88 protein-coding genes and 4 pseudogenes (1 of these 92 running past the window's edge) are annotated in these 115,343 nt (G+C 43.4%); 28 read left to right on the top strand and 64 right to left on the bottom strand.

The features are described from left to right. From rpsA to gyrA, 5 genes are all read right to left on the bottom strand, one after another. Positions 1-223 carry the start of a 30S ribosomal protein S1 gene (gene rpsA, locus CKO50_RS18235; protein ID WP_017217321.1) on the bottom strand. It extends 1,445 nt beyond the left edge of the window, so only the first 223 of its 1,668 coding nucleotides appear in the window; it begins with the start codon at positions 221-223; its stop codon lies beyond the left edge, outside the window. 97 nt (positions 224-320) lie between these two features. Further along, positions 321-1,037, bottom strand: a complete 717-nt coding sequence (gene cmk, locus CKO50_RS18230; RefSeq protein ID WP_017217320.1) for a (d)CMP kinase — start codon at positions 1,035-1,037, stop codon at positions 321-323. 254 nt (positions 1,038-1,291) lie between these two features. Next, positions 1,292-2,572, bottom strand: coding sequence for a 3-phosphoshikimate 1-carboxyvinyltransferase (gene aroA / locus CKO50_RS18225; RefSeq protein ID WP_095729314.1), 1,281 nt, complete (start codon positions 2,570-2,572; stop codon positions 1,292-1,294). After that, a complete protein-coding gene (serC, locus tag CKO50_RS18220) occupies positions 2,572-3,654 on the bottom strand; it encodes a 3-phosphoserine/phosphohydroxythreonine transaminase (protein ID WP_095729313.1) in 1,083 nt (360 codons plus the stop codon). The genes aroA and serC overlap by 1 nt, the downstream gene beginning before the upstream one ends. Before the next feature lie 211 nt (positions 3,655-3,865). After that, on the bottom strand, positions 3,866-6,538 hold the full coding sequence (gyrA, locus tag CKO50_RS18215) for a DNA gyrase subunit A (protein WP_095729312.1): 2,673 nt from the start codon (positions 6,536-6,538) through the stop codon (positions 3,866-3,868). A 264-nt stretch (positions 6,539-6,802) separates the two neighbouring features. Between gyrA and ubiG the strand changes: the two genes are divergently transcribed. From ubiG to yfaE, 5 genes are all read left to right on the top strand, one after another. Next, a complete protein-coding gene (ubiG, locus tag CKO50_RS18210; protein ID WP_010377022.1) occupies positions 6,803-7,513 on the top strand; it encodes a bifunctional 2-polyprenyl-6-hydroxyphenol methylase/3-demethylubiquinol 3-O-methyltransferase UbiG in 711 nt (236 codons plus the stop codon). After that, positions 7,510-8,157: an HAD family hydrolase gene (locus tag CKO50_RS18205; protein ID WP_095729311.1), complete on the top strand. Its 648-nt coding sequence runs from the start codon at positions 7,510-7,512 to the stop codon at positions 8,155-8,157. The genes ubiG and CKO50_RS18205 overlap by 4 nt, the downstream gene beginning before the upstream one ends. 355 nt (positions 8,158-8,512) lie before the next feature. Next, entirely contained in the window at positions 8,513-10,798 is a 2,286-nt protein-coding gene (nrdA, locus tag CKO50_RS18200; protein WP_095729310.1) for a class 1a ribonucleoside-diphosphate reductase subunit alpha, read from the top strand. Between the two features lie 53 nt (positions 10,799-10,851). Then, positions 10,852-11,982 carry a class Ia ribonucleoside-diphosphate reductase subunit beta gene (gene nrdB, locus CKO50_RS18195; protein WP_088530602.1) on the top strand — a complete coding sequence of 377 codons (1,131 nt, stop codon included), beginning with the start codon at positions 10,852-10,854 and terminating at the stop codon, positions 11,980-11,982. After that, positions 11,982-12,254 (top strand): class I ribonucleotide reductase maintenance protein YfaE, encoded by a 273-nt coding sequence (yfaE, locus tag CKO50_RS18190; protein WP_095729309.1) that lies wholly within the window; start codon positions 11,982-11,984, stop codon positions 12,252-12,254. The genes nrdB and yfaE overlap by 1 nt, the downstream gene beginning before the upstream one ends. 58 nt (positions 12,255-12,312) lie before the next feature. Here the strand turns inward: yfaE and CKO50_RS18185 are convergent, their stop codons facing one another. Further along, entirely contained in the window at positions 12,313-12,837 is a 525-nt protein-coding gene (locus CKO50_RS18185; RefSeq protein ID WP_095729308.1) for a YaeQ family protein, read from the bottom strand. A 174-nt stretch (positions 12,838-13,011) separates the two neighbouring features. Between CKO50_RS18185 and CKO50_RS18180 the strand changes: the two genes are divergently transcribed. Further along, on the top strand, positions 13,012-15,477 hold the full coding sequence (locus CKO50_RS18180) for a TonB-dependent receptor (RefSeq protein WP_095729307.1): 2,466 nt from the start codon (positions 13,012-13,014) through the stop codon (positions 15,475-15,477). Between the two features lie 107 nt (positions 15,478-15,584). On the opposite strand, the gene upp is transcribed toward CKO50_RS18180, so the two are convergent. From upp to CKO50_RS18160, 4 genes are all read right to left on the bottom strand, one after another. Further along, complete coding sequence (gene upp, locus CKO50_RS18175; protein ID WP_095729306.1) at positions 15,585-16,217, bottom strand: uracil phosphoribosyltransferase; 633 nt, start codon at positions 16,215-16,217, stop codon at positions 15,585-15,587. A gap of 12 nt (positions 16,218-16,229) precedes the next feature. Then, on the bottom strand, positions 16,230-16,778 hold the full coding sequence (locus CKO50_RS18170; protein WP_095729305.1) for an NAD(P)H nitroreductase: 549 nt from the start codon (positions 16,776-16,778) through the stop codon (positions 16,230-16,232). A 185-nt stretch (positions 16,779-16,963) separates the two neighbouring features. Beyond that, positions 16,964-17,671 (bottom strand): DoxX family protein, encoded by a 708-nt coding sequence (locus tag CKO50_RS18165; protein ID WP_095729304.1) that lies wholly within the window; start codon positions 17,669-17,671, stop codon positions 16,964-16,966. 63 nt (positions 17,672-17,734) lie between these two features. Continuing rightward, positions 17,735-19,696, bottom strand: coding sequence for an FAD-dependent oxidoreductase (locus CKO50_RS18160; protein ID WP_095729303.1), 1,962 nt, complete (start codon positions 19,694-19,696; stop codon positions 17,735-17,737). 213 nt (positions 19,697-19,909) lie between these two features. Here CKO50_RS18160 and sppA point away from each other — a divergent pair, with 213 nt between their 5' ends. Continuing rightward, entirely contained in the window at positions 19,910-21,790 is a 1,881-nt protein-coding gene (sppA, locus tag CKO50_RS18155) for a signal peptide peptidase SppA (protein WP_095729302.1), read from the top strand. Between the two features lie 71 nt (positions 21,791-21,861). Then, positions 21,862-22,872, top strand: a complete 1,011-nt coding sequence (gene ansA, locus CKO50_RS18150) for an asparaginase (RefSeq protein WP_095729301.1) — start codon at positions 21,862-21,864, stop codon at positions 22,870-22,872. Positions 22,873-22,961: 89 nt separating this feature from the next. Here the strand turns inward: ansA and gndA are convergent, their stop codons facing one another. Continuing rightward, entirely contained in the window at positions 22,962-24,335 is a 1,374-nt protein-coding gene (gene gndA, locus CKO50_RS18145) for an NADP-dependent phosphogluconate dehydrogenase (RefSeq protein WP_069019114.1), read from the bottom strand. Positions 24,336-24,777: 442 nt separating this feature from the next. Here gndA and pyk point away from each other — a divergent pair, with 442 nt between their 5' ends. Continuing rightward, positions 24,778-26,211, top strand: coding sequence for a pyruvate kinase (pyk, locus tag CKO50_RS18140; protein ID WP_095729300.1), 1,434 nt, complete (start codon positions 24,778-24,780; stop codon positions 26,209-26,211). 131 nt (positions 26,212-26,342) lie between these two features. Here the strand turns inward: pyk and CKO50_RS18135 are convergent, their stop codons facing one another. The 6 genes from CKO50_RS18135 to CKO50_RS18110 form a co-directional block, all read right to left on the bottom strand. Further along, the gene (locus CKO50_RS18135; protein WP_010376983.1) at positions 26,343-27,167 is read right to left on the bottom strand and encodes a LytTR family DNA-binding domain-containing protein; all 825 of its coding nucleotides are present in this window, start codon (positions 27,165-27,167) and stop codon (positions 26,343-26,345) included. Next, a complete protein-coding gene (locus CKO50_RS18130) occupies positions 27,167-28,237 on the bottom strand; it encodes a sensor histidine kinase (protein WP_095729299.1) in 1,071 nt (356 codons plus the stop codon). Before CKO50_RS18130 ends, CKO50_RS18135 begins: the two co-directional genes overlap by 1 nt. A gap of 173 nt (positions 28,238-28,410) precedes the next feature. Continuing rightward, positions 28,411-29,967 carry a SulP family inorganic anion transporter gene (locus tag CKO50_RS18125; RefSeq protein ID WP_095729298.1) on the bottom strand — a complete coding sequence of 519 codons (1,557 nt, stop codon included), beginning with the start codon at positions 29,965-29,967 and terminating at the stop codon, positions 28,411-28,413. Between the two features lie 204 nt (positions 29,968-30,171). After that, positions 30,172-30,630, bottom strand: a complete 459-nt coding sequence (locus CKO50_RS18120) for an Lrp/AsnC family transcriptional regulator (protein WP_010376979.1) — start codon at positions 30,628-30,630, stop codon at positions 30,172-30,174. A 111-nt stretch (positions 30,631-30,741) separates the two neighbouring features. After that, positions 30,742-31,383: an MBL fold metallo-hydrolase gene (locus tag CKO50_RS18115; protein WP_095729297.1), complete on the bottom strand. Its 642-nt coding sequence runs from the start codon at positions 31,381-31,383 to the stop codon at positions 30,742-30,744. A gap of 2 nt (positions 31,384-31,385) precedes the next feature. Further along, on the bottom strand, positions 31,386-33,173 hold the full coding sequence (locus tag CKO50_RS18110; RefSeq protein WP_176474705.1) for a M14 family metallopeptidase: 1,788 nt from the start codon (positions 33,171-33,173) through the stop codon (positions 31,386-31,388). Positions 33,174-33,299: 126 nt separating this feature from the next. On the opposite strand from CKO50_RS18110, the gene CKO50_RS18105 reads away from it, so the two are divergent. Next, positions 33,300-34,133 (top strand): SDR family oxidoreductase, encoded by an 834-nt coding sequence (locus CKO50_RS18105; RefSeq protein ID WP_095729295.1) that lies wholly within the window; start codon positions 33,300-33,302, stop codon positions 34,131-34,133. 95 nt (positions 34,134-34,228) lie between these two features. On the opposite strand, the gene rplT is transcribed toward CKO50_RS18105, so the two are convergent. The 4 genes from rplT to thrS form a co-directional block, all read right to left on the bottom strand. Then, entirely contained in the window at positions 34,229-34,588 is a 360-nt protein-coding gene (gene rplT, locus CKO50_RS18100; protein ID WP_010376973.1) for a 50S ribosomal protein L20, read from the bottom strand. Between the two features lie 15 nt (positions 34,589-34,603). After that, positions 34,604-34,804, bottom strand: a complete 201-nt coding sequence (gene rpmI, locus CKO50_RS18095; RefSeq protein ID WP_010604868.1) for a 50S ribosomal protein L35 — start codon at positions 34,802-34,804, stop codon at positions 34,604-34,606. A gap of 181 nt (positions 34,805-34,985) precedes the next feature. Next, entirely contained in the window at positions 34,986-35,549 is a 564-nt protein-coding gene (gene infC, locus CKO50_RS18090; protein ID WP_095729294.1) for a translation initiation factor IF-3, read from the bottom strand. A 56-nt stretch (positions 35,550-35,605) separates the two neighbouring features. Further along, a complete protein-coding gene (thrS, locus tag CKO50_RS18085) occupies positions 35,606-37,516 on the bottom strand; it encodes a threonine--tRNA ligase (RefSeq protein WP_095729293.1) in 1,911 nt (636 codons plus the stop codon). A gap of 229 nt (positions 37,517-37,745) precedes the next feature. On the opposite strand from thrS, the gene CKO50_RS18080 reads away from it, so the two are divergent. From CKO50_RS18080 to CKO50_RS18065, 4 genes are all read left to right on the top strand, one after another. After that, on the top strand, positions 37,746-38,738 hold the full coding sequence (locus tag CKO50_RS18080; RefSeq protein WP_095729292.1) for an endonuclease/exonuclease/phosphatase family protein: 993 nt from the start codon (positions 37,746-37,748) through the stop codon (positions 38,736-38,738). A gap of 34 nt (positions 38,739-38,772) precedes the next feature. After that, positions 38,773-39,219 (top strand): DUF3010 family protein, encoded by a 447-nt coding sequence (locus tag CKO50_RS18075; RefSeq protein WP_095729291.1) that lies wholly within the window; start codon positions 38,773-38,775, stop codon positions 39,217-39,219. 179 nt (positions 39,220-39,398) lie between these two features. After that, positions 39,399-40,586, top strand: coding sequence for a hypothetical protein (locus tag CKO50_RS18070; RefSeq protein ID WP_095729290.1), 1,188 nt, complete (start codon positions 39,399-39,401; stop codon positions 40,584-40,586). An 89-nt stretch (positions 40,587-40,675) separates the two neighbouring features. Then, complete coding sequence (locus CKO50_RS18065) at positions 40,676-42,520, top strand: ABC transporter ATP-binding protein (RefSeq protein ID WP_095729289.1); 1,845 nt, start codon at positions 40,676-40,678, stop codon at positions 42,518-42,520. Here the strand turns inward: CKO50_RS18065 and CKO50_RS18060 are convergent. After that, the gene (locus CKO50_RS18060) at positions 42,504-43,106 is read right to left on the bottom strand and encodes a TetR/AcrR family transcriptional regulator (protein ID WP_095729288.1); all 603 of its coding nucleotides are present in this window, start codon (positions 43,104-43,106) and stop codon (positions 42,504-42,506) included. The genes CKO50_RS18065 and CKO50_RS18060 overlap by 17 nt on opposite strands. 418 nt (positions 43,107-43,524) lie before the next feature. Between CKO50_RS18060 and CKO50_RS18055 the strand changes: the two genes are divergently transcribed. The 6 genes and pseudogenes from CKO50_RS18055 (at position 43,525) to CKO50_RS18035 (ending at position 52,643) form a co-directional block, all read left to right on the top strand. Further along, positions 43,525-44,697: an efflux RND transporter periplasmic adaptor subunit gene (locus tag CKO50_RS18055; protein WP_095729287.1), complete on the top strand. Its 1,173-nt coding sequence runs from the start codon at positions 43,525-43,527 to the stop codon at positions 44,695-44,697. Positions 44,698-44,701: 4 nt separating this feature from the next. Beyond that, positions 44,702-47,875, top strand: a complete 3,174-nt coding sequence (locus tag CKO50_RS18050; protein WP_010604876.1) for an efflux RND transporter permease subunit — start codon at positions 44,702-44,704, stop codon at positions 47,873-47,875. A gap of 227 nt (positions 47,876-48,102) precedes the next feature. Beyond that, positions 48,103-49,812 carry an AMP-binding protein gene (locus CKO50_RS18045; protein ID WP_095729346.1) on the top strand — a complete coding sequence of 570 codons (1,710 nt, stop codon included), beginning with the start codon at positions 48,103-48,105 and terminating at the stop codon, positions 49,810-49,812. Positions 49,813-50,830: 1,018 nt separating this feature from the next. After that, positions 50,831-51,958, top strand: a complete 1,128-nt coding sequence (locus CKO50_RS24860) for a S41 family peptidase (RefSeq protein ID WP_255230401.1) — start codon at positions 50,831-50,833, stop codon at positions 51,956-51,958. 296 nt (positions 51,959-52,254) lie between these two features. After that, positions 52,255-52,314 (top strand): annotated as a pseudogene (locus tag CKO50_RS25165) (hypothetical protein); the annotation flags it as partial. A 53-nt stretch (positions 52,315-52,367) separates the two neighbouring features. Further along, positions 52,368-52,643: a catalase-related domain-containing protein gene (locus CKO50_RS18035; protein ID WP_255230400.1), complete on the top strand. Its 276-nt coding sequence runs from the start codon at positions 52,368-52,370 to the stop codon at positions 52,641-52,643. A gap of 310 nt (positions 52,644-52,953) precedes the next feature. Here CKO50_RS18035 and CKO50_RS18030 read toward each other — a convergent pair. Both CKO50_RS18030 and CKO50_RS18025 read right to left on the bottom strand, forming a co-directional pair. Beyond that, a pseudogene (locus tag CKO50_RS18030) lies at positions 52,954-53,392 on the bottom strand (hypothetical protein). 356 nt (positions 53,393-53,748) lie between these two features. Next, entirely contained in the window at positions 53,749-55,641 is a 1,893-nt protein-coding gene (locus tag CKO50_RS18025) for a propionyl-CoA synthetase (protein ID WP_176474704.1), read from the bottom strand. A gap of 373 nt (positions 55,642-56,014) precedes the next feature. Here CKO50_RS18025 and CKO50_RS18020 point away from each other — a divergent pair, with 373 nt between their 5' ends. Next, positions 56,015-56,566: a hypothetical protein gene (locus CKO50_RS18020; protein WP_095729285.1), complete on the top strand. Its 552-nt coding sequence runs from the start codon at positions 56,015-56,017 to the stop codon at positions 56,564-56,566. Positions 56,567-56,647: 81 nt separating this feature from the next. On the opposite strand, the gene CKO50_RS18015 is transcribed toward CKO50_RS18020, so the two are convergent. The 4 genes and pseudogenes from CKO50_RS18015 to CKO50_RS18000 all read right to left on the bottom strand — a co-directional run bounded on the left by CKO50_RS18015 (position 56,648) and on the right by CKO50_RS18000 (position 60,888). Next, positions 56,648-57,313 carry a GntR family transcriptional regulator gene (locus CKO50_RS18015; protein WP_039495756.1) on the bottom strand — a complete coding sequence of 222 codons (666 nt, stop codon included), beginning with the start codon at positions 57,311-57,313 and terminating at the stop codon, positions 56,648-56,650. 139 nt (positions 57,314-57,452) lie between these two features. Then, positions 57,453-58,935 (bottom strand): annotated as a pseudogene (locus CKO50_RS18010) (aldehyde dehydrogenase (NADP(+))). Positions 58,936-58,967: 32 nt separating this feature from the next. After that, positions 58,968-59,969, bottom strand: a complete 1,002-nt coding sequence (locus tag CKO50_RS18005) for a 4-hydroxyproline epimerase (RefSeq protein ID WP_095729284.1) — start codon at positions 59,967-59,969, stop codon at positions 58,968-58,970. Positions 59,970-59,973: 4 nt separating this feature from the next. Beyond that, positions 59,974-60,888 (bottom strand): dihydrodipicolinate synthase family protein, encoded by a 915-nt coding sequence (locus CKO50_RS18000; protein ID WP_095729283.1) that lies wholly within the window; start codon positions 60,886-60,888, stop codon positions 59,974-59,976. Between the two features lie 228 nt (positions 60,889-61,116). On the opposite strand from CKO50_RS18000, the gene CKO50_RS17995 reads away from it, so the two are divergent. The 3 genes from CKO50_RS17995 (at position 61,117) to CKO50_RS17985 (ending at position 64,011) form a co-directional block, all read left to right on the top strand. Beyond that, the gene (locus tag CKO50_RS17995) at positions 61,117-62,352 is read left to right on the top strand and encodes an FAD-binding oxidoreductase (RefSeq protein WP_095729282.1); all 1,236 of its coding nucleotides are present in this window, start codon (positions 61,117-61,119) and stop codon (positions 62,350-62,352) included. A gap of 16 nt (positions 62,353-62,368) precedes the next feature. Continuing rightward, complete coding sequence (locus tag CKO50_RS17990; protein WP_095729281.1) at positions 62,369-63,580, top strand: Xaa-Pro peptidase family protein; 1,212 nt, start codon at positions 62,369-62,371, stop codon at positions 63,578-63,580. 119 nt (positions 63,581-63,699) lie between these two features. Beyond that, the gene (locus CKO50_RS17985; RefSeq protein WP_010604654.1) at positions 63,700-64,011 is read left to right on the top strand and encodes an antibiotic biosynthesis monooxygenase; all 312 of its coding nucleotides are present in this window, start codon (positions 63,700-63,702) and stop codon (positions 64,009-64,011) included. A 1-nt stretch (position 64,012) separates the two neighbouring features. Here the strand turns inward: CKO50_RS17985 and CKO50_RS17980 are convergent, their stop codons facing one another. The 9 genes from CKO50_RS17980 to sdhC form a co-directional block, all read right to left on the bottom strand. Next, positions 64,013-64,630, bottom strand: a complete 618-nt coding sequence (locus CKO50_RS17980) for a Crp/Fnr family transcriptional regulator (protein ID WP_255230394.1) — start codon at positions 64,628-64,630, stop codon at positions 64,013-64,015. A 41-nt stretch (positions 64,631-64,671) separates the two neighbouring features. Further along, complete coding sequence (gene sucD / locus CKO50_RS17975) at positions 64,672-65,544, bottom strand: succinate--CoA ligase subunit alpha (protein WP_010371451.1); 873 nt, start codon at positions 65,542-65,544, stop codon at positions 64,672-64,674. After that, a complete protein-coding gene (sucC, locus tag CKO50_RS17970) occupies positions 65,544-66,710 on the bottom strand; it encodes an ADP-forming succinate--CoA ligase subunit beta (RefSeq protein WP_010371452.1) in 1,167 nt (388 codons plus the stop codon). Before sucC ends, sucD begins: the two co-directional genes overlap by 1 nt. A gap of 173 nt (positions 66,711-66,883) precedes the next feature. Further along, complete coding sequence (odhB, locus tag CKO50_RS17965) at positions 66,884-68,377, bottom strand: 2-oxoglutarate dehydrogenase complex dihydrolipoyllysine-residue succinyltransferase (RefSeq protein ID WP_095729280.1); 1,494 nt, start codon at positions 68,375-68,377, stop codon at positions 66,884-66,886. A gap of 10 nt (positions 68,378-68,387) precedes the next feature. Further along, positions 68,388-71,201, bottom strand: coding sequence for a 2-oxoglutarate dehydrogenase E1 component (gene sucA / locus CKO50_RS17960; protein WP_095729279.1), 2,814 nt, complete (start codon positions 71,199-71,201; stop codon positions 68,388-68,390). A gap of 84 nt (positions 71,202-71,285) precedes the next feature. Then, positions 71,286-72,005, bottom strand: a complete 720-nt coding sequence (locus CKO50_RS17955; protein WP_010371461.1) for a succinate dehydrogenase iron-sulfur subunit — start codon at positions 72,003-72,005, stop codon at positions 71,286-71,288. Positions 72,006-72,015: 10 nt separating this feature from the next. Continuing rightward, on the bottom strand, positions 72,016-73,788 hold the full coding sequence (sdhA, locus tag CKO50_RS17950) for a succinate dehydrogenase flavoprotein subunit (protein ID WP_010371464.1): 1,773 nt from the start codon (positions 73,786-73,788) through the stop codon (positions 72,016-72,018). Further along, a complete protein-coding gene (gene sdhD / locus CKO50_RS17945) occupies positions 73,789-74,136 on the bottom strand; it encodes a succinate dehydrogenase, hydrophobic membrane anchor protein (protein WP_010371467.1) in 348 nt (115 codons plus the stop codon). Next, complete coding sequence (gene sdhC / locus CKO50_RS17940) at positions 74,127-74,504, bottom strand: succinate dehydrogenase, cytochrome b556 subunit (protein ID WP_125252744.1); 378 nt, start codon at positions 74,502-74,504, stop codon at positions 74,127-74,129. The genes sdhD and sdhC overlap by 10 nt, the downstream gene beginning before the upstream one ends. 416 nt (positions 74,505-74,920) lie before the next feature. Between sdhC and CKO50_RS17935 the strand changes: the two genes are divergently transcribed. From CKO50_RS17935 to CKO50_RS17925, 3 genes are all read left to right on the top strand, one after another. Beyond that, positions 74,921-76,207, top strand: a complete 1,287-nt coding sequence (locus CKO50_RS17935; RefSeq protein WP_010371472.1) for a citrate synthase — start codon at positions 74,921-74,923, stop codon at positions 76,205-76,207. Positions 76,208-76,309: 102 nt separating this feature from the next. Beyond that, positions 76,310-77,521, top strand: a complete 1,212-nt coding sequence (locus tag CKO50_RS17930) for an aminotransferase class V-fold PLP-dependent enzyme (protein WP_095729278.1) — start codon at positions 76,310-76,312, stop codon at positions 77,519-77,521. Between the two features lie 4 nt (positions 77,522-77,525). Further along, on the top strand, positions 77,526-77,933 hold the full coding sequence (locus tag CKO50_RS17925; RefSeq protein ID WP_095729277.1) for a SufE family protein: 408 nt from the start codon (positions 77,526-77,528) through the stop codon (positions 77,931-77,933). Between the two features lie 29 nt (positions 77,934-77,962). Here the strand turns inward: CKO50_RS17925 and tcdA are convergent, their stop codons facing one another. From tcdA to CKO50_RS17890, 7 genes and pseudogenes are all read right to left on the bottom strand, one after another. Next, positions 77,963-78,760, bottom strand: a complete 798-nt coding sequence (gene tcdA / locus CKO50_RS17920; RefSeq protein ID WP_095729276.1) for a tRNA cyclic N6-threonylcarbamoyladenosine(37) synthase TcdA — start codon at positions 78,758-78,760, stop codon at positions 77,963-77,965. Between the two features lies 1 nt (position 78,761). Beyond that, positions 78,762-79,427, bottom strand: coding sequence for a TIGR01621 family pseudouridine synthase (locus CKO50_RS17915; RefSeq protein WP_095729275.1), 666 nt, complete (start codon positions 79,425-79,427; stop codon positions 78,762-78,764). Next, positions 79,414-80,173, bottom strand: a pseudogene (gene kdsB / locus CKO50_RS17910) (3-deoxy-manno-octulosonate cytidylyltransferase). Before kdsB ends, CKO50_RS17915 begins: the two are co-directional and overlap by 14 nt. Then, complete coding sequence (locus tag CKO50_RS17905; protein WP_010371492.1) at positions 80,161-80,358, bottom strand: Trm112 family protein; 198 nt, start codon at positions 80,356-80,358, stop codon at positions 80,161-80,163. Before CKO50_RS17905 ends, kdsB begins: the two are co-directional and overlap by 13 nt. Next, on the bottom strand, positions 80,348-81,331 hold the full coding sequence (gene lpxK / locus CKO50_RS17900; protein WP_095729274.1) for a tetraacyldisaccharide 4'-kinase: 984 nt from the start codon (positions 81,329-81,331) through the stop codon (positions 80,348-80,350). Before lpxK ends, CKO50_RS17905 begins: the two co-directional genes overlap by 11 nt. Beyond that, positions 81,332-83,071: a lipid A export permease/ATP-binding protein MsbA gene (gene msbA / locus CKO50_RS17895; RefSeq protein ID WP_095729273.1), complete on the bottom strand. Its 1,740-nt coding sequence runs from the start codon at positions 83,069-83,071 to the stop codon at positions 81,332-81,334. 62 nt (positions 83,072-83,133) lie between these two features. Beyond that, the gene (locus CKO50_RS17890) at positions 83,134-85,359 is read right to left on the bottom strand and encodes a DNA internalization-related competence protein ComEC/Rec2 (protein WP_368665266.1); all 2,226 of its coding nucleotides are present in this window, start codon (positions 85,357-85,359) and stop codon (positions 83,134-83,136) included. Between CKO50_RS17890 and CKO50_RS17885 the strand changes: the two genes are divergently transcribed. Further along, entirely contained in the window at positions 85,360-85,869 is a 510-nt protein-coding gene (locus CKO50_RS17885; protein ID WP_010371507.1) for a DUF2062 domain-containing protein, read from the top strand. 114 nt (positions 85,870-85,983) lie between these two features. On the opposite strand, the gene CKO50_RS17880 is transcribed toward CKO50_RS17885, so the two are convergent. The 20 genes from CKO50_RS17880 to CKO50_RS17785 form a co-directional block, all read right to left on the bottom strand. Next, complete coding sequence (locus CKO50_RS17880; protein WP_095729272.1) at positions 85,984-87,708, bottom strand: DUF3466 family protein; 1,725 nt, start codon at positions 87,706-87,708, stop codon at positions 85,984-85,986. A gap of 8 nt (positions 87,709-87,716) precedes the next feature. Further along, positions 87,717-89,633, bottom strand: coding sequence for an ABC transporter ATP-binding protein (locus CKO50_RS17875; protein WP_095729271.1), 1,917 nt, complete (start codon positions 89,631-89,633; stop codon positions 87,717-87,719). Between the two features lies 1 nt (position 89,634). Beyond that, positions 89,635-89,865 (bottom strand): glutaredoxin family protein, encoded by a 231-nt coding sequence (locus CKO50_RS17870; RefSeq protein WP_010371514.1) that lies wholly within the window; start codon positions 89,863-89,865, stop codon positions 89,635-89,637. Further along, positions 89,858-91,969 (bottom strand): bifunctional 23S rRNA (guanine(2069)-N(7))-methyltransferase RlmK/23S rRNA (guanine(2445)-N(2))-methyltransferase RlmL, encoded by a 2,112-nt coding sequence (rlmKL, locus tag CKO50_RS17865; RefSeq protein WP_095729270.1) that lies wholly within the window; start codon positions 91,967-91,969, stop codon positions 89,858-89,860. The genes CKO50_RS17870 and rlmKL overlap by 8 nt, the downstream gene beginning before the upstream one ends. Positions 91,970-92,061: 92 nt before the next feature. Further along, positions 92,062-92,445, bottom strand: coding sequence for a zf-TFIIB domain-containing protein (locus CKO50_RS17860; RefSeq protein WP_095729269.1), 384 nt, complete (start codon positions 92,443-92,445; stop codon positions 92,062-92,064). A gap of 90 nt (positions 92,446-92,535) precedes the next feature. Then, the gene (locus CKO50_RS17855; RefSeq protein WP_095729268.1) at positions 92,536-93,063 is read right to left on the bottom strand and encodes a cell division protein ZapC domain-containing protein; all 528 of its coding nucleotides are present in this window, start codon (positions 93,061-93,063) and stop codon (positions 92,536-92,538) included. 121 nt (positions 93,064-93,184) lie between these two features. Beyond that, complete coding sequence (gene pyrD, locus CKO50_RS17850) at positions 93,185-94,195, bottom strand: quinone-dependent dihydroorotate dehydrogenase (RefSeq protein ID WP_095729267.1); 1,011 nt, start codon at positions 94,193-94,195, stop codon at positions 93,185-93,187. 137 nt (positions 94,196-94,332) lie between these two features. Then, positions 94,333-99,171 (bottom strand): NAD-glutamate dehydrogenase, encoded by a 4,839-nt coding sequence (locus CKO50_RS17845; protein WP_095729266.1) that lies wholly within the window; start codon positions 99,169-99,171, stop codon positions 94,333-94,335. Positions 99,172-99,382: 211 nt separating this feature from the next. After that, on the bottom strand, positions 99,383-101,704 hold the full coding sequence (locus CKO50_RS17840; protein ID WP_095729265.1) for an RND family transporter: 2,322 nt from the start codon (positions 101,702-101,704) through the stop codon (positions 99,383-99,385). Then, positions 101,704-102,705, bottom strand: a complete 1,002-nt coding sequence (locus tag CKO50_RS17835) for a YCF48-related protein (RefSeq protein WP_255230420.1) — start codon at positions 102,703-102,705, stop codon at positions 101,704-101,706. The genes CKO50_RS17840 and CKO50_RS17835 overlap by 1 nt, the downstream gene beginning before the upstream one ends. 78 nt (positions 102,706-102,783) lie before the next feature. Beyond that, complete coding sequence (locus tag CKO50_RS17830; RefSeq protein WP_095729263.1) at positions 102,784-104,151, bottom strand: DUF1329 domain-containing protein; 1,368 nt, start codon at positions 104,149-104,151, stop codon at positions 102,784-102,786. An 11-nt stretch (positions 104,152-104,162) separates the two neighbouring features. Further along, complete coding sequence (locus tag CKO50_RS17825; RefSeq protein WP_095729262.1) at positions 104,163-106,262, bottom strand: DUF1302 domain-containing protein; 2,100 nt, start codon at positions 106,260-106,262, stop codon at positions 104,163-104,165. A 249-nt stretch (positions 106,263-106,511) separates the two neighbouring features. Next, positions 106,512-106,733, bottom strand: coding sequence for a DUF2835 domain-containing protein (locus CKO50_RS17820; protein ID WP_010604628.1), 222 nt, complete (start codon positions 106,731-106,733; stop codon positions 106,512-106,514). After that, positions 106,734-109,319: an aminopeptidase N gene (gene pepN / locus CKO50_RS17815; protein WP_095729261.1), complete on the bottom strand. Its 2,586-nt coding sequence runs from the start codon at positions 109,317-109,319 to the stop codon at positions 106,734-106,736. A 154-nt stretch (positions 109,320-109,473) separates the two neighbouring features. After that, complete coding sequence (gene nhaC / locus CKO50_RS17810; protein ID WP_095729260.1) at positions 109,474-110,937, bottom strand: Na+/H+ antiporter NhaC; 1,464 nt, start codon at positions 110,935-110,937, stop codon at positions 109,474-109,476. Between the two features lie 225 nt (positions 110,938-111,162). Continuing rightward, a complete protein-coding gene (gene prc, locus CKO50_RS17805) occupies positions 111,163-113,199 on the bottom strand; it encodes a carboxy terminal-processing peptidase (protein WP_095729259.1) in 2,037 nt (678 codons plus the stop codon). A gap of 10 nt (positions 113,200-113,209) precedes the next feature. Next, positions 113,210-113,860, bottom strand: coding sequence for an RNA chaperone ProQ (gene proQ, locus CKO50_RS17800; protein ID WP_010604625.1), 651 nt, complete (start codon positions 113,858-113,860; stop codon positions 113,210-113,212). Positions 113,861-113,875: 15 nt separating this feature from the next. Further along, positions 113,876-114,154 (bottom strand): hypothetical protein, encoded by a 279-nt coding sequence (locus CKO50_RS17795; protein WP_010371557.1) that lies wholly within the window; start codon positions 114,152-114,154, stop codon positions 113,876-113,878. Then, a complete protein-coding gene (locus CKO50_RS17790; protein ID WP_095729343.1) occupies positions 114,154-114,612 on the bottom strand; it encodes a GAF domain-containing protein in 459 nt (152 codons plus the stop codon). Before CKO50_RS17790 ends, CKO50_RS17795 begins: the two co-directional genes overlap by 1 nt. A gap of 121 nt (positions 114,613-114,733) precedes the next feature. Beyond that, entirely contained in the window at positions 114,734-115,111 is a 378-nt protein-coding gene (locus CKO50_RS17785) for a hypothetical protein (protein ID WP_095729258.1), read from the bottom strand. Positions 115,112-115,343: the final 232 nt, after the last annotated feature.

The raw sequence follows: 115,343 nt of genomic DNA, 5'->3' as shown, positions 1-115,343 counted from the left end.
TAGCGTCAAGTGCTACATCTACTTCGTCGCCAACAGCAACTTCTAGTTCACCAGCAGCATTTTTGAATTGCTCTGCAGGGATTGCACTTTCAGACTTAAGGCCAGCATCAACAAGAACAACGTTGTTCTCGATAGCGATTACTGTACCTTTAACGATTGAGCCTTGCTCAACTTCAAAACCCTGTAGGCTTTCTTCAAATAACTGCGCAAAATTTTCTGACATACTAAATACGTCTCTATAAAGTTAAATTACCAATTAGCAACCATGCTGCATGGGGTTGTTAAATAAACACTAGCTTCCTGCCTGTGTCATTAAAAAATTACTTAGGTAAACAACTTTTTGGAAGTTTACCGGCCACAATGGCGTCTTGAATAAAAGACATAACCTGTTTGAACACTTGCTCAGCATTATGCTCAGTTGTATCAACAACTATCGCATCGCTAGCAGGAACTAATGGGGCAACCTTGCGATTCATATCGCGATCATCGCGAGCTTTAATGTCTTCTAACAGACCACTTAGTGTAACATCATGGCCTTTCTCATTCAACTCAACAAATCGCCTGCGAGCACGTTCTTCTGCACTTGCAGTCAAATAAATTTTAAGTTCAGCATCAGGAAACACCACCGTTCCCATATCACGTCCATCTGCAATTAAGCCAACTTCAGTTCTAAAAGCGCGCTGACGTCGTAATAATGCTTCTCTCACTCGTGGCAGTGCCGCAATTTTTGACGCAGCTGCGCCGACTTCTTCATTGCGAATGGTGTTAGTAACATCTTCACCTTCAAGTACAATTTTGCTTTTTTTAGTTTCTTTATCGATAGAAAACTGTACATCCAAATTGGCTGCGAGTGGGACTAAACCCTCTTCGTTATCAGTTGCAATTTGGTGGTGTAATGCCGCTAACGAAAGCACACGATAAATCGCGCCGCTATCCAACACTTCCCAATTTAATGTTTCAGCTAACAAGCGACAAACAGTTCCTTTGCCTGAACCACTTGGGCCGTCTACGGTGATAACTGGCATAGCTGCCTGCATTTAGACCTCCTAAAAATGCTCACCTGAATTTGACGGCGCATAGTATACGGCAATTTGCTGAATATATCCTTATTTACCTGTCATTTTTTTGTTATATCTCAAATTATTAGTACAGCGAATGGTGCCAAATGTCAGGTGCTAACTGGCTTTATCTGAATAAAATTCATCCAAAAATGCGCGTATTTGACTTTGTTATGATTGACTATTTTAGAGAAGATTTAAGGTGTTGAAGATCTTCAACACCTTTGGTGAAATTAATACTGACTGATGCTTTCTAACACCGAAAAATAGGTTGGGAAGGTTTTTGCAGTACATTTTGGGTCGTTAATCATGATCGCTTGACCACCCACTGCCACCATAGAAAAACACATCGCAATACGATGGTCATTGTATGTGTCTACATCCGTAAAATTAAAATTAGCCGGTGGTGTGACTTCGATAAAGTCGTGCCCTTCTACCACTTCTGCGCCTACTTTTTTAAGTTCAGTCGCCATCGCAGCTAACCTGTCGGTTTCTTTTACACGCCAATTGTAGATATTACGAATTGCGGTTTTACCTTTTGCGAATAGCGCTACGGTTGCAAGCGTCATCGCCGCATCGGGGATAGCATTGGCGTCAATGTCTACACCATTTAACTCACCTTTTCGGACAACGATACGCTCATCATGCCAATCAATGTATGCACCGACTTGTTCCATCACTTTGGCAAAGCCGATATCACCTTGCACACTTTGTTTACCCACTCCCTTGATCTCAATTTCACCACCTGCAATTGCAGCTGCAGCAATGAAATAAGAGGCAGATGATGCATCCCCTTCAACCATAAGTGTTCCAGGAGATTGATACTGCTGCCCAGCCTTTACCACAAAACGCTGGTAATCGTGGTTTTCGACATGAACCCCAAAGTGCGCCATCACGCCAATGGTAATATCAATATAAGGCTTTGAAACCAGCTCACCTTTGATCGCAATATTCGTATCGCCACTAAAAAGCGGTGCAGCCATCAATAATGCAGTCAAGAATTGGCTTGAGATACTGCCGTCAATCTCAACTTCACCACCAGCGAGTTGCTTACCTGCAATTTTTAACGGCGGGTAGTCTTTGTTTTTGAGATATTGAATATCTGCACCAAGCGTTTGCATGGCATCAACAAGATGACCAATTGGGCGCTCTTCCATTCGCGGCTCACCAATCAGTTCATAATCACCAGGTATAGCAGCAAGCACTGCAGTTAAAGGGCGATATGCGGTACCGGCATTGCCTAAAAATAGCGGCTCAACGGGGCTGTTAAAGTTGCCACCATTTCCTTTGACCAGTGCCACCGTATTATCGTCTTCTAACGTTACTTCAACGCCTAACTGAGACAACGCACCTAACATATGGCGGATGTCATCGCTATCTAATAAGTTCGTCACTTTTGTCGTGCCTTCGCACAACGCGGCAAGCAACAAAATACGATTTGATAAGCTTTTAGAGCCAGGTAGCGTCACACTGCCACTGACTTTAGTAATAGGTTTGAGGGTCAATTGTTCCATCAACTGTTCTCCCGTGCGAATTTATCCATAAATGCAACTAACGCTTTGATCCCTTCAATTGGCATGGCGTTGTATATACTAGCTCGCATACCGCCAACAAAACGGTGGCCTTCAAGTGCAATTAAACCGTTTTGTTCTGCCTCTGCCAAGAATTTAGCGTTTAGGCTGTCATCATTTAACCAAAATGGTACGTTCATCAGCGAGCGACAATGTTTTGCAACTTTGTTTGAATACAAGTCAGAGCCATCAATATAATCATATAAAATGGCTGCTTTTTCTTGATTGCGCGCTTCCATGGCTTTAACACCACCAATGCTTTCAAGATACTTGAATACCTCAAACGCAAGATACCATGCAAATGTTGGTGGTGTGTTGTACATGCTTTGCTGAACAGCCTCAATGGCGTAATCAAGGATAGCAGGTCTTGGCAGCCCTTCACGCTTCAATAACGTCTTACGTACAATGGCGATACTGAGCCCTGAAGGGCCGATATTTTTTTGCGCACCCGCATAAATCAAATCAAAGTCATCGACGTTAATTTCACGAGATAAAATATTGGAAGACATATCCGCTACAATTGGTGCAGTTGCATGCTTTGGAACGTCAAATATCTCGATACCGTCGATGGTTTCATTTGGACAATAGTGAATATATGAAGCGTTTTCTGGTAACCTCCATTCGGAGACAGGTAAAACGTCGAATTGACCATTTTCGTCAGTACGAATATTAATCGCATGCGTTTGCGTGAATTTTTCACCTTCTTTCGTCGCACCGGTAGACCAGATCCCGTTCTCGATATATACGCCAGGTACACCATCTACATGTAGATTTAACGGTACAGCAGCAAAGTGACCTCGGCCACCACCATGCATAAACAGGACTTCAAATTCATCAGAGATGTTCATCAAACGACGTAAGCTTGCTTCGCATTGCTTTGCCATTTCGAGATACGGTGCTGAACGGTGGCTCACTTCCATCACCGAAACTCCTAGATTTTGCCAATCTAGAAATTCTTTTTGCGCTTTTTTCATAACTTCAACAGGTAACATAGCAGGACCCGCGCAAAAATTATAAACCGTCATATTTTTCCTCATTCCAAATAATCTAGATCATCCAAAGAATAGCGTTATTCTCATGACTTTTTGGATGAACAGTGGGCTGCCCGACTAAAATGTCGGATTGTTGGTAGCCTTAATTTATCAGGCTTCTGGCTCTTGTCATAGAGGAACAGATTGAAAAAATTGACAGAAAGAAAAAAAGCGACCGAAGTCGCTTTTTTTGGATAGGATTTTTTTATTCCTCTGCGTCAGGTTCCGCAGCAGGTGTTGCTTCACCTTCAAACTCTGCAACATCACCCTCAGGCAACTCGTCCACTTCAATTTCTTCGATGCGTTGAAGACCAACTACCTTTTCTTCTTCCATCGTACGGATCAGAATAACACCTTGGGTGTTACGGCCTACCGTAGAAACTTCGTTTACACGCGTTCTAACTAGCGTACCACGGTTTGAGATCAACATGATTTCATCGTTGTCGTCAACTTGAACCGCGCCAACCACAGAACCATTTCTTTCAGTTACTTTGATTGACACAACACCTTGTGTTGCACGGCTCTTTGCTGGGTACTCTTCAAGCGGTGTACGTTTACCATAACCATTTTCAGTTACAGTCAAGATTGCACCATCGCCTTGTGGTACGATTAGTGATACCACTTTCACGTCATCTGGCATCTTGATACCACGAACACCTGTTGCTGTACGACCCATCGGACGTAAAGCCAACATTTCTTCGCCAGTTTCAGGATCGCGCTTTACTTCACCTGTTTCTGAATCTCGCTGCTTCTCGTTAAAGCGCACAACTTTACCATGCTCAGTAAATAGCATGATGTCATTTTCGCCTGTGGTGATGTTAGCACCGATCAGGCTATCGCCTTCGTTCAAATTGATAGCAATAATACCGCTTGCACGCTGACGGCTGTATGCAGTCAGCGGTGTTTTCTTAACGATACCACTTGCCGTCGCCATGACAATAAACTTATCTTCTTCGTATTCACGAACCGGTAAAATTGTCGTAATACGCTCATCAGCTTCTAATGGTAGCAAATTAACGATTGGCTTACCGCGCGCAGCNCGTGAAGCAAGCGGCAGCTGGTACACTTTCAACCAATACAAACGGCCAGAAGTGGAGAAACAAAGAATTGTATCGTGAGTATTTGCAACGAGTAGACGTTCGATAAAGTCTTCATCTTTCATCTTAGTTGCAGATCGCCCTTTACCACCACGACGCTGAGCTTCGTAATCGCTAAGAGGTTGATACTTCACATAGCCTTCGTGAGAAAGTGTAACGACAACGTCTTCTTCGTTGATCAAATCTTCTAGGCTAATATCGTGCGCAGCAGCTGTGATCTCTGTGCGACGCTCATCACCATACGTTTCTTTGATTTCAACTAACTCATCGCGGATCACTTCCATCAAACGCTCTGGAGTAGAAAGGATGTACAGTAGCTCTGCGATAAGATCGAGTAATTCTTTGTATTCTGCTAGAATTTTCTCGTGCTCAAGACCCGTTAATTTGTGTAGTCTTAAGTCTAGGATTGCTTGGGCTTGTTGCTCAGATAAATAGTACTGACCATCACGGATCCCTAATTCTTCTGCTAACCAATCTGGACGTGCAACATTTTCTTCGCCAGTGCGCTCAAGCATTGATTTAACGTTACCAAGATCCCAAGCTCGCGCGGTTAGCGCCGCTTTCGCTTCCGCTGGTGTTGGTGACTTACGAATAAGCTCAATGATTGGGTCAATGTTGGCTAGCGCAATTGCGAGACCTTCAAGCGTATGCGCTCTGTCTCTTGCCTTACGAAGGTCAAATACAGTACGACGCGTTACAACCTCACGACGGTGAATAATAAACGCATCAAGCATTTCTTTCAGGTTGAAACACTTAGGCTGGTTGTTGTCTAGTGCAACCATATTGATGCCAAACACAGTTTGTAGTTGTGTTTGAGCGTATAGGTTGTTCAGTACAACCTCACCTACTTCACCACGTTTAATTTCAATAACAATACGCATACCGTCTTTATCCGACTCGTCGCGTAGTGCACTGATCCCTTCAACCTTTTTGTCTTTAACAAGTTCAGCAATCTTTTCAATTAGTCTTGCTTTGTTAACCTGATAAGGAATTTCATGAACGATGATGGTTTCTTTGCCAGTCTTCTCATCGACTTCGATTTCAGCTTTCGCGCGGATATATATCTTACCACGGCCTGTTTTATAAGCTTGTTCAATGCCGTTTTTACCACTAATAATGGCGGCAGTCGGGAAATCAGGACCTGGAATATAGTCGATTAACTCTTCAATGGTGATGTCTGGATTCTGGATCACAGCCAAACAGCCATTGATCACCTCAGTTAAATTGTGAGGTGGAATATTGGTCGCCATACCAACCGCTATACCAGACGAACCATTCACCAATAAGTTAGGCACTTTAGTTGGTAACACATCTGGAATTTGCTCTGTACCATCGTAGTTTGGTACATAATCAACGGTTTCTTTTTCAAGATCAGCAAGTAACTCGTGAGCGACTTTCGCCATACGTACTTCGGTATAACGCATCGCAGCGGCAGAGTCACCATCGACAGAACCAAAGTTACCTTGTCCATCTACGAGCATATAGCGTAGAGAGAAAGGCTGAGCCATACGTACAATAGTATCGTAAACCGCGCTATCACCATGCGGGTGATATTTACCGATTACGTCACCAACTACACGAGCTGACTTTTTATAAGGTTTGTTCCAGTCATTTTTAAGTTCATTCATCGCGAACAATACACGACGGTGAACAGGCTTTAGGCCGTCACGTACGTCAGGTAATGCACGACCTACAATTACACTCATTGCATAATCTAGGTATGAATTTTTTAATTCATCTTCGATATTGACTGGCAGGATTTCATTGGCGAGATCAGACATTTGACTCCACTTTCCTTCAGTGTCCACCCCTTTTGTGTCACACTACAACTTGTGTTGAGATGCTATCTGAATAGCAAATTGCTTTTTCTGCTGAAGCGCCAATTAAACGCGTTTCAAAAAATAGCCGAATTGCCTCAGAGTATCAGCGGGGGCTTTGTTTATTATAAATTCGTCAAGCATGCTAACACACTTTTTACCGTTTTACAGGTGCTATTTTTATCTAATCCCCTTTATAATGCGCTCAATTCGACGAGGAAGTTTTTTATGACCGAACATCAAAATGTAGACCCTAATGAAATCGCTAAATTTGAAGAAATAGCAGAGCGCTGGTGGGACCGAGAGGGAGAATTTAAACCATTACACGACATTAACCCGTTGAGGTTGGACTTTATTAATGATAAATGTGAAGGCCTATTTGCAAAAACAGTATTGGATGTCGGTTGTGGCGGTGGAATTTTAACCGAAAGCATGGCTAAGCTTGGTGCAAATGCAACCGGTATCGATATGGGGCAAGAGCCGCTTAACGTCGCAAAGCTTCACGCATTAGAAGTCGGCGTTAACGTAGACTATCAAAAAGTGCCAGCGGAAGAATTCGCAGCCATGCACCAAAGTGAATTCGATGTAGTAACTTGCATGGAAATGCTAGAACACGTACCAGACCCAGAATCCATTATTCGTTCAGTCGCACAGCTAGTTAAGCCCGGCGGTCATGTATTTTTTTCTACCTTAAACAAAACCACAAAAGCGTATTTACTGGCTATTGTCGCTGCTGAAAAACTGCTTAAAATGGTTCCCGAAGGCACGCATGAGCATGATAAGTTTATTCGCCCTTCTACCTTAATAGATTGGGCTGAAAAGTACGACCTCAAAGTTAGAGCGGCGACAGGGATTAACTACAACCCTATCGGCAAAACATTTACCTTAACTAAAGACGTTTCAGTTAACTACATTCTACACTTTGAGAAGCTGGCATGATCCGAGCGGTACTATTTGACCTAGACGGCACCTTACTGGATACCAGTGATGACTTGGGGGCTGCACTAAACCACGTTTTAACTGCTAATAAGATGCCAACTGTCGGCAAACAGCTATATAGCAGTGCGATTTCAAACGGCGTAGCAGCGATGTTGCAAGTAGGGTTTGGTGAGTCATTAAAGCATTACGATACTCAGGTATTACGTCAGGGTGTACTCGACTACTACCTTGCGAATCTATCAGTACATTCCCAATGTTTTGCGCAAATTGGTGAGTTATTAGCAGCACTTCTAGAAAAAGAGATTCAGGTTGGGATCATGACAAACAAACCTGAGTTTTTAACACTTCCGCTACTAAAACAGATCCCTGAACTTGCAAAGATCGAGACAGTGGTATGTGGAGATACACTGGCAGTGGCCAAACCTCATCCAGAGCCTTTACTGTTAGTGGCATCAAAATTGGGGGTTTCACCTGAGCAATGTATTTATGTTGGCGACGCTGAGCGAGACATTATTGCAGCAAAATCCGCAAAAATGATTAGCGCAGCAGCGATGTGGGGATTCATTCCATCTGAAGCTGAAGCCAAGTCTTGGCATGCGGATCTCTATCTTACCAACCCATTAGACACGTTATCGCATATTTAGTGTCTATAGAAAAATAAAACACCATATATTGTGTTTTTGCTATAATAGATACGAATTTGTGTAGAAAAAAATCAGTTAGAATTTTTTTTTATTTTTGCTGAAAAGCGTCATCTTTTTGTTGATTTTTCTTTGTGGGCAGATAAGTGGATTGTCATAGGTTAGTGGATACTTACATAAATAAATTATCCCAAACTTATCCACAATTCTGCCCGAGTTGTTCTCTTGCAAATTCACGTCAACCCCACTATCTTGTGATCCCTAGCCACTAGGGCACCATATATAGTGGTGGTTTGCTAAACAATTTTATATTCGTGCGATATCTAAAGCGCGTTCCTAAGGAATACAGGCACATAACATGAACCAACAGCTATCTGTATGCAAAAGAAACGGTCGCAAAGAACCGTTAGATCTAGATAAGATCCATCGTGTCATTACATGGGCGGCAGAAGGCCTAGATAACGTCTCAGTTTCTCAGGTTGAATTAAAGTCACACATCCAGTTTTATGACGGTATTCGTACTGGTGATATCCACGAAACGATTATTAAAGCTGCAGCCGATCTGATCTCAAAAGAGTCTCCAGATTATCAGTATCTAGCCGCTCGTTTGGCTATTTTCCACTTGCGTAAGAAAGCCTATGGCTGTTTTGAGCCGCCGCACTTACACGACCATGTAGTAAAACTGGTTGAAGACAAGCGCTATGATCAGCACCTTCTTACTGACTACACAAAAGAAGAGTTTGATGAGCTAAACAACTACATCGACCATAGCCGAGATATGAACTTCAGCTATGCAGCCGTTAAGCAGTTGGAAGGTAAGTACCTTGTACAAAACCGCGTGACGGGTGAGATCTATGAAAGTGCGCAGTTCTTATATGTTCTTGTTGCTGCAAGCCTGTTTGCAAATTACCCGAAAGAAACGCGTCTAGATTACATTAAGCGATTCTACGATGCGGTTTCAACATTCAAAATTTCATTGCCAACGCCAATTATGGCGGGTGTTCGTACGCCGACACGTCAATTTAGCTCATGCGTACTGATTGAATGTGCTGATAGCCTAGATTCGATCAACGCAACTTCATCTGCAATTGTAAAATACGTCAGTCAGCGCGCTGGTATTGGTATTAACGCTGGTCGTATTCGTGCACTAGGTAGCCCAATCAGAAATGGCGAAGCATACCACACGGGATGTATTCCGTTTTATAAACACTTCCAAACGGCTGTTAAAAGCTGTTCTCAAGGCGGTGTACGTGGTGGCGCAGCGACCCTATTCTACCCACTTTGGCATCTTGAGGTTGAAAACCTATTAGTACTAAAAAATAACCGTGGTGTTGAAGAGAACCGCGTGCGTCATTTAGATTATGGCGTGCAGTTCAACAAAACCATGTATAGCCGCCTAATTAAAGACGACTATATTACGCTATTTAGTCCGTCAGATGTGCCAGGCCTTTACGACGCATTCTTTGAAGATCAAGATAAATTCGAAGAACTGTATGTTAAATACGAGCAAGATGAGTCTATTCGTAAGAAACGCATTAAGGCGATTGAATTATTCTCAATGTTTGCGCAAGAACGTGCGAGCACCGGTCGTATTTATCTACAAAACGTTGACCACTGTAATACACACAGCCCGTTTGACTCTAAGGTTGCACCAATTCGTCAGTCAAACCTATGTCTTGAAATTGCACTACCAACGAAGCCGTTAAGCCATGTAAATGACCCTGAAGGTGAAATTGCACTTTGCACGCTTTCAGCATTTAACTTAGGAGCCATCAAGTCTCTAGATGAGCTAGAAGAGTTAGCAGAGCTTGCGGTTCGCGCACTTGATAACTTATTAGACTATCAAGACTATCCTGTTCCTGCTGCGTACAATGCAACGATGGGACGCCGTACACTGGGTATCGGTGTGATTAACTTTGCTTATTATCTTGCAAAGAATGGTGTTAAGTACTCAGACGGTAGTGCTAACGGCCTAACACACAGAACATTTGAAGCGATCCAATACTATCTGATGAAAGCATCGAATGAACTGGCAAAAGAGCGCGGCGCTTGTCCTAAGTTTAACGAGACGACCTACTCACAAGGTATCATGCCAATAGATACCTATAAGCGTGACCTTGATAAAGTCTGTGAAGAGCCATTACGCCTTGACTGGGATGCATTAAGAGCAAGTATCCAAGAACACGGTATGCGTAACTCAACGTTGTCAGCCTTGATGCCATCGGAAACATCATCGCAAATTTCAAACGCGACAAACGGTATTGAACCACCTCGTGGTCATATCAGTGTTAAAGCAAGTAAAGATGGTATCTTGAAGCAAGTTGTACCTGAGTACGACCGCCTCAAGAACAACTATGAACTACTTTGGGATATTCCATCTAACGATGGTTACCTTGCGCTGGTTGGTATTATGCAGAAGTTCATCGATCAAACTATCTCTGCAAATACCAATTATGATCCAAGTAAGTTTGAAGCAGGTAAAGTTCCTATGAAGTTGTTGCTAAAAGACTTACTCACCGCATACAAACTTGGTGTGAAAACACTTTACTACCATAACACCCGCGACGGTGCTTCGGATGCTCAAGATGAGTTAAAGCCAGAAGCAGAAGACGATGGGTGTGAAGGCGGCGCTTGTAAGATATAACTTTTTATGCGGGTGGTCTTCATCCGCTTTTTTAGGTATTGAGTAACACATTTATGGCATATTCTACGTTTAGCAGAAATCATAACGACCAATTAAAAGAACCGATGTTTTTCGGACAAACTGTTAATGTATCTCGCTACGACCAACAGAAGTTTCCTATTTTCGAAAAGCTAATTGAAAAACAACTATCATTTTTCTGGCGTCCAGAAGAAGTAGATGTAAGTAAAGACCGATTGGACTTTCAGGCACTTCCTGAGCACGAAAGGCATATCTTTTTGAGCAACCTAAAATATCAAACATTGCTAGACAGTGTTCAAGGTCGCTCTCCAAACGTTGCGCTTTTGCCGATTGTCTCCATTCCTGAACTTGAAACGTGGATCGAAACTTGGGCATTTAGTGAAACTATTCACAGTCGCTCTTACACGCACATCATTCGTAATGTGACGCAGAACCCTGAGTTAATCTTTGATGACATCGTGGGCAACGACAAAATCGTTGAACGTGCGGATGCAGTTACCAAGTATTACGACGAACTGATTGAAAAGGTAAGCCTTTATAATCAGTACGGTGAAGGCAAGCATGAAATTAACGGCACAACGGTCGTCATTAACTTGTTTGAACTGAAAAAGCTTCTATACCTTTGCATCATGTCGGTAAACATCTTAGAAGCGATCCGCTTCTACGTGAGTTTTGCCTGCTCGTTTGCTTTTGCGGAGCGCGAGCTTATGGAAGGTAATGCAAAGATCATCAAGCTAATTGCTCGTGATGAAGCGCTTCATTTGTCTGGCACACAGCACATGTTAAATATAATGCAAGAAGGCAAAGACGATCCTGAAATGTCTATCGTAGCGGCACAATGCCGTGAAGAAGCAATTAAGATGTTTGTTGAAGCAGCAGAGCAAGAAAAAGAATGGGCTGAGTACCTGTTTAAAGACGGTTCAATGATTGGCCTGAACAAAGATATTTTGTGTCAATACGTTGAATACATTACAAATATTCGTATGGCAGCGGTTGGATTACCAACGCAATTTGAGACCAAATCGAACCCTATTCCGTGGATCAACGCTTGGCTTGTTTCTGACAATGTTCAGGTTGCACCACAGGAAGCTGAGATCAGCTCATATCTTGTTGGACAAATCGACTCTGAAGTCGATGCCTCTGACTTTGGCGATTTCGACTTGTAATGGTTGAAAAGCCATCCTTCCTAATTCAGGTTGAGAATATTGAGGAGCCACTGGAATATGTGGCTTCTTCGTCTTCGATACTCGAAACTCTTGAAGCAGCAAATATTGAAGTCCCCTATCAATGCCGCGAGGGTTTTTGCGGCGCCTGCCGCGCCAAGCTCATCGAGGGACAAACACAGTACATGAACGAACCACTTGCTTTTGTGAGAGATGGGGAAGTTTTATTGTGCTGTAGCAAACCCACAAGCCATATTAAAATAGAGTTGCCGTAAATAACCAAAACCCGAGATAGCAGTTTGTGCTCTAGCAGCGTTATCCCTAACTAATGCTTTAAATCAGCTTGGTAATTTGAGTACGAATGTAGTGTTCACTATCAGTAACACTCATCGCCCCATTTTCAAAAATCACATCCCAATGTAAACTTCGCGTCAGCATTTCACACAATTCAACCACAAAGTCCGTGGGAATACTAAACACAGAGAAAGATCCAATAAACTGTAATTGCGCTCGACGCTCTTCAAACCATTGCTCACCGCCAGCACACAACACCACAACCTTAGCATAAAGCTTTTCATACTTGAGTATCTCATCGACTTCTAAGGTACCAATAAACAAAGCAACTTCAACCTGTTCGTTGTCATCCTCTAGCCATACATCCGGCCAATGTTTTTTCTCCGCCTTTCTCCACTTTGCCGGCTTATCAAAAGACAGTGCGCAGATCCCAAGCAGTTTAATTGCAAAATGCTCGCTACTTTCTTTTGACAACATGGCAGTGGTAAATGCTTCTTCATGGTGGCTATGGTGAAATAAGTCAGCAACCTTAATCCTTGCCTTGAAGACAAATGGCTTGTTCATTACGTTGTGCTCACTTTGACTTGTTCCTTAACTATAGTTGTAATTCTAATTTCAACAATAACTAAGTTATAGTATAACGTTATTGATCCTCCAAATTTGTAGTGTTATATTATCACTCTATTAGCCGAATTGGCTCACTCGTTCAATACATAATCTAACTCGTGGTAATAAAATATGTTTAAGCAGTCTCTTATCGCCAGCGCATTAATTTCAATAATCGGGGCAGCGCCAGCTTATGCTGCACAACTAACAGGTAAAGTTGTTGACGCAAACAATCAACCACTTAGTAATGTAACCATCCATCTTCATGGCAAAAGCAAGTCAGTTAAATCAGATAAGAATGGCCAATTTACCATTGAAATAGATGCTGATTCTCAATTACACGTTACTAAGCCTAATTATCTTGATAAACGTGTAGATGTAGATGAAGCCCAAGGATTTGTTCGAGTCGAACTAAAACCAACATCTGTTGAGAGCATTGTTGTTTACTCTTCTGCCCTACATAAAAATAGTATGGAAATGACCTCTCCGGTCAGTGTATTAAGTGGGGATGAGCTAAAAAACCGTGCCAAACCAACACTGGGTGAAACACTAAAAGGCCAACCAGGGATCAATGCTAGTTACTTTGGTCCGGTGAGTTCAAGCCCTATCATCCGTGGTTTAGATGGTCCTCGGGTTAAAATCACGCAAAACGGGTTAGACAGTAGCGATGCCTCGCGCGTTGGCCCAGATCACGCCAACACTAATGACTCGCTGGCTGCGCAGCAAATTGAAGTGCTAAGAGGTCCTGCAACCCTACTTTACGGCTCAGGTGCAATCGGTGGTGTGGTTAATGTTGTTGATAATCGTATTCCGACAGACGTGATCGATAGCCTTCAGGGCGCTGCCGACTATAGCCATGATACCAACTCAAATACCAATACCTTTGCGGTATTATTAGAATCCGGCTTTGACGGATTTAACTTCCATTTCGATGGCGTTAAGCGTAAAGGTGGTGATTATGAAACCCCTAATTTCGCGCTTCCACACGACGAACATGAAGAACACGAGCATGAACATGAAGGCGAAGATCATGCCCACGAAGCAGAAGAGCATGAAACAGAGTACGCCAATCGCGTCGACAATACCTTTATCGATTCTGAGCAATTTAACTTAGGTACAAGTTACGTTGGCGATCATCTGACCGTTGGTTTCTCTTATGGCCGTGTTGATACGGACTATGGCATTCCTGCTCACTCTCATATTGGTCATGACCATGATCACGAGCATGAAGAGGAAGGGCATGACCACGAAGAAGAATCCGTATTTGCTCGAGTAAAACAAGACCGTTGGCAAGGGCTTGTAAATTATGCAGTACACAGTGACTGGCTTGAATCTGTTGGCCTACGTGTCGGCTACACCGATTATGAACACGCTGAAATTGAAGATGGAAACATTGGCACTGTATTTGAGAATGATACAACTGAGTTACGCTTAACGGCAGAGCACCGCTTAGGAGAGTGGCACGGCACTGTTGGTTATCATTTCTCCGACAGCGATTACGCCGCAAACGGTGCAGAAGCTTTCACGCCATCGACCAATACCAAAACGCACGCACTTTATATCCTTGAAGAACGTCGTTTTGGAGACTTCACACTTGAGTTAGGTGCTCGTATTGAAGACTACCAGTTATCAAGCAAAGGCAATCAACTGGAAGCGTACGAAGAAGATCATGACCATGAAGGTGAACACGACCATGATCACGACCACGGCCACGGCCACGACCATGGTGGTAACTTAGATAATGGGTTTATTTCTTATGACCTGGAAATGACTAATCTAAGCTTGTCTATTGGTGGCGTGTACGACTTTGCTGAAGGCCAAAACGTCGCTGTTTCGCTGTCTCGCTCGGAGCGCGCACCATTAACCGCCGAATTGCTTTCAAATGGCATTCATATCGCAACCAGCACCTATGAACTAGGGCTTGGTTATGAGCTAGAAGGCGATCATTTACACTTTGAGCCGCAAGATATCGAACAAGAAACATCAAACAACCTAGACATTAGCTTTAGAAAGTTCTCAGGCGACTTTGGCTATACCGTTAATTTCTTCTACAACGACATCGAAAACTTCTACTATCAGGCATTAACAGACTATATCTATAGTCCAGAGCACGGTTTAGAAGTGGCGGATCATGCACATGAAGGTGCCATTCCTGTATTTAAATTTGAAAGCAGTGATGCCAAACTATACGGTCTTGAGTTTGATGCCCATTACAAACTGAGCAACTTTGCACGCGTCAAAGTGTTTGGTGATTCGCTGACAGCGAAGTTAGATAACGACGAATATTTGCCACGTATCCCAAGCAACAAGCTAGGTCTTGATTACGAACACAGTTACGAGAGCTTAACAGCGAACTTCACAGTGACGCATTATTTCAAGCAAGACAACATCGCGAGCTATGAAAGTGAAACTAAGCGCTATACGTTAGTGGATATGTCGTTTAACTATGACTTTGAGTTTATGGGCAGTGACATGGTTGGTTATGTTAACCTTGATAACCTAACAGATGAGCTAGGCTTTGTGCATAGCTCATTTATCAAAGAGCAAGCCCCACTCCCAGGTCGTAATATTAAGCTTGGTATCAGAGGCTACTTTTAATACCGATTCCTTTCTTTTATAGAAACCAAAAAGCTACCTCTTATCGGTAGCTTTTTTATTTAACTTGAAGCAGTGATACCTCAATTTAATGATATTAAATCAGTAAATTATGCGCGAGTACCAAAGATTTTGTCACCGGCATCACCAAGCCCAGGGACTATATATCCTTTCTCATTTAAGTGGCTATCTAATGCTGCCGTGTATATTTCAACGTCAGGATGCGCTTCTTCCACCAGCTTTACTCCCTCAGGCGCAGCTACCAGCACAATCGCTCTGATCTCCTTTGAACCTGCTTTTTTTAGCATGTCGATAGTAGCAATCAGTGAGCCACCTGTCGCCAGCATTGGATCAATAACTAATGCAAGTCTGGCATCGATATTTCCCACCAATTTCTCGAAATAAGGTACAGGCTCAAGTGTTTCTTCGTTACGCTGTAAACCCACAACACTCACTTTAGCTGCTGGGATCAACTGCAGTATGCCATCTAGCATCCCCAAACCGGCTCTTAAAATTGGCACTAAGGTGATCTTTTTGCCTGTCAGCCTTTTAACTGTTAACTCGTTACCATCCCAAGCAGAGATAACTTGATCGCTCAACGTCAGATCTTTTGTTGCTTCGTAAGTAAGTAAGTTGCCAACTTCCGAAACAATTTCGCGAAAGTTCTTAGTTGATATGCCCTGCTCTCGTAACAGCCCAAGTTTATGCTGAACTAATGGGTGATCAATTACATGTAATGCCATGGCTGCGTATCCTTATAAACTGCTAAAGAAATCTTCTGGTTTATGCCTTACTGGCTTTGTACACTGCACCGTAGGCGTACCTAAATAAAGATAGCCAACGATCTCATCTTTTTCATCGAGACCAAGTTGCTTTTTCACTTCTGGACTCTGGGCAAAGTAACCCGTTCGCCACACACCAGACAACCCCTGTGCAAAAGCGGCTTGCTGCATAGCAAGTACACTACAACCGGCACTTTGAATTTGCTCAATACGAGGCACTTTTGGATGTTCTTGATAAGGAGATACTGCGATGATCAACATAGGCGCGCGCTCTGGTAGCTCTCTCGCTCTATCTATCACCCGCTGCTCTTGCAGCTCTTTCACTGCCGCTTGATAATAGATTTCACCTAGCTTTTCGCGGCCTTTTTCTTCAACTGTAATAAATCTAAATGATGTTAAGCCACCATGATCTGGCACTTTTAGTGCTGCTTTTTTAATGATTTCTAACTGAGCTGGATTAGGTCCAGGAAAAGACAGATTGCTATCTGACTGGCGTGTTAAGAGTAATTCTATGGCGTCCATTAACTCATCCCGTGTTGTGCCTTCAAAATGGCCGTGAATTATACCAATTTGACTTAATACATGTCTCGAAATAGACCAAATACTTAAGCAAATTGGTATTACGTGGCTTGTAGTCTATCATTTTCCCTTAAATTCGACCACGTGACATCACGGATTTCTGGATAGCATCCTTGCTGTAATTCGTTTTACTCTGGAAGTGAATTGCGTTGTTTCCTATCAATAAGTAACCTCAACCAATAGTCAACACTGACATAACGTCCACCACCGGTAAAAAATAGTGAAAGTAGTAATACAAAGTAAGTTGCCGCAAATTCAATTCCATTGTTTAAAATAACAATATTACCTCTTTCATAGAGATAATTTGGTCTGCCATTTTCTTCGACTATCCCTTTAATTGAATCCAAGCGTTGCTTTGCTGCTAGGCTATTTTCTAAGCTCACTTTAGCTTCTTCAAAGCCAAGCCAGTCTAATACTTTAGCGGCGCTGGTGTCTGGGTTTGTTGGCGTTACCGAAAACCAGCCATGCTCCAAATGCACCGTCGTTGCAGCAACTACCATAGTCACCATAAGCGGAATAGACACTAAACGCGTAAGCAGGCCAAACAAAATTAACCAACCACCTAAAAACTCCGTCCAAGCAGCGAGAAAGGCAAGCAAGTCAGGAAAAGGCAGACCTAAGCCCCATTCACTATTACCAAACCAAGCAACAATATTCGGATCGGCGAGAAGACTTTGCAAAAATGTCGCGTCTGGATTGGTCAAATTCAACTTATTGTAACCTGCAATGATCATAACAGGCGCGAGAATAAGTCGCATAAGCAATGGTGCAAGACCAGAAAAATATTGAGATAAATGTTGTAGTTGCCGATACGGCTTTAGTAGGTTGGTAAACATATGCGGTCCATAGTTGATGTTTGAATTATCAGTATAGACCGCAGATTGGGTTGGGTTATTTCGTTAGATCTTTCTTGCTACCTGAAGGGCCTCTGCAATCGCTCGCTTAGCATCAATCGCTGCCGCCAGTTTAGCCCCACCAATAACGTGCTGATTTTCAGGTAGCGCCTCTTTATCGAACAAGCTATCGTTAGAAACTTGTCCAATACAAGCAATGACCGTATCGACATCTAACAGTTGCTCTTCACCCGCAACTCTTATGGTCAAACCTTGATTATCAAAGCTGATATATTCGCATTCTGCAATTTGCTGAACATTGTGGTGTTTTGCAACGGCTCTGTGGATCCAACCTGTGGTCTTACCTAAGTCTTTACCAAAACGTCCTTCAGAGCGTTTCAACATATAAATCGGCCTTTGCTCTTGTGATGGTTGCGCTTTGCATTCTATTCCCCACTGTGATTTAAAATCAGGGATCGTTTGTTCTCGCTGTTCCGTTAAAAACGCAACCATGTCAAAGCCAATACCACCGGCACCTAAAATAGCAATTTTATTACCTAATTCTACTTCACCCTTAATAACTTCGTCATAGGCAAACACACGTTTCCCATCTGCGCATTCTACTTTCGACATCCGTGGGCTTACACCCGTTGCAAATACCACATCATCAAACGCATTTGCCATTGTTTCTTCGTATGGTGTATTTAGGCAAAGCTCAACACCTAAGCGATTTATTTCGCTGACATAGTATTTAAGCGTATGTTGGAAATCTTCTTTACCTGGTATTCGCATCGCTAAATTAAACTGACCACCAAGCTCGCTACCTCTATCAATTAACTTAACTTGGTGGCCTTTTTTAGCGAGATAGTAACTTACAGACAACCCAGCAGGTCCTGCCCCAACCACGAGTACTTGTTTTTTCCTTTGGGCACTCTGAAGTGGATAATCCAATTCAAATCCGGCTTGTGGATTCACCAAACATGTTGCTCGTTTACCTTTAAATACGTGGTCTAAACAACCCTGATTACAGCCGATGCAAATATTGATTTGTTCCGAGCGCTGCTCCTGATATTTGTTAAAGAATTCAGGATCAGCCAGTAATGGACGCGCCATAGAAATAAGGTCGGCATCACCTTTGGCTAAAATGTCATTAGCAAGATCTGGCGTATTAATCCTATTTACTGCTACAACGGGTATATCGACAGCCTGTTTTAGCCTATGTGACGCTTCACGATAGGCACCTGGAGGCACCATCGAGGCAATTGTTGGAACGCGCGCCTCATGCCAACCAATACCGGTGTTAAGAATATCCACACCGGCCGCGACCAAAGCTTTGGCTTGAAGCACAACTTCTTCTGGTGTTGAGCCATTTGGGATTAAGTCCATGACCGACAGGCGAAAAACGATTATGAATTTATCGCTCACTTTTGCTCTAACCGCTTTTACAATATCTGTTGCCAATCGCATTCTGTTTTCTAAGCTACCACCATACTCATCGGTGCGTTTATTGGTATGACCCGCCATAAACTCATTGATTAAATAACCCTCTGAGCCCATGATTTCCACACCATCGTAGCCTGCTTTTTCGGCCAACTTAGCTGAGTGAGCAAAGTCTTTAATCGTACCTTTGATGGCACTTAAGCTCATTGCTTTTGGTTTATATGGATTAATCGGTGCTTTGATAGCACTAGGTGCAGTGTTGAATGGATGATAAGCATAGCGCCCAGCATGTAGTAACTGTAGACAAATTTTGCCGCCGTGTTTATGTACTACCTCGGTGTATGCTTTGTGTTTGATTACATCGTATAACGAGTTAAAAGAAGAAGAAATTGGTGTCAACTTACCGCGTAGGTTTGGACTGTAACCACCAGTTACGATCAGGCCCACTCCACCTCTTGCTCGTTCTTCATAAAATGCAGCGAGCCGCTTTCGGTTGTGCCACCCTTCTTCAAGCCCGGTATGCATTGATCCCATTACCAAGCGATTTCGCAAACTGGTATGTTTAAGTTGTAGTTCTTGTTCTAACATTTGCCGCCCCACAAAACTGGTCTTACCTGTGAACATTAACGTTTTTTTATTATTTGGCAAGTCTTAAGAAGAAAGAAATTAACTAATTTGGTGGCATTGGCGATATTTCAATCATGAAAATACTTCGTTACGTTTTTCTATTATTCATGAAACTCGCGCTGATATATGATAAATGTATAGAGTTGTATTGAAGTTAAGCATTAAGGGATCATTTTGAAACTGATAGCGAATATTTTTAAAGGCATTTGGGCCACACTGAACTTTTCCAGGCGATTAATTCTAAATCTGCTGTTTTTATTCATTCTTATCGCCATCGTGATAAGCATTGTATCGGGTGAGGATCAGGTTAAGATCGAAAATAAAAGCGTATTACGTTTAAACCTGAACGGTATCATAGTTGAGCAATTGACCTATGTTGACCCTGTTGAGGCGGCAATGAGTGATGCTTTTGGTGACTCAGAAGAGCCAAGCGAAATTTTACTAGATGATGTCATTGATGTTATCAATAAAGCAGCTCAAGACGACCGCATTACAGTGATGTACCTTGATTTACAACGTCTTCATAGCGCCCATCTCGATAAATTACGAAATATCAAAGACGCGCTCGCGCAATTCAAAGCGACAGGCAAAAAAATCTATGCTCACGGCGCTTATTACACTCAAGCCCAATATTATCTCGCCTCGGTAGCCGATGAAATTTCTCTACATCCATATGGAGGGGTTAATATCACCGGGTTTGGCATGTATCCGCTTTATTTCAAAGAGGCGCTTGATAAACTTAAAGTTACGCAGCATATTTTCCGCGTTGGTACATACAAGTCGGCCGTCGAGCCTTATATTCGCAGTGATATGTCACCAGAAGCAAAAGAGTCAAATCTTGGATGGATCACCCCGCTTTGGACACAATATAAAACAGAAGTGGCTGAAAACCGCGGTTTTAATGTGGCTAATTTTGATGAAACTTTCGCAGCATTAACAGACAAAATGGAAGCGGCACAAGGCGATTCCGCCAAATACGCTATCGATAACCAATGGGTCGACGCGTTAACGACCAATCAGGCATTTGCAAAAAAACTCATCGATGAAGTTGGTCTCGATGCAAAAGGAAAATCTTTTAAACAGGTCTCGTTCAGTCAATATCTATCGACGTTGCCGCCTAAAGAATTTGCAGAAAACCCATTTACCGAAAAAGTCGCTGTGGTTGTTGCTAAAGGTCAAATCTCTGATGGCAAGCGTAAAGCGGGTGCTATTGGTGGCGATTCAACAGCTGCGCTACTTAAAAAAGCTCGCCTTAACGACAAAGTGAAAGCCGTTGTATTAAGAATTGACTCTGGCGGTGGCAGCATGTTTGCTTCTGAAACCATTCGTAATGAAGTTATTGCACTAAAGGCCGCAGGAAAACCCGTGATAGCATCAATGGGATCTGTTGCAGCTTCTGGTGGTTATTGGATTGCGGCATCAGCTAATGAAATATGGGCATCGCCAAGTACGATCACCGGCTCTATTGGTGTATTTGGCATGATCATGACCTTCGAAAATGCAGCAAACTCATTAGGAATATACTCTGATGGTATTGCGACAACCGAATTAAAAGGCCAATCTCCATTCAGAGGGATAGATGGTGGCTATAAAAATCTAATCCAAATGGGCGTTGAAGATGCCTATGATAAATTTATTTCCATGGTTGCGACCGAACGAAACCTTGATAAGTCAGCAGTTAACGATGTTGCGCAAGGACGTGTATGGCTAGCAACTCAGGCGCTTGATTTTGGCCTAGTTGATAAGTTAGGTAACAAGAACGATGCCATTGAAGCGGCAGCAAGTCTTGCTAATTTAGAGACGTATGATGTTATCACTATTGAACAAACACTCACCGAGCAAGAAAAGCTGATGCAGCAATTATTTGGTGCGTCTATGGTGCAAAGTGCCATTAGTGCCCTTGTACCTGAGCAATCAATATTCGCAAAAACTGCATTAAATGCCCTAGACAACGTTAGCAATACAATAGCACTACAAACTCAAATGTTAGGCCAGCTTAACGATCCCAACCATGTCTATACGCTTTGCTTAGTGTGTAACGTTTCACCTGAGTAAAATCGATTAAGCACTGCAATTATGGTGCTGTAATTGTTATACTGAGCCCAGATTTTATTCTGGGCTTTTTTATGAAAAGAAAAAAAATATATATCGCCTATACCGGTGGTACCATTGGTATGAAACAATCCAGTCGCGGTTACGTTCCAGTTGCAGGATACCTAACAGATACGGTGAAAAATAACGCTGAGTTTACTCGCGATGAAATGCCGCTTTTTGATATTCATGAATATTGCCCGTTAATTGATTCGTCAGATATGTCACCGCACCACTGGCAGCTTATCGCAGATGATATTCAATCAAAATATCACGACTACGACGGCTTTGTGGTGCTCCATGGCACAGATACAATGGCCTATACTGCTTCTGCGCTATCCTTCATGTTTGAGAACTTAACTAAACCTGTGATAGTAACCGGCTCTCAAATTCCGTTGTCACAGCTACGCTCTGATGGTCAAGTAAATCTGTTAAACGCAATGTATTTGGCTGCTAACTATCCTATCGCCGAAGTGAGTTTGTTTTTCAACAATAAACTTTACCGCGGTAATAGAGCAATCAAAGCTCATGCTGATGGCTTCGATGCATTCGCTTCTCCAAACCTTTCGCCGCTGGCACAGGCTGGGATCAATATTCAGCTGATCGAAGGGAAACTCAGCCCTTACGTTGAGCAAAGCTTACAAGTCACCAAGATTTCACCTCAACCTATCGCGGTAATGCATTTGTATCCTGGGATCTCAACTGAAATCCTTAAGAACCTAATGCGTGGCGAGATGAAAGCGTTAATCTTATTGAGCTTTGGTGTTGGTAACGCGCCACAAGACGAGCATTTTTTAACTGAGCTTAAAGCAATCAGCGATCGCGGAGTGGTGATTATCAACCTCACCCAATGTATTCAAGGAAAAGTGAATATGGGCGGCTACGCGACAGGAAATGCGTTATTAAACTGTGGTGTGATCAGTGGCTACGATATGACACTAGAAGCGTGCTTAACAAAGCTACACTATCTATTTAGCCAGCAACTAGAGATTGAAACGATCCGCCATTTGATGCAAGACAATCTGCGCGGTGAGCTAACTCGATAGCAGTAAAGCAAAAAAGTAACACAACAAAAAAGCCGTAGTATCTTTACCACGGCTTTTAAATCAGCTCGAACTACTTCGAACGTCGATTATTATCTAACTTTTGCTTCGATATCGACAAGATCAGTAAGGTGACAAGTTTCACCACTATGTGTCTTTATGCCGTGCTCACCAAAGTAATCACGCTGTGCTTGCACCAAGTGTCCATTGCTTGGCGTGCTCAGTGTTGCAATGTAAGTTTGCGTCGCAGCAAGCACAGGGAAAGACAAACCGGTCGCCACCGCTTTACCTGTAATGCTACGTAGTGCAAGCGCAGGCTTCTCAAGTGAATCGATAAATTCAACACCTTCAGCAATATCGTCTAAGTAATCAGCTCGGATAATACAGCCCGCACGCCAGGTTTGTAGCGTTTTATTGAGATCTACTTTCCATTGGTGTGCACGAGACGCGCCCTTAATCAGTGCAAGACCTTGGCGGTAGCATAGCAAACTGGCAAAATAAAACGCATCTTTTAACTCGTCTAAATCAACGTCAATTGTTTGCGTTGATTTATTCGCATACGTCATTTCTTTTGCAGCTGGAGTATCAATAGTATTGGTGAGATGGCGAGCTTGTACCGCAGCCACAAGCGAAGGTACGGCAATACCAAGCTCCAGTGCGTTTTGCGCCGTCCAAAGGCCAGTGCCCTTAGCTCCTACCTTATTGTCGATAAGGTCGACTAGAGACTCGCCCTGCTCTGTTTCTAGACTTAAAATGTGGCTAGAAATTGCAAGTAGATAACTATTTAATTTACCTTCCGACCAAGATTCAAAAATCTCAGCAACTTCTTTAGGAGAGCGACCAGTACCCAGACGTAGCAATTGATAAAGCTCCGCAATGAGCTGCATCAACGCATACTCAATACCGTTGTGCACCATTTTAACAAAGTGACCGCTGGCCGATTGCCCAACACGCGCGAAACATGATTCATTGTTGTAGCTCGCAGCAACCTTTTCGAACCAAGGCTCGATACGCTCCCAGCCACCTTCTGAACCACTTGCCATCATTGCAGGACCATGACGTGCACCTTCAGCACCGCCAGAGATCCCCATCGTGGCAAACTCAAATTTATTCTGATATTTCAATTTACGTGCAATACCATCTTTGTAATTACTGTTACCACAGTCAACGATGATATCGTCTTTCTCAACTCCAGCTTCAACCAAATCGCTACAAACTTTATCTACTAGTTCACCTGCTGGAACGAGTAATAAAATCGAGCGAGGAGTCTCTAATCTTCTGATCATATCACCGAGATCAGACACTATGTGTAAGCGCTCCGCCATACCTAACGACTGTGCGCAACTCAATAATTCCGCACCTACTTCAGGGTTCTTGTCATAAGCGACTAAGGTCATCCCCTTCTCAATTAGATTTAGCGCGAGGTTTTTACCCATCACACCCAAACCAACTAATGCAACCTGCATTTAGTTTCCTCCTCGGTAACATCAAAACTTTATGCGTTCGTGTATGTGCATTATACCTGAGCGACCATGATTGACCAGCGAGACACACAATTCACTGATATCATATCGGTCCCCAAAATATGACAGCTAACACAATTCACTGTATAGCAATATAGTGACAGCAGCACGAATTCACCAATTTTGTGATAAATCTCAATTAGTCCCCTAAGCTGTAAGGTAAAATATTCGAGATTGACGGCCACTGACACCGGTGTCATAATGATGACATATAGATCATATAACTTAATTCGAGTGTTAAAAAGGGTTTTGCATAATTCTTTATGCTCTAATTAGTTAAATCGTGATTTTACAATGTGGCATGTGTAAAAAAACAACAATCTTGATTTACTTTTAACACATTCATGAGTTTTTGCTTACCTTGATAAGCTAACAGGAGAATCTGATGCTTAGACGCACAAAAATCGTCGCAACACTGGGGCCAGCGACGGATAGAGATAACAACTTAGAAAAAATCATTCGTGCCGGCACCAACGTAGTCAGACTAAACTTTTCACACGGCGTTGCTCAAGATCACAAAAATAGAGCCGATGCCGTTCGCGAAATTGCTAGACGTTTAGGTGTAAATGTAGCGATCCTTGCTGATTTACAAGGTCCTAAAATTCGCGTTTCAACATTTAAAGAAGGTAAAGTGTTTTTAGAAGTGGGTGCAAAATTCACTCTTGACGCAAAAATGGAGCCAGGCCAAGGTCACGTTGAAGCTGTCGGTATCGACTATAAAGAATTACCGAACGACGTAAAACAAGGCGATTTACTGTTATTAAACGATGGACTTCTTCAGCTTGTTGTTGAAGAAGTGCAAGGTCACTTGGTTCATACCAGTGTTAAAGTTGGCGGTGTATTGTCGAACAATAAAGGTATCAACCGGTTAGGCGGTGGCTTAACAGCACCTGCATTTACTGACAAAGACAAAGAAGACTTGATCACAGCAACTGAAATTGGTGTGGACTATATTGCGGTTTCGTTCCCTCGCAGTGGTGACGACATGCGTTACGTAAGAGGACTTGCGGAGAAAGCTGGCTCTAATGCACAATTACTTGCAAAAATCGAACGTGCAGAAGCGGTTGAAACTGTAGAAGCGATTGACGACATCGTACTGGCTTCTGATGCGGTGATGGTTGCCCGTGGTGATTTAGGTGTAGAAATTGGCGATGCCGCTCTCGTTGGTAAACAGAAACAAATTATCAGCCGAGCCCGCTCACTAAACCGTACTGTGATCACTGCCACCCAAATGATGGAGTCAATGATTGACAACCCGATGCCAACTCGTGCTGAAGTTATGGATGTCGCAAACGCAGTGCTTGATGGCACAGATGCGGTAATGCTTTCAGCAGAAACCGCTGCTGGTGATTACCCGGAACAAACGGTCGCAGCAATGGCACGTGTGTGTTTAGGTGCTGAATCTCAACCACAGATCCATATCTCTAAACATCGTTTAGATAGCCGCTTTGCTGATACCTGTGAAACTATCGCGCTGTCGGCAATGTACGCTGCGAACCATTTAGATTCAGTAAAGGCGATTGTCGCACTAACTGAATCGGGTAATACCGCAAAATTAATGTCTCGTATCAGTTCTGGATTGCCTATTTACGCTCTGTCTCGCCATCAATCAACACTTGGGCAGGCATCACTCTATCGTGGTGTATATCCGGTAAGATTTGACTCGACGCAATGCTCAGATGATTCAACTGTTCGCGAAGCGCTTGATACGCTAGTTGCTGCTGGCTCATTGGAAAAAGGCGACACAGTGATCATCACACACGGTGATAAGATGGAAACTATCGGCGCCAGTAACACGCTGAAAATCGTCACAGTGTAAAAGCGTTGAACTAGGTAGCCTTGCTGCCTAGTTCATCTTTCCTTAGAATACTCTAAAGTGTACAAGCACATAAAATACACTACGTCACCGTAGGCTAAACACGGTGCAAATCACTTTAGCTCGCGCTTTTATTAGCTCGCGAGTGCGGCCTTTACTTTGTCACGGTAACTACGGCTGACTTTAAGCTCTTGACCATTCTCAAGTACCAATAAATACTCGCCACTGCTTTGTGTGACTAGTTTACTAATCTGCTTAGTATTAACAATTGCAGAGCGATGTACGCGCACAAATAACGTTGGATCTAACTCTTGTTCTAGATCTTTCATTGTTTTACGTAAAATATGAGTCTGACCATCGCTACAGTGTAAGCACATATAGTCACCGGCTGCATCAATCCACTGAATTGACGATGTAGATACTCGAATGATTTCCCCTTGTTCTTTTACCGCGAGCGACTCCGGGAATTTTTTATCTTCAATTGTATCTCCTGTTGCAAGTTTTTTAAGGATTTCTTCACAGTTATTACCAGTGATCCCTGCAACAAAGCTGGCTAGCTTTTTCTTATGCGCATTGTCTTGTTGTGTTTTTAAATAGCTTTGCACTTTCTCCACCGCCTGTTTTAATCTGTTGTCATCAACGGGTTTTAAGATGTAATCCAGCGCATGGATCTCAAATGCCTTTACAGCATATTGGTCGAACGCGGTTACAAATACGATAGCAGGCAATGGTTTAACACTTTCACTCAGCGCTCTCGCTACTTCAAAGCCATTCATGTTCGGCATTTGAATATCGAGAAAGACGAGATCTATGTCCTCAGATTTGCATAGATCGATTGCTTGTTGACCACTGCCACACAATTCTACAACTTCAATTTCAGAAAAATCTCTTAACCTTACCGCTAGCCCTTTTCTCGCTAACGGTTCATCATCTACGATTAGTGTTCTAATTTTGCTCATTACTTCTTCGCCCTTTCATATGGAACGCGAATGTTTACCTTCAAACCAGTTGGCTCATTATCCGAGAGCACAAATGAATAGTTGTTTTCGTACAAGGTTTTTAAACGGTCTTTGGTATTCGCTAAACCCACTCCCTGCGCACTTTTCAGTTGCCCACCTTCCAGCTCGGCGCCTGGACCATTGTCTCCTACTTCCAAGAGTAGTTCATTGGCAAACACCTGCGCTTTTATTTCAATTTTGCCGCCATGCTCCATATGGGCAATTGCGTATTTAATGCTGTTTTCAATGAGTGGTTGTAGGATCAAGCTAGGTACCAACGCCTGTTCAGCCTCTTCTGTCACATCAAGCTCAATAGATAAGCGCTCATCAAAACGGACCTTTTCAATTTCTAAGTACAGTCTCAACGCATGTAACTCTTGCTCAAGCGGTACCTTTTTTATCGGATCTGTATTTAATGTATGGCGCAAGAAATCACTGAGCCTTGAGACCATTTGATTCGCGTCTTTGTTTTCTTCAACCAATATAAGCGTCGAAATCGCATTAAGAGTATTGAATAGAAAATGCGGATTCAATTGATATCGCAGCATTTTCAATTGCGCTTCATGGGCCATGGTATTGGCTTTCAATGCCTTTTGACGCTCACTCTGTAACAACTGATAATACTTAATACCAAAGTACAACCCACTCCAACAGAGTATGATATAGACAGAGTCTAGTCCCTGCTGTAAGTAATAAAACCACTCATCAGGTCGATACCCGTGACGATAAATTTCCCAATGATTAAACTTCTGAACGACCGCCCATAGTGTTCCAGTTACATATGACGCCGTAAACACAACGAATATCAGCACCAACGGTGTTGCATTCCAAATTTTACGATAGAGGTATCGTAGCGGTACGGTCATCAAACAACCTGCGTAGGCATTTAAAGCGATGACAAATACATAAATATCCCGCATTTCAAAGACTTTTGAGCCAATATAGTTAACTAGCGCGTAGCCCAGCCAACCAGCTATTTGTAATACCCAGAAAAATCTCTGCCTGTTATCAACCAGTGATTGCCACTTCAAAATGATTATACCTCTTCTATCTTAACTGGATTATATCTCAGCATGTCGTCTCTATTCACTGCTGGTGGTCTCAGTTTTTACACACCTTGCCGCAAATAAAAAAGGCACCTTAGTGCCTTTTTTTGAAATAGATTAACCAGTTAATTTATATTCATCTATTCAAACTGTCGCTCTTAAGCAAGCTTGTCAGATGCCACTTTATAGGTAGGATCTGCTTGGCCGTCTAGCTCAACGAGATCTTTAGCCTTACTTAGCAGTACTTTACAGTCTTGGCTCAAGTGGCGAAGATGAAGCGTTTTACCAGCCTTTTTATAACGTTCAGCTAGCGTATCTATTGCTTCAATTGCACTATGATCGGCAACGCGACTATGTTTAAATTCTACAATGATGTCGTCTGGATCGTTATTAACGTCAAACAGCTCTGCAAAGTTTTTCACCGACCCAAAAAATAGAGGTCCGTGTAATTCGTACACTTTTGAGCCTTGTTCATCAATATAATTATTGGTGTAAATATGTTTCGCATGCTCCCATGCAAATACCAGTGCCGAAACAATGACACCAACGCAAACTGCGATGGCCAAATCTGTAATCACTGTAACGCCCGACACCAAGACGATTACAAATGCATCTGATTTAGGGATCTTTCTAATTAATCTAAAACTTGACCATTCAAAAGTCCCCAATACCACCATAAACATTACACCAACTAACGCCGCAAGCGGGATCATCTCGATAAGGCTTGCTGCAAACAGAATAAATACAAGTAGTAATAATGCTGCTGTGATACCTGACAAACGGCTACGGCCACCAGAATTAATATTGATCATTGATTGCCCAATCATCGCACAGCCACCCATCGCACCAAACACACCACAAGTAACATTAGCCGCACCTTGGCCGATACATTCGCGGTTACTGTGACCACGTGTTTCGGTGATTTCGTCGATTAGCGTGAGCGTTAATAAAGATTCAATCAAACCAATCGCTGCTAGGATAAGCGCGTATGGGAAGATAATTTTAAATGTTTCAAATGTCCATGGTACTTCTGGAATATGGAAAGTAGGAAAACCACCCGCTATCGTTGCATCTACGTTACCTGACATATCTTTCAGATAATCAAGCACATTACGAGCGTCTAAATCAAAACCAATAACAATACCGGTTACCACTAAAATCGCCGCTAAACTCGAAGGCACAGCGGTTGTTAGCTTTGGTAAAAAGTGAATAATGGCCATAGTCAATGCCACTAAGCCAGCCATAATATATAGCATCTCACCTTGCATCCACGTAAGATTGCCCTGATCATCAAGTACTTTAAATTGTCCAAGCTGGGCGAGGAAGATAACGATAGCTAAGCCATTTACAAAGCCTAGCATTACTGGATGCGGTACCATACGTATAAACTTGCCGAGCTTAAATATACCCGCGAGTATTTGTAGGAGGCCCATCAGTAATACGGTTGCAAAGAGATACTCGACACCATGCTCAACAACGAGACTTACCATTACCACGGCAAGAGCCCCTGTTGCACCCGAGATCATACCCGGCCTTCCACCAAAGATTGAAGTCACAAGACCGACAATAAATGCTGCATATAAACCGACTAATGGGTCTACTTGTGCAACAAAAGCGAAAGCCACAGCCTCAGGCACAAGTGCCAAAGCGACCGTAAGCCCAGACAGTACATCGTTTTTAGCAGAGCTAGGCGCTTTGCTGATAAGATTAAACATCAATATCCTCTGGTGTGAATTGACAATGAACACAAAGGCGTCGGATTCTAGCAAAAAGCAGCGCCTTTAACAAATAAGATACAAGCTTGTATTGCAACCTCGCTTGCAATACATAACTTAATAAAGCGGTCTGTATTGTAGTATAGAACAATGGTGAAAAGATGACGGGAAGCCCTACCCAACGAAGCAGGGCAACAAAATGTATTAAAGTGGTAAGGAAGTGCTGCGCTTAACGCAAGTCATTGTAACATTTGAATGTACTTCTTGGACGAACTCTAAATTAAGTAAGTTATCACGAACAAATTGCTCATAGCCTTCAATGCCTTTCGAAATGATACGCAACATAAAGTCCATAGTGCCTGCCATAGAGTAGCACTCTGTCACTTCGTCATAACTTAAGATCAATTTTTCAAACTCGGCAAGGTTGTTGCGGCCATGGTTTGAAAGCCTAACATGCGCATAAACCAACATATCAAATCCGAGCTTTTTCTCATCCAGCAATGCAACTTTGCCTTTGATGTAACCGTCTTGCTCTAATTTAGCGATGCGACGCCAACAAGGGGACTGAGATAGTCCCACTTTATCAGCAATTTCAGCGGTAGAAAGACTTGCGTCTTGCTGTAACAATGCCAGTATCTGGCGATCTACTTGGTTTAATGACATATCTATTCTAGTTTAATTAGCACACCAGTCTATTAACCGATGCTGATTGTTATTCCCTGAAGCATAGCAAATTAAAAAATGCACATCACTACTATGCCACTTCCACTATATCTAACCAAATCGGCCACTCATAAAAGGATTTGTCGCCTTTTCGAAGCCAATTGAGGTATTTTCACCATGGCCAGAATGCACCACGACCTCATCAGGCAAAGTAAACAGCTTATCTTGTATAGACTGTTTTAGTTGGGCTGCATCGCCTTTTGGAAAGTCAGTACGACCAACAGAACCTCTAAACAACACATCTCCCACTAAGACCTGTTTTGAGTTTGGTTCGTAAAAAACCACATGCCCCGGAGTATGCCCTGGACAATGTCTGACTTCGAGTGCGAGGTTCCCCACTTTAACCTTATCCCCATCATTTAACCACTTAGATGGTAAAAAAGCTTCATGATTAGGAAAACCAAACATCTGTGATTGCATTGGCAAGGCTTCCAGCCAAAATTGGTCGCTCTGATGAGGCCCGATAATCTCGATATTAAAATGCTCACTTAATACTGTACTTGCTCCCACATGATCAAGGTGCGCGTGGGTAAGTAAAATCATGCTTGGCACTAACCCTTGTGTGTTCAACTGAGTAATAATTTTTTCCGCTTCACCACCTGGGTCTACAATTGCAGTAGCCTGTGTTTCTGGGCACACGATGACACGACAATTTTGCATAAACGGGGTAACTGGAATAGTGAACACTTGCATGATTAGTTTGCTCCAAACGACATCAAAACAGGATATTTAAGATATGCATTATCATAAAACGGCGTTCTTGCATAAAGCCACTCCATCCTCGCTTTTGGATCGTTTGCAAACTGCTTGTCTTCACGTATTTTTTTATCGAAGGCTAATGCCATAGCTGGATTTTGTTTTAGCATTTTCCGCGCAAAAGGTTCAAGTGCATAATTTTCAACATATTCTGTACGTTGGAAAATAGTATTGAAATCGCCCCAAGCAAAAAATGAGTCAGGCGCTTCTGGATGTAGTAAGTGAGTTACCAGCTCTCCAGATTTTTGCGCTGTTGCTACTTTATACCAACCACTTAGGTCTACCTTATCTGAGAGTTCCTGAATGTCGAAAATCGCATTCACTCTAAAGCGCCCTTCAAAAGGAGTAGTATCGAACTTGTAGTCTTTTACTGTAGCTTGGCTTACTTTTTCCACTATCGTTCCATCTGGTAGTGTAGAAACGGTTATTCCATGCAACTTTAATTTTTCGACCACTTCAGGGTATGCTGGTGGAATGTAAAACTGCTCAGGTACATTCACCGTTGTTTTTACTTCCTTCTGCCAATAAATTGGCAGTTTTTCATAGTTTTGTGGCTCGCCTAAGTACTTAGCTTCCAAATGACCAGACAATGCACTTTCAAACTGCTTGTATTGGATGCCTTTAAATTGAATGTAGTCGGGCTCTTTTGCATAGCTGCGTTCAACAACCAATTGTTTCGGTGTGAATTCAGCCTCTTTCTCAACCGCTTCTCGCAGTGCCTGAATATTATTTGAAAGGCCACTGATAACGCCATCCATAAACACATAAGTGCCTAACACGCGCTGCTTATAGGGCTTCAATGAGTGATTCTCTACCAGTATGGTCGGCAGTCCCTTTAAATCTCCCCAACCATTTGAAAATCGTGGCGTTGCCACCCAACCAGCCAATCCCTTTTTAAAGTCTCGCTTATCCATCACAAATACAAGTGGACCTGGAATATGCCCTTGAGCGGCAAGCGCTGCATTAATTTGTGGCGAAATCTGATTTTCTAACACCTCAGCTATTGCTGGTGACTCACTTGCAAAAGTTGGGTTAAAACCATAAGTGACATCGTATTGGTAGTCTGCGCCATCTGTTACATGAACATCGATGTACAGATCCGGATTGTATTCGTTAATCACCTGCATGACCGCCTTAACTCCTGGCGTGTTCAATTTAGTGTAATCACGATTCAGATTTAAGTTATTGGCATTGGTTCTGAAGCCCATAACAGTCGGGCCGCGTTGATTTATACGGTTAAATTCACTGCGTCTTTCATGCCCATCGACGTTGAGAATAGGGATAAAGAGTAAATTCACTTTCGTCAAGATATCACGGCGCTTACCGGTTGCAACATCGCGAAGCAACATAAACATGGCATCTTTGCCGTCAATTTCTCCGGCATGAATACCAGCTTGTACTAAAATGGTTGGCTTACCATTATTAATAACATTTGATTTATCACCGCCCTGCTCCGTTGCAACAATCATCTTAATTGCGCGATTACTATTGCTAAACCCAATGGTTTCTAGCTTAAATTGGGTCGGATTGGCAGCCACTAGGCGGTCAACAAATGCCATCGTATCTGCGTAATTAGGAGAATCTATCGCACCGCTTAGTTCAAAATCAGTCGTTAATGGGCCCTGTTGTTGTAATAGTTGTTCGCTTTTGCCCTGCCACTCCATCAAGGGTGGTAAATGACCGTTCATACCTAGCATTGCAGTAAGCATAATAATGCTGGAACTCATCATATTTCTCTATTCCTCTGCTTTTATCTGCCAATTATATCAATATTTTAGATATCGGCTTACAATGTGCGGTGATTCAACAAAAATTTGCAGTTAATCGCAGATAACCATAACTTTAGGGATCAAATGAGCGTACAAAAATCAATTTTAATCACAGGTTGTTCTAGCGGGATTGGTTATTACTGCGCTGTGCAATTGTCAAAAGCAGGATATCAAGTTATTGCTTCGGTTAGAAATGCAAAAGACTTGAATAAATTTGAAGGCACAGACATTCAGTGTGTTTTGCTCGACTTAGCGTGCGAGCAAAGTATAAATGATGGCTTTAACCAAGCTTTGACAATCGCAAATGGTCAGTTAGACGCCTTATTCAATAACGGTGCTTACGGCCAACCTGGTGCGGTAGAAGACTTGCCTACAGAGGTGTTACGGCAACAATTCGAAGTTAACTTTTTTGGCTGGCATACGCTCACCTGTCTCGCAATTGAGCAAATGCGTAAGCAAGGCGCAGGTCGCATTATTCATAACTCATCCGTACTTGGATTAGTCGCACTGCCATATCGCGGTGCCTATAACGCGAGCAAATTTGCACTCGAAGGACTTACCGATACCCTACGCATGGAGCTTTCAGGTAGCAATATTCAAGTTAGCCTAATAGAGCCAGGCCCAATCGTGTCTAAATTTAGAGAAAACGCGAAACACGCCTTTTTAGTGAATATCGATCACGAACATAGCGTACATCACAATGCATATCAGGCGCAGCTTAACCGCTTAGGCTCAGAAGAAGCTCCGCAAAAATTCACTTTGGGGCCAGAAGCTGTTTATAAAGTGCTGCAACACGCGCTGAGTGCTAAGACTGCAAAGCCTAGATATTACGTTACGTTTCCGACCTATTTGATGGGATACTTGAAACGAATATTGAGCAGTAAGATGCTGGATAAAATCTTAATAAAAAACCGCTAACGTTAGAGTTTATAACGAATATAAAACTAAAAAAGGAGCCAAAGGCTCCTTTTCAATACCAGGTTTAGTCCTAAGACTAATTCTAGTTCTGCTTATTAAGCAGCTAGACCATCTTTTGCTTTAGCAACTAGTGCTGCGAAAGCTACTTGGTCGTATACTGCGATATCAGCTAGGATCTTACGATCGATTTCAATCGATGACTTTTTAAGGCCATTGATGAAACGGCTGTAAGAAAGACCATTTTGACGTGCAGCTGCGTTGATACGAGCAATCCATAGTTGACGGAAAGTACGTTTCTTAGCACGACGGTCACGGTAAGCATATTGACCAGCTTTAGTTACCGCTTGGAAAGCTACGCGGTAAACGCGTGAACGCGCTCCATAGTAACCTTTAGCTTGCTTTAATACTTTTTTGTGACGTGCACGTGCAACTACGCCGCGTTTAACTCTTGCCATTTCTGATATCCTCTATTAAGCGAATGGTAACATACGATCGATTAGGCCTAGGTCATTCTTATGAACCATAGACTTAGCACGAAGGTGTAATTTACGCTTTGAAGATTTCTTAGTCAGAATGTGACGAAGATGCGACTGTTTACGCTTGTAACCGCCAGAAGCAGTTTTTTTGAAGCGCTTAGCAGCACCTCTGTGTGATTTTAGCTTATAAGCCATTTGCAATAACTCCGAATGATATTGCTTTAACACAATGTAAGTAGGCGGAGATAAACTCACTTGTAGGCCTAACTTACTACCTAAAACCGGTGAAGGATCAATACCTTACTTTAAAACCGGATAACGCAGGTGGCGTTAGCACTTGAGACCTGCGTTAAATTCGATGCGTATTATGCCGAGATTAAGACTTTTTAGCAATAGGTGCCATCATCATTATCATCTGACGACCTTCCACTTTTTTCGGGAAAGACTCAACAGATGCGATATCTTCCAACTCAGTCTTGATACGGTTTAACAGGTCGATACCAATTTCTTGGTGCGCCATTTCACGACCACGGAAGCGAATTGTGACTTTAGCTTTGTCGCCCCCCTCAAGAAACTTGCGAAGGCTACGTAGCTTAACTTGGTAATCACCAACATCAGTACCAGGACGGAATTTAACTTCCTTAACCTGAATTTGCTTTTGCTTTTTCTTTTGTTCTTTTTGGATTTTTGCTTTTTCAAAAAGGAACTTACCGTAGTCCATCACTTTACAAACTGGTGGTTCAGCGTTTGGACTGATCTCAACTAGATCTAGACCGGCTTCTTCCGCCATGTTTTGTGCGTCTCTTGTTGAGACAATGCCAGCTTGCTCGCCTTCAGCGTCAATTAAGCGAACTTCTTTCGCTGTAATCTCTTCGTTAATACGATTTTTCTGAGCGTTATTTTGCCCTTTTTTGCCGCCTCTAATGGTACGTTCCTCCAAAAAATTCAAAAGTAAATGCGTGCACCAGAAAAAGTAAAGTACACGCAAGTTTATATTTATAGTCGATTTTTAATCTCTTCGCTAACTTTCGCGATGAAATCGTCAACCGAGAATTTACCTAAATCTTCACCAGTACGGGTTCTTACTGCAACTTCTTGTTGCTCGACTTCTTTATCACCCACCACTAGCAAATAAGGTATACGTTTTAAAGTATGCTCGCGGATTTTAAAACCAATCTTCTCATTTCTCAAGTCGGCACAAGCTCTTATTCCAAGTTTATTCAACTTTTGTACAACTTCGTGGACATAATCGGCTTGTTTGTCCGTGATATTCATGATCACAACTTGCTTTGGTGCAAGCCAAGTTGGGAATTGACCAGCGTATTCTTCCGTTAGGATACCAATAAAGCGCTCTAGTGAGCCTAGAATTGCGCGGTGGATCATAACAGGGGTTTTACGCTCGTTATTTTCCGCAACATATGTTGCCCCTAAACGGCCAGGTAGTGCAAAGTCTAATTGCACTGTACCACATTGCCATGCACGCTCTAAACAGTCATATAGCGTGAATTCAATCTTCGGTCCGTAAAACGCACCTTCCCCTGGTAAATATTCAAACTCGATGTCATTGGCTTTCAAAGCATCTGCAAGTGCAGCTTCTGCTTTGTCCCACATTTCATCTTCACCGATACGTTTTTCAGGGCGCGTCGATAATTTAACAACGATCTTTTCGAAGCCAAAAGTTGAATACGTATCATACACCATTTTGATACATGCTGATACTTCGTCCATGATCTGTTCTTCTGTGCAGAATACGTGCGCATCGTCTTGTGTAAATCCACGAACACGCATCAAACCATGTAGTGCACCAGATGGTTCATTACGGTGACAACAACCAAACTCAGCCATACGCAATGGTAAATCACGGTATGACTTTAGACCTTGGTTAAAGATCTGCACGTGACCTGGGCAGTTCATCGGCTTAATAGCATACTCACGTTTCTCTGACTCAGTCGTGAACATGGCATCTGAATACTTGTCCCAGTGGCCTGATTTTTCCCACAAACCACGGTCCATCATCAACGGACCTTTTACTTCTTCGTACTGATATTCGCGTAGTTTTTCGCGAACAAAATCTTCGAGCTCACGATAAATGCTCCAGCCATCATTGTGCCAAAATACCATGCCTGGCGCTTCTTCTTGCCAATGCCACAGATCGAGTGCTTTACCAATTTTACGGTGATCACGCTTCTCAGCTTCTTCTAAACGCTTAAGATACGCCTTTAGCTGCTTTTTGTCAGCCCAAGCTGTACCGTAGATACGCTGTAACATCTTGTTTTCTGAGTTGCCGCGCCAGTATGCGCCCGCCACTTTCATAATCTTGAAGTGGTGACAGAACTTCATATTTGGTACGTGCGGACCACGACACATATCAACATATTCTTCGTGGTGATATAAACCTGGGCGGTCATCTTTCGCGATATTCTCGTCGAGGATTTCCATCTTATAGGTTTCACCGCGTGCTGCAAATGCATCGCGCGCTTCTTGCCAGCTCACCTTTTTCTTTACTACGTCGTAGTCGGTTTTTGCCAACTCCAACATACGCTTTTCTATCGCTTCAAGGTCCTCTTGAGTAAGCGAATGCTCTAGGTCAACATCGTAATAAAAACCGTTGTCGATGGTAGGACCAATCGCCATTTTAGCTTCTGGGAACAATTGTTTTACAGCGTGACCAATCAAGTGCGCACACGAGTGACGAATAATTTCAAGACCGTCGTCGTCTTTTGCGGTGATGATTTCAAGTGCTGAATCATTTTCGATGAGGTCACAAGCGTCAACACGAACGCCATTTACACGGCCAGCAATCGTTGCTTTCGCAAGGCCTGGACCGATGTCTTGAGCGACTTCTAGAGTAGTGACAGGGTTTTCAAAAATACGCTGACTGCCGTCAGGGAGAGTAATAACTGGCATGATAAATCCTATTTACAGTGGTGACACCTACAATGCATCACATGTATTTAATTAATTTTAACGTGTGCCTATCAACGCTTTTACGAATAAGCATTGTCTTGCGCGAATTATCGCGGCTCATCCAAGGGCTTTCGAATAAGAACCACTATTCTCGCGTGTTACTTGGCTAAGTGCAAGCCTAGAGCTAAAATTAATAGATTAATTTATAAAAACTATTTTGGGATTGTTCGTGGCCAAAAAGCGTTATCGATTTGCAACCTTTAATCTACTAAATTTTGCAGCACCGCCTTATTCTTTTTATCAGCTTCATGAGCACTATAATGAAACACAGTGGCAAACCAAAACTCAGTTCATCACGGGACTCATTCAGCATATAAACCCCGATGTCATTGTGTTTCAAGAAGTCTTCTCACCTGATAGCTTACAGATGCTGTGTGAAGACTTGGGTCTTGTCCACTTTGCCACTGTAGATGCGCCAAGTCCTGATCACGTCTACCCATCGGTACTGTTTAAGCCCGTGGTCGCTATCGCATCAAAACTACCATTTAAATCCTTTGCGCCGTTAGAGCCCTGCCCCGAATTACTCGAATACCTTAATAATCAACATCAATTTAAATTCAATCGCACCCCGATAAAATGTAAGTTCGACATCCCAGGCTTCGGGTTACTGGCGTGTTATGCCGTCCACTTTAAATCTCAACGCGTGCATTCAATGGCCCACATGCTGGGAGATGCCAATCAAGACGATCCGCTACTTACATTACTTCACGAAACCGTAGGTACTATGCAGTCGCAAATATCACGTTCGCTCGAAGCTTCCATCATTTATTACGACGCATTAAAGACACAAAGAGAAAAACAGGCTGCAACCTTGGTGATGGGCGACTTCAATGATGAATTAGACAGCCCAGCATTATCTTTTATGACACAAGCTTTTCCACCTGTCCTTGCTAGTAATAGCTTTGACAGTGTCGGGTTGTTCGACAGTTTTCTTTACGCCGACAACAACCACAAGGGAAAACCAGCCAGTCATTACTATCAAGGTGAAGGTAACGTACTTGATTACATTCTTTGTTCAAAAGAATTCAATCCCAACCGAGAAACGCCCAGGGTGAAGTCGTTACATTACTACAGTTACGATGCTCACCTTGACCCGAAGCGTATGGACGAAGATATTTGCTATTCTGACCATGCGGCGATAGCAATAGAAATAACACTGTGAGATAATTTAATTTTTGCATAATCTGGACACGAAAATGAGAACACTTGGGGTTGAAATTTCAGGCAGCGAAGCTCTGCTTTGCATGCTAACGAAAGAAAATGATGTTTTTGATATCAGAGATATTCGTCAGCGCCGCTTTACGTTAAGCAACCAAGGGACAGAACTTGATGAAATGCGCAAGTTCCAATTCGACTTTGCAAAACTAGTAGAAGATTACAGCGTAGATTCTATCGCCATTCGTCAGCGCCCACACAAAGGTAAATTCGCAGGTAGTGCGGCAGGTTTTAAAATGGAAGCTGCTATCCAGTTAATTTCAGGCGTGGACGTGCAGTTACTATCTGGTACCGAAGTTAAAGAGCAATTAAAAAGAAACCCAATTCCTGTTGACTATGAAGACACTGGATTGAAAAAATTTCAAGAGCAAGCTTTCATCAATGCCTATGTTTATATTCTTCGTAAGACATACGGCAAAGAAGAATAATCGTATCAAGAGCCTGCAGTTACTTAGCTACAGGCCTTTTTATTGGCTTCCACTTCTCTCTTCCCTGTAAATAATTCAAATATAAAATTGTTGTAAAAATTTTGTTTTTCTTTGATTCAGCCCTCCGCGCTTTTATGCTATTAATATAACCGTAATAAACCCGCAAGGAGTGGATTTAGGTGTTACTTCAACAATATGGAAAAACCGTTATTTTTTGCGCATGTTCGCTGATAACAGTACCAGCATTAGCAAACTCAAGCGCTAACCCAGCTTCTTTAATCTTTGGTGTTAATTCAGATAAACGTGTGTTTGAAAACACACAGTCACTTGAAAGCCAAATTCCAGTCAAGGGGCATTTAGATAGCAGCTCAGCAAACATTCAATATGCAGCAACCTACCATTCTATCGTTGGCAATTATTTTGAAGCAGAAAAGCTCACTTCTGGAGTGATTAATCCAGATATGTTGCTGAATGATTATCAGCTAGTTCCCGCGTTAGAAATCATAGAAAAAAAGGCTGCTGACACGCGTATTACTATGGTAAACGAAGCGTATCACAACGCTAAACACCGAGCGCTAACGATTGCCCTGTTAAAGCCTTTATATGAACAAGGCTATCGCTATCTTGCATTAGAAGCACTTGCCCCACAGATAAGCGTTGAGCAGCAAATAAATAAACAGGGCTTCACAACATACGAACATGGGATCTACACCATGGAAGCGACTTACGCTAGCTTGATATTTGAAGCCAAATCGCTTGGCTATGAGATTATTAGTTACGATCACGACTCACAACAAGGTAGAGCCAAAGCCGCAGCCGAACACTTAAAAGAAAAAATATTTGATAACAATCGTGATGCAAAATTACTCGTTCACCTCGGATTTTCTCAGCTAGATGAACAAAACCAGCTAGCGAGTGAGCTCAAGCAAACATTGACAATTAATCCACTCACCGTTGATCAGGTTCGCTTATCTGAGGTTCAATCAGTCAGTGGCAATACCCCTTTGCTGCTCGCACGGGTAGCAAGCCAGTCTCAGCACTACTCTTCAGACCCGCAAAGGTTTGATCTTTCTGTAACTTGGCCCAAAACCACTAAAATCAATAATAGACCAAATTGGCTCTTTGCAACGTTTGATCTACAACAACAATCACTCGGTGTATGTAAAAAGATTTTTCCATGCTATTTAGAGCTATCATTTTTTGTCGATAAAGGTAAAAAACTCGTCCCAATCGATAAGATTACAGTAGAAAAGCCACATGCTCAGGTCTATTTAAAGCACTATTCTACGCCATTGACTTTAAGTAGCTATAATGCTGTCACTGGTGAGCTCATTACACAAAAACTACTTAACCAAAGACAGCTATAATAATTCGTGCAAATTAAGCACCAATCTGTGACTCGCGCATTTCATACTATCAAGGTAGACTAGCTTCTGAACAAATTTAGGGATCATCCATGTATCGAGTATTTGAACGCTTTACCAAACCCTTTCCCGAGCAAGAAGTTGGTCAGCCACCACAAGGTTTGTTGGCTTTCTGTCGCTTCTATACTAAGGGAATGGAATTACCCTTGTTATTTATGTCGCTAAGTGCTGCGATCCTCGCAATTTTGGAAGTAGCATTATTTGGCTTTATGGGTGATTTGGTTGACTGGCTCTCAACTTATACACCACAAACTCTATTTGAAGCCAAACAAACCGAGTTAATCCGAATGTCTGTGATCACGTTAGTGGCGCTGCCACTGCTAGTCTTTTTTCACAGCGCCATTTTACATCAGAGTTTATTGGGTAATTACCCAATGGCTATTCGATGGCAGGCACACCGCTACTTGCTAAAACAGTCTATGACATTCTATCAAGACGAGTTTGCAGGACGTATTGCAACTAAAGTAATGCAAACCGCCCTAGCCGTACGCGAATCAGTCATGAAACTACTCGATGTGCTGGTTTATATTTTAGTGTACTTCACTGCAATGCTCGCGCTTGTTGCAAGCAGTGATATACGTTTGATGATCCCGCTGGTTATTTGGCTTGGCAGCTATATCTGTTTCCAATTATATTTTGTTCCTAAACTAAAACTTGTTTCTAGTGAGCAAGCTGACGCTCGCTCAGAAATGACAGGAAGGATCGTTGATAGCTATACCAATATTTCAACCGTTAAACTTTTCTCTTATACGAAACGAGAAGAAGAATATGCCAAAGACAGCATGGATGTGTTTATTCAACCTGTATATAAGCAAATGCGCTTAGCAACTAGCTTAAACGTTAGTATTCAAGCCTTAAATTATCTTTTGGTGTTTTCCGTCGCGGCACTTTCCATCTACTTATGGTCTTTTAATGCGATAACCGCTGGTGCTATCGCAATTACAGTGGGTTTAGCCTTACGACTAAATGGAATGGCACAGTGGATAATGTGGGAAATTAGCGGCCTATTCGAAAATATTGGTACAGTTACAGATGGTATGAACACGCTCTCTAGACCGCTTGATATTGTTGACCAACAAACAGCGCCACAATTAGATTTTAAAACCGGAAAAATCGACTTTTGTAACACTAGCTTCGCTTATAAGCGTAAAGATGTGGCGAGACAACATAATGTCATCGACAACCTTAATCTGCATATCAACCCCGGCGAGAAAATTGGTGTGGTTGGCCGCTCAGGTGCAGGTAAGTCGACTTTAGTGAACTTACTACTGAGATTCTACGATACTGACGGCGGCAGCATCGAAATTGATGGCCAAAATATTGCTAAAGTAAAACAGGAAAGCTTACGACGTCATATCGCCATGGTCACGCAAGATACTTCTTTGCTCCATCGCAGCGTACGCGACAATATCCTTTATGGTCGCCCTGATGCATCAGAAGACGAGCTAATTGCCGCAACAAGAGAAGCGCAGGCTTACGATTTTATCCAAGACTTAGAAGACAGTCATGGTAATATCGGCTTTGATGCACAAGTAGGTGAACGAGGTGTGAAATTATCAGGAGGCCAACGCCAACGTATCGCCATTGCCCGTGTATTACTAAAGAATGCGCCAATTTTAATTTTAGATGAAGCCACATCGGCTTTGGATTCTGAAGTTGAGCAAGCTATCCAAGAGAGCTTAGATGCATTAATGGAAGGAAAAACCGTTATTGCAATTGCTCATAGATTATCCACGATTGCACAAATGGACAGATTAATAGTAATGGATGAAGGTCGGATAGTAGAAGAAGGAAGCCATCAATCCTTGCTAGCCTTAGGTGGTATCTACGCCAAACTTTGGTCGCATCAAACCGGTGGATTTATTGGGGTTGAGTAACGCCATTACAAAATAGCACTACCGCCTTTTCAACTAATATATCAAGCTCTGCTTCTGGAAGCGGAGCTTGCCATTTTATCGCGCGTTCCCAATAGCCTAGCTTTTTCAGTGCGCCCCAGAAGTACGCTGCGGCAAAGTCCGCATCAAAACTACCAAGGCACCCTGAATTCGCCGCATCTTCGAACCATTGGATCATCGCGGCCTCACAATGGCTAAACTTTTCATTTAGATTCTGTGCTTGCTCAAAACTGCGCATCGATTCAATCATCACAATACGCGACAAACGCATGTAATCCTCGTCATTCAACAAAGTCATTGCGCTTTTCGCAAGGTGTTGCAGTTGTACCGAAAAGTCATAGTTTGGGATAAATTGTATCGCTGTTATCGGCTTAATCCGCTCAATTAACAGCTCAACCACGGCATCAAAGAGCTCGTCTTTGGTCGAGTAATGCTTGTATAACGTGCGCTTTGATACTTCCGCTGATTGACTGATCGACTCCATCGTCGTCGCCTGCAAGCCTTTTTGAGCGAACTCTTCTATCGCTGCACATAAAATTGACTGCTGTTTTGGTGAAAGTTGCGTCATTTACTTATTCTGTCTTTAATTAATAGTGGGAAAAGCGAGCCATAGATAGCTGCTACTCACATGGTCAGTTGTATACCAAGAACCTCCTCTCTATACAGAGATAAGCCTTCTTTGTAATAAATCAACATTCCCTTTATTTTAATCAATAAAGTCGTTAATAAAAAGTACACATGATCGTATACCTAAATTGAAGAAAAGTACACGCAGCCGTTTACCTTTTATTTCTTTAAGTATACACTACCGTTTACTTGTTTAATTGTCGAACAAATAGCCTTTACTTTGGTGTGGTTAAGGTATGAAATGAAGTCACTTGTCTGATTGCATCCAGTCGAGTGCGCGTTATTAAAGGCAAATTGCAAGGTAGTTCCCCGCTATAGTTGGGGCAGCATACAATGATAATATAGGAATTGGAGTGTTCATGTATCCAGCATCAATACGCAGTCGTGTTAAACACCTATCTTTTTTAATGCTCACGTTAGGCACTTTGTCAGCGTGTTCAGAAGCACCACAGCAAGGGGGCCACGCAATGCCACCTGCGCAAGTGAGTGTACAACAAGTTACTACTCAATCAGTGCCATTCGATATCGAACTTCCGGCAACACTCGCGGGTGATAAAGAAGTAGAAATTCGCTCTCGAGTTTCTGGGATCATCGAATCTCGCAACTTTGAGGAAGGTCAGTTTGTAAAAGCTGGTCATTCACTATTCACCATCGAGCTTAAGCCATTTGAGTTAGCAGTAGATAAAGCACAAGCAGCACTTCAGGCAGCAAAAGCAAACGTTGATCAAACTAAGCGCGAGAGCGAACGACTTGAGCGTTTGAAGAACGAACGTTCAGTATCAAAGCGCGATTTTGATAACTCAGTATCTGCCTATGATATTGCAGTTGCAAATTTAGAATCTGCAAAAGTCGCACTGAGTGAAGCCAAGCTAGATCTTGAATACGCCAAAGTTGAAGCGCCTGTTTCTGGCATTGTGGGTCGTGAGTTGATGTCAGAAGGCAGTTATGTTTCTGGTCCGAGTGTACTATTAACTGAACTTACCGACATCAGCACTATTCGTGCTCGCTTCGGCTTTTCAGAGCGTGAGCAGCTAACAATGCGCCAAGATGTAGAAACTGGCTCATTGTCATTACCGGAAAATAATGAATTTGATACCACAATTATTCTGCAAGACGGTTCACTATACGGACAAGCCGGTAAAGTAAACTTTAGCGACGTTCGGGTAAACCGCTTTACGGGTACCAGTGAGTTACAAGCTCGTATTCCTAATGAAAATGGCGAGTTAAGACCGGGTCAGTTTGTGCGAGTTAAGCTCTCTGGTGCGGTACGCAATAATGCCGTTGTACTTCCACAAAGAGCCGTACTAGACAATGGTACGGGGAAATTTGTGTACATTGCTACCAAAAATGAACAAGGTGCAACCGTAGCCTTACCTGCACCGGTCAAAGTTGGTGAATGGGTCAAGCTTAACAATGAGAATATGTGGGTTATTCGCGAAGGCTTAAAAGAAGGTCAACCTGTCATCGTTGAAGGTATGGCGAGGATCTTCTTCCCTGGTATGCCTGTGTCTGTGAGCGAGCAAGGAGAATAATCTGATGTTCTCCAAATATTTCATAAACAGGCCTATTTTTGCCTTTGTTATCTCTATCGTGATAGTGCTTGCCGGCCTTGCTGCGATGCGCAGTTTGCCTGTCGCACAGTATCCTGAAATTGCACCACCTCAAGTTGAGGTACGTGCAGTATATCCTGGTGCATCAGCGGATGTATTAGAACAAACTGTTGCAACCCCTATCGAAAACGCGATTACCGGTGTTGAAGGTATGATGTACATGACATCAACCAGTACGAACTCTGGCGTAACGACGATCGCAGTTACTTTTGAGATAGGAACGGATGTTGACCAGGCTGCCGTAGATGTAAATAACCGGGTGAAGCAAGTAGAAGCTCGTCTCCCTGAAGAAACTAGACGCCAAGGCGTGGTGGTTCAAAAGACATCTTCTAACTTCTTACAAGTACACGCATTCTATTCGCCAGATGGTACTCGAGAAAGTCTCTGGACATCTAACTATGTCACCATGAATATCCTTGACCGCGTCAAACGCATCCCTGGTACGACTAACGTGCAGATCTTCGGTGCTAAAGACTATGCCATGCGTATTTGGTTGCGCCCGGATATTATGAGTCAACTGCAAGTCACAGCAGACGATATTGCGGGTGCAATTAGAGAGCAAAACTCCCAGTATGCAGCGGGTAGTATTGGTGCAACACCGACATCTCAAGACGCGCAATCGCTCGTTTATAGTGTCACCGCGAAAGGACGTTTATCGACGGCTGAAGAGTTCGAAAATATCATTGTTCGTGCAAACCCAGATGGTTCAACACTGCGCCTTAAGGATGTTGCTCGCGTAGAGCTTGGTTCTAAAGACTATAACTTCCAAGGTACTATTAACGGTAAAGAAGCGGTATTACTCGGTGTATTCTTGCAACCGGGCGCGAATGCGCTTGACGTAGCTAAAGCAGTAGAGGCTGAAATTGAACAGATCAAACCTCAGTTCCCTACAGGCCTCGCTCACGTTAACTCTTACGACACCACACGCTTTGTAGAAGTCTCAATTCGAGAGGTGTTAAAAACGCTTGGTGAAGCAATGATCTTGGTATTCTTAGTGGTTTACCTGTTCTTACAAAACTGGCGTGCAACGCTAATTCCAACGCTTGCAGTTCCGGTCTCGTTACTTGGTACATTTGCAGGTCTATATATGCTCGGTTACTCGATTAACACGCTTACGCTGTTCGGCATGGTGTTATCGATTGGTATCGTGGTAGATGACGCCATCGTGGTACTTGAGAATGTCGAGCGTATTATGCATGAGCAAGGCTTGCAGGCTAGAGAAGCCGCAGTTAAAGCGATGCAGGAAGTAAGCGGCCCCGTAGTCGCGATTGTATTGGTATTGTGTTCGGTGTTTGTACCTATCGCTTTCTTAGGCGGGTTAACAGGCGAACTATTCCGCCAATTTGCGATCACAATCTCCATCTCTGTAAGTTTATCCGGTGTGGTTGCACTGACGATGACACCTGCACTTTGTGTACTGTTGCTTAAGCACGAGCACAAACAAGATGCCAAGTTTTTCTTATGGTTCAATGACTGGTTCCATCGTGTAACCGGGCGCTATGTTGGTGCGGTTAGCTTTATGGTTCGCCGTGGCTTTGTAGGCCTAACATTGATGGTCGCGATGATTGGTGCAACGGTATTCCTGTGGCAAAAAACACCAAGCTCTTTGGTACCAGACGAAGACCAAGGTTACTACATGATTGCGGTGTTCTTGCCTGACGGCTCTTCATTAGAGCGCACCGCTAAAGTGGCTGATGAAGTGATAGCTGCTGCAAAGTCTAACCCAGCTAACGAAAACGTCGTGGCGTTTACGGGGATGGACTTCATCGGTGGTGGCTTCAAAAATAGCGCGGCAACGATGTTCGTGACGCAAACACATTGGGATGAACGCGATGTGTCGGCAAAAGAACTTGTTGGTGAGCTATTTATGAAAACCGCGCATATTAACGAAGCATTAGTGCTGGCGTTTAACCCACCGCCAATTTTCGGCTTGGGTACAACTGGCGGATTTGAAGTCTTCTTGCAAAATAAAGGCGGCTCTGATCCCGCTAAATTGAAGCAAGGCATGCAGATGATCATGGCCGAGGCGCAGAAGAGCCCAATCCTTACAGGCATTCAAACGCTATGGCGTCCTGATGCACCGCAGCTAAAGGTGCATATGGATCGTGAACAAGCGCGTGCCATGGGAGTTAATATCAATTCTGCGTTTAACGCACTTGCAGCCAATTTAGGTAATTACTACGTCAACGACTTCAATAAGTTTGGTCGTGCATGGCAGGTGATTATGTCCGCAGAAGCCGAGTTTAGAATGACACCGGAAGATGTTGGCCGCATTTATGTGAAAAACAATCGTGGCGAAATGGTACCAATTTCTGCGTTTACGGATGTTGAGTATAGTCGCGGTCCAGAAACCATGAATCGTTACAATAACTTATCTGCAGTTAAGTTAATGGGCGAAGCAGCACCTGGCTACAGCTCAGGTCAAGCTATCGCAGAATTTGAGCGTATCGCCAACAAAGTGCTACCACCGGATATGACTTACGAGTGGACGGGTTCCGCGTTCCAAGAAAAGCAAAACTCTGGCACAACCGGTATTGCACTTGGTATGGCCGTGATCATGGTATTTTTGATCCTCGCAGCACTATACGAGCGCTGGTCATTGCCATTCTCGGTTATGTTAGCACTCCCGTTTGGTACTTTCGGTGCACTGGTCTCAATCTGGATTGCTGGGCTAACCAACGACGTTTACTTCCAAATCGGTTTGGTTACCCTACTTGGCCTTGCAAGTAAAAATGCCATTCTTATTGTCGAGTACGCGCTAATGAAATATCAAGAAGGATGGAGTCCAGCAACCGCAGCCCTTGAAGCGGCAAGACTGCGTTTTAGACCTATTATCATGACTTCACTTGCTTTCATACTTGGCGTAGTTCCGCTAGTTATGAGTTCTGGAGCAGGCGCAGGAGCAAGACACAGTGTGGGTACCGGCGTAATGGGTGGTATGCTCTCGGCTACCTTCCTCGCAGTATTCTTCTTGCCGCTGTTCTTCTATTGGCTAATGGCAAGACGAATGTCAGAGAAGCGTTCTAAGCAAGAGCTTTCAGATGAAATCGCGAAGCATCATAAAGATGAGCATGTCGATACAGATGAAGGATTGGCTTAATAACATCCCTTAAGTTAAACCACAAAACGCCTGAATTTTCAGGCGTTTTTTATACCCCAAAAAAGCTACTCTTGACCTTTCCACTACCTCACCATCACACACTTTATCACTAGCCATTAGTCGTAATTTCCTGCTTTTCATCCAAATGCACTTGATTTTGTCGACAATTAGGTTATCACTGATAAAGCATAATGATAAAAACTAGAGATCAACAGCAAGGACAAGATATGACAACAGAGAGCCAATTAATAAAAGCAAGTGCACTTACAAAGAGTTACTTTAAAGGCCCCCAAGTAGCACCGCTCACTCAACTCACCATAGGGCAATATCTAGAAGATATTGTCGACAATTATCCAGAAAGAGAAGCCATTGTTGTCTCTCATCAATCAGTTCGCTTAAATTATCGTGAGTATCTGGCAAAAATAAATCAACTTGCCGCAAGCCTTTTAGCTGTGGGGATCAAACCAGGGGATAGAGTTGGGATTTGGTCTCCGAACAACCTTGAATGGAGTCTAGTGCAGTTCGCAACTGCTAAAATTGGCGCAATCATGGTGTGCATTAACCCCGCCTATCGCCCAAGCGAACTTGAATACGTGCTAAACAACGTTGAGTGTAAGATGTTAGTTATGGCGAAATCATTTAAACATAGCCATTACGTTGACATGATAAGAGAACTGGCACCAGAATCCTACGACTGCATGTTTGGCGAATTGTCTTCTCAGCGCCTTCCCTCACTCAAACAGATTGTGCTGATTGACAAGGATATTGAACCAGGTCTAATGAATTTCAGCACCCTGTTATCTAAAGCTAATGATGCCCACTATCTTGAGGCAAATGCGATTGCAGCCAACCTAAATGCCTGTGACGCTATCAATATTCAATTTACTTCAGGTACTACAGGCAACCCAAAAGGCGCCACCCTCACCCACAGTAATATCCTCAATAACGGATTACTCGTCGCCAATGCTATGAAGCTCACAGAGCAAGACAAGCTTTGTATTCCTGTGCCACTTTATCATTGCTTTGGCATGGTGCTCGGTAATCTCGTTTGTATTAGTAAAGGTGCGTGCGCCGTATTCCCTAACGATAGCTTTGATCCGCTTGTCACCTTAGAAGTTGTCGAACGAGAAAAATGCACCGGGCTTCACGGTGTACCGACAATGTTTATCGCACAATTAGAACACTCAGACTTTATGCAATTTGATTTATCTTCGCTGCGCACTGGGGTGATGGCAGGTTCCACCTGCCCAGAAAAGGTCATGCGCCAAGTACAAACCCAAATGCATATGACCGATGTACTCATTGGTTACGGGCAAACCGAGTGCAGCCCAATCAACAATATTACCGAGATCGATTCGCCTGTAGAAAAACGGGTGCAGACTGTTGGTCGCGCTATGCCACATACCGAGGTCAAAATTATTGACGAGCTAGGACATATTGCTCCAATTGGTACGCCTGGTGAAGTATGTGCCCGAGGATATTGCGTAATGAAAGGCTATTGGCAAGACCCAGAAAAAACGGCGGCGTCCATAGATGACGATGGCTGGTTACACTCTGGCGATTTAGGGGTAATGGACGGCGAAGGGTTCGTTAGCATCGTCGGCCGCATAAAAGACATGATCATTCGCGGTGGCGAGAATATTTACCCCAGAGAAATTGAGGAAGTACTTTATCATCATCATGATATTCAAGATGCCGCTGTATTTGGGATTAAAGACGAAAAATATGGTGAGGAAGTATGTGTTTGGGTTCAACTTAAGCCCGGACACTATATTTCGGAAGAAGATATTCGTGTATTTTTAAAAGATAAACTTGCCTATTTCAAAGTACCAAAATACGTCAAACTAGTTGACGCCTATCCGATGACCGTAACTGGTAAGCTCCAAAAATTTAAAATGAGAGATCAAATGGAGCAAGAGTTATATCAGACAGCGTAATTTGTGATCTACACCTTCACTGCCACGCGAATGGGTTTTGCGTGGCAAATCAAATAATCCTCTAAAACTCAATTCCCAAATAGTTTCTTTAGCTTGCGTACAACGGATAAGAAGTTTGGTTTAATTAACACACACAAGAGCAATGAATTATTATCATTTTATTTAATATATATCGACTTTTGTACCCAAAAGATATAAAACAGTTTTATTTCCATATACAGGACAATAACAATATGTTTAAATTATCAACAGTTGCCAGTCTTTTGGCATTAAGCTTTACATCTGGTGCAATGGCACAAATTTCCTATCTTGAAGACACACGAAACCAAATTAGTATTCAGGATTATAGTTATGAACAAAAAGCACTTGTAGCTGAGCAAGCAAAACTATTGCTTGACGGTTTATACGTCAATAAATACGCAAAAAACCTGTACTACGGACTTTCTCCAGCCGGACACTTAGACCCAGTAGTTGCAGTAGACGCCTTAATCAATAACATGGGAAATCTAAGCTCCTCTCAATTTCATCAGCAGCTGCAAAAGATCTTCTTATCTCAGCGAGATTTTCATTTGGACTATAACTACCCGGCACCAATGAAAAACTTTGTTTCTTTTGTACCAGTTCATTTTGCACAAACCATAAATGCAGATGGCAGCAAGGAAGTACGCGTAAATCGTATTTGGCAAAACTACACCGTACTTGCACCAGATACATCAACGGTTTCTTTAGGCGATAAAGTCATTGCATACAACGGCCAAACAGTAACTGATGTGGTAAAAAACACGCTATTCCAAGGCGGTGGGGCTANGCGGGTTTGTTGGTGCACTAAACAACCTAACAATCAAGTCACACAATAAACAGATGCCGCCACAAAATGACGCGCTAACGCTTACTTTAGAATCTTACGAAACGGGCGAAATATATAGTGTTAACTTGCCTTGGTTAGTCTATAACGGAAATCCGACCACACAAGCAAATACACAGGAGAGTGCAGCGCAGTTTACACAAAGTATTAACTATGAATTTGCTACATTNGGCTGCTGCACAAGATAGTGCTTTTTCCCTAGCAGCCAATACCACTGCTGAGCCGACGGTGACATGGAATAAAGTACAAGTAGACGGCGAGTCAGTCGGCTATATTAAGATTGCCTCTTTTTCACCTAAAAATGGAACTAACACTGCCCTTGTTGCCATCATAGATATCTTAGATAACCAGTTAAGTGACACGAAAGCACTTATTATTGATGTTAGAAGTAACCCTGGCGGTAATATTCTATACAACGACTATTTACTACAACTGTTTACACCAAAACGTGTTACTCCGTCTCATGTACGTTTTATCAACACACCTGAAAACCACCATATTCTAAATAATTCCCTGTTTGGTACTTACCTAAGTGATAATTGGCACCAAGTATTGGCTGACGTACAAGGCACCAATGAACAATACTCTGCTGCAACCTCATTCATGACAAAAGATGCAGCAAACCAGATTGGTCAAGCATATTATGGTAACGTGGGGGTTTGGGCAAACGCTAACACCTACTCTGCAGGTGATATGTTCACATGTGGTATGCAAGATAACGGTATTGCAACCGTATTTGGACAGCACAAACGTACTGGAGCAGGTGGCGCAAACGTAATTGAGCATGGTTTATTTGTACAGTACGTGGGTGCACCATATCAAGCGCTACCTTATGATCAAAGTATGCGGGTGTCGTGGCGTCAGTCGGTACGTCAAGGTCATCACATCAATGCGCTCATTGAGGACTACGGCTGTGTTGCCAATGAAGTTGTCAGTTATAACGTTGAAGACATATTCGATGGTGATACTCAAGATTTCAATACGATCGCTCGTAAGTTACTCGCAAAACCTACAGCGCGTGCAACGGTAGCATTTAATTCAGATAGATTTGCGTCGGTTGCTGAAACTAACGGAGTGTATAATTTTGATGTAACCAACACAGAATACGTAGACGTATACATTGATGGCACTAAAGTAAAACGTATTTCTGCATTTGCGTATGGTACTCAAGCTAAAACGATTAGCTATACATTACCAAGTAACGTAACGACTGGTACGGTGCAGTTTGTTGGGTTAGATAGTGGTAAAACACGTCTATGGAATTCAACGAGGTTTTTCTAATACTTTAGCTACCATTAATTTCTAAATTTGCAGCGGATGAAACCGCTGCATTTCAACAGTCTGTATAATTCACGTAGCGCTTACATCACTCTGAGAACTTTGCTCAGTAAAACTCACATCCCCCGCCGACAACATTTATAACAGATTGTTTTTATTTCACTTTTATTTTGGTTCATTTATTGCTGTTAGTTTCTAAATTTTATATGAAGGAAACGAGCAATGACCAAGTGTCCATTAACGACCACCGCTGCTAATCCAATCGCCGATAATCAAAATAGTTTGCCGCAGGCCCTCGAGGCCCCTTATTAGTTGAAGATTACCAGTTAATCGAAAAGCTGGCGCATCAAAGTAGAGAGCGTATACCAAGGCAAAGCTATTTGCTGAGGTTGGTAAGTACGAGCCTAATTCGATGGGTGGTCCAAAAGAGAGCCCTGAGTATAAATGCCCTACTCTTGAACTTGACGGTATGGCGGATAGATACGACCACTGTAAAGACAATAATGACTTCTCACAGCCTCGTGCTTTATATTGTCTATTTGACGATGCCCAAAAGCAGCGCATGTACGGCAACATAGCACGTGCTATGGCTGGTGTACCTGAACATATCATTGAACGCCAACTTAGGTTATTTAAATCTGTTCACGAAGAACTTGAAGCCGGTGTTAGAACGGCACTGAGTAAATAACCTGAGCTTCAGATAATTAAAGCCTTTCTAGCAGCCAGTTTTAGCGCTAACCGCGTTGAATTCACTTCCAATAGCCAGCTATTGGTGCGTAAACTCGCCTTGCCTACAGGATGTAGGTACCTTAGCGAGAGCAAAACGCAGAAGCGGTGTTATCCCCAAAACCGTCTGGCTCGATAAGGGTATAATTTAATGTGGGCTTAAAAACAATGAGTTAGCTCATTTCTTATCCAAACCTCAGGTTAAATAGTTCAGTTAGTTAACCTTGAACCGAACAAAAAGCTAGCACCTGAAGTGCTAGCTTTTAAAACGGCTAAATTTGTGACCATGCTTTTTTGGTTCCAAGCGCATAAGCCCCACCTATTATCAGGCAAATAGAGGAACTCACCAGCCAAAACGTCATACTGTTATCTGGGATCGTTGGCATGATAAAAACAAACCCAATTCCTCTTATTAAAAAGAGTGCACTTATTACACACAAAGCGATTTTCATCAAAGGTAATTGTCGGATCCGTTTCGCCCCTGAAAACGCATAACATGACCAGAGCAGTAAAATCNACGGCTGTGATAAGGTGAGGGTAAATAAGCCCTTGCTCAGCCATTGAGGCCATTTCCTCGCCAGCACCAAAAAATCGATACCAAGGCGCACCAAAGATAATGCAGCCAATGTGCGCCACTGCCGCAATGGCTGTACACACACCCGCGAAGAGTAAAAAGTAATTGTTGGTTTGAGTCTGCGCGTTCAAGTTCATTTCCCTATATTGTCAACTTGCTTGAGTATCGCTGTTCTGCCTTTGTCTGTCGATAGATATGTGCTCAACAGGAGTTATTTGTAGGTCATGATTTATCGCGACATCAGATTTTTGAGGGAACCACACTCAAAAGATCGCGAGATGAACCCGCTCCCATCCAATGTTGATGCGTGTTTAGCACAAAGTTTACCCTAATAGCTCAGCAACACTGCTAGATCGTAACTAAAACTGGGAGGTCGTGATTTATCACGACATCAGATTTGAGAGAACCGCACTCAAAAGATCGTGAGATGAACCCGTTCCCATCTAATGTTGATGCGCGTTTAGCGTTAGGGGTAACCCGTTAACGCACAAAACTATTGGTGCTGGCTCACATCCCACACTTTCTTTAACTCTTCAATAATAGCGGGATCGTCAATGGTAGATGGTACGATAATGTCTTCTCCATCCACCAGCTGGCGTAGGTTCTTTCTGAGTATTTTACCTGAACGGGTTTTGGGTAAACGCTCAACCACTTTAATGGTTTTAAGGCAGGCAATCGCGCCGATTTTTTCGCGGATCAGGCTTCTTATCTCCTCGGCAATTGCCGACTCAGTGGTGTTTACGCCATCTTTCAATACCACCATGGCAATGGGTACTTGACCTTTTAACTCGTCTTTACCGGCGAATACGGCGCATTCTGCAATTGCATTGTGACCAGCAACGATTTCTTCCATTTCACCGGTTGACAGTCTATGCCCGGCTACGTTTATTACGTCATCGGTGCGTCCCATAATAAACAGGTAGCCGTCTTCATCAAAATAGCCGCCGTCACCAGATAGATAATAGCCGGGGTATTGTGATAAGTAACTGCCTTTAAAGCGCGCCGTGTTATTCCAAATAGTGGTTAAACAACCGGGAGGGAGTGGTAATTTCACCGCAACAACACCTTGTTGATTGGCTTCACATGTACTGCCGTCCACATCAAGGATCTCGACTTGATAGCCCGGTGTAGGAACTGTGGCACTGCCCGCCTTTGTAGGCATCAATTCAATCCCAACTGGGTTACACGCAATTGCCCAACCCGTTTCCGTTTGCCACCAGTGATCAATTACCGGCAGCTTTGTGGTAGACTGTAGCCAGTCGTAGGTAGCAGGGTCAAGTCGTTCACCAGCTAAAAATAGCGCTTTTAGACTGCTGGTGTTGTAGTTAGCCAAGCGCACAGCGCTCGGATCTTCTTTTTTAATGGCACGAAATGCCGTAGGTGCACTAAAAAGTGCAGTCACTTGGTATTCTTCTACCACTCGCCAAAACGCACCTGGATCTGGGGTTTTAATCGGTTTACCTTCGTATAATACGCTAGTGCAACCATAAATCAGTGGGCCATAAACAATATAAGAATGGCCCACAACCCAACCAATGTCAGATGCTGCCCAAAATACTTCGCCGGGCGCCATGCCGTAAACGGTTTTCATACTGTAGTTTAATGCCACAGCATGGCCGCCCTGCTCTCGCACGACTCCTTTGGGTGTACCTGTGGTGCCAGAGGTATACAAAATATAAAGCGGATGCGTGCTTGATAACGGCACGGCATCAAAGGATTCTGGCGTGTTTGCCACCACCGCCCAGTCTAAGTCTCTTGGCGATGACATCTGCGCTTGGTATGCTTCACGCTGTAGCACAACGCAATGTTCAACTTGATGCTTTGCCAGCGACAAAGCCTCATCCAGCATAGGCTTGTATTCAATAGTGCGGCCTATTTCAATTCCGCAAGAAGCACTGATCACTAACTTTGGTTTAGCATCATCTATTCTCACCGCAAGCTCATGAGGTGCAAAACCGCCAAACACCACGGAATGAATAGCACCCACGCGCGCGCATGCAAGCATGGCAACGACCGCCTCTGGCACCATGGGCATATAGATTACGACCCTATCACCTACGCTTACACCAAGCTGATTAAGGCCAGCCGCAAAATGGCTCACTTGAGAGAGCAACTCGCGATAGCTAATTTTGCGTTTGGTATTCGTCACCGGCGAGTCATAAATTAGCGCTGTTTGCTCGCCTCGACCTTGGTGTACATGATGGTCGAGTGCCAAATAACTGGTATTCATCAAGCCATCACTAAACCAATGACTCAACCCCTCTTGGTCTTGGTTATGTCCGATTTTTGGTGGCGTATGCCAATCAAGTCGTGTCGCTTCTTTAAGCCAAAACGCTTCTGGAGCTTGGGTAAATGTGTGGTATGCCTGCTGATAGGTTGTTGTCATAATAGGTTACTCAGTTTCGCTGGAACTTAGTAAAGATAGATAAAAAACCGCCAAGTTTTGATGAGACTTTAGTCTTGCGGGGATGATATAGCTCAAGGTTAGGGGGGGGCTAGATACGATTATGTTTGGGTAAGGGGTGCAGTAACTTAGTCGGTGTATGGTTGCACATACAGCTTGCTTCTGTAGTTAAAAAATTCTCCTTTGGATCGCCTACCAGCGATCGCTACTTTGTCCTTTTTAAGTAAAGTACAAAGCTGGTAGGAGGTTGAGTAGTTTGCTATTAATATAGAAATAAAGAATGAGACGATTGCTAGCAGAAAACACAACCCTGCATCATACTAAACAACTTTTATCAAAAAAGTAGGATGGTAACGTGGAACTAAACAGAATTTGCTTCAAAGATAACCCTTGGCCAGAAGGGCATCCAATAGAGGAGTTTATCTGGTCAGCAAAAGTTGTAGATGATCATGTATGGTTTGATTTACACCTTAAATCAGCAGACTACTATGCTGAACGAGAGATAGAAGACGATGACGACAGTTTCAAATACCCATCCGATTGGAAGGCCCCAATCGTTTGGTATAACTATCATTGTTGCACGCTATCTTCGAACTATTGGCATGATGGTGGGTTTAGAATATGTAGAGTTGAAAAATACACGCCTGATATTCTAGATGGTCTTGAGGTACTTATCGATCCGAATCCCGATGCTTCAAGCGACATAGAAGATTGTGCATTCCATATATACTTGCTTGGCCACGATGCGGTTGGTAAACATCGCATTAGGTTTGATCGGATCGGAGACTCTATGCAATTCAAGATAACGTGGCTGGGGGCAATTGCACTGGTATACTCTGGAGATTACGATTTCAGGCACGAATTTGCTGCGATATTGGCCGAAGTAGAATTCCCCAAATTAGCTTAGAGAATTTGAGTAGTTTCTATCTTTCAAATTTGACGTTTTAGACAAAGGTAGACTCCGCTGAGCCTACCCCGCCAAATTTACCTATTGCTCGCTTTCAAGCTTTAGCAGCAACGCTTTGATATCATCTTTTGCGCCGGTGATATGTTTTTTCAAAAAGTCGCAAGCCCCTTTGGTATTTTTATCGCGGCATAGCTCTAATAGCTGGCGGTGTTCCTCTGGTGCGGTTTTAATGCCACCGGCAAGTAAGATGTGCATGCGCACGTAGCGCTCGGAGTTTTTGCTGTACACATCCACCAGCTCGCGAGTTTGTGGGCGCTGTGCTTTACTGTAGAGTTTACTGTGAAATTCGGCATTAAGCTTGCCTGTTGCCAGTTGTGTATCGCCAGCGGCAGTAGCTTCTTCTAGCTCGGCTAAAATAGCTTCGGCTTCTAGCAAGTCGCGTGCGGTTAACTTGTCGATTGAGTGACGTAACAGCTCGGCTTCCAACAGTGCGCGTAAGTCAAATATTTCATCGATTTGTTCAGCACTTAAACGCGTGACCGTCGCACCTTTGTGCGCTTCAAAGTTCACTAAACCTTCGGCTTCTAGTTGCAAGAGTGCTTCTCTAACCGGGATACGACTGACATTTAACTCATCCGCCAGTGCGGCTTGCCTCAGCGGCTCGCCCGCTTTGATTTCGCCAGTGAGGATTTTTTCACGAATTGCTTCAGCAACTAATTGAGTTCGAGTTTTATGTACAATCGCCATAGTCTTTAGTAATTATTGTTTTATAAACTCATTATAAACGTATCTGAATGCAAATTGCATGTTTGTCGAGTATATAAGTTTGATGTGAGAATTATGTCGGAATAAAAAAGCCCATAGCAATACTATGGGCTTGGTTTGCTTAACTTTGTATACAAATTGGTCTTACGAATCGTTTTAGCGCTTCTAGCCCTACCGATGTTGAGCGTACATCGGTTGATGACGGAAACGGCCCACCGTGGTTCATGGTGGCGCACACTTCAACGCCTGTTGGCATTTGCCCGTAAATCAGTCGACCTACACGGTATTGTAGCGCCTCTATGATGCCTTCGGCTTGATGTAGGTCAGACTCAGTGCCATGAATACTGGCGGTGAGTTGTCCATCTAAGTCTGCGATTAAGTCTTCAAGCTGTGCTAAGTTGTCATAGCTCACCACTAAAGCACTTGGCCCAAAGACTTCTTCTNGTTGCAAAGCTTTCGCTATCCGTTAGGAACAAGTGGGCGCTTGCGTGAAACGGCTGTGCTTGCTCACCAGAGCTTAATAAGGTTACTTGAGGGTGTGCTTTTAGCGCCGCGATGCTGTTTTGATAAGCTTTTAAAATGCCCGGAGTCAATAAGGTATCTGAAGGCGCTTCACTAATATGTCGCTTAGCTGTCTCGATAAATGCTTGCGAACTACTCCTTGGCACCAACCAAATGCCGGGGCTAGTACAAAATTGACCATTACCCATAAGTAAAGACTGGACAAATTGTGCACCAAGTTCTGCGCCTTGTGCCTGTACTTTTTCAGATAAGACAATTTGCGGGTTCACGCTGCCAAGCTCACCGTAAAGCGGGATAGGTTCATGGCGCTTCGCGATGGTGTCTTGCAATGCTTTTGCAACGCCAAAGGAGCCTGTAAACCCAACCGCTTTGATAGGCTTAGCTTCCACCAGCCAATGCGCAACATCATACGCTTTGGCTTGCAGCATTGAAAACACCCCGCTTGGCATATCGCACCTGCTTATTGCTGTGGCGATGGCCTTAGTCATTAGCTCACACGTTGCCGGATGTGCTGGGTGACCTTTATATACCACAGGGCAGCCAGCGGCTAACGCAGCTGCGGTATCGCCGCCGAGCGTAGAGAAGGCATACGGGAAGTTTGACGCGCCAAACACTGCAACAGTGCCAATTGGAATATGCTTAAGCTGTATTTTTGGCTTAGGCAGCGGCGTCCGATTTGGGTCTGCTTGCTCTTCTTTATCTAGACTGAGCTCTGTTAGGTTATCTCTCAACGCTGCGGCAAATGCGTTTAATTGATTGACCGTGCGGCCACGCTCGCCCTCGAGTCTTGGCCTTGGCAGGTTAGTTTCTGACATCGTGGTAGTGATCAGCTCATCACCTAAGGCGAGAATTTCTTGGGCTATGGTTTCTAAAAATTCTGCTCTAGCAGTCATCGAGGTTTTACGATAAGTCTTAAAAGCCTGCTCCGCTGCATTAATGGCTTCTTCTACTTGCGCTTCACTTGCGTTAAAAAATGCTTGCGTTAACGGTTCATTGGTTGCAGGACAAAACGCATAAAATGTTGTTGCATTTTGTGCAGCTTGCCACGCACCGTTAATGTAGCTCTTTCCTGATAAATTCATTGTTAGCTCCTGTTTTCTTTCAGTCTTAATGGCTAGAGCACCTGAAAACCAAATGCATACGGATCTTCGTCATCTACAGTGATACAATTACTCCCCGTTTGACGTGCCCAACCTTGAATGCTTGGCAGAATTGCAGATTTTCCCGCGACTTCAGTTGTACCTTCGACCTTACCGATAAATTGACTGCCTATGATGCTCTCGTGAACAAACGTATCGCCATTTTTTAGCAGTCCTTTTGCAAACAGCTGTGCCATTCGTGCACTTGTGCCTGTGCCACAAGGCGACCTATCAATCGCTTTATCACCATAAAATACTGCGTTTGCCGCATGACTGCCTGAGTGCTGTGGCTTGCCTGTCCACAACACATGGGAGGCGCCACACACGGTAGAGTCTTCTGGGTGGATTGGGTTTATTTGCGCGTTAACTGCCGCGCGCACTTTGGGGCTCCACGCCAGTAATTCGGCAGCGCAGCTTTGATCCACCCCAGCAAATAGACTTTGAGGCTCAACAATAATGTAAAAGTTACCGCCGTAAGCGATATCAACGATAAGCTCTCCTAGCCCATCAACGTGGACAGGTACCGCTTGGTACGCCAAAAATGCCGGTACATTATAAAGCTTTACCCAAGTCACTTTACCTGCTTTCATCTCATAATAGGCATTCACGCGCCCTGCAGGGGTGTCAAGCTTGAGTACACCCTGCTCCTTTGGGGCAATAAGGCCACTTTCAAGGCCAAAAGTGACTGCCCCGATAGTGCCGTGCCCACACATAGGCAAGCACCCAGAGGTTTCGATAAATAGGATTGACACATCCCCATCAGCAGTGGTCGGTGGATACAAAAAGGCACCCGACATCATGTCATGGCCTCTGGGCTCAAACATCAATGCGCGCCTTATCCAATCGTAGTCACGTAAAAAATGCTGGCGCTTTTCACTCATGCTCTCGCCCAAAAGCGTTGGATGACCGCTTGTGACCAAGCGCACGGGATTGCCACAAGTATGGCCATCTATACAATAGTAGGTGCCTAAAATCATACGCTTAGTCCAAGTTATATTGGCTTAAGTCAATTCGATTTGCCATCGCTTCATCGTACAAACGACTCACGTAAGCTTTTTGCTCTTGGGTGAGTGGCAATCTTGGAGAACGAGTCACTTCACTACCGCGTCCAGCCAAATGTTCTGCATATTTGATGCACTGCACTAGTGTGGGAATAGTATCTAAGCGTAGCAAAGGTAAAAACCAACGCCACAGCGCGCGCGCTTCCTCATAGCGACCTTGTTCAGCAAGTTTATAAATAGCCACTGACTCGCGTGGGAATACATTGGTCAATCCCGAGATCCAACCCGTCGCACCAAGCATCAGGCTTTCCAGTGCGATATCATCAACACCACCAAATACCACGTAGCGATCGCCAAATGCGCTAAATAGCTCGCTAATACGACGGGTATCTTCCGTTGCTTCTTTTACAGAAACAATATTGGACTCCTCAGCTAAGGTTTTCATGCCTTCAATAGACACATCGACACCGTATGTCACCGGATTGTTGTAAATCATAATAGGTAATGCTGTGCTTCGCGCTACCTGTTGGTAATGATGAATCGCTTCGCGCTCGGTTGAGCGGTAGACCATCCCCGGCAATACCATTAGTCCATCAATGCCGAGCGCTTCTGCATCTTTAGCAAACTCAACAGCCATTGCTGTTGTGGTTTCAGCCACACCACTAAGTAGTGGCACTCTATCACCTACCACTTCTGTTGCGGCTTTTAAAACTTGGCGTTTCTCGTCAGCCGTAAGGGAGCAGTTTTCACCTACGGTGCCTAATACTATGATGCCATGAACCCCTTCGTTAATCAGGTTATCTATCATCTCTTTGGTGGTATCAAAGTTGATGCTTTCGTCATCGTGGAATTGAGTGGTTACTGCTGGATATACACCCTGCCAATTTACGTTCATGATTCTTGCCTTTCATTAGGTTGTTTAGTTATTGTGCTTGCCATAATAGGTATATTGTATACAATAATCAATATTCAAAAGAGAGATTTTTTAGCCATTAACTCAAATAACTGGCGTAAACGTCTGTAATCTTATGATTTATAAGTGGTAAATTTTTTCTTTTTGGTATTTAAACGAGGCCTGATTGATGTCTATGTGGAAATACAATTTAGGATGGTGAGGTAAATTGTGGAAAGTAATAATAAAATTGCAGTGATCGGCGCAGGGATCATTGGGATCACCACCGCGCTGCAATTAGCTCGACGAGGCCACGCTGTTACCTTGCTCGATAAAAATCAGCCCGCAGAGGGATGCTCTAAGGGTAACGCTGGGCATTTTGCCACGGAACAGGTATTTCCCATGGCAGATGCAGCTTTACTAACAAAGGTGCCTGGCATGTTAGTCAATCCGGTGGGACCTTTGCGAATTGAGACCACCTCTTTGCTCAAAAATATTCCTTGGTTTGTACGATTCTTAAAGCAAATGAAAAGTAGCTGTTTCGACAAAGGTACAATCGCACTTAGAAGTTTAAATGAACGCGCACTACCCGCATATCAGCGTTTATTTGGTGATAAGTATCATACACTTATATCTAGCAACGGCAGTTTACTGGTATTTGAAGGTGACGAAAGCTCTGCGCGTCAAAGCTATAACAAATACGCCGAACAGGACATCTCAGTGAGCTTGCTTACAGGTGATCAAGCCCGAGAAATGGAGCCGAGCCTATCAAGTACCATTACCTCAGCACTGTATTTTGATAAAGTCGCGCATAGCACAGATCCCTACGCCCTTTGTTTGACGTTATATGAGCAGTTTATGCAACTAGGGGGAGCATTCAAACAAGCCTCAATCGACAATATTATCCACTCAGAGCATGGCTACACACTCAACTCGAATAACCACAAAATGACCTTTAACAAAGTCGTTGTGGCAACAGGAGCGGCAAGTAAAACGCTCTGTGCGTCTTTAGGTTACTCACTGCCCATGATTGCCGAACGCGGTTATCACAACATGTTAGCAGTGAATAATACGCTTACAAGACCTGTCGCATCAAGTGAACGAGGGTTTATCATGACGCCCATGTCACAAGGTTTGCGACTGGCCGGAACGGTAGAATTTGCTGCACTGGAGAGTAAACCCAACTACAGCCGTGCTCACGCATTATTACATCACGCAAGTATTCTATTAAGGCAACCTCTGCCACAACATAGTGAGGCGCTTTGGGTTGGCTGCCGTCCCTCACTCCCAGATTATTTACCTGTCATCGGACAAGCGCCAAATCATCACAACCTTTATTTTGCACTGGGTCATCAGCACTTAGGACTGACCCAAGCCGCAATTTCAAGTGAATGTATCGCAGATCTTATTGACAACAAGCCCAACGACATCGATCTTACTCCCTTTAGTATTGCTCGATTTAATTAGCTAAGGATCACAAAAAATGAAAGGTATTGCATATCAGAGCGCTCAGCAAGCGCTAGATAACTTAGAAGATATGACCAAAGGCGTAGCGCCAATTGCCGAAAGCGAGTATTTAGCAAGAATAGAAAAAGCTCAACAATATATGCAGCAGAACAACATTGATGCACTCTATTTAAATGCTGGTACAAATTTAAAGTACTTTACTGGTTTGCAATGGTACGCCAGTGAGCGTTTGGTCGGTGCTATTTTACCCGCCGATGGACAAGTGCAGTTTATCGTCCCGTTTTTTGAGATCGGATCAATCAAGGATTATTGGCTGATTGAAGGCCCTATTCATGCTTGGCAAGAAGAAGAATCTCCTTACGAGCTCCTCGCAAACGTACTTAACACACTCAATATTGATAGCACAGGTACACTCGCCATTGACGAAAGCACTGCGTTTTTTGTTGCTGACGGGATCAGACTCGCGGCACCTGAGCTTTCGCTTATCAATGCAAAGGCAGTAACCGCGCATTGTAGAATGCATAAATCGGCCAATGAAATTGCCCTTATTCAACGCGCAATGGACATGACACTTGCCGTACATAAAGCAACGGCATCTATGCTGTATGAAGGGATCAGCACAACCGAAGTTGAAGCTTTTATTAATGAAGCGCACAAAAAAGTGGGGGCGCCGGGCAATTATTTTTGTATTGTGCTATTTGGTGTGGCGTCGTCATTCCCACATGGTGTAAAAAATCCACAAACGCTGAAAAAAGGCGATGTGGTTCTCGTCGACACTGGTTGTAAGTTACACGGCTATCTTAGCGATATCACCCGTACTTATGTTTTTGGCGACCCCAGTGAAAAGCAAAAGTCCGTTTGGCAAATCGAAAAGCAAGCGCAAATTGCAGCATTTAATGCAGCCAAAATTGGTGCTCCCTGTGGCGCTGTTGATAAAGCCGCGAGAGAGTATATTGCCAGCAATGGGCTCGGTCCTGATTATCAATTACCGGGTTGCCCACATCGCACTGGACACGGTATCGGCTTAGATATCCACGAATGGCCTTATTTAGTCAAAGACAACCCTGAACCGCTTGCAGCTGGAATGTGTTTTTCAAATGAACCTATGCTGGTTATTCCTGATGAATTTGGCATTCGCTTGGAAGACCATTTCTATATGACCGACGATGGTCCGCGTTGGTTTACTGACCCTGCACATAGCATAGACAATCCTTTTGGAGTTGAATAACCTTAGCGATGGCTACATGATGAGATGTTCTGATGAGCAACTCATCATTTATCGTGATTGATTAGAGCACAGGTTAATTGGTATAAACTTAATATCTTCAATCTACTGCGCTTCAACTTATGATAGCAACTACTCCACCACCACCCTATTACGCCGTAATTTTTACCAATATTAAAAATGAAGACGACGAGGGCTACGCCCAAACCGCGTCGAGAATGGTCGAGCTTGCACAGCTTCAACCCGGTTTTTTAGGATTAGAATCTGCGCGTGAAGAGGTTGGGATCACCGTTTCTTATTGGCGAGACCTTGAGTCAATCAAAGCATGGAAAGCCAATGCTGAGCATATTGAGGCGCAAAAAAACGGCAATAAAAAATGGTATCAAAGCTATACAACTCGTATCGCCAAGGTAGAGCGTGAATATAGTCTTTGAGCTAACGCTTAGTTGTTGTCGCTTGCGCTTTGTTTACTCGCGACTTTAACCGTGATAGCCCTTGAGGTGTAACGCCCAAATAATTAGCCAGATCATAATTTGCTAAACCATTAACCCAATGCGGACGTTTGTCACGCAAAAAACAATATCTTTGCTCCAGCGTATTTAGTAGTAGAAAAGCTTCTTTTGCTTCTTTAAATAGCAACTGCTGTTCTAATAATTTTAATTTAAGTGCGCGAAGAGTATCTTGTTCTAATTCGGCTAGCGGAACGAGTACCAACTCCACATCATCCAGCGCAGAGATTTGATAGAAGCTAGGAGATTTTTGGATCCATTCAGCAAATAGAATACAAAGTTCACCAGCAAAATAGAACTCCTTATGTCTTAGCTCCCCTGTTTCATTTACAACCGATGATACAAGCTTACCTGAGCGGATAAAAAAGCCATGACGCTGCACTTGCCCTTGTTGCAATAATATTTCATTGCGGCTGCAGCACTTAGTGTCGAACGTTGGGTTTTGCTGAGTAAGCGTTAATAATTCATTTTTTGTGGCTTCACAAAGCTGACCGAGTTTATGAAAAGGCATAATCCCCTCATGCAATTGGTATAGCGAGATCAAAAAAGGCTCCTTGAGGAGCCTTTTTAACGTGTGGTATTAACTTACCAACCCGCTTTCTCTTTTAGTGCAGAACCGATTTCTGCAAGAGAGCGAACTGTTTTAACACCCGCTGCTTCAAGTGCTGCGAATTTCTCGTCAGCTGTACCTTTACCGCCTGCGATAATTGCACCAGCGTGACCCATACGCTTACCTGGAGGAGCTGTAACACCTGCGATATAAGAAACAACAGGCTTAGTTACGTTGTGTTTGATGTACTCAGCCGCTTCTTCTTCAGCTGTACCGCCGATCTCACCGATCATTACGATAGCTTCAGTTTGCGGATCGTTTTGGAACATCTCTAGTACGTCGATGAAGTTAGTGCCTGGGATTGGGTCACCACCGATACCAACACAAGTAGATTGACCGAAGCCAGCGTCAGTTGTTTGCTTAACTGCTTCGTAAGTCAAAGTACCAGAACGTGACACGATACCTACTTTACCAGGTAAGTGGATGTGACCTGGCATGATACCGATCTTAGTTTCACCTGGAGTGATAACACCTGGGCAGTTAGGACCAATCATGCGAACGCCAGTTTCTTCTAGCTTCACTTTAACATCAACCATATCTAGTGTAGGGATGCCTTCAGTGATACATACGATTAGTTCGATACCTGCGCTGATCGCTTCAAGGATAGCGTCTTTACAGAATGCAGCTGGTACGTAGATAACAGATGCAGTTGCACCAGTTGACTCTACCGCTTCACGTACTGTGTTAAATACAGGTAGACCTAGGTGAGTTGTGCCGCCTTTACCAGGAGAAACACCACCAACCATTTGCGTACCGTACTGGATCGCTTGCTCAGAGTGGAAAGTACCCTGACCACCAGTGAAACCTTGACAGATTACTTTAGTATCTTTGTTAATTAGTACAGACATTATTTGCCCTCCGCAGCAGCAACTACTTTCTCAGCAGCGTCAGTTAGTGACTCAGCTGCAATGATGTCAAGGCCAGAGTTAGCTAGTACTTCACGACCAGCTTCAGCGTTAGTACCTTCAAGACGTACAACTACTGGTACGTTTACGCCAACTTCTTTAACCGCACCGATAATACCTTCAGCGATCATGTCACAACGTACAATACCACCGAAGATGTTAACTAGTACTGCTTTAACATTGTCGTCAGAAAGGATGATCTTGAATGCTTCAGATACACGCTCTTTAGTCGCGCCGCCACCAACGTCTAGGAAGTTAGCTGGCTTGCCGCCGTGTAGGTTTACGATGTCCATAGTACCCATCGCAAGGCCTGCACCGTTAACCATACAACCAACGTTACCGTCTAGTGCTACGTAGTTAAGCTCAAAGCTTGCTGCGTGTGCTTCACGTGCGTCTTCTTGTGAAGGATCGTGGAATTCACGGATCTTAGGCTGGCGGAACAATGCGTTGCCGTCTACACCGATTTTGCCGTCTAGGCAGTGTAGGTTACCAGCGTCTGTGATCACTAGAGGGTTGATTTCTAGTAGAGCAAAGTCGTGGTTGATAAACATTTGCGCTAGACCCATGAAGATCTTAGTGAATTGCTTAACTTGAGTTGGGTTCAAACCTAGTTTGAACGCTAGCTCACGACCTTGGTAAGCTTGAGGACCTACTAGTGGATCGATCTCAGCTTTATGAATTAGTTCAGGCGTTTCTTCTGCAACTTGTTCAATTTCTACACCACCTTCAGTTGATGCCATGAACACGATTTTACGTGAACCACGGTCAACAACAGCACCTAGGTATAGTTCATTTGCAATATCAGTGCAGCTTTCTACTAAGATTTTAGCAACAGGCTGACCTTTCTCGTCTGTTTGGTAAGTAACTAGGTTTTTACCTAACCAGTTTTCAGCGAATGCGCGGATTTCGTCTTTGCTGTCTGCAAGTTTAACACCGCCAGCTTTACCACGGCCGCCTGCGTGTACTTGACACTTAACAACCCACTTGTCTCCACCGATTTTACCAGCAGCTTCAACTGCTTCTTGAGGTGTATCACAAGCAAAGCCTTCTGATACAGGTAAACCATATTCGGCAAAAAGTTGTTTTGCCTGATACTCATGCAAATTCATGATGCTTTATCCAATTTTTTATACTAAAAAAGCTGAATATTTATGCAAATAGTCAGCTATCCCAAATTGCGCACATAGTATAGATCCCAAGGCTTCTGATGAAAACCCCACTTAGACCAAAGGCGCAAAAAAAAAGCTGTATGCGAGCATACAGCTTATTCTTTAAACAAATATTATACGTCTAGTAGTAGACGTGTTGGATCTTCAAGTAACTCTTTAATTGTTACTAGGAAACCAACTGACTCTTTACCATCGATTTGACGGTGGTCATAAGATAGTGCTAGGTACATCATAGGTAAAATTTCAACTTTACCGTTTACTGCCATAGGGCGCTCTTGGATTTTGTGCATGCCCAAGATTGAAGACTGTGGCAAGTTGATGATAGGCGTAGATAGTAGTGAGCCGAATACACCACCATTGGTAATAGTGAAGTTACCGCCAGTCATATCGTCAACAGTTAGTTTGCCATCACGACCTTTGATAGCCAATTCGCGAATATTCTTCTCGATTTCAGCAACAGAAAGCTTATCGCAATCACGTAGTACTGGAGTCACTAGACCACGAGGTGTTGATACCGCGATGCTGATGTCAAAGTAGTTGTGGTAAACGATATCGTCACCGTCGATTGACGCGTTAACTTCAGGGAAACGCTTAAGTGCTTCAGTTACCGCTTTCACGTAGAAAGACATGAAACCTAAACGAATACCGTGGCGCTTCTCAAATACCTCTTGGTACTGCTTACGAAGATCCATGATTGGCTTCATGTTTACTTCGTTGAACGTCGTCAGCATTGCTGTTGAGTTCTTCGCTTCTAATAAGCGGTTAGCGATTGTCTTACGTAGACGAGTCATTGGTACACGTTTCTGAGTACGCTCACCTACCGGGGCAGCTGGTGCTGAAGCTGCTGGCTTAGACTCTGATTTTGCTGGTGCTTTAAGGAAAGCGTCCACGTCTTCTTTAGTAATGCGACCGCCTTTACCAGACCCTTTGATCTTAGAAGCATCAAGGCCTTTCTCTGCGATAAGACGACGAACAGATGGTGTTAGTACATCTGAGTTTTCGTCAGAAGCAGCAGCTGGTGCTTCTTCTTTCTTCGCACTTGATGATGCAGCTGGTGCGCCACCGGCAACGATTTTACCGATAACTTGATCACCTAGTACTGTCTCACCTTCAGCGTGGATGTGCTCACCCATCACACCGTCTTCAGGTGCAACAACTTCAAGAACCACTTTATCTGTTTCAATATCAACTAGATTCTGGTCGCGGCTAACCGCTTCACCTGGTTGAACGTGCCAAGTTGCGATAGTAGCGTCTGCTACTGACTCAGGAAGTACAGGTACTTTAATGTCCACTTCTTTACCTTCTGCTGCTGGCGCCGATTCTGACGCTGCTGGTTTTTCATTTGATTGAGCAGGCGCTGCTGCTTCATCAGCAGCACCTAGTTGTGCAATAACTTGTTCGCCAAGAACGGTTGCGCCTTCCTCTTCAGAAATTGCAACGATAACACCATCTTCTGGCGCTACAACTTCTAAAACGACCTTATCCGTTTCGATGTCAACTAAGTTTTGATCACGAGTCACTTTATCGCCAACGCTTACATGCCATGTAGCAACCGTTGCATCGGCAACAGACTCAGGAAGAACAGGAACCTTAATTTCGGTTGTCATCTCTTATTCCTTATTTCTTAATTGTTAAAGCGTCAGCAATTAACGCGTTTTGTTCTTTAGTATGTGTAGACATGTATCCACATGCTGGTGCAGCTGAAGCCTTACGGCCTGCATAAGTCAGATTTGCGCCAGCAGGGATAGCTTCCCAGAAATGATGCTGTGAACAGTACCAAGCACCTTGGTTTTGTGGCTCTTCTTGACACCAAACAAAATCTTTTACGTGCTGGTAGCGAGCCATGATCTCATCCATCTCTTTGTGAGGGAATGGATATAGCTGTTCAACACGAACGATAGCCACGTTGTTAAGCTCTTGCTTACGACGTTCTTGCAATAGTTCGTAATAAACCTTACCGCTACAGAACACAACACGCTCAACGTTTTCAGGATTGATATCATCAATCTCATCGATCATGTTATTGAATACGCCTTCGGATAGCTCTTCTAGGCTAGAAACAGCTAATGGATGACGTAATAGCGACTTAGGCGTCATTACAATCAGCGGACGACGTAGTGGGCGAACCGATTGACGACGTAGCATTGCGTATACTTGCGCTGGTGTTGACGGCACACATACTTGCATATTGTGGTCAGCACAAAGCTGTAAATAACGCTCTAAACGCGAGGAACTATGCTCTGGACCTTGACCTTCATAGCCATGAGGAAGTAGTAGTGTTAGACCACATAAACGACCCCACTTCTGCTCACCTGAACTTAGGAATTGGTCGAATACGACTTGAGCACCGTTGGCGAAGTCACCAAATTGCGCTTCCCATAGTACCAATGACGTTGGCTCTGCTGTCGCGTAACCATATTCGAACGCAAGTACCGCTTCTTCCGATAGTACTGAATCGTACACTTCGAACAGGCCTTGGCCTTCACGAATGTTTTGCAGCGGAAGATAAGTCGACGCGTCTTTTTGGTTATGAACTACGGCATGACGGTGGAAGAATGTACCACGACCAGAATCCTGACCAGTAAGACGAATATCAGTGCCTTCATCAACCAAGGTCGCGTAAGCCAATGTCTCAGCCATACCCCAATCAAGCATTTTCTCGCCTTGCGCCATAAGTTTACGATCATCGTAAATCTTTTTAACGCGTGATTGTGCTTTATGAGCCTCTGGGTAGCTCGCAATCTTTTCGCCAAGTGCTTTGAGTTTATCTAGCGCAACCTTTGGCTCATACGGCGTGTCCCAATCGTGACCAACATACTTAGACCAATCTGATGAGTGCTTGGTTTCTTTTTGGATTTCTTCTACGACACAAACGCCTTTATCAAGACCATTTCGGTAATCGTCAGCAATTTGTTTCGCATCACCTTCAGAAATCACACCTTCGCGTACAAGTTGGTCAGCATATAACTGACGAGGTACAGGGTGCTTTTTGATCTTCTGATACATCAGCGGTTGCGTCGCATTTGGCTCATCCGCTTCGTTGTGACCGTGACGACGGTAACATACTAAGTCAATCACCACATCACGTTTAAACTTATTACGGAAATCAAGTGCAACTTGTGTAACGAATGCAACGGCTTCAGGATCATCTGCGTTCACGTGGAAGATAGGTGCCTGAACCATTTTAGCGATATCAGTACAATATTCCGTCGAACGAGTGTCTTCACGTTTTGACGTAGTGAAACCAACTTGGTTATTAACTACGATACGGATAGAGCCGCCAACACCGTATGCACGTGTTTGCGATAAGTTAAACGTTTCTTGAACAACACCTTGGCCTGCGATTGCAGAGTCACCGTGAATTGTGATTGGTAATGCTTTAGAACCACTTTGACAATTCAAACGGTCAAGGCGAGCACGTACCGATCCCATTACTACTGGGTTTACGATTTCAAGGTGAGATGGGTTAAATGCCAATGCCATATGAACATTGCCGCCCTTCGTACCGAAGTCAGAAGAGAAACCCATGTGGTATTTAACGTCACCAGAACCTGCGTGCTCGCCGTATTTACCAGCAAACTCATCAAATAGTTCTTGTGGGTTTTTACCCAATACATTCACTAGCACATTTAGACGACCACGGTGGGCCATACCAATTACGGCTTCTTGCTGACCACTTTCACCAGCACGGTGAATAAGCTCTTTCAGCATAGGCACAAGTGAGTCACCGCCTTCTAGAGAGAAACGCTTAGCGCCTGGGAATTTTGCGCCCAAGTACTTTTCTAAGCCGTCTGCAGCCGTTAGACCTTTGTAGATTCTTAGTTTGGTTTCTTTGTCGAATTGTGGCTTCGAGAAGGACGATTCCAAACGCTGTTGTAACCAACGTTTTTCTTCGGTAGACGTGATGTGCATGTACTCAGCACCGATAGAGCCACAGTATGTCGCTTTAAGCGCAGCGTACAAGTCTTTGAGTTTCATTGTCTCTTTGCCACAAGCAAAAGAGCCAACGTTAAATTCTTTATCTAAGTCTGCATCGGTTAAATCATGAAAAGCAGGGTCAAGATCGCGAACACGTTCTCTATCCCAAATCCCTAAAGGATCTAGGTTTGCGTTCTGATGACCTCTGAAACGGAATGCATTAATTAACTGCAGAACTTTAACTTGCTTGGCATCAGCAGAACCCTCTGCGGAAACCACGACTTCTCTGTGTTTGTTTTTAGCAAGCTCCGCAAATTGCGCTCTTACTTCTGAATGTTTAGTGTCAACATCCACTCCATCAACTTTAGGTAGTTGATCAAACACCTCTCGCCACTCTTCTGGCACTGAAGCTGCATCATCTAGATACGCCTCATATAGATCTTCTACGTACGCAACGTTACCGCCGTACAAATGCGAAGATTCTAGCCATGCCTTCATCACACCTTCGTGCATCTATTAGCCCTTTTATCTAGCGCAGAAACTCAAACGAAAACAAGATGGCAAGCTTTTGCTTGCCATCTTAGCTAGTAGTATGTGTTATACCGAACGGTTTAACAACATTGATTTAATTTGTCCAATTGCCTTAGTTGGATTAAGGCCTTTTGGACATACGCTAACACAGTTCATAATACTGTGACAGCGGAATACGCTGAACGCGTCATCAAGACCTGCAAGACGTTCTTCTGTCGCTGTATCGCGGCTATCAGCCAAGAAGCGATAAGCATGTAGAAGACCCGCAGGACCGATGAACTTATCTGGGTTCCACCAGAAAGAAGGACAAGACGTTGAACAACATGCACAAAGAATACATTCGTACAGGCCATCTAGCTTTTCACGTTCTTCAATAGATTGAAGACGTTCTTCACCACCAGTTGGCTTATCGTTGATCAAGAATGGCTTAACCTTCTCGTATTGCGTATAGAACTGGCTCATGTCGATTACTAAGTCACGGATCACCGGAAGACCTGGTAATGGACGAATGACGATCTTGCCTTTACCACCGTTCTGCAAAGCAGAAATTGGAGTAATACATGCAAGACCATTTTTACCATTCATATTAATACCGTCAGAACCACATACCCCTTCACGGCATGAACGACGGAAAGATAAAGATGGATCTTGCTCTTTTAACTGCATAAGAGCATCTAACACCATCATGTCACGACCTTCCTCTACTTCTAGAGAATAGTCTTGCATGCGTGGTGCCGCATCTTCATCAGGATTATAACGATAAACAGATAATTCTAAAGTTGCCATCGCTTAGCTCCTAGTATGTACGTGCTTTCGGTGGGAATGCTTCACGAGTCTTAGGCGCGTAGTTAACTTCACGCTTACTCATAGACTCAGACTCTGGGTTGTAAATCGAGTGACACAACCAGTTTTCATCATCACGCTCTGGGTAGTCGAAGCGAGAGTGTGCACCACGGCTTTCCGTACGGAAGTTCGCAGCAACCGCTGTCGAGTACGCTGTTTCCATCAAGTTATCTAACTCTAGACACTCAATACGTTGCGTGTTGAATTCAGCAGACTTATCGTCAAGACGTGCGTACTGTAGACGCTCACGAATTTCTTTAAGTTCTTTAAGACCTTCAGCCATTGCATCACCTTCACGGAATACCGAGAAGTTAAGCTGCATACAACGTTGTAGATCTTTCTTGATTTGTACAGGATCTTCACCCTGACCTTTCGCAGAAGTTTCCCAACGGTTAGTACGCGCAAGTGCTGCGTCTACGTTGTCGTTGCTTGCTTCTTTAGCGATTTCAGCATCTTTCAAGTAAGTACCAAGGAAGTTACCCGCCGCACGACCGAATACGACAAGGTCAAGTAGTGAGTTACCACCTAGACGGTTTGCACCGTGTACAGATACACACGCAATCTCACCTACTGCAAATAGACCTTCAACGATCTTTTCATTACCTTGACCGTCTACGTTTAGCACTTGACCATTAACGTTAGTTGGTACACCACCCATCATGTAGTGACAAGTTGGGATTACTGGAATTGGCTCTTCTGCTGGGTCTACGTGTGCGAATGTCTTCGCTAGATCACACACGCCAGGAAGACGTAAGTTAAGTGTCTCAGCACCTAAGTGGTCAAGTTTCAGCTTGATGTGCGGACCCCAAGGACCATCACAACCACGACCTTCACGGATCTCAGTCATCATTGAGCGTGCAACAACGTCACGTGATGCTAGGTCTTTCGCGTTTGGCGCATAACGCTCCATGAAGCGCTCGCCATCTTTATTTAGAAGGTAACCACCTTCACCACGACAACCTTCTGTTACTAGTACACCCGCACCTGCGATACCTGTTGGGTGGAACTGCCACATTTCCATGTCTTGCATTGAAATGCCAGCACGAACCGCCATACCAACGCCGTCACCTGTGTTGATGTGCGCGTTCGTTGTTGATGCGAAAATACGACCCGCACCACCAGTTGCAAGGACAACTGCTTTTGATTTGAAATAGGTGATTTCACCTGACTCGATGTCGATTGCGGTGACACCCACTACATCGCCATTGTCATTTTTTACTAGGTCTAGTGCATACCACTCAGAGAAAACGTTTGTTTTGTTTTTAACGTTTTGCTGATATAGGCAATGTAGCAACGCGTGACCCGTACGGTCCGCTGCGGCTGCTGTACGTGCAGCTTGCTCGCCACCAAAATTTTTCGACTGCCCACCGAAAGGACGCTGATATACGCGACCGTTCTCAAAACGAGAAAAAGGTAGACCCATGTTCTCAAGTTCAGTGATAGCTTCTGGACCTGTTTTACACATGTACTCGATAGCGTCTTGGTCACCGATGTAATCAGAACCTTTAACCGTATCGTACATGTGCCATTCCCAGTTGTCCTCGTGAGAGTTACCTAGCGCAACGGTGATACCACCTTGTGCTGATACTGTATGAGAACGAGTTGGGAAAACTTTTGAAATAAGAGCACAAGTTTTGCCTGATTCCGAGATAGCAAGTGCCGCGCGCATACCCGCACCGCCTGCACCGACTACAACTGCGTCAAATTCACGTACGTTATATTTCACTTAAACACCCCACAGAACAAACAGACCAATAGCTACGTAAGCTAGAGCCATAAGGTTTAATACAAAGCCAAGAATAGTGCGAGTTGTTGAGTTCTTAACGTAGTCAGTTAGAACCTGCCACAAACCGATGCGTGTATGTACCATGATGCATACTAGTGTTATCATCGTTGCTGCTTTAACAGCTAAATTTGAAAACAACCCTGACCAAGCTTCATAAGTTAGTTCAGGAGTAATTAGAAGATAGCCTACGATGAATACCGCGTAAGCTAGGATAATTAACGCAGTTGTACGTAGTGACACGTAGTCTTGTACGCCATCACGCTTTAGAGTCGCTTGATTTAAGACCATATCCATACTCCAGCCAAAATTGCTACGATAACCCAAAGTGCTAGTGCAATCTTCGCGCTATTGTTGCCTGATTCTAATTCTTCCCAATGTCCCATATCCTGGATCATGTGACGGATACCACCGATGATGTGGTAAGACAATACAGTTAGGGTGCCCCACGCGATGAATTTCGCGATAAAGCCAGACATCAGTTCTTTTACAAACTCGAAGCCTTCAGGAGAAGAAAGGGATTCAGACCAAGCCCAAATCACAAAGGTCAAAGCGAAGAAGAAAGCAACACCGGTGACACGGTGAAGAATCGACGCTTTAGCCGTTGGCGGCATAGATATAGTCGTAAGATCTAGATTTACAGGTCTTTGCTTTTTCACAGTTACTTGCCCATCTTTGCCCACAAAGGAGCTCATCTACTTGTTTTTATGAAACCCACCTACATATTGCAAATGTAGGTGGCACACTCTAGATAAACCAATTAGGACACCAAAAAGTTCACTCGAGTGTAAAAATTGATGTAAAAATAGGTTTACCCACAGACGATACGGTATAAAACCGTTGACAGTATATAAGGCTATGCGCCCTTTTACAATTCTTGTTTAGATAGAGACGCTTGCGAATTAGCGAATGGTCTAATATTTAATCGCCGTAGAATATTTATTATACATTTATGCATAAATCACAGAAAAATTGACTTTTAACCTAGGTTATAAGTTAGAATGTTCTGAATTTGCTTAACATTAGTATCACAACATAACAATCAGAATATTGTTATTAAATAGGAGACAAATAGATGGCAGATAAAAAAGCCACAGTCCATATTGATGGTCACGATCCGATTGAGTTACCAATTTACGAAGGTACAGCTGGTCAAGACGTAGTTGACGTTCGCTCTTTAGGTGCTCACGGCCTATTTACGTATGACCCAGGATTTATGTCGACTGCCTCTTGTGACTCGTCTATCACTTACATTGACGGTGCCAAAGGTGTACTGCTTCATCGCGGTTATCCAATTGAGCAACTTGCTGAAAATTCTAACTATATTGAACTTTGCTACCTACTATTAAACGGTGAATTACCAAGCGAAGAACAACTAGCTGAGTTCTCAGATGAGATCACTCGCAACACAATGATGCACGAGAAGATTGCTGCGTTTTTCCAAGGCTTCCGTGTCGATGCACACCCTATGGCAATGCTATGTGGTGTAGTTGGTGCGTTATCTTCGTTCTACCACTCAGATTTGGATATTTCTGATGAAGATCAACGCATGCGTTGTGCAATCAAGTTAGTAGCTAAGCTACCAACGATTGCTGCAATGGCGTACAAGTATAACGTTGGCCAACCGTTCGTATACCCACGTAACGACTTGAGCTACGCAGAAAACTTCCTTCACATGATGTTCTCTGTACCAGCTGAAGACTACAACGTCAGCCCAGTGCTTGCTAAAGCAATGGATCGTATTTTCATGCTTCACGCAGATCACGAGCAAAACGCGTCAACTTCAACAGTTCGTCTTGCTGGCTCTTCAGGTGCAAACCCTTACGCGTGTATCGCGGCAGGTATTGCATCACTTTGGGGTCCTGCACACGGTGGCGCAAACGAAGCATGTTTAACTATGCTTGAAGAAATCGGCTCTGTTGATCGTATTGACGAGTACGTTGCAAAAGCAAAAGACAAGAACGATCCGTTCCGTCTAATGGGCTTTGGTCACCGCGTTTATAAAAACTTTGACCCACGTGCGACGGTAATGCGTCAAACGTGTCACGAAGTGCTTAAAGAGCTAAACATCCAAGATCCACTGCTTGACGTAGCAATGAAACTTGAACAGATTGCCCTAGAAGACCCTTACTTCATTGAGAAGAAGCTATACCCGAATGTAGACTTCTATTCTGGTATCATTCTTAAAGCAATCGGTATTCCAACAAGTATGTTTACGGTTATCTTCGCGATGTCTCGTACTGTCGGTTGGATTTCACACTGGAACGAAATGCTTTCTCAGCCAGGACACAAAATTGGTCGTCCGCGTCAGCTTTACAAAGGCTACACGTCTCGCGACTACAAAACACAAAACGACAGATAATCACGTTATTGTGTTTGAAAAGGCCGCTTAATGCGGCCTTTTTTGTTTTAATATCGCCGCGTATTCGTTAAAATCGCGCTGCTCAATTAACTCAGGTACGTTATGACTGACATTCAATCTCTGCGCAACGACTTTCCAATTTTGAACAAACAACTTGATGGACAGCCGCTTTGCTATCTTGACTCTGCTGCAACTGCGCAAAAACCGAACAAAGTCATTGATGTCATAAAAACTTTTTATCAAGATGAGAATTCAAACGTACATAGAGGTTTACACACACTTAGTGAAAACGCCACCGTTCGCTACGAAAGTGCCCGAGAAACAATTGCCAATTTTTTAAATGTAGAAACACGAGAAATCGTATGGACCAGCGGCGCAACTGAATCACTAAACTTGTTGGCTCACGGCCTGAGTGCACGCTTCAATTCAGACAGCGTCATTGCCATCAGCCCCTTTGAACATCACGCTAACATCGTACCTTGGCAAGAAGCTTGTCAACGTACAGGCGCAACTTTACTGGTGTTACCTATGTTAGACGGCGTCCTCGATGAGCAAGGCGCTATTGCGCTGTTAAAACAACATAAACCTGATGTGTTAGCAATGGGTCATGTGTCAAACGCACTAGGGAATATTCATCCAATTGAGTCGCTCATTTCGGTTTGTAAGGCATTGGGTACCATCACGGTTATCGACGGCGCACAGTCTTTACTGCATTTAAGGCCTGATCTGAAGGCACTGGATTGTGACTTTTATGTTTTTTCAGCTCATAAAGCGCTTGGACCAACAGGTGTCGGCGGGCTTTATGGTAAATACCTGCAACTAAATGCACTCCCCGTATACAAAACCGGCGGTGAAATGATAAGAGAAGTGAGCTTCGAGCGATCCAGCTATCGAGATGCACCTGGCAAGTTTGAGCCTGGCACTCCCAATATTTCTGGCGTTATCGGTTTTGCCGCAGCGATAGATTATGTAAACGAAATTGATCCCTGTGCGCTTCAACGATACGAGCAAGCGCTCTACCACTCACTTTTAGAAAAGCTAAGACAAGTTGATGGCATCACAGTTTATGGTGATATACAAAACAATGTTGGCGTCGTCAGTTTTAACTATAAAAGCGAGCATCACTACGATCTTGCCACACTACTCAATACATACGGCGTAGCAGTCAGAAGCGGACATCATTGTACGCAACCTCTTATGAAAATGCTCAAGGTTAACGGGACTGTACGTGCAAGTTTGGCTTTTTATAATAACCAAGATGATATTGAGCATTTTATTAATGCGTTAAATGCCACAATCGAATTACTAGATTAAACTTATGAATATCGAACATATCACAAAAAAATTATCTGAAAGTCATGGCTGGCAAGCCAAATATCGTGAAATTATGCTGCTAGGAAAACAACTTCCTGCTCTTCCTGATGCATTGAAAGTCGACTCAGCGTTAGTGTCAGGCTGTGATAGTAAGGTTTGGCTCTATCTGGACTTAGATGAAAGCGCGCAGCAGCTCGTACTTATTGCCGACTCAGATACGCGTATTGTCAAAGGATTACTTGCAATCATCATAGCAGCGTACGCAGGTAAAACGCCAGAGCAAGCGAGCCATTTTAATGCTTATAAGCTGTTCGAGTCGCTTGGATTAATTGCTCACCTAAGCCCATCAAGAGGTAATGGTATACGTGCAATTGTTGAACAGATCCAAGCAAAGGCGGAGTTATTAAAATAACGTGATATAAGGTGCTCAAACGAGCACACTTATTCGCTGCTTTTGCTTTGTTTATCTAGGTACTTACGTATTGCTTTGGACGCCGCAAAAAAACCAAAACTCCCAGTTACCATAGTAGCAGAGCCAAACCCGGTCGCGCAGTCCATATTTTTCCCACCTTCAGCTTGTTGCTTTGCTTTGCACACAGTGCCATCGGTACTTGGGTAAACGAGCTGCTCTGTGGAATACACGCAATCGACGCCAAATTTACGTTTTGGATTATCGCTAAAATTATATTGTTTTCTGAGAATATAGCGTACTTTTGCCAGCAGCGGATCATGGGTCGTCTTTGCCACATCCCCATATTGGATCTGGCTCGGATCGGTTTGACCGCCTGCACCACCTGTGGTGATCACCGGTATTTTATTTCGCTTACAATGCGCGATTAGCGCCGCTTTCTCTTTAACCGCGTCGATACAGTCGATAACATAATCAAAGCCTTGAATGTAGTTTCTAATGTTATCTAACATCAGAAAATCATCGATCAGGGTAACTTCACAATCTGGGTTAATCGCAAGACAGCGATCTTGCATTGCTTCAATCTTTTGCATCCCGATACTTTCGCTATGAGCATGTAACTGACGGTTAATGTTGGTTACACAAATATCGTCCATATCGATAAGCGTTATTTTACCTATACCCGTTCTCACTAGCGCTTCTACAGCCCAACTGCCAACGCCACCAATACCAATGACACAAAAGTGTGCTTTACTTAATGCTTCCAACTCGGCGTTACCGTATAACCGACCAATACCGCCATATCTTAGTTCTCTATTCGAATCCGTCATGTTACCACTCTAATTGACTTGGATTTTGCCAACTTGCAAAGATTTCATGTGCCAATAAATGGCCAAATGCACCATCACCTTCAGGCGCCGCTTGATAGCGTTGATGTATACCTTGCCATTCAAATTCAAGGCAAAATGCATGAAGATACGTTCTATCAGCAGGCTCTCCGCTATAGGCTAAATCACCTAAAATTGGTGCACCGATGCTTTTTAGTGCTACGCGAATTTGGTGTGTTTTACCGCTAAACGGTTTAACGATACAAGCGCGTAGGTTGGTCGCAACAGAGCATGAATAAAATCGAGTCACCGCAGGATTTAGCTTAGTTTTAATCAGTTTATAGGTGCCTCTGCGCGACTTAGCCATATCGCCTTTTATCCAACCTTGCTTTTTCTTCGGTTTCGCACTAACTAACGCCAGGTAAAATTTGTCTATTTTTCGGGCGGAAAACAGGCTCGTCAGCTGCTTTGCAGCCTCGCTAGACTTCGCTAAAAGGATGAGTCCCGACGTGACTTTATCGAGGCGGTGAACCGCAAATAAGGGATAGCCTAGTTGCTCCGTCAGTAAGGCAACAAAACCTGCACCGTCCTCACTATGGAAGCTCAAACCTTGTGGTTTGTATGCAACCACATAGTCTATCTCGTTCGCAATGAGCTTAAACTTTTCCATTCAGTATCTCTTGAACCCGTGCCAAATCTTCGGGGGTATCCACTCCAGCATGCACCGGCTTAACCGCTTTAGCGACCTTAATTTTGTATCCATGATACAGCACACGTAGCTGCTCTAGCGACTCTTGCACCTCTAGCGGTGAAACACTTAGCGATAAATAAGTTTGAATAAAGCCCGCACGATAGGCATATATGCCAACATGACGTTTAAAATGGCTCACTGGAATGCTATTTTTGTCGAGCGTTAACATGCTGTTACGCTGAAACGGAATAGACGCGCGAGAGAAATACAGTGCGTTGTCTTGAATATCAGACACCACTTTCACAGCATTCGGATTTAACACCTCTTCTACATCTTCTACATCAACGCACAAAGTCGCCATCGGTGCATCAGAATGATGCAGTAGTGCTGCCACTTGTGCGATGTTATCAGGCTCTAGTAGTGGCTCATCACCTTGTACATTGACCACCAAGGTTTGTTCGTTCAACCCCAGTTGTTCAACAACTTCGGCAAGTCGCTCAGTACCAGATTGGTGATCTTCACGCGTCATGAGCACGTTATCAGTGAAGCTTTGTGCTGCTTCAAATACCGCACTGTGATCGGTTGCGATATAAACCGCTGCAGCGCCAGATTGAATAGCNTTCGTAAACACGCTGGATCATTGGTTTGCCGCCGATATCAGCAAGCGGTTTACCAGGCAGCCGGCTTGAAGCATAACGCGCCGGAATAACGACTACGAATTCCACTGCTCAACCTCATCACTGCTCAGCTCGCGCGCTTCGTTTTCCAATAACACAGGAATATCATCTTTAATTGGATACGCTAGCTTCGCTGCTGTGCTGATCAACTCTTTGTTTTCTTTGTCATATCTTAATTTGCCTTTACATACTGGGCAGGCAATTATTTCTAGTAATTTGGTATCAAAGGCCATGATAAATCTCTTTCTTTTTAAGTAAATTTAATACCGCTTTTTCAAGCGCTGATGTAGGTTTGGCATCTACTTTGAGGTAATACCAATTATCTTTTGCAAATGCGCGACACTTTACCGCATCTTTCTCTGTCATAAAAATAGCGCCGTTATCGATTTGCGCGAAGTCGGACGCTTGATATGGATGATGATCCGCAAAATGTAGGCTTTCACTCAGAACAATCCCCCTATCTCGTAGCGTATTTTCAAATCGCGCGGGATTGCCGATAGCACAGACTGAAGCGCCAGCCATTTCAATATTGGATGCTGGACTATCATCTGTAACACGAAAAAAACCAACGGTCTCTAACGTGTAGGAATAACTCTCGCATCCACCATTGTATACGGCAAGATCAACACTCTGGATACGCTTAGGTAATTCCCTAAGCGGCCCTGCTGGCATCCATAGGCCATTACCAAAGCGCCGCACTGCATCAACAATACAGAACTCAATATCTCGTGCCAATTTATAGTGCTGTAGTCCATCGTCGCTGACGATGATGTTTACATCGCTACTATCCAATAATTTCTCGATACTGGCTTGTCTATCAGCACCAATCATCACTGGGCATTTCAAGCGTTTGGCGAGTAAACAAGGTTCATCACCGCCCTCTTCCGTTGAGGTCGCTTCAGTGACCAAAAACGGGGTTGAACTGGGTTTCGCACCGTAGCCTCGACTGATCACCCCAACCTTAAAACCAAGCTTTTCAAGAAAAGGCACTAACCAAAGCACAAATGGCGTTTTGCCATTACCGCCCACACTGATGTTACCGACAATAATAACCGGAACAGGCGAGCGGTACGCAGGGCAAAACCCGAGTTGATAAAGCCCCTTTCTTATCGAGCTAATAAGTCCAAATAACAGGCTTAACGGAAGCAATAATAGTGTTAGTAGGCCCGGTTTTTTATACCAACTTTGCTCTATTTGGGATGCCATTTATTGCTCACCAAACTGCATTTTGCAAAGTGCATGATAAACCCCTTCCTGCGCGACCAATTCAGCATGCTTGCCTTGTTCGATGATCTTGCCTTTATCTAGCACATAGATGCAGTCGCAACGCTCGATTGTCGATAACCGATGGGCAATTACTATGGTTGTTTTATCAGCCATCAGCTCTTCCAACGCTTGTTGGATCAAACGCTCAGATTCTGTGTCTAATGCTGATGTGGCTTCATCTAAAATAAGGATAGGTGCATCTTTTACAATAGCACGCGCAATGGCGATACGTTGTCGTTGTCCGCCAGAAAGCATCACGCCATTTTCACCAACAAGGGTATTTAGGCCCTCAGGAAGATCTTTAACAAATTCCCAGACGTGAGCTTGTTTTACGACTTTTTCTAGGGCTTCTTGCGATAAGGGTTGCTTTAACGAGTACATAATATTGTTTGCAATGGTGTCATTAAACAACACTACTTGCTGCGACACGATGGAAAACTGCGCGCGTAGATCCGCAAGCTGGTAATCATTTATGTTTGTGCCGTCTAACTCAATACTGCCCGCTTCAATATCATAGTAACGCGGTAATAGATTAGAAATCGTTGATTTTCCTGAACCACTTCTACCAACCAACGCAATACTCTGCCCGGCTTTGATTTCAAGGTTTAATGACTCAATCACCGGATCGTTTTTAGATGGATAAGTAAAGGTTAAGTCTTTGACTTGTAGGTTACCTTGAGCACGAGATAAAGACTGAGTGCCAGTGTCCTTTTCTTTTTCAAGATCAATCACCGCAAACACACTTTTCGCCGCAGAGATCCCGCGTTGCAGGTCACTATTTACATTGGCAAGTTGTTTTAAAGGACGCAGCATCATCATCATCGAGGTGATCAAAGTGACAAAAGTACCCGATGAAATTTTATCTACCATAGAAGGCATTGCGACAATCGCGAGTATTACCGCCATTGCGCTCGCCGCTATGATTTGGATGATAGATACACTCAGCGCTTTAGTCGCATCCATTTTTACGCGTTGCTGACGGTTATGATTATTAACTTTAGCAAAGTGAGAGATAGTTTTTTCTTGGCCACCGAAGCCATGAATGACTTTATGACCCGCCATCATTTGCTCAGAGCTTTTCGTCACTTCTCCCATCGCATCTTGAATATTCTTGGAGATTTTCTTAAAACGCTTAGACACCACTGTGACTATCACTGCCACGATTGGCACCACAACCAAGAAAATAAGTGATAGCTGCCAGCTTGCATAAAACATCGTAATGAGTAGGAAAAATACAAATGCACCTTCACGGATCAGCACTTGAAGCGCCTTAGTGACGGCTTGCTGTACCTGCTCCGTATCAAAAGTGATTTTTGATATCAATTCGCCATTAGAATGTTGATCATGAAACGACATAGGTAAATACAACATGTGTTCAAATAGTTGCTGTCGCAACGCACGCACAACCTGGGATCCAACATAAGACAAGCAATACGATGCCATATAGTTAAAGATACCACGTCCAATAACTAACGCGATGACAACAAAGGGCGCCAATTTTAGTACATCGCGATTGCCTGCAGTGAGACCTTCATCGATAAACGGATCCATTAACGCAACGAACGAAGCGTCCATCGCAGCGTACCCTATCATGCCAATTACTGAAAATATGGCAGCGAGTTTAAAGTCTTTTACATAGCTAAATAATCTAGCGTAAATCTGCTTGTCGGTTGGTTGCATTGCCAGCCTCTACTTTTCTATATGGCATTATTGTAACTTTCAAATCGTTAAAACTGAATGGATTATCTGAGAAACCAGTAATTTTCCACTTCTCGAGCTCGTTCAACTGTAATTTCTTGAGCAAAAATTGAGATCTTTATGTGGCCATCTAAGGCGGTATCCAATAGTGTGCTCCCTACTCTTTGGTATCTTTCAATCACTTTCTCATTGGGAATTTTCCAAGGCGAATAAAAGGCACGAGAAAATATCGCAATATCTGGTTCAACCGCTTGAATAAACTGCTCGCTCGAAGAGCTGCCACTACCATGGTGTGGAACCAGTAATATATCGGCCTTGAGTGCTTCTTTTTCAATGTTAAGCAGCTTAGTTTCAGTGACTCTCTCGATATCTCCTGGTAATAAAAGCGTAAATTGCCCATCAGAGATACGAACCACACAAGAATTATTATTGTCATTGTTCGACATTTCTTGAGGCCAGATCACAGATACGTCTAGCCCTTGAAATTGATGTGTTCCTAGCACACAACTATCAGCTGCACTTGCTGGGTGAAAACGCTGTAACGATTTCCCGCCATCAAAAGCAATGAGGTCGTCAACGCCACCGTTATGGTCGCCATCATTATGACTAATAATGGTATCTTGCAGCGTAATTCGATTATTCAAAAGATAGGGTTTTATCACAAACTCGAACATTGAAAAATAGCCAAAATACTTGGCCCCCACATCATAGAGCAGCCCTTTGTTATTACGAGAAACTAACACAGCGGTTCCGTGACCGACATCAAAGACATCAACTTGCCATAGCGGAGAGGCTCGAAATTGATACTGAACGAGGAAAATTAATATAGGTAATAAACCAAAATAATTTCTGAATAAAAACAGCAGCAAAGTACTTAAGTAGCTGGTTATGAGAAACACGGACGAAACGCTGGGTATATCTACCCAAGTTAGTGGAGCGCTTTGCAACAGCTCAAACAGGACCACTAACCCACTATCAACTAGATGAAGTGGAAGTTGCCAACCAATAGCGTGCAACGCAGTAACATGAAGCAGTAGTAGCGGAAATACCACAACAGAAATCAACGGGATCACTATGATATTCGCAACTAATGAAATGATGCTCGAACCAGAAAAGAAATACAGGTTGAGTGGCAACAGACAGATAAATAACGCAAGCTGCAACTTAATCAACGCAAGCAGTTTCGCATCTAAACCTCGGCCGACTTTTGTCACTAACGTTACGATGATAGCTACCGCAAAAAAGGAATAATATAAACCAGGATTGAGTAGTGAAAACGGGTCTACCACCAAGACGATTGTCAACGCAGCCGTTAACACCTGAAGTGCTTTAAGGCGCACGGCAAAGAGGTAACATGCAACCCATAGCATTGCCATGATCACAGCTCTAGTCGCCGATACACTGTAGCCGCAGAGAATGACGTAACCAAAACACAAGAGTAACGCAAAAACCAAACACCATTGATGTAAGTTAGCTGCTTGGGAGATTATTGCCGGGATACAATACAGCACGACTTTTATCAGCAAAAATGCGATGGTAAATACCATGCCGATATGAAGCCCTGAAATCGCTAACAGATGGTTCAAACCAAGACTTCTAAATTGTGTTTTGTTTTCGAAGTCGACTTTGCTTGTATCGCCAGTTAACAAAATATAATACAGCCAAGCATAGCTGAGCCCATTGAGCTTTTTATCTATGAATAAGCGATAGTTATCTCGCCACGTAGTGTCCTTCACTAGCGAGTTGATTGTTTTGATACTGCCCTTGAAATACATATGCTTTCTAAACGCGTGCAATTCAGCGTTAAAAAGTCCGATATTAACTCGGCTACGATAACGTTTAAGTTTTACCGTAAATTCAATGTGGTCACCAACACGCAACATAGGCGTTGATGAATCACGATAAAGCTTTGCATTTACAATACGCCAACGCGCAAACTGGTAGCCGTCAACTTGCTCTAGCTGCACCTTTAACGCTTCACCAATCACAGAATTATCAACTTCAATAACTTTACCCGAAGCAGTAACAAGCTGCGATTGCCAAATTTCTGGTATTTTTAGCTGATAAAAAACAAAGTAATGACTAAGAACAATGGAAATCCCTAAAATAAACCCTGCCAATATAGGACAAAAAAGCTTAGAATAGCGGCCCATGAAGTAGAGGAATATGCTTATTGCGGCTAATCGCCAATTGTCGAGAAGAAATACCGCACTGAAGCAACCCTGAATTATTCCAAAACATATCAGAATCCAAGTAGATGGCAGCTGCAAATGGCGAAAAAAACGATTCAACGCTTTTTACCTGATCATAATAAAATCAAACAACAGAAATCATTAAAAATCTTTGGTAAGTTACTGCATGATGCCAACCTCTGGCATTTAAACCGGCGTTCAGCACGCGGCGCATTCTCAGTGGGGCTATTTTTTGCATTCATCCCTGTTCCTTTTCAAATGGTGCTGGCAGCAGCACTAGCGATTCCATTTCGCGTTAACTTGCCTTTGTCTATTGCACTCGTGTGGATCACCAATCCACTTACGATGCCACCGATATTTTACTGCTCATACCTAGTCGGTGTATTTGCTCTTGGTCAAGAACAACAGCCATTCCATTTTGAGGCGAGTTGGGAATGGCTTGCACAAAGCCTAACAACGATTGGGCCTGCGTTTATCGTCGGCTCTTTGATCTGCGCAACACTTGCTGCCATTATCGGCTTTTTCGGTATCGACTACCTGTGGCGACGCTCAGTGAATAAAGCGTGGCAAAGTCGCGGCCAAGGCTAATACCAGTATAGTTGAGATTTGTACCGGTTGAATTAAATATCGAATTGAATTTGCGAATATTTCTTTCAAACACAAAAAAAGCCCTTCCGGGCTTTTTATCGTATAAATTGTACTTTAGGCTTTACGACGTCTTCTCAACGCCACTAGTGGTAACGCGAATAAACTAAGCCAAGACCAGCTTGCAGATTGACGCTCATATGTTTCTGCCTCAGGTGGTGTACAGTTTTCTGGTTCACCAGAAATTGGGGTAAGTAAAACAGGTAAGCTTACCGATTCATACTCAGTCTCACCCTTACTGTCCTTCTCAATTTCACCTAACGTATTGCGTCTTTCAACCGTTTTGGTTGCAATCGCATATATCTTGTTGTCATCAGTGATCTTCACAGCTTCTGCAATGGTGTAAGGGAAAGAATCGTTCTTACAAGGAAGAAGTGAGTTTATATTCACTAGTTTTTCTGCACCAATTTCATATAAGAAGGCTTCACGACGACGGTTTGAACCACTCTTTTCTGTAACACCTTGACCTACAACAAGGCCATTATTGTTAATATCTGTGATTGCTGTCGCCGAGCCCTCGAAGTATGCAGGCATTTCTTTGAACTCAGCGGTGTTCGCATTAAAATAAAAGCCCGTTGAATCATAATCTCTTGAGCCACCAGTAAAGCGTCCAAACACACCAACAATCGTGCCATTGTCGTTCACATCTACCGCTTGGCTGTATTCGATATAACTCTCAACTTCTTTGATGCGTTTAATTTCATTGTTAGTAAAGTAAACGGCTTGTTCGTAAGGTAGTAGATCATCATTGCTTTGACGACGTGCACGAGAATAACCAACTGTTAATCCTGCCCCATTGGTTGCCACTGCCATACTTGAATAGGCTCGTTCATCATCTTCATCTGGCGTAAAACCAAGTCCAAGATCGGTTGCACTAACTAGGCTAAAATCGTTATCAAACATCCACTTGTAGGCTCGAGTATGATATGGCGAGGTCAATCTTTGAATACACACATCGACAGGCTCATCTACACCATCACAACTGTCTTCTATATTTTCTGTTGCTCTTTGCGATAACGACGTTGAACTTTGTCCCACAACAATATAGCCGCCATCAGCGGTTTGTTTAATATCAGTGGCAAGAGAAAGGCCGCCATATTCTGTAAAGGCAGGCTCTAACCTAATTTTCTCTCCAGCAGGTGTAACTAAAATACCTTTATTTCGCCAATCACGTACAAAATAAGTTTCTTCTTCTGTTTCACCCTCAGGAGTAAAAGTTATCTTTTTAAAAGGTGCTGAGCCCCAACCCACTATCGTACCGTCTTCTGCGATGCTTGTAAGATAGTTAGTGACCGAGCGAGTGAGTCCTTCGTAATCAGGAGATTGTTCATCAAATACCACAAACTCTTCTGCGGTATTGTTGTTATACGTCAAAGAAATTGCTCTTTCAATTCTTTGATACTCTTGGCTAACGACTCTACTTGAATTCATAACATAAGACAGCATAAATGCATGAGCTTGAGCATTCGTATTAGCTGCATCATTGTTTTGAATATCTTCTAGTGTGAAGGTGATTTCCTCTTCGATCAGCTCATACTGCTTTTTTGTACTGTCGTAATAATTTTTGAGTGCTGAATCATCGAAGTCGATATACGACACATCAATCTTTACACCAAATAAATTGGAAGCGTGACCAATCACATCTCCAGCTTCATTGGCATCCGACACGTAGCTATATTTGCTATTATCATGTCTTGGTAATTCAGTTAACTGATAGGTGGCAGCGGCCGCCTGTTGTGAAAGGGCTACGGCGACACTCGCGGCTAAAAGTTTAAATTTCATTTTAATCCTTACTGCTGATTCTGTAATGCTTCTAGTTCTTCCCAGCGTTCAAACGCGGCTTCCAGCTTCGACTCTAGCTCAGTCAAATGGTTCAATGCCTTGTGGGTCGTTTCTTGATCTTGTTTAAAGAAGTCTGGATCGCTGACCAGTGCTTGTTGTTTGTTCACAGCCTCTTCAAGTTCCTCTACTTTACTGGGCAGCGACTCTAATTCAAGTTTTAATTTGTAACTCAGCTTATTTGAACGAGCAGGTGCCGCTGCTTTTTTAGTCTCGGCTTGTTGCTGCTTTTCTTGATGAACCTTTTGTGCTTCTTTCTTTTGCTGCTCTCGTCTTTGCTGGTACAGTTCAAAATCACTATAACCACCAACAATTTCTGTCACCAAGCCCTCGCCTTCGAACGCCCAAACACTGCCACAGGTATTATCGATAAACTCTCGGTCGTGGCTGACGACCAGCACTGTGCCCTGGTATTGGTTTAAGATTTCTTCAAGTAGCTCAAGCGTCTCAATATCCAAGTCATTGGTCGGCTCGTCCAGCACAATAATATTTGAAGGCTTAAGGAAGAGCTTTGCAAGCAATAAGCGGTTTTTTTCACCGCCTGATAATGCTTTTACAGGGGTTCGAGCTCGCGCAGGCGGAAATAAAAAGTCTTGCAGATAGCCAAGCACATGACGCGAGCGGCCGCCCATCATTACTTCTTGCTTACCTTCTGCGACATTATCCTGCACTGTTGCTTCTTCATCCAATTTTTCACGGTATTGGTCAAAGTACGCAACTTCCAGATTCACGCCTTGTTTTACACTGCCTGCGTCAGGTCTAATATCACCAAAAAGCATTTTTAACAGCGTAGTTTTACCTGCTCCATTAGGACCGACCAAGCCAATACGGTCGCCACGCATCACCAGCGTTGAAAAGTCCTTCACAATGCATTTTTCTTGGAATGCTTTGTCTAAATGTTTCGCTTCAAAGACCAGCTTACCGGAACGATCCGCCGTCTCGATGTTGAAGTCTGTCTTACCTTGTTGCTCGATGCGTTGCTTGCGCTCAACACGAAGCGCTTTTAGTGCTCGCACACGCCCTTCGTTACGGGTTCGCCGGGCCTTGATCCCTTGTCTTATCCAGGTTTCTTCTTCGGCAAGCTTTTTATCAAACAAGGCATTCTGTTGCTCTTCCACTTTTAAATCATGGGCTTTTTGTTCTAGATATTGCGCATAATCTCCAGGGTACGAAACCAACTTGCCACGGTCTAAATCTAAAATTCGAGTCGCCATTGCGCGAATAAAGGCACGGTCGTGAGAGATAAACACGATCCCCCCTTTAAACTCTTTCAGGAATTGCTCAAGCCAGATGACACTTTGCATATCAAGGTGGTTAGTCGGCTCGTCGAGTAACAGTAAGTCTGGATCGCTCACCAAGGCTTTAGCCAGTGCGACTTTGCGTAGCCAGCCACCGGAGAGCTCTTCTAGGCGCATATTCGCATCTAATTGCAACTGGCTTAGCACTTGCTTGATCCTTGACTCAAAACGCCACGCATCTTCGCTTTCCAATCGCTGAGTCAGGCGCTCAAGCGAGGTCATCAGTTTATCTGACTGGTTGGTTTGTAGTTTTTCACTCACTTCATGAAATTCAATGAGCAGCTCAGCAACATCAGGTAAACCGTTCGCAACATAATCAAAAACCGACCCATTTGCGCCCTTTGGTGGGTCTTGTTCTAGCCTTGAAACTTTTAATCCACCAACACGGTTGATTTCACCATCATCAAGTTGAACTTGATCATCAAGTACTTTCAATAGCGTTGATTTACCGGCACCATTTCGGCCCACAATACAAACGCGCTCGCCTGATTCAATAACGGCATCAGCTTGGTCAAGTATAGGGTGTGAGCCAAAAGCCAGTTGGGCTTTAGCAATTCGAATGAGATCCATATTATTCTATAAATTCTTGTAGTTGTTGTTGAGTAAAAGGCCAGCCAAGTTCCTGACCTGTCTCGCCTTTTTTAATCACTGGAATTCTATATTGATATTCCGTCATCGTCTCTTCACTATCGACGATATCAACGAGTTCAATTTCGGCTTCAGGCAAAAATTGAATTAACATCGCCAATGCTTCTTCACAAAGATGACAACCATCGGTGTGGAACAAGGTGCATTTAATCATGACGGATCAACCAGCTGTTGTGAATTTGCTTGTTACGTTTAAAATCCAAAGACAAGGTTTGTGATGAGTATTCCTCAGCGGTTAGGCCAAGTGCCGCAAGTCCCATTTCATCGATTTTAAATCCGCGTTTGTTGTTAGAAAACAGCAGTACACCATTCGGTGCTAATATCTTCTTTACCCAACCAAATAGTTTTAAATGATCTCTTTGTACGTCAAATGCGTCAGACATACGTTTAGAGTTAGAGAATGTTGGTGGGTCTAAGAATATCAAATCATATTGACCAACTGCTCTTTCAAGCCATTTTAAGCAATCCGCTTGCTCAAATCTGAAACGTGGATTCTTCAAACCATTTAGCTCAAAGTTTTCTTCAGCCCATTTTAGATAGGTCTTTGACATATCTACTGTGGTAACAGACTTAGCGCCGCCAACTGCAGCGTGTACAGAAGCACTACCTGTGTATGCAAATAGATTCAATACGCGTTTATCTTTCGAATGTTGCTGAATAAACTTGCGGGCTAAACGGTGATCAAGGAATAGACCCGTATCAAGATAATCAAATAGGTTAACCTTAAACTTAGCACCGTACTCTTCTACTATCTCAGTGCGGTTTTGCTTGTCCAGGGCTTTGTATTGCTCTTGACCTTTTTGGCGCTTTCTTACTTTTACCGCGATGTTTAGCGGGTCGATATTCAGCTGCTCGGCGGTCAGTGTGATCACGTCTTGCAAACGTTTTTGCGCAACACTATCGTCAATTTCTTTTGGCGCTTTGTATTCAAAGATGACTGCGTTGTCGTTATAAACATCAACCGCAACATTGTATTCAGGGATATCCGCGTCATAAACACGATACGCATTAACGTCTTCTTTTTTCAGCCAAGATTTTAAACCTTGTAAGTTTTTCTTCAAACGGTTGCCAAACGCAGTCGAGCCTTCAAAATTAAGCCCACTGCTCTGTTTATTTTGCTGTACCTGCATTTCATTCATTTCATACAAGTTAAGCAGCACGTCGAGCGGGCCATTTTTGAATTTATAAGACTTTTTACGCGCTAGTTTTAGCACTTTTAATAGGCTTTCTTCACTCGCAAGTAACGCCAAATTCCAGTCTTTATAGTGCTTTTTAAAGGCGATACCCATATTGCGATATAGCGTAATAATTTCAGCCATACCACCTAGACGTTCACCATAAGGCAAGTTACTCAGCACAGTGCCAGGACGTTTAGCAGCAAGGCTAAGCTGATTGGCATCTTCAAACTTAAACTTAATATGTGACTCAACGCCTGCGCGCTTAGCATTACGCTCGGCAATTGACAGCACACGTTCATCGATATCACCACCGATCAGCCATAAGCTCTTTTGCTCTGGTTGTACATTTAATTGTGCTTTAAGCTCGGTGAACTTACTTTCACGAAAACTCGGCAGGCGTTTAAAGGCAAAATCTTTATTAAGGTTAGTAGGTAAGCCAAGCGCCATAGATGCCGCTTCAATCAATAACGTGCCAGAACCACAGCAGGGGTCAAAAAGTGGCTTATTGGTATCTTCAAGCCAACCGCTACGTTTAACCAGCGCTGCCGCTAAATGTTCACGAATTGGCGCTTTACCTTGTTTGTCACGATAACCTCTATCAGATAAGCGAGGTCCCGAGAAATCGATATATAGCGCACAGCCTTGCTTAGATAATTTCGCTATGATGCGAATATCCGGTGTCTGTTTGTCAACATCTGGACGTTGTTCAAACAGGTCATTGAAGTAGTCAACGATCCCATCCTTAACCACCAGGCCAGAGAATTGCGTATTTTTAAGCGCATTATTCGTACCATTAAACTCTACTGCAAAGGTCTGCTTTGGGCTAAACCAATCTTGCCATGCCTGAAAACGAACAAACTTGTAGAGAGAATCTTTGTCATTCACTTCTGGTTTGTCATCGATAAGCAACATCACGCGCGTTGCAAATCGTGTCATCATACAGAACTTTTGTACGTCTAGATTAGCGCCAGTGAACTTAACTGAACCAACGGTTTGCTTGTTTATTTCAAAACCAAACTCGGTTAATTCTTCAACCAGTAACTGCTCTACACCAATAGATGTCAATGCGATAAATTGCAATTTGAATACCCTTAAATTTCAACTGGGCGCAGTATAACACACAAGTTATCGTTAGTTATTAGTTGAGCTTGGTTGTATGGGGATAAATTACGTTAAAAATTTAGCAAGTTCAGAAAATCTAACTTATCTAGCGCGCTTATGTTCGAACTCCTTCTTTGGTAATTTAGTAGTAAGTTATGGAGCTCCCCTTTTTCAAACCACACGCCACCACAGCACCCGCACTCACTAAAACCAGCTTCAAAGAGCGTATAGTCTTTAAGTGTATGACCATCATCAGGGCATAATTGTAAAACGTCACGCTCAACCAACGACCGTTTCGCAGTAAAATCGGTATAACTAAAGTGATAAGTATGTTTAATGGAATCAATAAATTTGCGCGGCAGCCAAATGGCACCACATGACTGACATTGATAACCGCAATGTCCTTCAGCGTCGGCGTAAGTTAGTTTTAATGTTTTATCGCAGAGGCAGCGCATTCTAATCCCTCGATCAGCAAACAATTCAAATTAGGTACAGGTTAATACAGGAAATAATTGCTGGTCAATAAAACGATGGGATGAAATTGGCTATGCGCTTTGATGAACTCGGTGTGTTAACACAAGAGGCGCTAACCGATCATTCAGTACTTTTATCGCTTGAAATTGTTCAAGCTCTATTCCCTCATCAAGAATAAATTGCTCGTTCAAGCTTAAACAAAGACTTGACTGACCATCATGCTCGATAATTAGAAACTCGCCGTGGCTTACTTTGGAATTTAAACACACAACCGCCTCACTCACAGGTTCACCACCAAAATATGGCTTAAAAAACCAGCTTTTTGCTTGCATCGGTTGCAGATGAAACTTTGCCGCAGTTGCATTTAAAGCGATTTGGCAGCATCTGGGCTCATTCCAAACACCAAAACCGCAAAGGTAGGAAAATACACTCTGATAAAATTCAGCTTCGCTGAGACTAAAATTGGGATTAGCGGTTGAGTCTTCAGTAAGGTTTCGCAAACGAAAAGGCGTGCAAAGCTGAAGCTCGTCACCCAAATCAATTAACAACCTGTTCCTTTCTGTGCAGCGGATCCATTGCCACTCTTTTGAAGCTTGCAAAACTTCTCTCCCACCAACCAATTAGCTCAACTAGTAAGTGGGAGTATAACGCGAAAAACGCAATGATGAAATTTTTTATAATAACGTTTTGTTTTGGATCATTTGGTTATATGACCGATCCTTATAAGGACGAAACGATCTTTTTAACAAGTGCAGGCCCTTCATAAATAAAGCCTGTGTAGACTTGTACTAAATCTGCACCAGCTGAAAATTTCTCTTTTGCAGATTCCGCACTGTCAATACCACCTACACCGATGATTGGTAGCTTATCGTCGGTAATACGCTTCAATTCGCTGACAACATGCGTCGATTTTTCACGAACAGGTCTTCCAGACAAACCGCCTGCTTCATTACCGTGCTCTAGGTTTTCTACCGCATCACGGGCTAATGTTGTATTAGTTGCAATAACACCATCAATACGATTATTAACTAACGATTCTGCGATCTGGGTTAACTGAACGCCATCAACATCTGGTGCGATCTTTACTAACATAGGCACTGACTTGTTATGCTTGGCGATCAGATCCATCTGTTCATTTTTCAGGCTTTGCAATAGATCATCTAGCGCCTCGCCATATTGTAGATCTCTCAGACCCGGTGTATTTGGTGAAGAGATATTCACGGTGATATATGAGGCATGCTCAAATACTTTTCTCATACCGTGAATGTAGTCATCTTTACCTTGTTCATTCGGTGTATCTTTATTTTTGCCAATGTTGATCCCAAGGATCCCATCGTATTTTGCTGCTTTTACATTGTTGACTAGGTAATCGACGCCCTTGTTATTGAACCCCATGCGATTAATAATCGCATTTGCTTCAGGTAGACGAAAGATCCGAGGCTTGTCGTTGCCCGCTTGTGGTCTTGGCGTGACAGTTCCCACTTCAATGAAACCAAAACCCATTTGCGCAAATGCTTCGATACACTCAGCATTTTTATCAAGACCGGCGGCCAACCCGACTGGATTTTTAAACTCTAACCCTAGAAAATTAACTGGTTTGTCTTGAACTGATTGAGACCATGCAAGGCTCATTGGCGTATTCGCAAAGCGGCGCAGGTTGCTTAGGGCAAAATCGTGTGCCCACTCCGCATCTTTATTAAACATAAAACGACGCGCAAGATCGTAAAACATGGTAGCTCCTCAGTATTGGTAACGTAATCAACTTAGCTAAAATTACCCAAGCGTAACTTTAGCTAAATGGATTATGCCAATGGCATTAGACAAAAAAATACCCCAGTCAAAGCTGGGGTATTGTAGCGATTTCTAGATTATTTGGAAGTATCGCAGTTGTGGCTTAGTAACATTAGCTCACGAAGTGCAACTGAGAACTTAGCAAAGTCATGGCTTTGCGACGTCTTAAACTCAGTTAACATTTGCTGCCAACGGTGTAATAAGCCTGCTTGCTTATCCATCCACTGTTCAATCTGTTCATTGATATCACTGTCATCACCAGCGAAGCTGTTTAACACAACCTCTGACAATGAACGCTGTTGCCAATCCAGCTCTTCACGATATGAAGCACGAGCAAGCGCCTGCCAGTGGTTTGCAACAGGTTGAGCCGTGATTTGGTCAAGGAACCAATGTAGGCCCATGTTTGCACCAAGTGTGAAGTAGGTATTAGACACAACACCGATCTTACGACCTGAGCTATGTGCAACTTCCGCTAAGTCCATGACCGAGAACAAGCTTGAAAGTGACACGATACGCAGTGCAATCTCAGCTGGCACACCTTGAGATTCAAGATCACGTGCTTTATCAACGATCTGCTCGCTTTCATTTGCAACCATGTAGTTGTGTAGATTTGCACTTAAATCTTTAAATGTTGGTGCAAAGAACGCGATGGTTTGCTCGATAGTTTGAGACTTGTCACGGTGGCGCAAGAACCAACGTGTTGAACGGCGAACCGTACGACGTAATTGATATAGCATTTCCGTTTGAACTGCCGCTGGGATCTTATTATCTAGCGCAGAAATCGCTGACCACGTTTCCTTCATTTCAAAGATTGCACTTGCAATTGAGTAACAAACCGCAATTTCTGCGTCCGTTGCACCTGTCTCTTCGTGCATACGAACCATGAAGTTTAGACCCATATCGTTAACGATATTGTTTGCAAGTTTCGTTGCAATGATCTCTTTACGTAGCGGGTGATTATCCATCGCAGCATTGAAGCGCTCGCGCAGTGGTGCTGGGAACGAGTTCACTAGCAACTGACGGTAGTATGGATTTTCTGAGATCTCATCAACAACTAATGTCTCTTTTAATACCATCTTAGAGTAAGAAACTAACACCGATAGCTCAGGACGCGTTAGGTCTTTACCTGCCGCCGCACGCTCTGCTAGCTCTTCATCAGTTGGTAAGAATTCGATTGCACGATTTAACTTGCCGTCTTTTTCAAGTGCATGAATAAAGCGTACTTTTTCTTTCAGCGTTGCAGGACCTTTAGACTTAGTAATCGACAGCGTGTGCGTTTGGCGGTAACAATCTTTCAGTACCAATTCTGATACTTCATCAGTCATTGAATACAGTAATTCGTTACGCTGCTTATTCGTCAATTCACCTTCAGCAACTAGGCCGTTAAGTAGGATCTTGATATTAACTTCATTATCCGAACAGGCAACACCACCTACGTTGTCGATAAAGTCGGTGTTGATACGACCGCCGTTTGAAGCAAACTCGATACGACCTAGCTGAGTAGCACCTAAGTTACCACCTTCACCAAAGATCTTCGCTCCAAGCTCACCACCGTTGATACGTAGCGCGTCGTTTGCACGGTCGCCTACTTCAGCGTCAGTTTCAGATTTAGACTTAATGTAAGTACCGATACCACCGTTCCAAAGTAAATCAACCGGCATCTTCAACAATGCTTTGATCAACTCATTTGGTGTCATGCTCGACTTCTTAGTGCCTATCATCTTCTTCATTTCAGCGCTTAGCGTAATTGCTTTCGCCGCACGAGAGAAAATACCACCGCCCTCAGAAATTAGATCCTTATTATAATCTTCCCAGCTTGAACGTGGCAGATTAAATAGACGCTCACGCTCTACATATGAGCTTGCCGCATCTGGGTTTGGATCGATAAAGATGTGCATGTGGTTAAATGCCGCTTGTAAGCGAATGTGCTTAGATAGCAGCATCCCGTTACCAAATACGTCACCACCCATGTCACCGATACCAACCGCTGTGAAATCCGTTGTTTGACAGTCAACGTCCATTTCACGGAAGTGACGCTTAACCGATTCCCAACCGCCTTTAGCAGTAATCCCCATCTTCTTGTGGTCGTAACCAACTGAACCACCTGACGCGAAAGCGTCACCAAGCCAGAAGTTATAAGACTCAGCGATACCATTTGCAATATCAGAGAAAGTCGCAGTCCCTTTGTCCGCTGCAACAACTAGGTATGGGTCGTCTTCGTCGTGACGTACAACATCCACTGGCGGCACAATGTCACCATGTACGATGTTATCTGTGATGTCTAGTAGACCACGGATGAAGATCTTGTAACACTCTTGGCCTTCTTTGAAGAACGCTTCACGTTCAGTTGGAAGTTGTTTACAAACAAAACCACCTTTAGAGCCCACAGGTACGATAACCGTATTCTTAACCTGCTGTGCTTTAACTAAGCCAAGTACTTCTGTGCGGAAATCTTCACGACGGTCTGACCAACGTAGGCCACCACGAGCCACTTTACCGCCACGTAAGTGAACACCTTCTACGCGTGGAGAGTATACGAAGATTTCAAACGCTGGTAATGGCAATGGCATATCTGGCACTGCACTTGGCTGGATCTTGAATGACGTATACGACTTATTCGTGCCATCAGCTTCTTTTTGATAGAAGTTAGTACGCAGTGTTGCATTGATCATATCAACGTACAAACGAATGATACGGTCATCATCTAGATTCGCTACGTTTTCAAGTTCTAGGTAGATAGCATCAACAACCTTCTGAAGTGCCTTTTCAGTGGCCACTTTCTTCGGTGCAAACTTCTTCACGAATAGATCAACGATCATCGCTGCAATGTGCGGGTAACGGTCAAATGTATTTTCGATGTAAGATTGCGAGAACGTCACACCAATTTGGCGCATGTATTTAGCATATGCGCGTAAGATAGATGCTTCACGACCAGTTAGACCACCTAATAACACTAAACGGTTGAAACCATCGTTTTCTAGGCGGTTATTCCACACATTAGTCAATGCTGCGCGGAAACGTGCTGATACTTTATCAAAATCAGTGATCCCTTTGCTGTCAATAAGCATAGAGAAATCCATGATCCAGTTTACTTGACCATCAGTCGTCTTCACGGCGTACGGAGTTTCACCAATAACACGTAGGCCAAAGTTCTCAAGCATTGGCATCACGTCTGATAGGTGAATTGGCTCTGCTTTATGGAACAGACTCAAACGAACAAGCTGCGACGTTGCTTCTTCCTGAGGTCTGTAGAACAGCATCTCAAGTTTGTTATCTTCGTTTAGTTGCTCTAGCTTCTCAATGTCTACTACTGCTGCACTCGGCAACACTTGGTCTTTATAAGCAGACTGGAAGGCATTCGTATATTTACGGTTTAACTCGTTACCACGAGACTCACCCGTTCTTTCAAGAAGTGCAGATTGTAACTTGTCTTCCCAAGTACGAGCGGCTTCTACCAAGTTATTTTCGATTTCTTTCACGTTGTAATCTATGTTGTTGTCATCAACACGCACGATGTAATGCGTACGCGCTAGTGTTGATTCAGAGAAAAAGGTGGTGAACTCTACTTTGTCGCTAGACTTAAATGCACGGCCTAGCAGTTGTTGAGTTTCACGGCGTAACGCTGTGTTGTATCTCTCTCTTGGCACATAAACCATACAAGAGAAGAAACGACCATACACATCCTTACGCACAAATAAGCGACACATGTCACGCTCTTGAGTTTGTAGAACGCCCATTGCCACTTCAAGTAGCTCGCTTTCGCGTGCCTGTACTAACTCATCACGTGGATAGGTTTCAAGAATATTGAGTACCGCCTTGTATGCATGTGTGCCTTTAGCAAAGTCACATTGCTCCATAATACGGTTAATTTTACTCTTAAGTACCGGAACATCTACCGCACTGTTGTTGTAGAAGCTAGAAGAGAACAAGCCAATGAAACGGTCCTCACCAATCACGTTACCTTCATCATCAAAACGCTTGATACCAACATAGTCGATATACGCTGGTCTATGAACGCGTGAAAGTGAGTTTGTCTTAGTTAAGATCAACAAGTTGTTACTGCGTGCCTCTTTGCGCGCAACTTCAGGCAGTTCAGACAATAAACGGCTGTGATCGTCACCAGAGTTCTTCATCAGGCCGAGACTTGTGCCTTCAACTGGCTTCAGCTCATAGTCACCTTGAACTGGAGTCAAATCATATTGGCGATAGCCCATAAAGGTAAAGTTGTCGCTAACCAGCCAGTCTAAAAACTCGACGGCTTCAGCAACTTCTTCTTTTGAACAACTATAATGACGGGTCGGCAGCTCTTTACTTACGCCCACCAACTTATCACGAATTGGTAGCCAATCAGCAACCGCAACAGAAACATCATTTAAGACAGATTCAAGCTCAGCTGTAAAATCAGCGATCACCGAATCATCTGTTTGCCTGTCGATTTCGATAAAGAATACGGTCTTAGTAGACGTAGATTCTTGTTCTGCTTTTAAGTTAGAAACTGCGGTGATTGCACCGGCATCGTTTCTTTGTAACTTAAGTGGAGAATGAAGTAATAGGTGAGAGACTATGTTTTTGCGATTCATCGCCATGCGCACTGAATCAACCAAAAACGGCATATCTTTAGCGATTATCTCGACAATCGTATGCGATGATTGCCATCCATCCTTTGCAACCTCAGGATTAAAAACGCGAATGACGGCATCGTCAGACTTGTTTTTATCAAGGGCATTCCAAAGGCTCAATGCTGCGCCGTATAAGTCACTGTCGTTACGATGTGCCAAATCCTCTTTAGACATGTTGCTGTACAAGGTTTTGGCAAACGTTTCGACAAGTGACACTTTGTCAGCATGGACTTTTTTATGGATAAGCTTGCAGACGTTATCTAGGATAACAGAAGCTGTGCCTTCATTTTGTGTCATTATGTGTTCCTTAATCTATACCACCTTTGAACGGTAGATTATTTGTACAGCCATTTATTAGCGTGGAGTCAGGTAAATTCTAACCTTTCTGACGCTAATAAACAGCCTTTTTGACGAAAACATTTCAAGCTTTTCAGCTGTTTGCTCATCTATTCACAAAAAATAGATATAAATCGCCAATACCAAATAAAAAGGAGCACAATTATTCACATTATTTTTTCTGGTCAGACCAGATAAGCGTTCCAATTGCCGGTAAAAGCAGCACAGCACCCAGCATATTTACCAAGAACATGAAGGTTAAAAGGATACCCATATCAACCTGGAACTTAAGCGCAGAGAAAATCCAAGTGCTTACGCCAATCGCCAATGTGATACCAGTAAACAGTACCGCACTGCCTCGCTCAGCAAGCGCATTTCGATAGGCAACCGACAACGGCATACCCTGCTTAAGCTGTCCCATCATAGAGGATAGAATATAAATGCCGTAATCGACACCTATTCCCACACCCAAAGCAATTACCGGTAACGTCGATACCGTTAAACCGATTTCAAGCTGCACCATAAGCGCCTGAGCCAGCGTTGATACCACATATAAAGGTAGTACCACTGCGATAGTCGCTCGCACGCTCCTAAAGCTCGCTAGGCACAACAGAATCACCGCACCGTACACGTAGATCATCATAGGAACCTGTGCCTCGGAAACGGATTCGTTTGTTGCCGCCATCACACCGATTGGACCTGATGCTAATTTAAAGGCAACGTCATCAGTTCCCTCTTCTTCTGAGAACGCTTTTATCTTCGCAATCACATGGTCGATAGATTCAGCCTTATGATCTGCCATAAAGATGATAATAGGCATCACCGAACAATCACCGTTAAGTAGCCCTGAGCTTGTCTCCACTCGAGAGGTAGCTTGGACTAGAGAAGCGGTATTTCTTGGTAACGTCTGCCACTTTAAGTTACCTTCGTTGTACCCAGCATTAACCGCTTGTGCAACGGAGCTTAAAGAAACAGCCGATTGTACACTCGGTAAGTTTTCTACTCGCCATTGGAAACGACTAATACGCTCCATTGTATCGTGCTCAGTACAAGCCGCAGGTGTCGCTTCTACAATGACCTTTAAGATATCAGAAGAAATTGCATAACGGTCTGAGATAAGGAAAGTGTCTTGGTTATATCTGGCATCTTCATGTAACGCCGGTGCACCAGCATGTAAATCACCAATACGCATTTTTTCAGATTGCCAGTAGCCAAATGCGAACAATACTGCACTGATAAGTAAAATCACTCTGGCCACTTTTTTGTCTGTGGTTTTCACCAAGGCCTCTCGCATTGCCTCAAACATACCATGGCTGGCATTCTTACCATCACCAAGTCGCTTAATATTTGCGGACTCAAAGAACGACGCCATCACAGGAAGCAGCACCAAGTTGGTAAAGATAATGACCGCAACCCCTAAACTGGCAGTAATAGCAAGCTCACGGATAATGCCGATGTCGATTGCCAGTAAGGTTAAGAAGCCAACGGTGTCCGAAAGTAGAGCAATGCCACCTGGAATAAGTAATGCTTTAAAGCTCGCTTCAGCAGCCACTTTGCAGCTGACCCCTTCCGCTACCTTTTTACCTATGGCGTTGATCATTTGCACACCGTGACTCACACCAATAGCGAAAACTAAGAAAGGCACCAAAATAGACATGGGATCAACACCAAAACCCAAAGTACTGAGTAAGCCCATCTGCCAAATCACAGCAATAAATGAACAAACAATCGGAAGCAGCGTAAGCTTAAAGCTCTTACAGAACATCCAAACCATAATAAAGGTAAAAGCAATTGCTAACGCAAAGAAGAGTACTACTCCTTTCGCGCCATCAGCAATGTCCCCGGCCATTTTCGCAAAGCCAATAATATGTATGCTCACTTTGTCAGTGCTAAGAGGCGCTCGGATCTCAGACTCTAATTTTTGCGCAAAGGCTAAGGTATCAAGCTTTTCTTGGGTTTGCGGGTCGGTTTCCATTAACTGGGCGGTTACCATGGCACAAGAATAATCACTCGCAACCATACGACCCACAACTTTTGCTTTCTCAATGTTCTGCTTTACAACCGCTAGGCCTTGTTCAGTAGGTTGAAAATTAGCAGGAATAATAGGTCCACCGGCAAAGCCGTCCTCTACCACCTCAACGAATCTCGCACTGGGTGCAAAGATTGAATTCACTAGTGGACGATTAACACCAGGGATAAAATAGAGCTGATCATGCACAGCCTTTAGCTGAGTGAAAAATGGCTCATTAAAGATGTCACCATCTTTATCACAAACAGAAATAAGAATACTATTTGCACCACCAAACTGCTTTTCATGCTTCAAATACACTTTCATGTATTCATGATTTAATGGAATATTTTTGTTAAATGACGCATCGAGCTGAATTTGTGTGGCTTTGAAGCCCAAAAATATCGTCGTCAGTACGAAAAAAGCCACGACGGTAATGCGATGCCTAAAGATGGCGTATACCAATTGATTTAAAAACGCTTGCATTAGTTGTTCACCTCTACCTCAGCAATCCCCTGCTCCGTCGCTAGAATTAGCTGATCCTTTTTAACCACGCCTGCTAAAATAGAGTGGCCGTTTTTTAGTTGTTTTGAGGTTAGCTTACCTGCTTTCAACGTGAATATTACGCCGCTGTTAGCAAACATATAGGTCACATTATCTTTGTGGGCAATACTATTTATTGTCGCCGTTTTTTGAGTGTCAAGTTGCACTACTTGCTGTGCATTGCCAATAAATGCGTTACCCCTAAGGCCCGCAACAATAAGTTGCTTATCTGAGGTTTGATCAACAGCAAAAAATGAACCGCGATAAAAAGGCTCAAATTTTTGCCATGTTTTTCCTAAGTCATCACTTTGTGCCACAAGTCCCATTTCACCGGCAAGGTACATCATGCCTTCGGCGATCAACAGGCGATTAAAATGGGGAAGAATAAACGCCGTTTCTTGTTCGTATGCCGCGGGGTCTTGCTCTTTTAAATCGGCTAAATAGTCGACATCATCGGGGTGAACAAATTCACTGATAAAACGTTTTGTCCAAGACTCACCACCATCAGTGGTTTCAAAAAACATGCCATAAGCGCCCACAGCAAAGCCGTGTTGTTGGTCAATAAACTCAATATCAAGACAAGGCTTTTCCAATGTTGGTAGATATTGTTTTAGCGCCCATGTTTTACCACCGTCTGTGGTTTTGATTATGCTAGCGTCGTGGCCACAAGCCCAACCAATATCTTTGCCTTTGAATGTCACAGAGGTTAACAGTGATTGAATTGGCACCTCTGCCTGCGTCCAGTTTTGCCCTTCTTGTTTAATAATTATTGTGCCGTGTTTACCTACCGCAATTAACGCATCACCGTTATCTGTAATATCTGTGAAAAGCGTTTGCTCTGGGTGAGCGACCATCAGGGCTGATTTTGCTGAAATTTGATCACTACTTTCGGCTACTGCTACATGCGCCATAGTTAAAATCGAGGCTGCTACTAACTTCTTCATCATGAGAAAACACTCGAGTTGTGAGAGGAAAGGAGGAAGAAGGCTGAAGCGAGGTTGCTTCAGCCTGATAATATTTGATTAACGGCGACCCTCACGGCGCAGCGCACCCTGAGTAAACTCGTTATCGTTGAAAGACTGACTGAAGTCGTACATGTCTTCTTCGTTATCTAACCCAATCGCAAGGTAGCGACGAGAGTTTAGATCATGATAGACATCCAACGTACTCCAATGTGTCGGCACTTCGTAGTAATTAAGACCATGTGCCATCGCGACGCGATACATCTGATCACGGTTATCATAGATATCCGTTACGTGGATTTGCCAGCTATCTTCATCAATATAGAACACACGCTTTTTGTAAATATGGCGAGTGCCTTCTTTCAGGTTAGCTTCGACTACCCATACACGGTGTTTTTCGTAACGTACGTGTTCAGGGTTGATGTGGCCAGCCATCAAAATATCATCATACTTAAGCTTGTCACTATGTAACTTATAGCTGTTGTAAGGGATATACATCTCTTTTTTACCAACTAGTTTCCAGTCGTAGCGGTTTGGAGAGCCGTTAAACATATCAAAGTCATCTGTTGTACGTAAGCTATCTGACGCAGTTCCTGGTGCATCATATGCAACGTTTGGCGCACGTCTTACACGACGCTGGCCAGCGTTATATGTCCAAGCCTGACGAGGTGTCAAAATTTGGTCCATTGTTTCATGTACAAGCAATGCAGTTCCAGCAAGACGTGCAGGTTCTGTCACTTGCTGCTTAAACTTAAACAGGATATTTGACTCTTGCAATGCTTCAGGGGTTGCATCTGTTGCAGAGTACTTAACCAATAATTGCTCATCGAAACCGATAATGTTGTAAGCACCTGACTCCGTAGGCATCGCTTGACCGCCGTAACGTGCAATCGACAAGCCACGGAAACGCAATAGGTGGTTCCAGATAGCTTCTAAGCCATCTTTCGGCACCGGAAACGGAATACCGATAGCGGTATTTTTAATGCCGTTACCACCTTCGATCAGCTCTGCTGTAGATGCGTATTTCTTTGTTGCATCATACACAAACTGCGGATAAGACGCGCTGCGTCTAGTTGGGTAAATGTTCATTTTGAACGTTTCTGGATACGTTTCAAATAGCGCAATTTGACCAGGGCTTAACAATGACTTGTATTTATCTAAATTCGATTTATCAATTGTGAACAATACTTTGTCATCAGCAAACGGATCTGGATGGTGCATGCCCACTTCATAACCAGCTGGAGGCGCGGTGATCCCACCATTCCAAGCCGGAATACTGCCATCAGCATTACCCGCTTTCTCTGCACCGATAGGCGTCAAATCTTTACCTAAACGTGCAACTTCGTCAGCGCTAATCTTAGCCATAGCGCTGCTGGCAGACAGCATTGTAATTATTGTTGCTGCGATAAATGTAGGTTTTCTAAACATATCGAAAGCCCTTAAATTGAATACTTAATGTTGAATGAGATGAAGTCACGGTCCGCAAAGGTATTCGTCTTACCACCACCCCAAAACGTGTTATAGCCAAAATCAAATGACCACGAATTTAGGTAGTTAAAGTTAAGATTAATGCCCAGCGATTTACGATCCTCAATGAACAAGAACATAGGATCAGGGGTGATACCGTTAACATCATGTGAGAACACTACGCGTGGAGAAAAATTCACACCACTGAATAGGTTGTTATACTCACCCTTTGCAATAAGGCGATAGCCCCATGCAGAAGCCGATGGGAATGGATTGGTCTCAGGACCATTTGAAACCGCTTGGTGGATAAGATTGTAATCTCGGCCAGAAAGCCCCTCAATCGTGCCACTTCGGCCAGTACCTGAAACATTCAAACGAAGCTCATCGTACTCTGGCATGTCTTTAATAGTAACTGCGCCTACTTCACCAACCACAGCCCAACTATCTGCACCGAGCGATGGGCCGAACAAATGTGTTGCTGTAAACTGTGCTTGAATAGTGTCTCGCAAGATATAACCTTGCGCCACTTCACCAGGACCCACAAAAGCGATATCGTCCCCTTGACTAAGCTGAGATAAACCAGCCAAATCATCACGCAGACCCGCGGCGGCTAACTGTTCAACCATGCCAGCGTAAAGTAGTTCAACGTCATCTATCTGTAGTGGTTCATCTTGTCTATATGCCACTTCACCAGCAAATGCGGTTTCACCGATCGCAGTATTAAAACTTAAGCCATACAATTTGATGTCTTCAGGATAGGTAATTTGCGCTTGAGTAAAGGCGTTTAGGTTAGTGACATTGTCTGCGGTAATTTGATTTTGTGCGATGTAAGCTAAATCAGCCATTATCGCTTGCTCTGTAAAGTTAGATGCTTTACCAGAAATCAAAGGTCTACGGCTATGGTAATTAATGTAATACAGACCAAATTCAGTGTCATTTAGCTCTGGAGAGAAAATGCCTAAGCGTAAACCGTACTGACCACCATCATCTGGTTCGCTCTTACCGTTATTTCCTTTTCCTTTAAGCGCCACTTTAGTCGGATAAGCCATATACATAGACGCTGCGGCACTGCCAACTGCTTGTGCTGTTGGTACTACACCTTGAGCAACCAATGCGGCCGTTGCATCAGCATATAAACTGTTTAATGCGTCAGTGAGGTGATACAAATCGATATCAGGGTTTGAGGTAAAACCAAGCTGAACATTTTGCATATAACCATTTTCAGATGCAAAATCATTGGTTGAGAAGTAACTACCTGTTGCCGGCAATCTGGTTTCATGCCATTGATACTGATAAAAACCTTCAAGGTTGACGTTTTCAGACAAACCAATCGACGCCCAAAGCATACCTACAGGGATAAAGGCTTCTTTTACTTCAGAGCCTGGCGCTTTCAGACGGTCGATATCAACTGGGTTGACGTTAATTCCGTGGGAAATAAGTGTACTTTCGCCCCAGTTAACTACTTGCTGACCTAAACGCACGGAAAGCGGGTTTTTGCCATCATTGAGGTCAAAATCCGCCCACACAAATGCATCTAGCAAGCGTAAATCCGAACAGACTTGTTTTCTGGTATCGTCGTCTTCACACGGGTCAACTTTTTTGCCTGAAACAGGGTTGCTATATGCAAAATCCCCATCTTCCATCGCAAAGTCGTAGAAATACATGAAACGAGTGAACAAACCATAGTTATCTTTGGTAATTGCTAAATCATGGGTACCTTTTAACAACTGAGAGAAAGTATCTCCAGAGTCAAAATTTAGGTTACCAGCATCACCATTATTTGAATAGGCACCCTGTTGTGACCAGATCTGTGACGAAGAATAGATGGTATTGCCAGTGGTTGCTTTATAACCATCCCAGTCAAACTGTGGATGATTACTTTTACCGATGAAATCAAAGTTACGATCTTCAACGCGAATGCTTTGACCATAAGAAAAAGTCGAGTCGAAGGTAATTTCGAAATCACCAACCTCAAAACTGGCCGCGTGTACTGACGTGGCGGCAGCTCCCATTACTGCCGCGCTAAGACCGAGCATGATTTTGTTTTTCACAAAGAGCGATCTTTTTATCATTATTTCTCCCCCTTTTGGCGGGTCATGTCTAGAGCTTAAGCTCTTAGAGTTATTGTTTTTTGTTGTCTAAACGATAGAAGCGAAACCGCGAAAATACAAATACTGCTCCACTAAATCAACGCTTTTTCGCCTCTAGGGGCGTATTTTACTCTTGGTAAGACGTCCTACCAGATAATTTATAACACGTATTTCAAGCTTATAACAAACTCATTTAACAAAAATAAAATATGTTTTGCAGTTCTACTTCGATTAAGTGACTTTTTCTAACGATAGAAACTTATTACTATCATCCAAGATGAGACGGAATCTCCCCCTGATCCCAATTGATGAAATAAAGGGGCGAATACGCTCTGCGGGGAAGCGAATACTCTTCCCCCCATCTTCAATCACTTGCACTGAAGTATAGTGCCCGTAGTAGTAACCGAGACACTTGTCGTAGCTCAAATCCATGTAAAAGAAGTACTCTTTCATCTACTGCGCTAGCGCCTTCTCTACTTTCTCATATAAGTCGTCGCTCAAACCTTCTAAGTTAGCCAAACGGCTCAACTGTGCGCGCATCAGCTGTTGGCGCGTTTGATCATAACGCTTCCATGACATGAACGGCGTGATCATACGAGACGCATTTTGTGGATTGATGCTGTTTAGCTCCACTAATAAATCACCTAATAGCGCATAGCCCTTACCATCGGTACGATGGAATTGCGCAGGATTAGTTCTCGCGAAGCTTCCTATCAATGCGCGAACCCGATTAGGATTGCCTTTGTCAAAACAAGGATGCGCATAAAGCGTATTTATATTCGATATCACTCCATCATTAGATAAGCTTGCACTTAACGCAAACCATTTATCCATGACTAGGCTATCGTGACGCCATTGACTATCAAATTGACTGAACAAACTTTCCATCTTTGTGTGCTGCGCGGAGACAGCTGCTTTTAATGATGCCAGCTTAGTGGTCATATTGCTTGAAGAAAATTGATTATCTAGCGCGCTATCAACACTATCAGAGTCTGTTTTCGCTAAGTAATAAAGCGCTTTATTTTTAAAGGCTCTGATCGCGACATCTTTTGCTTCTAATGAGCCTGAGTCTTGCAAAGACAAATAAGCGTGTTCAAATACCGATTGAAGTGATTGCGCAATTTGCATTTCAAATGCATCGGAAATTGAAACAAGTTTGTCTACTGGGATAATTTCAAATTGACTGGCTAACGTATCAAACGTTGGTAAAGTCAATAACTCAGCCAGTAGCGCAAGGTCTCCATCTAACGCTTCCAGCAATGAGGACAACGCACCGAGGACTTTTGGATCCAGTTCGAAATCGCCTGACGTAACCGCTCGTTTAACTTCAATCATAAAGATTTGCTGCATTGCTTCCCAACGAGCGTAATCACTACGCGCAAAACGCAATATGTGTAGTAACTCATCAATGGTATAGCTGTACTCCATAAGCACTGGTGCTGAAAAATCCTCTAGCAATACAGGAACTGGTTTACTCGCAACTTGCTCAAACTCAAACCGTTGCTCAAATTCAGTAATATCTAACGCTCGTTGTATTTCCCCGTGTTTTGTTAGCAACGGAACGCTTTCACCTTGCTCATCCAAAAGCTCTAGCTTAAATGGAATATGCAGTGGTGCTTTTACGAGATCGCAATCCGCATGGCTTTGACTCACCGTAATTGCATATGTTTGTGCCTGTTTGTCATACTTGGTAGCCACTTTTACTCTTGGCGTGCCGAATTGCTCGTACCATAGTTTAAATTGCGTTAAATCAACACCTGAGGCGTCCATCATTGCATTAACGAAATCATCGCACGTCACAGCCTGTCCATCGTGACGCTCAAAGTAGAGCTTCATCCCTTTTTGGAAGTTATCTTCCCCCAATAAGGTATGCATCATACGGATCACTTCAGCGCCTTTGTTATAAACAGTCACGGTATAGAAGTTATTCATTTCAATAACTTGCCGAGGCCTTATTGGATGCGCCATTGGCCCCGCATCTTCCGCAAACTGATGCGTACGCATCGCCATTACTGCGTCGATACGGTTTAGGCCTCGAGAACCTAGATCGCTGCTAAACTCCTGATCTCTAAATACGGTTAGGCCTTCTTTTAAACTAAGCTGAAACCAATCACGACAAGTAACTCGGTTCCCAGTCCAGTTATGAAAGTACTCATGTCCAACTATCGATTCAATGGTGTGAAAGTCTCGGTCTGTCGCAGTCTCTTGGCTTGCCAACACACAGGCACTATTAAAGACATTCAGACCCTTGTTTTCCATTGCCCCCATATTGAAAAAATCAACCGCGACAATCATGTATATATCCAGGTCGTATTCCAAATCGAACCTTGACTCATCCCATTCCATGGCCTTCTTTAGTGACGTCATAGCATGGGGAGCTTTATGTAAATTGCCTTTATCGACAAATAGCGCCAACTTCACCTCTCTACCCGACTTAGTGCTGTAGTTGTCTTCTAATACGTCAAAATCGCCAGCAACCAAGGCAAACAAGTAGCTTGGTTTTTTATGCGGATCGTGCCATTTTGCAAAATGTCTGCCGTCACTTAGGCTCCCTTCTTCAACTTTATTGCCGTTTGATAATAAGTAACGATACTTTGACTCACCGATGATCGTCACCGTATAAGTCGTCAGTACATCAGGTCTGTCCATAAAGTAGGTGATTTTTCTAAATCCTTCCGCTTCACATTGCGTACAATAAGCGCCATCAGAGAGGTATAAGCCTTCAAGTGAGGTGTTTGTTTGCGGCGAAATTTTAGTGACAATTTTGAGTTCAAAGGCCTCTGGCAAGTTAGAAAGAATCAATTCAGAATCGGATTTTTCAAGGCTTTGCCACTCTTCTCCATTTACCTGGCAAGATGCTAACTCTAAGTCGACACCATCCAATATTAATTGTGTCGCATTGCCAACCGCGACAAACTGACTGACAGCAGTCACGATTGTATTTCTTGGGCTTAACTCAAAGGTCAAGCAAAGCGTATCAACGGTATGGCTTGGTGCAAGGTAATCTTTAAGAAATTTGGCTTGTGGTTTTTGAGTCATATATAATCCTTACAAAAACGCCCCAAAAAGGGGCGAGTGATAAAACAAATTTGATATCGCCAATTCTAAGGATAGGCGTTTTATGTCTATTCGGCCTGTTGGAAAAGGCTTGAGCGAGATTGCAAATACGCTATTTTACGCTCGGCCTGTTTTCTCATTTTGATTCTTCCGCATTTATCGTTGGCGGCGTAATCTTAAGGATCTTGATACCAAGATACGCGTAGATGACCGCCAGCACAGGATTGATCAAGTTAAAGAATGCGTACATGGCATAATCAAACGGATTAATCAGTAGTACACTTTGCATATATGCGCCGCAGGTGTTCCACGGGATCAGTGGACTGGTGATTGTGCCACCATCTTCCAGCGTACGAGAGAGGTTTACACTCTTCAAACCGCGCTTTTTGTATTCTTCTTTGAACATACGACCGGGGACAACAATCGCGATGTACTGATCCGCTGCAACTAGGTTTGTACCAATACAAGTTGCGATAGTCGAAGCAATTAACGAACCTGTGCTCTTTGCTATTTTAAGAATGCTGCGTACGAAGACATCAAGTAAGCCTGTTTTTTCCATAATGGCACCAAACATCAATGCTGTCATCACCAGCCAAGTCGTCGTTAGCATTGATGACATGCCACCGCCACTTAGCAAATCGTCCATTTTTGCATCACCTGTTTGCAACGCAAAACCGTCAAAGAAAGTCGCCCACACTAATTTCACATAGCCCACTAACTCACCTTGGCTAGCATCAATTTGACTTGCGATAAGCTCACCTTGGAACAGTACTGCCCATATTGCCCCCATTACCGCGCCAATTGAAATCGCCGGAAAAGCTGGCATTTTCTTGATAGCAAGCCCAAGCAGCACCAGCAAAGGAACTAGCATTAACAGGTTAATATTGAAATTAGTTTGTAGTATCGAAACAATTTCATCTATCCGCCCCGCTTCACTTGACGCTTCAGCATTAAAGCCCATGACAATAAATATAATAAGTGCGATTACAAAGCTAGGTACAGTAGTCCAAAGCATATGTTGAATATGATCAAATAAATCACTACCAGCGACTGCAGGCGCTAGGTTTGTGGTTTCAGATAACGGGCTTAGCTTATCGCCAAAATAGGCACCTGAAATTACTGCCCCCGCGGTTACGACCTGATCTAAGCCAAGCCCCGTCGCCACACCTAATAAAGCGACACCTATGGTTGCGGCCGTCGTCCATGAGCTGCCTATACTCATCGCCACAATTCCACAAATCAAACAACTCGCAGCATAAAACCAACTTGGATTGATAATTTGTAGTCCGTAATATATCAGTGTTGGAACTGTGCCAGACAATAGCCAAGTACCTATCAAAGCACCAACCATTAGTAAAATAATAATGGCACCGAGTGAGATAGTTATCCCTTTGATCATCGCTTCTTCAAGCGTTTTCCACGTAAAACCATTTTTAAGGCCTACGAGAGCCGCGGTGAATGTAGCAAATAGCAAGGCAATTTGGTTTGGACCTGATGATGAACTGTCACCATAGAGGTACACCGCAGCACCGAGCAAAGCGACCAACAAAGTGATCGGAATAAGAGCGTCAATAAATGACGGCTGTTTTTGTTGTTTCAAAAGGAATACTCCTACGCACGACGACCCATGCTTATAATTATTTTATTTGCAGTATACCGTTTTGAGCCGTTTTGAGTAGCTAGGTTGCCAGTGGTCGAGCCACGCACCATTCTCAAGAAGCCTCAAAAGAGTATCAGCTTAGAAAATCTGGCAGATGATAACAAAATTTGTTAAGTAAAAGTAAGGGCAACAGGCATAATAAAAGGCGCTTGAAGCGCCTTTTATTTATTTTTTAACTTCGTTTTTGGCTATCCGCCCGTATGAAATTAGGTCCTGCGTGATAAGGGCAGCCTCTTCTAGGTAAGGGTCTAATTCTGAAATAACCTCTGGCGCATCGTCCAAATCTTTAACTGGCTCTAGTCCGAGACGCTTCAACCTTTCATTTGTCCGCTTCAATACCAGATCATCGCGATCTTCGCGCTCTTTAATACGCTCAGATTCAACTAAAGAAATCGCTTTATCATCCTTGCGCGCTTTGTATTCTTCAATGTCTTTATAAATATATTCGAATTCTGGTTCAACTTTTACTCGCTCGTCATGGCGCTTGCTCAAGTACTGAATAGTTGGCGACAAGTTATCTAAACTCGCATATTTTGCACGAACAATACTATCCCAAGGCAATGCATTATCCTCTTGGCTTTCTCCCCACTCTTCAGGGTTGATCGCCGATGGTAGCAAGATATCAGGGATCACGCCTTTATGTTGAGTACTGCCACCGTCAATACGATAAAACTTCGCAATCGTGTAAGTTACACTCCCTAAAGGGTTTTCGAATAAATCGTAATTTTTACCGAGGCCACGATGTTGTTGCACTGTACCCTTACCAAAGGTTTGCTCACCAATCACCACAGCTCGGCCATAATCTTGCATCGCAGCAGCAAAAATTTCGGATGCCGAAGCACTGTAGCGGTCAACTAAAACAGTCAAAGGTCCATCGTAGAAGGTAATGCCATCTCTATCTTGTTGACTTTCAACGCGGTTATAAGCGGTATGGATCTGAACAACTGGACCTTGATCAAAGAATAAACCTGATAGCTGGGTCGCTTCGTAAAGCGAGCCACCACCATTTTGGCGAAGGTCAATGATAACCCCATCTACTTTGGCTTCTTTAAGTTTAGCGATTTCAGTTTTTACATCTTGAGAAAGATTATTGTAGAAACTCGGAATTTCTATCACGCCTATTTTGCTTTGTAGCTCAGAATACTTGGCTTCAAAAACAGAAGACTTAACCGCGCGATCTTCCAATTTTACTTTGTCACGAACAATTTCAACGACTTTAGGCGTACCGTGACTATCTGTACCTTTAAGGTATTGAAGTCGAACCTTGGTCCCCTTAGGGCCTTTGATGAGATCGACCACATCATCTAAACGCCAGCCGATAACATCTACAAATTCTTTGTCATCTTGTGCTACGCCGATGATTTTGTCGTCCGGCTTGAGCTTTTCGGCTTTGTCCGCAGGGCCACCAGGAACTAAACTACGGATCACAGTGTAATCTTCATCGTAACTTAATACCGCACCAATACCTTCAAGCTCTAAGTCCATATCCATTTTGAACTGTTCTGCACGGCGTGGCGAGAGATAGGATGTGTGTGCTTCAATGCTGCGTGCAAACGCATTCATGATTACTTGAAATGCATCTTCACTATTCGTTTGGACTAGACGTTTTTGCGCATTTTTGTAGCGCTTGGTAAGGACTTCTTTGATCTCTTCCCAATTTTTCCCAGTCAATTTTAAGCGCAGCGCATCAGATTTAACACGCTGGCGCCAATATTCGTCAAGTTCGCTTGTCGCGGTTGCGTAATTTTGCTCTTCTCTATCAAAAATGAACTCATCTTTTTTGTCAAAGTTCATTTCTTTGTCGAGTAAGCCAATGGCAAAATCATAGCGCTCAAAGCGACGCTTCATGCTTAGGTTAAACATATCATAAGCAAAACCCAGTTTTCCTGAGATCAATGCATCATCAAATTGCTTACGATACTGTTGAAAACTATCGATATCCGACTGCAAAAGCAAAGACTTGTTAAAGTCGATGGCTTCTACGTAACGATCGAAAATTTTATCCGATAAGCTGTCATCAAAGCTGAAGCGTTTGTAGTGTTGTCGAGTAAATAGGTTAGTCACTCGTTTACTAGCCGTGGTGTGTTGCGCTTCAGGTTTAAGAACCGGCAAGTCCTTAATAGTGACTGTGCTTGTTGAGGCTAAAGTAACACTCGATACGAACGCGGCGACTAGGGAAATGAGTGGTAACTTTTTACTCATATACAACTCCTTACTGGATATATAGGCTATCTGCTTTAGTTTTAACTTGCATTCCTGTTACAAGCTCTACGTGCACTTCATCATTTTTGACTTCAGTGATAGTAGCGTTAACAAGCGCTTGACCAAGTTTAACTTTAACTTTGTTATTAACCTTGACCTGTTCAGCCGGTAAAGGTTCAACTTTACCACTGCGCTTAGGTTTAACTTCAGCAGGTTTATTACTCATTTTAGGGCGTTTTTGGTCTTGACGATCCCTTGAGTGAGGTTTCTTTTTGTAAGATTTTGTTTCGCCATCGCGATTGTTTGGACGCTGCGGCTTTTTACGCTTAGCCATTTTGGCACGGCTCTCGGCCAATGCTTTTTCTGCGTGTTCAACGTGCTCTTGTTCAACCTTTTCAGCCTGATTGCCGTCTAGGTCTACACGAAACTCGTTTTTAGTGACTGCTTCGAGATAACGCCAGTTTGAAGTGTATTTACGAAGTGCTTGACGTACTTGGGTTTTACTGACTTTGTCCGAACCCTCAATACGCTCAGCGATATCTTTGAAAATACCAACCTTTAATGGCTTAATCCCCTCCTTTTGCTTGAAGCAGTTAGGAAATTCTGAAAATAAGAAGTCTAATACTTCATTTGTGTCTTTTAGCTTGTTTGTGGTTTCCATTTTTAAACCTATTAATTACATCTGCTCATCGAGCGACGAGTTTATATAGTGTGTAACCCAGTCAATTAGCTCTTCTATATCTGCTTCAAGAAGCGCTAAATCACCGCGAAGATGTTCCCAAATACCTTCTATGAGCCTATCTATTGTGTCACAGTCTAAATCTTCGGGAAGTAAATCCCATGCGTGATGAATAAGTTCATTTAAGCGTTCTGCAACAACTTCTTCTTCGCCTTCCCAATCACCAACATCGGCGTAGGAAAACAAATAATCTTGTACCTGAAGCATATCTTTCATTAAAGCGTTTCCTCAAACGCTTTAACTAACGCTTCTAATCCGATCTTATCCTGCTCGTCAAATCTTGCCAGACTAGGACTGTCAATGTCTAGCACGGCAATCACTTTATTATCTTTAAAAACAGGGATCACAATTTCTGAATTTGACGCTGCATCGCAAGCAATGTGGCCAGCAAACGCATGAACATCCTCAACCAATTGCGTTTCACAAGTTGCAGCTGCTGTGCCACATACCCCTTTACCAACAGGAATTCGGATGCAGGCTGGGTTGCCTTGGAATGGCCCAAGAACCAACTCTTCAGCGCTATCCATAAGATAAAAGCCTGCCCAGTTGATATCTTCAAGAGTTGTAAATAAAAGCGCACTCAAGTTTGCCATATTGGCAATCACATTGTGTTCACCACTGACTAGCCCTTGAGCCTGTTTAACTAAAGTCTGATAAAAGTCTTGCTTTTGCATTACCATCAAATTCACGAATTGAACGACAAAAGCTAAAGGTACTCTTTCGGAGAAATAATTAAAACCTTTTCGACTGAAAAAGTATTAATTATCTGTAAAACTGAGACTGCTCGGTTAATTATCACTCAGTTTTACGATGACCTGCCCGCAAACCAAACAAGAATAGCCCCGCTGCGAGCATTGACATTAAGGCGTTAACAATAAAACCGACACCCGATTGTGCAGCGAAAAGATAGCTAAATACCGCACCACCAAGTAAGCCCAGTGTTAACAGACCACCATATTGCACCTTGTTGTACCTAAACATAAGGATATATCCAGGAACAACGAATAGGCACATTGCAAGACCAACGATGTATGCGTTAGAAATTGCGCTGAGTAGTAAGTTAAAAAACATCTCACTGCGACCGAGTGTAAAGCTGTAGTAAACCCCAAGCACACCACCCACGATTAACGGTGATAATAAAGAGAACCCTACTCCTTTGCCAACTTGTTTCATATTCAACACTCTCTACACTAATTATTCATTCAACACTACTGAGTATTGTGCAAGCAGTGCCTCTGCACTAGCCGACTTTGGTCTAATAAGTATTTATATCGAGAGTATACTGGTGACGGGAGATTTCTGTTATCAGAAACAAAAAAGCCCTCAAATATGAGGGCTCAGATTGATGATAAACCCCGCTTTTTTAAGCGGGGTTTATTTTTCCCAGTTGTTGGAGCAGTTTTCT

It is taken from the genome of Pseudoalteromonas sp. HM-SA03 (assembly GCF_002289345.1).
Lineage (GTDB): Bacteria > Pseudomonadota > Gammaproteobacteria > Enterobacterales > Alteromonadaceae > Pseudoalteromonas.
Note: the sequence above shows the minus strand (reverse complement) of the source record. Positions and strands in the feature narration are given on the sequence as shown.

What these genes read in the sequence shown, in the direction of transcription:
- cmk (WP_017217320.1), bottom strand. Translation starts at nt 1,037, where the DNA reads ATGCAGGCAGCTATGCCAGTTATCACCGTAGACGGCCCAAGTGGTTCA.
- aroA (WP_095729314.1), bottom strand. Translation starts at nt 2,572, where the DNA reads ATGGAACAATTGACCCTCAAACCTATTACTAAAGTCAGTGGCAGTGTG.
- serC (WP_095729313.1), bottom strand. Translation starts at nt 3,654, where the DNA reads ATGACGGTTTATAATTTTTGCGCGGGTCCTGCTATGTTACCTGTTGAA.
- ubiG (WP_010377022.1), top strand. Translation starts at nt 6,803, where the DNA reads ATGACCGAACATCAAAATGTAGACCCTAATGAAATCGCTAAATTTGAA.
- CKO50_RS18205 (WP_095729311.1), top strand. Translation starts at nt 7,510, where the DNA reads ATGATCCGAGCGGTACTATTTGACCTAGACGGCACCTTACTGGATACC.
- nrdA (WP_095729310.1), top strand. Translation starts at nt 8,513, where the DNA reads ATGAACCAACAGCTATCTGTATGCAAAAGAAACGGTCGCAAAGAACCG.
- nrdB (WP_088530602.1), top strand. Translation starts at nt 10,852, where the DNA reads ATGGCATATTCTACGTTTAGCAGAAATCATAACGACCAATTAAAAGAA.
- yfaE (WP_095729309.1), top strand. Translation starts at nt 11,982, where the DNA reads ATGGTTGAAAAGCCATCCTTCCTAATTCAGGTTGAGAATATTGAGGAG.
- CKO50_RS18185 (WP_095729308.1), bottom strand. Translation starts at nt 12,837, where the DNA reads ATGAACAAGCCATTTGTCTTCAAGGCAAGGATTAAGGTTGCTGACTTA.
- CKO50_RS18180 (WP_095729307.1), top strand. Translation starts at nt 13,012, where the DNA reads ATGTTTAAGCAGTCTCTTATCGCCAGCGCATTAATTTCAATAATCGGG.
- upp (WP_095729306.1), bottom strand. Translation starts at nt 16,217, where the DNA reads ATGGCATTACATGTAATTGATCACCCATTAGTTCAGCATAAACTTGGG.
- CKO50_RS18170 (WP_095729305.1), bottom strand. Translation starts at nt 16,778, where the DNA reads ATGGACGCCATAGAATTACTCTTAACACGCCAGTCAGATAGCAATCTG.
- CKO50_RS18165 (WP_095729304.1), bottom strand. Translation starts at nt 17,671, where the DNA reads ATGTTTACCAACCTACTAAAGCCGTATCGGCAACTACAACATTTATCT.
- CKO50_RS18160 (WP_095729303.1), bottom strand. Translation starts at nt 19,696, where the DNA reads ATGTTAGAACAAGAACTACAACTTAAACATACCAGTTTGCGAAATCGC.
- ansA (WP_095729301.1), top strand. Translation starts at nt 21,862, where the DNA reads ATGAAAAGAAAAAAAATATATATCGCCTATACCGGTGGTACCATTGGT.
- gndA (WP_069019114.1), bottom strand. Translation starts at nt 24,335, where the DNA reads ATGCAGGTTGCATTAGTTGGTTTGGGTGTGATGGGTAAAAACCTCGCG.
- pyk (WP_095729300.1), top strand. Translation starts at nt 24,778, where the DNA reads ATGCTTAGACGCACAAAAATCGTCGCAACACTGGGGCCAGCGACGGAT.
- CKO50_RS18135 (WP_010376983.1), bottom strand. Translation starts at nt 27,167, where the DNA reads ATGAGCAAAATTAGAACACTAATCGTAGATGATGAACCGTTAGCGAGA.
- CKO50_RS18125 (WP_095729298.1), bottom strand. Translation starts at nt 29,967, where the DNA reads ATGTTTAATCTTATCAGCAAAGCGCCTAGCTCTGCTAAAAACGATGTA.
- CKO50_RS18120 (WP_010376979.1), bottom strand. Translation starts at nt 30,630, where the DNA reads ATGTCATTAAACCAAGTAGATCGCCAGATACTGGCATTGTTACAGCAA.
- CKO50_RS18115 (WP_095729297.1), bottom strand. Translation starts at nt 31,383, where the DNA reads ATGCAAGTGTTCACTATTCCAGTTACCCCGTTTATGCAAAATTGTCGT.
- CKO50_RS18110 (WP_176474705.1), bottom strand. Translation starts at nt 33,173, where the DNA reads ATGAGTTCCAGCATTATTATGCTTACTGCAATGCTAGGTATGAACGGT.
- CKO50_RS18105 (WP_095729295.1), top strand. Translation starts at nt 33,300, where the DNA reads ATGAGCGTACAAAAATCAATTTTAATCACAGGTTGTTCTAGCGGGATT.
- rplT (WP_010376973.1), bottom strand. Translation starts at nt 34,588, where the DNA reads ATGGCAAGAGTTAAACGCGGCGTAGTTGCACGTGCACGTCACAAAAAA.
- rpmI (WP_010604868.1), bottom strand. Translation starts at nt 34,804, where the DNA reads ATGGCTTATAAGCTAAAATCACACAGAGGTGCTGCTAAGCGCTTCAAA.
- thrS (WP_095729293.1), bottom strand. Translation starts at nt 37,516, where the DNA reads ATGCCAGTTATTACTCTCCCTGACGGCAGTCAGCGTATTTTTGAAAAC.
- CKO50_RS18075 (WP_095729291.1), top strand. Translation starts at nt 38,773, where the DNA reads ATGAGAACACTTGGGGTTGAAATTTCAGGCAGCGAAGCTCTGCTTTGC.
- CKO50_RS18065 (WP_095729289.1), top strand. Translation starts at nt 40,676, where the DNA reads ATGTATCGAGTATTTGAACGCTTTACCAAACCCTTTCCCGAGCAAGAA.
- CKO50_RS18060 (WP_095729288.1), bottom strand. Translation starts at nt 43,106, where the DNA reads ATGACGCAACTTTCACCAAAACAGCAGTCAATTTTATGTGCAGCGATA.
- CKO50_RS18055 (WP_095729287.1), top strand. Translation starts at nt 43,525, where the DNA reads ATGTATCCAGCATCAATACGCAGTCGTGTTAAACACCTATCTTTTTTA.
- CKO50_RS18050 (WP_010604876.1), top strand. Translation starts at nt 44,702, where the DNA reads ATGTTCTCCAAATATTTCATAAACAGGCCTATTTTTGCCTTTGTTATC.
- CKO50_RS18045 (WP_095729346.1), top strand. Translation starts at nt 48,103, where the DNA reads ATGACAACAGAGAGCCAATTAATAAAAGCAAGTGCACTTACAAAGAGT.
- CKO50_RS18035 (WP_255230400.1), top strand. Translation starts at nt 52,368, where the DNA reads ATGGGTGGTCCAAAAGAGAGCCCTGAGTATAAATGCCCTACTCTTGAA.
- CKO50_RS18025 (WP_176474704.1), bottom strand. Translation starts at nt 55,641, where the DNA reads ATGACAACAACCTATCAGCAGGCATACCACACATTTACCCAAGCTCCA.
- CKO50_RS18015 (WP_039495756.1), bottom strand. Translation starts at nt 57,313, where the DNA reads ATGGCGATTGTACATAAAACTCGAACTCAATTAGTTGCTGAAGCAATT.
- CKO50_RS18005 (WP_095729284.1), bottom strand. Translation starts at nt 59,969, where the DNA reads ATGATTTTAGGCACCTACTATTGTATAGATGGCCATACTTGTGGCAAT.
- CKO50_RS18000 (WP_095729283.1), bottom strand. Translation starts at nt 60,888, where the DNA reads ATGAACGTAAATTGGCAGGGTGTATATCCAGCAGTAACCACTCAATTC.
- CKO50_RS17990 (WP_095729281.1), top strand. Translation starts at nt 62,369, where the DNA reads ATGAAAGGTATTGCATATCAGAGCGCTCAGCAAGCGCTAGATAACTTA.
- CKO50_RS17985 (WP_010604654.1), top strand. Translation starts at nt 63,700, where the DNA reads ATGATAGCAACTACTCCACCACCACCCTATTACGCCGTAATTTTTACC.
- sucD (WP_010371451.1), bottom strand. Translation starts at nt 65,544, where the DNA reads ATGTCTGTACTAATTAACAAAGATACTAAAGTAATCTGTCAAGGTTTC.
- sucC (WP_010371452.1), bottom strand. Translation starts at nt 66,710, where the DNA reads ATGAATTTGCATGAGTATCAGGCAAAACAACTTTTTGCCGAATATGGT.
- odhB (WP_095729280.1), bottom strand. Translation starts at nt 68,377, where the DNA reads ATGACAACCGAAATTAAGGTTCCTGTTCTTCCTGAGTCTGTTGCCGAT.
- sucA (WP_095729279.1), bottom strand. Translation starts at nt 71,201, where the DNA reads ATGCACGAAGGTGTGATGAAGGCATGGCTAGAATCTTCGCATTTGTAC.
- CKO50_RS17955 (WP_010371461.1), bottom strand. Translation starts at nt 72,005, where the DNA reads ATGGCAACTTTAGAATTATCTGTTTATCGTTATAATCCTGATGAAGAT.
- sdhD (WP_010371467.1), bottom strand. Translation starts at nt 74,136, where the DNA reads ATGGTCTTAAATCAAGCGACTCTAAAGCGTGATGGCGTACAAGACTAC.
- CKO50_RS17935 (WP_010371472.1), top strand. Translation starts at nt 74,921, where the DNA reads ATGGCAGATAAAAAAGCCACAGTCCATATTGATGGTCACGATCCGATT.
- CKO50_RS17930 (WP_095729278.1), top strand. Translation starts at nt 76,310, where the DNA reads ATGACTGACATTCAATCTCTGCGCAACGACTTTCCAATTTTGAACAAA.
- CKO50_RS17925 (WP_095729277.1), top strand. Translation starts at nt 77,526, where the DNA reads ATGAATATCGAACATATCACAAAAAAATTATCTGAAAGTCATGGCTGG.
- tcdA (WP_095729276.1), bottom strand. Translation starts at nt 78,760, where the DNA reads ATGACGGATTCGAATAGAGAACTAAGATATGGCGGTATTGGTCGGTTA.
- CKO50_RS17915 (WP_095729275.1), bottom strand. Translation starts at nt 79,427, where the DNA reads ATGGAAAAGTTTAAGCTCATTGCGAACGAGATAGACTATGTGGTTGCA.
- CKO50_RS17905 (WP_010371492.1), bottom strand. Translation starts at nt 80,358, where the DNA reads ATGGCCTTTGATACCAAATTACTAGAAATAATTGCCTGCCCAGTATGT.
- lpxK (WP_095729274.1), bottom strand. Translation starts at nt 81,331, where the DNA reads ATGGCATCCCAAATAGAGCAAAGTTGGTATAAAAAACCGGGCCTACTA.
- msbA (WP_095729273.1), bottom strand. Translation starts at nt 83,071, where the DNA reads ATGCAACCAACCGACAAGCAGATTTACGCTAGATTATTTAGCTATGTA.
- CKO50_RS17885 (WP_010371507.1), top strand. Translation starts at nt 85,360, where the DNA reads ATGGCGAAAAAAACGATTCAACGCTTTTTACCTGATCATAATAAAATC.
- CKO50_RS17880 (WP_095729272.1), bottom strand. Translation starts at nt 87,708, where the DNA reads ATGAAATTTAAACTTTTAGCCGCGAGTGTCGCCGTAGCCCTTTCACAA.
- CKO50_RS17875 (WP_095729271.1), bottom strand. Translation starts at nt 89,633, where the DNA reads ATGGATCTCATTCGAATTGCTAAAGCCCAACTGGCTTTTGGCTCACAC.
- CKO50_RS17870 (WP_010371514.1), bottom strand. Translation starts at nt 89,865, where the DNA reads ATGATTAAATGCACCTTGTTCCACACCGATGGTTGTCATCTTTGTGAA.
- CKO50_RS17860 (WP_095729269.1), bottom strand. Translation starts at nt 92,445, where the DNA reads ATGCGCTGCCTCTGCGATAAAACATTAAAACTAACTTACGCCGACGCT.
- pyrD (WP_095729267.1), bottom strand. Translation starts at nt 94,195, where the DNA reads ATGTTTTACGATCTTGCGCGTCGTTTTATGTTTAATAAAGATGCGGAG.
- CKO50_RS17845 (WP_095729266.1), bottom strand. Translation starts at nt 99,171, where the DNA reads ATGACACAAAATGAAGGCACAGCTTCTGTTATCCTAGATAACGTCTGC.
- CKO50_RS17840 (WP_095729265.1), bottom strand. Translation starts at nt 101,704, where the DNA reads ATGCAAGCGTTTTTAAATCAATTGGTATACGCCATCTTTAGGCATCGC.
- CKO50_RS17835 (WP_255230420.1), bottom strand. Translation starts at nt 102,705, where the DNA reads ATGAAGAAGTTAGTAGCAGCCTCGATTTTAACTATGGCGCATGTAGCA.
- CKO50_RS17830 (WP_095729263.1), bottom strand. Translation starts at nt 104,151, where the DNA reads ATGTTTAGAAAACCTACATTTATCGCAGCAACAATAATTACAATGCTG.
- CKO50_RS17825 (WP_095729262.1), bottom strand. Translation starts at nt 106,262, where the DNA reads ATGATAAAAAGATCGCTCTTTGTGAAAAACAAAATCATGCTCGGTCTT.
- CKO50_RS17820 (WP_010604628.1), bottom strand. Translation starts at nt 106,733, where the DNA reads ATGAAAGAGTACTTCTTTTACATGGATTTGAGCTACGACAAGTGTCTC.
- pepN (WP_095729261.1), bottom strand. Translation starts at nt 109,319, where the DNA reads ATGACTCAAAAACCACAAGCCAAATTTCTTAAAGATTACCTTGCACCA.
- prc (WP_095729259.1), bottom strand. Translation starts at nt 113,199, where the DNA reads ATGAGTAAAAAGTTACCACTCATTTCCCTAGTCGCCGCGTTCGTATCG.
- proQ (WP_010604625.1), bottom strand. Translation starts at nt 113,860, where the DNA reads ATGGAAACCACAAACAAGCTAAAAGACACAAATGAAGTATTAGACTTC.
- CKO50_RS17795 (WP_010371557.1), bottom strand. Translation starts at nt 114,154, where the DNA reads ATGAAAGATATGCTTCAGGTACAAGATTATTTGTTTTCCTACGCCGAT.
- CKO50_RS17790 (WP_095729343.1), bottom strand. Translation starts at nt 114,612, where the DNA reads ATGCAAAAGCAAGACTTTTATCAGACTTTAGTTAAACAGGCTCAAGGG.
- CKO50_RS17785 (WP_095729258.1), bottom strand. Translation starts at nt 115,111, where the DNA reads ATGAAACAAGTTGGCAAAGGAGTAGGGTTCTCTTTATTATCACCGTTA.